This is a genomic window from Methylocystis parvus, from assembly GCF_049675845.1.
GTDB classification, from domain to species: Bacteria; Pseudomonadota; Alphaproteobacteria; order Rhizobiales; family Beijerinckiaceae; genus Methylocystis; species Methylocystis parvus_A.
This window is the reverse complement of sequence record NZ_CP187161.1, coordinates 3,916,346-4,029,045: the sequence shown is the minus strand read 5'-3', so window position 1 is coordinate 4,029,045 and position 112,700 is coordinate 3,916,346. Positions and strand designations below refer to the sequence as shown.

Here is a 112,700-nt window from a genome sequence, read left to right as displayed (position 1 = left end):
CGTCGCCGCCGGCGCCGTGGCGCGCAAGGTGGTTCCGGGCGTGACCATTCGCGGCGCACTGGTGCAGATCGGCCCGCACAAGATCGACCGCGCCCGCTTCGACTGGGAAGAAGTCGACAGGAACCCGCTCTTCTGCCCCGACGCCGTCATGGCCGCGCAATGGGCGGATTATCTCGACGGCGTGCGCAAGGCGGGCTCCTCCATCGGCGCCGTCGTGGAGGTCGTGGCAGAAGGCGCGCCGGCTGGTTGGGGCGCGCCGCTCTACGGCAAGCTCGACGCCGATCTGGCCGCCGCCATGATGTCGATCAACGCTGTGAAGGGCGTCGAGATCGGCGACGGCTTCGCGGCCGCCGAGCTATCGGGCGAGGAAAACGCCGACGAAATGCGCGCGGGCCCGACTTTCCTCTCGAACCATGCCGGCGGCGTTCTGGGCGGCCTCTCGACGGGCCAGCCCATCGTCATGCGCTTCGCCGTGAAGCCGACCTCTTCCATCCTCACGCCGCGCCGCACGATCGACCGCGACGGCAATGAGACGGAGATCGTCACCAAGGGCCGCCACGACCCCTGCGTCGGCATCCGCGCCGTCCCGGTGGGCGAAGCGATGATGGCCTGCGTGCTGGCCGATCACTTCCTGCGCCACCGGGGGCAGATCGGCTGAGGCGCTACTTCTCGAACGTCATCGTCTTGAACGACGTCGTATGCCCCACGACGTCGTAATTCCCGTCGAACTGCTTGCCGATCCCGGTCGTCACCGTCACGCGCTTGCCGATGAATTTCTTCGGCATCGCCTGGTTCTCAAACCAAGGGACACATTGCTTGGCTTCGCAGAGGCCGGTCTCTTCGCCGGTTGCGGTGCGGATCGTCAAATAGCAGTTGTCGCCGCACTCGAATTTCGTGATGACGCCGATCAGGGTCTTTGGCGCGTCCTTCGCCGAGGCTGCGTCGGCCGCGACGAAAGCCGCGACAAGAATGGATGTGGCTGCGACGATCTTCTTAAGCACGACTAGTTCCGATCTTCTTTCGGCGCTTCTGGCCCTGTTTGGCCCGCGCATCCTATAATGAGCTTAGCAGTCATGTCGCGTGGTCGGGAGCCTTGCAATGAGCGGCGCCGAGCAATTTATCCCGGGCGCCTGGCCCGAGCTCCGAGTCACCCGCCGAGCCGCGCTCGCGGGCGCTGCGAGCCTCGCCGCTTTCGGCGCACGCGCGGAGACTCCCGCGACTCTCTTCGTCTCGCATCCGGCGGCGCTCGAGCACGACCCCGGTCCCGGCTGGCCGGATAGCCCCGAACGGCTTCGCGCGATCTTCGCCGCGCTGGATCAGGCGCGCTTCGCGACCCTCGGCCGCGTCGAGGCGCCATCCGCTGCGCGCGAGGCCCTGCTGCGCGTTCATACCCCCGAGCATATCGCCCGCATCGAACAGGCGGCGCCGAAAGAAGGCCGCAGCCATCTCGGCGCCGACGTCATCATGAGCGCCGGCACGCTGGAGGCCGCCCGCCGCGCGGCGGGCGGCGCCGTCGCCGCGGTCGACGCCGTGATGCGCAAGGAAGCGCGCAACGCCTTCGTCGCGTCGCGGCCGCCGGGCCACCATGCGCGCGAAGACGGCGTCATGGGCTTCTGCTTCTTCAATAACGCCGCCATCGCCGCGCGACATGCGATCGCCGCACATGGCGCCCAGCGCGTCGCGATCGTCGATTTCGACGTGCATCATGGTAATGGCGTGCAGGAAATTTTCTGGAACGAAAAAAAGGTTCTCTATTGCTCCACGCACCAGTCGCCGCATTATCCCGGCACGGGCGCCGTCACCGAAACAGGCGCGCATGACAACATCGTCAACGCGCCCTTGCGCAAGGGAGATGGCGGCGAAATCTTTCGGGAGGCGCTCAAGACCCGCATCCTGCCCCGCCTCGACGGCTTCGCGCCAGATCTTGTCATAATATGCGCAGGCTTCGACGCGCATATTCACGATCCGCTCGGCGGGCTGCGGCTCGTCGAGGAGGACTATCGCGACGTCACGCTCCGCCTCATGGAGACAGCGGCGCGGCGCTGTGATGGTCGGATCGTCTCGCTGCTCGAGGGCGGCTATAATCCGCAGGATCTGGCGTCATCCGTCGCGACGCATATCGATGCGCTGAGAGGCGCTTGAGCGGAGGAAGATGAGACAGCTGCAAATCATCTCGCTCGCTGCTTTCGTCGGCTTCGTTCAGCCGGCCGTCGCCCACCATCTCGATGAATATGACGCCCGCATTCGCGCCGAGGCCAGCCTTCCCGCCGCATGGTTTGATTGCCGGAAGACGGATGACTGCGACCTGGTTTCCGTGCCCTGCCAGTCCGGCCTTGCCGTGAACGCCAGCCATAAGGAAGAAGCGCAGGACCTGCTGAACCATCATTATTACTTTTGTCTCGGCTCGTCGCTGGACGACACGGTCGCCGCCTGCGAAGCGCGCCATTGCGTCACCGAACCGAAGAAGAAATGACGCGCGATTGGGCCTAATTCAGCAATCCGCGTATAAAGCGTCATCCAAACTCCTGGCGCGTTCGAAACACCAGTAACCGCGCCACAGCAGGCGCAGCCATGCCTTATCCCGACCTTCCTCGCGCTTTCTTCATCGGCACAGCGGCCATTCTGCTGCAATTCGCGCTCGGCGCGGCCATGATGGCCTATTCCGGAGCGCCTTACTGGATCGCCGCCCTGTTCCTGCTCGGCGTCCCGCTCGGCATATTCGCGACGCGCTCGGCGCGGGGGCTTGCTTTCCCCGCCATTTGCCTGTTCGCGCTGTCCGGCGTCGCGCCGGTCTTCGTCGTGAATGTTCCTCTCTTCGGTGAGATCGTGAACCTGCGACAGGTCGACGACATCCCTTCGAGCTGGAACATCGCGGGCTATGCGGCGCCCGGCTGGCGCATCGACGAGGATCGCTCGATGCAAGAGCGGCTGACGGCCGGTCGGAAAAGCACGCCTTACGGGCTCCGGCGGATGGCGCCGCTCGTCGGCGACGGCTGGACGCCGGCGCATCCGGTGGAAGTCTGGGTCATGGGCGAGACGCGCGACTCGGGACGCACGCCGCTCTGGCATCCCAAGTTCTGGCGCGAGCCCGGCGGCGAATATGTGCGGCTCGTCGGCGAACACGTCTCCGGCGCGCAGCTTCAGGCGCAGCGCGCGGCCGCACAATTCGGTCTGAAGACGTCCGAAGAGCCGCTCGTCGTCATGCGCGTGGAGTCGATCGCCGCGGCGTCGCGGGCGCAATATATTTCGCTCGCAAGGTCAGTCGTCTTTCCCCTCGGCGCATGGGCGGGGGTCATTGGCCTCGCCATGATCTACTACCGGCGCGCCGGGCCTCACTTGTGATCCGCGCGCTCCACGACGCCGATCAACGGCCCCATCGGGTGAAAGCGATCGTGGCGCGAGATCGACGGCGCATAGAGCGCCGAAGCGGAGCCGCCGTCGAGGAAAAGCGCGTCGGGACATTTGAGACGCTCGCGGAAGAGATGCGCGAACTGGTGGAACGTCACCGGCTGGTTGGAGATGGCGAAGCGAACGACATGGCCGTCGGCGACGCCGACGCCGTTGCGGAACTTCTCCGAGGTTCCATTGTCGTGAATGCGCGGATTGATGCGCCCGCCGATGACGAGCATGGGGCCCGACTGCGTCGCATAGGCGGGACGGGCGCGCGACTTCAGGAAGCGGACTGTCTCGATCACCCCGGCCCGGGCGCCGTCGATCCAGAAGACGCCATTGGGCTTCATGTGGAAATTACCTTCTCCGGCGGCCGTATTGGCGGCGCGCAGCGTCGCCCCGCCCTCGACATAAAGGCCCACCGGGAAGAAGGCCGGGTCGTACATTCCGGCGTTCATCGCGAAGACGAGCGTCTGGCCCTTCGCCGCGAGCGCGTCCGCAAGCGGCGCGAAACCGCCGAAAATCGCGCCCTTCTCATCCTGAAGGAACAGTCGCATCGTCGATTTGCGGGCGTCGAATTCGCAGATCGTGTAGGCGGCCCCCGCCTCCTCGATGTCCACGCAGGACGCCGGCGCGGCGAAGAGAGGAGGTGGCCAGCTCATAAGGAGCGCTGCCGCAATTAGCCATCTGTTAGCCATACGCATCTAGAGTCGCTTCCGGCTCGAACGCCTGCATTTGACGCAAGGTTTCCGGTCAAACGCAATGCGTTCGAGCGGATCCGTTACAATTGATAGGAAATACCGCTTCGAATTGGCAACAAGTTCGCGATCTATTCATTTCGAAAATCGAACGCGACGCGCAGGAGGCTCGGTTTGCTCGGCTTCGAAATCTGGAAGAACGGCAAGAAACTCGCAACGGCGGGGCTGACCGACAGCGGCGCGATCTCGCTGATGCTGACCTGGGTCGGCAAGGGCCCCGGGGCTTCGTCGCGCATCGCCGAGGGGGTCGAGATCGAGGGGCTCGACCTGCGGGTCGGCGGCATCGACGCCGCTGATCCGATGAGCGAGCAGAGCGTCGAGTGGATCGAGGACAATGCGCTGCGGCTCGGCGACGACATCCAGATCAAGCTCGTCTCGACGCCGGAACTCGACGCGCCCGTCCGCCGCGAGCCGACCGACGGCCTCGCCTCCGCCGCGGCGGGGCTGCGCTTCGTCCCCTGCACGACCTGCGGCGCCCCGCGCCTTCAGACCGGCCTGGCGCATACGCCCGAATGAGCCCGATTTGAAACGGCGCGCCGGCGCGGCTAGATAGGCGGGATCGGCGCCGAGGAGGCGCGTCCCGGAGACCCGCTTGTCCCACTCCATCACAGAGGCCATCGAGGCCATCGCGCGCGGCGAGATCGTGGTCGTCACGGATGACGACGACCGCGAGAACGAAGGCGATCTCGTCATTGCGGCGTCGCTCTGCACGCCCGAGAAAATGGCCTTCATCATCCGCAATTGCTGCGGCATCGTCTGCGCGCCGATCACGCTGGAGGAGGCGCGGCGGCTGCATCTTGCGCCCATGGTCGCGGAGAACGACGCGCCGCTCGGCACGGCCTTCACCGTGTCCGTCGACGTGCGGCATGGCCTGACGACCGGCATTTCCGCCGAACAGCGCTGCAACACCGTGCGCGCGCTCGCCAACGGCAATATGGGCGCCGCCGATTTCGTTCGGCCGGGCCATGTCTTCCCGCTCATCGCCAAGGATGGCGGCGTGCTGATGCGCTCCGGCCATACGGAAGCGTCGGTGGATCTCTGCCGGCTCGCCGGCCTGCCGCCCGTCGGCGTCATTTGCGAGCTCGCCAATGACGACGGCACGGTGATGACCGGCGCGCAGATCACCGCCTTCGCCGAGAAGCACAATCTGAAACTCGTCTCGGTCGCCGACCTCATCGCCTATCGACAGGCGCGCGAGAAGCTCATCGAGCGCGTCGCGACCTTCCCGGTGCAGACGGAATTCGGCGAACTGCACGGCCACGCCTATGTGACGCCCTTCGACAGCGTGCAGCATTTCGCCTTCGTCATGGGCTCCGTCGGCGACGGCCGCGACGTGCCGACCCGCCTGCACCGCGCCGACATTCTCGCCGACGTGATGGGCGGCGCCCCGACCATCAAGAAGACGCTCGCCCGCTTCGCCCGCGAGGGCCACGGCGTGCTCGTCTATCTCCGCGACGGCGCCGCTGGCGTGCCGACCAATGTCGTCGGCCGCGCGCCGGAGAACGCCGAGGAAACCCGCAAGCGGCAATGGCTCGACGTCGGGCTGGGCGCGCAGATCCTGAAGGATCTGGGGGTGTCCTCGATCCGGCTCCGCTCGTCCACGGCCAAGCCGCGGGCCTTTGTCGGGCTGTCGGGCTTCGGGATCGAGATTACGGCTGTAGAGCCGGTGGAATAATCACCCTGCCCGCGGATGCGCGGACTTATAGGCGTCGAGCAGGCGCTTTTTGTCGACCGCGGTGTAGATCTGCGTCGTCGACAGCGAGGCGTGGCCGAGCAGCTCCTGAATCGTCCGCAAATCGCCGCCCCGTCCGAGAAGATGCGTCGCGAAGGAGTGCCGCAGCGCGTGGGGCGTGGCGCTGTCGGGCAGGCCCAATGCGCCGCGCAGACGCTGCACCGCAAGCTGTACGATTCGCGGCGAGAGCGGCCCACCCTTGGCGCCGACGAAAAGCGGCCCGCCCGTGAGATCGTAGGGGCATAGCGCGAGATAGGACTCGATTGCCTGTCGCACCGGCTCGATCACGGGCAGCGTGCGCGTCTTGCCGCCCTTGCCGGTGATGGTGACGCGGTCGACCCGCCCCACCGGCGCCTGGGCAAAGGGAATCGACAGCGCCTCCGAAATACGGAGCCCCACGCCGTAAAGCAGCGCCAGAACGGCGGCGTCGCGGGCGAGCACCCAGGGCTCCCGCGCCTCGCCCGCCCGCTGCTCGGGGTCGATCAGGTCGCGGGCGTCGGCGACGGTGAGCGCCTTGGGCAGGCTGTGCGGCTTTTTCGGGGGGCGAACGGCGCCGAAGAAATCGGTCTTGGCGAGCCCTCGTTTTTCGAGAAACCGCAGAAAATTGCGGATCGCGGCCAGCGCCCGCAGCAGGGAGCGGCTCTCCAGACCCTCATTGCGCCGCTTCGCCAGATAAGCGCGCAGATCGGCGGGCTGCAACGCGATCAGCGCCGCCGAGTCGGGCTTTTCGCCAAGATGGTCGGTGAGAAAGCGCAGAAAGCCGGCGACGTCCCGCCCATAGCCGTCGATCGTATGGGCGGAGGCGCGCTTCTCGCCGGCGAGGGCCCGGAGCCAAAGCAGGGCCTCTCCCGCAATCTGCGGCGCGGCGCTGAACAGCGCCGCGTCCGGCGGCTTTTTCGAAGCCGGCTGGCGTCGTGACGGGATCGATTCGCGCATGGGCCCAGCCTGACGCGGAAAGCTTAAAATTGCAGCCTTCCGCTCCGCTCGGCCGCAGGCTTTCTTACTCGCCCGCCTTGATCTCGGCCTTCGCCTTGGAAAGCATCTCGTCCATGGTGCGGCGGATCTGGTGCTCGGACTGATCGACGCCGGCGGCCTCGAAATCCTTCTTCACCGTGGCGACGACGCGCTCGTCGGCGTCGGCGGAAACTTCAGCGGCCACAAGGGCGTCGGCGTAGGCCTGGGCGTCCGCGCCCGACTTGCCGAGCTTCTCCGCGGCCCAGAGACCGACCAGCTTGTTGCGGCGCGCTTCGGCCTTGAAACGCAGTTCTTCGTCGTGGACGTAGCGTTTTTCGAAGGAATCTTCGCGCTGATCGAAAGTGCTCATGTCCATCCTCGGCCGGGTTTGACGTGTCGGAAATCCTGGCGGCGGAACCGCCGCGCGCCGCATATTTGATGCGCCGCACGCATATAGGCGAAAACCGGGCGCGGCGCCAATGCCAAGCAGCGTCGGTGCGACATTCCCGCACCGACGGCGGAAAAAGCTGAAACGCGGCTAAAAAGAGCGCGTTGTGTCTAAACCGGGATTCGGCTAAAATGAGGCGTCGCCTACAAAGGCGACCGCTGGCTTGTCACTGGCCCTCAAAGACGCTACGACCGCGCTCGTTGCGGTCGGTCATCCTGAACCCCGCTCCCTGGTCGAACGCCCGGCGCGGGACCATATCGGAGGAGCCGCGGCCGACCCCATGGATTTTCTCAAGCCCCGGTTGATCCCAATGAACCGCCGTCGCCGCATCTACGAAGGCAAGGCCAAGGTCCTTTACGAGGGCCCGGAGCCTGGCACGTTGATTCAGCATTTCAAGGACGACGCCACCGCCTTCAACGCCAAGAAGCATGAAGTGATCGATGGCAAGGGCGTCCTGAACAACCGCATCTCGGAATATATCTTCCAGCACCTCAACAATATCGGGGTGCCGACGCATTTCATCCGCCGGCTGAACATGCGCGAGCAGCTCATCCGCGAGGTGGAGATCGTTCCGCTGGAAGTCGTGGTGCGCAACGTCGCCGCCGGCTCGCTCGCCAAGCGCCTCGGTCTCGAGGAAGGCACGCAGCTGCCGCGCTCGATCATCGAGTTCTACTACAAGAACGACGCGCTCGACGATCCGATGGTCTCGGAAGAGCACATCACCGCCTTCGGCTGGGCCACGCCTCAGGAGATCGACGACATCATGGCGCTCGCCATCCGCGTCAACGACTTCCTGTCCGGCCTGTTCCTCGGCGTCGGCATCCGCCTCGTCGACTTCAAGATGGAGTGCGGCCGTCTGTGGGAAGGCGACATGATGCGCATCGTCGTCGCCGACGAGATTTCCCCGGATAGCTGCCGCCTGTGGGACATCAAGTCCAACGACAAGCTGGACAAGGACCGCTTCCGCCGCGATCTCGGCGGGCTGGTGGAGGCCTATACCGAGGTCGCCCGCCGGCTCGGCATCATGCAGGAAGGCGAAAACGTCCGCGTCGGCGCGCCGAAGCTGGTGCAGTAAAAAGTCCCGCCCCGTACTGGAACGCACAGACCCGCCCCTCCAGGGCGGGTTTTTTTATGCGCGTCTCAGGTGGGAGGATTTCATGTCCAGGATCGCGGCGATCTTCGCCATTTCGGCCATGCTTTTGGGCGCCGCGCGCGCAGACGACGCGTCCAAGGAGGCCAAGGCCGTCGAACTGATGCACGCGCTCGGTCTCGAAAAGAGCTTCGAAAGCGCAAGAAAAACTCTGGAGGAGCAGAATGGCTCCTTCAGGCAGAGCCTTATAGACGACATCGTCGGGAGGCCGGCGAATTTGAAGGACGAAGCGCTGCGTAACCGTCTCGACCAGGCCATCCGGCGCTATCAGGAAAAGACGCTGCCCCCGCAAAGCGCCGAAGACATGGCGGCGCGCTTCAGCAAGGGCTTCAGCGCGCATTTTACGGAGCAGGAGCTCGACCGCCTCCTCGAGCAGTACAAATCCGACCTGGGGAAGAAGGAGGTGGCGGTCACGGCGCAGGTGACGAACGAAATCCTGATTGGCGACGGCAAAGCCTGGAGCGACAACATGACCAAAGCCGGGGCCGAGTTGCAGGAGGAGCTGACGAGAATCGTCACCGAGAGCAAAAGCCATACGGGCAAACGCGATCGCCGGAAGTGACCGATGGTGGCGAAACGCGGCCGCCCTTTGTCCGAAGCCTCGCTTGTTCCGCTCCCTCCCCCGCAACAACTTGGCGCGCAGGAGGAGGCGATAATGAGCATCGAAACGACCGTCCCGCATGCCGCAAAATGGCTGGGCTTCGCCGGGGCGATTCCCTTCGTCGCGGGCGCGCTCGCCTCCCTCCCCGTCGCCGAGCCGCTTCGGCCGTACGGCTTGGCGCTGCTGCTCGATTACGGGGCGATCATCCTCTCCTTCATGGGCGGCGTTCATTGGGGCGCGGCGATGCTCCGAAACGACAATGGCCTGGGACCGCTCGGCCGCAGCGTCATTTCGTCACTTGTCGCGCTGCCGGCGCCCCTCATCGGCGGCCCCGCCGGGCTCGCCCTGCTTGCGGCGGGCTTTGGCGGTCTTCTCGTTTATGACGAGCAGGAGACGCGCGCGGGCCGCCTGCCCGCCTGGTATCCGCAGTTGCGCCGCCCATTGACCGTGATTGTCGTCGCCTGCCTGATCATCGGCGCGGCGGCGCGCTTCTATTGAGCCGTGCGGCGATAATTGTTACCGGTCCGGGAACCGCCCTTTGCGCGAGAGGAGCCTTACGCCCATATGCGAAGCATGGGTTACGCGCCGCTTGCCCTTTGCGCCCAAGGCCGCTAACCGTGGGGCCAATCCCAATCGGAACTTGAGCCCCATGAAAGCACGTGTCGTCGTCACCCTGAAAAACGGCGTCCTCGATCCGCAAGGCAAGGCGATCGAAGGCGCGCTGAAGTCGCTCGGCGTCGAAGGCGTCGCGAGCGTGCGTCAGGGCAAGGTGTTCGACGTGGAAATGGCGGGCGGCGACCCGGTCGCCGCCAAGGCGCAGCTCACCGCCGCCTGCGAGAAGCTGCTCGCCAACACCGTCATCGAGAACTACCAGATCGACCTCTGAAATCACGCCCAAGGGTTACGCAGATGAAAGCCGCCGTCATCGTCTTCCCCGGCTCCAATCGCGAAGGCGACATGGCGCGCGCGCTCGAGCAGGCGACGGGCCATAGGCCGGCCATGCTATGGCACGCCGACCATGAACTGCCGGCCGGCACGGATCTCGTCGTGCTGCCGGGCGGTTTCTCCTATGGCGATTATCTGCGCTGCGGCGCCATCGCCGGCCGCGCGACCATCATGGACGCGGTGCGCGCCCACGCCGCGCGCGGCGGACTCGTGCTCGGCGTCTGCAACGGCTTCCAGATCCTCTGCGAGAGCGGCCTGCTGCCGGGCGTCCTGATGCGAAACGCGAATCTGCGCTTTGTCTGCAAGATGCAGCATCTGCGCGTCGAGCGGAACGACACGGCCTTCACGCGCCAATACGCGAAGGGCCAGGCGATCGAAGTCTGCATCGCCCATGGCGAGGGCAATTACGAAGCCGACGACGCGACCATCGAGCGCATCGAGGGCGAAGGGCTCGTCGCGTTCCGCTATTGCGACGCCAATGGCGTCGTGGGCGGCGCGGCCAACCCGAACGGCTCGCGCAACGACATCGCCGGCGTCTTCTCCGAGAAGCGCAACGTCCTCGGCCTTATGCCGCACCCGGAAAATCTCATCGACCCGCTGGTCGGCGGCGTGGATGGCCGAGCGCTGTTCGAGAGTCTCGCCAGCGCGGCGTAAGGGCGCGACCGGCCTGATCAACCCTCCTCCGCCGGCGCGGGTTGCGTCTTGCGCTTGCGCCGACGCGGGGTCGGCTCAACGCGCGGCGGCTGGCGGCGGTCCAGGACCCACAGCAGAACCCAGGCCGACAGAGCCGAAACGCCGCAGACGGCGAGCGCGTAGACAAATCCGCGCCCAGGTTCGTCGGCGAAGGGGACCCCCTTCACGTTCATGCCGAAAATGCCCGAGATCAACGTCGGCGGCAGCAGCAGCGTGCTGAGGATGGTGAGGATATAGAGCTGACGGTTGGTGTCCGTCGTCAGCTTGGACACGATCTCGTCCTGCAGCAGGCGCGCCCGCTGCTCGGTCGATTGCACCTCCTGATTGCAGCCGTCCAGACGCAGCGACAGGCGCTGAACGACAGCCTGCGCCTCCGGCGAAATCTGGCCAACCGGTTCAAAGCGGGAGACCATGCGCATGGCGCCGTTGATCTCCCGATGGACGCGGATCAGCGCGCGACGGAGCACGCCGAGCCGCTGGCGCTCGTCGCGGGTCTCATCGTCCAGCACGCGATCCTCGACATCGTTGAGATCTTCGGCGAGCTGTTCGATCGCTTCGTCCATCGCTGCGAACGACCGATCGACGATCGCGTCGACGATATCGAAGGAGGTCGCGAAGCGCTTGCCCTCCATGACCGCGCGCCGCGCCGCCGCCGCCGAACGCGACGGCCGGCGCCGCGTCGTGACGAGGTAGCCGGGGCCGGCCGCGAAACGCAATTGCGTAAGGTCCTGCGCCGAGGGCGCGTCCTGATCGATGTCCTGCCCGAAATCCTGCGCATAATCGACAAGCGCGCCCCATAGCGCATCGCCGCTCGCATAGAGCCGCTGCGCGCTGGATGGGCTGGTCAGCAGGTCGCGCGCTTCCGCCGGGATCTGCCGCAACGACTCGATCCATGCGCGCCCGCGCGCATCGTCGGCGTCGATATGCGCCCAGACGACGCGGCCGCCGCCAAAACGCGGCTCCTCGCCGGCCTGCGCGGACGCCAGCCTGCTTCCATCGAACGTCAGCGTCCAGAGAAATGGGCCGGTAAGCGGAGAAGGTGTCATGAGCGTCCCTGTCGAGCCCGCTCATCTAACGCGACTGGCGGCGCCGCGCCAAGCAGCGCGCCCTATCGCCGCCGCGCCGCCTTCGCGACGCGCCACAACGCCCGCTCGGCCTCCATCTGCGCGCTCGCGGCGCTGGCGCGGGCGCGGGTCTGGGCCTCGCGCAGCGGCTCGATCAGCGCCTGCAAACGCGCCGACGTCCAGGCCTTGAGCTGCTCCTCCATCAAGGCGCGATGCATGAAGCCGAAGCCGGCGCGAAACAGCATGTTGATTCCCACATCCGTGCGCCCGCCTTCGCGCTCCATCGACGACCGCGCCCGGTGCAGCGCCACGGCGTAACGCAGCGCGCCGAAGAGCACCGAGCCGGCGTCGCCGCCTTGCGCGAAATAGGCGTCGAGCGTCTCGCCGGCGTCGCCCGCGAAGGCCGCCGCGACCACGCGGTCCGAGGCGATGCTGGAGGCGTGCGCGACGATGGCCTCGACGTCGGCCGCCTCCACATGCTCGCGGCCATGCATGTAGAGAATGAGCTTGGAGAGCTCCGCGCGGCTCATCAGCCGGTCCTCGCCGAGGGCGGCGAGCAGCAATGCGCGCGCTTCGGGGCTCGCGACGAGATTGGCTTCCTTCAGCGTGCGGTCGACGAGGGCGTGAACGTCCTGCTCGGTGTCGGGCTGGCACTCGATGCCGGCGCCCTGCTTGGCGCCCTCGACGAGCTTGCGCAGCGGCGCGTCCTTCTTCAGCGCGCTCGCCGTCAGCACCACCGTGCAATCGCCCGGCGGCGCCGAGATGAGGGAGGTGACCGCGGGGATGACCGACTTCGCGCCGGTCTCAACGAGAATCGCCCGCCGGCCGCCAAAGAGCGGCTGGGTGTTGGCCTCGTCGAGCAGCGTCAGCGGGTCGGCGGAAACAGCGTCGCCCGAAAGCTCCACGAACTGGAAGGGATCGTGACGGTCGTCCACGCGCTTGTTGACGATGGCGAGCGCGCGCTCGCGCACCATCCCGGCGTCGGCGCCGTAAACGAGGAAAAGAAAGACGCTCTCCGGCGGCGAGGCGACGAACTTTTCGGCGTCCTTGTGCGGGACAGCGACCATTTAGCCCCCTCCCTGTCCCTCCCCCGCTTTGCGGGAGAGGGGACGCTCACGATCAGCACGGTTGAGAAAGGCCCGGACCTCGCTCCTTCTCCCGCGTCAGCGGGGAAGGGCTGGGGCGGAAGCCGGCGCCCGCGTCGCCATCTCCGTCGCGACACGCGTGCGAATCGAGTCCGCAATCACCTTGGCGTCGCGGATCTCGGCGTCGCGCGCGGCGCGCACATTCGCGAAGCGGTTGGAGAAGCGGTCATAGCTGGCGATGTTGAAGGCCGTGCCCTTGGTCACTTCCACATTCTGCGGCAGGGTGACGAGCCTGTAGTCGGCGTCGGCGATGACCGTCGCGGAGGTCGCGCGGCCCGTCACCGTGTCGAGGATCGGCGTCTGCACGCGCTCGCGCAGTGCGACGGTCAGGCGATAGCGCGGCTGCACGGTGGAGCCTGTGCCGTTGAAGCCGTAAATCAGCTCGTTGTGGACGTAGTGCCCCATGCGGCCGGGGATTTCGTCCACCTCGATGGCCTGCAGCTCCGAGGCGAGCGGCGATGTGTCGAGACCGCCGCTCGCGCCGTAGAGCGGCTCGATGCAACCCGCGAGCGGGACGGCGGCGGAGAAGGCGAGCAGCGCCGGAAGGAGCCGCAAAACTCTCAACCCCTCATGCTGAGGAGCAGCCGCAGGCTGCGTCTCGAAGCATCTCGACGGATTACCTCGCCCTTCGAGACGCTCGCTGCGCGAGCTCCTCAGGGTGAGGAAATCCTTTGCCGCGCGGCTCGCCTTGCTAAACGACCACATTGACGATCCTCTTCGGCACGAGAATGAACTTCTTGAGCGGCTTGCCTTCCAGGGCGCGCATCACGCCATCTTGCGACAAAGCCTCTTTGCGAATCGTTTCCTCGTCGGCGTCGTGCGCCACGGTGATCTCCGCGCGCTTCTTGCCGTTCACCTGCACCGGCAGGACGATCATGTCCTGCGCGACGAGCGCGGGATCGGCCGCCGGCCACGGCGCTTCCGATACCAGCACTTTGTGGCCAAGATCGGCCCAGCATTCCTCCGCGACATGCGGCGTCATGGGCGCGACGAGACGGGCCAGCGCGTCGGCCGCCTCGCGGAAGGCGAAGGCGAGATCGGCGCCAACCGGCGTTTCCGTCACGGCGTCGAGCGCCGCCGTCACCTCGTTGACGTATTCGCGAATGCGGGCGATGGCGCTGTTGAAGCGCAGGCGCTCGATATTTTCGGAGACCTGCGCGACGGTCTTGTGCGTCGCCTTGCGGATTTTCAGCGCCTCAACGCCGATCTCGGCGGGCGCCTCAGCGCCCATGGGCGCGGCCACGCGGCCCAGCTCCCCGGTGATGCGCCACAGGCGCTGCACGAAGCGCCACGCTCCTTGAGCGCCTTCGTCCGACCAGATCACGTCGCGATCGGGCGGGCTGTCGGAAATCACGAAGAGGCGGGCCGTGTCGGCGCCGTAGCTCGATGATGTCGTCGGGGTCGACCGTGTTCTTCTTCGACTTCGACATCTTCTCGATCGGGCCGATCTCGACCTCGGCGCCGCTGTCGAGCAGGAAGGCGCGGCGGCCGCCCTCCCCGCTTTCAATGCGGATCGAGGCCGGAGAGACCCAGCCGTCCGGACCCTTGTAGGTCTCGTGAACGACCATGCCCTGCGTGAACAGGCCGGCGAAAGGCTCGGCCACCGCCGCATGCCCCGTGTCGCGCATCGCGCGGGCGAAGAAGCGCGAATAGAGCAGATGCAGGATCGCGTGCTCGATGCCGCCGATATATTGATCGACCGGCAGCCAGCGCTTCAGCGCTTCCGGACTCGCGGGAGCGTCGGCGTTCAGCGGGTCGGTGAAGCGCGCGTAATACCAGGACGAATCGACGAAAGTGTCCATCGTGTCGGTCTCGCGCGCGCGGGCTTGCCGCAGGAGGGCAGGGGACGTGCTTCCAGGTCGGATGGCGGTCGAGCGGATTGCCCGGCTGGTCGAAGCTCACATCCTCCGGGAGCCTCACCGGCAGGTCGGCGTCCGGCACCGGCACGGGGCCGCAGGTCTCGCAATGGATGATCGGGATCGGGCAGCCCCAATAGCGCTGGCGCGAGACGCCCCAGTCGCGGAGCTTGTAATTGACCTTGCGAACGCCCTGCGGCGCGTTGAACAGCGCCGTGGTTTCGAGGCGCTTGGCGACCTCGTCCTTCGCCTGCTCCACGGTGAAGCCGTCGAGGAAATCCGAGTTGACGAGCTTGCCGTCCGCGTCGAAGGCTTCGCCGCTTTTCGCAATTTTCGCTTCGAGTTCGGAGGCGTCGACGCCCTCGGGGCTGACGACGACCTTGAAGCCGAGCCCGTATTTCGTCGCGAAATCCAGATCGCGCTGGTCATGCGCGGGGCAGCCGAAGATCGCGCCCGTGCCGTAATCCATCAGCACGAAGTTCGCGACGTAGACGGGAGCGTCCATGACGGATCGAACGGATGGACGACGCGAAGCCCCGTATCGAAGCCCTGCTTTTCGGCCGTCTCGATCGCCTCGGCCGACGTGCCGCCGCGACGGCATTCATCGGCGAACGCGGCGAGCGCCGGGTTCTTCTCCGCGGCGGCCTTGGCCAGCGGATGGTCGGCGGCGAGCGCGACGAACTTCGCGCCGAAAAGCGTGTCGGCGCGTCGTGAAGACCTCGACCTCGCGCGCGTCGTCCAGCCGCTCCGCGAGGGCGAAGCGCACCAGCATGCCCTCGGAGCGGCCGATCCAGTTGCGCTGCATCAGGCGCACCTTGTCGGGCCAGCGCTCCAGCGTCTCGAGCGCTTCGAGCAGCTCGACGGAATAGTCGGTGATCTTGAAGAACCACTGCGTCAGCTCGCGCTGCTCGACGAGCGCGCCGGAGCGCCAGCCGCGCCCGTCGATCACCTGCTCATTGGCGAGCACGGTCATGTCGACCGGGTCCCAGTTCACCTTGGATTTCTTGCGGTCGACAATGCCGGCCTTCAGAAAGTCGAGAAACAGCTTCTGCTGGTGCTTGTAATATTCCGGGTCGCAAGTCGCGATCTCGCGCGACCAGTCGAGCGAGAGGCCCCAGCTGGGCGCGCGATATTGGCGTTCCAGCTGTCGCGCGCATGGCCCATGGGATGCGATGTTGCGCGTAGGTCCATAGTTGCGCACATGGCCCAGGATGGACGTAATATTTCCGCTTCGTCCCCGCCATCGCGGCGTTCTTCCGCCGGCATGCCGAAGGCGTCCCAGCCCATGCCGGGCGGGACGGGGGATGCAGAAAAACGTCTGCTAAGCTCCACAAGCCCTTGGATTTGCGCGCTTCGATTTTCAGCGCGCCACCCGCTTCGCTTTCTCGACGGTTTTCGCCCATCGCAGTAATTGCGCACTGCGGACGCGGCCCATGTGGATGCGCCCCGACGGCGCTATGGCAAACATCTCGAGAAATCGGACATACTGGAGAGCGGCGTTGGGCTTAGGCGACCCGCTCCGCGAGGAGGCCGATCTGCTCGCCCGCTCGACCCTCGCCGAAGATGGGAGGCGGGTCTATCGCCTCCCGGAATTTCCGGACGAGGAACTGGAGGAAGATCAGCTCGGCGAGAACTTCGTCTCAGAGATCTACAGGCGTTTCACCGGAATGGCGTTGCTGACGGACGAAGCCCTGGGCCGGGTCACCATGCTTGGCTTCGCGCCCCGCCCGTGGTGGAAATTCTGGGCGACATGACGCCCTACGCCGCCCGCCTCTCCGCCGGCTTGGCCGCAAGCCCCATCGCCACCCAGCTCACGCCCTCGAACAGCAGGTTCACGCCCAGAAACAGCCCGAGGACGTAAAGCCCCGACACCGGCCATTCCGCGAGGATCAACAGGCCGAGAATGAAGCTCAGGGCGCCGGCGACCGCGATCAGCTCCCAGCGGCTGAGATCGCGTAATTGCCATGCCAGCACGAGCTTCATCGCGCCCCCGGCGATCAGCAGCGCGCCGACCAGCGCCGTCAGCGACATGGCGGCGAGGAATGGAAAGCGCGCCGTCGCCACGCCCGCCGCGACGGTGATTGCTCCGACCACGGCCCAAACCGCCGCGCGGCCCCATGGCCGAATCTGAAAGGCGGTGAAGATTTCCCAGCCTCCCGCCACGACCATGGCGGCGGCGATATAGATGATCGTGACGAGCGTCGCCGCGAGCGTGTTGAAGAGCGCGACGACGCCGCCAATGATGAACAGGACGCCCATGGCGACGATCCAGCCCCATTTCCTGCGGCAGTGCGCCGTGTGGACGCCGAAGGGATAAGTGGGAAAAGCCTCGCTGCTGGTCATGGTCAACCTCCCGGCGCCGCCGCCCGACGACGGCGGAAGATGTCGGCAAGCTAACCGCCGCCGGTAGCGATGGTTCCCGCGCTGAGGCTCGATCCGCCTTCTTGCCCTCGCGCGCCTGCGGGCTTAACCAGCCCCCATGACCATCATCGACCGCTACAACGACGCCAAAGCCGCCATTGCCCGGGCCGCGACGGATTGCGACCGCGACCCCGCGACCATTACGCTCGTCTGCGTGACGAAGACCTTCCCGGCCGAGGACGTGGTTCCGCTGCTGGAGGCCGGCCATCGCGTCTTCGGCGAAAACCGGGTTCAGGAGGCCATGGGCAAATGGCCGGGGCTGCGCGAGAAGTTCGCCGGCATCGAACTGCATCTCATCGGCCCGCTCCAATCCAACAAGACAAAGGAAGCGGTCGAAACCTTCGACGCGATCCAGAGCGTCGACCGCGAGAAGATCGCCGCCGCGCTGGCGGAGGAAATGAGGAAGCAGGGCAAGCGCCCGCGCCTCTTCGTTCAGGTGAACACCGGCGCCGAGCCGCAAAAGGCAGGAATCCTGCCTGAAGACGCGGACGCCTTCATCGCCCTCTGCCGGGAGAAATACGGGCTGGAGATCGCCGGGCTTATGTGCGTGCCGCCGGTCGACGAACAGGCGTCGCCGCATTTCGCCCTGCTCGCGGACATCGCCGCGCGCAACGGGCTGAAGGAGCTCTCAATGGGCATGAGCTCGGATTTCGAGCTCGCGATCCAGCTCGGGGCGACCTATGTGCGCGTGGGGTCGGCGATCATGGGGGCGCGGGAGTATCCGGCGTAAAGCCCCCTCCCTGTCCCTCCCCCGCTGACGCGGGAGAGGGGACGCTCACGACCACCTCACCCGATGAAGGCCCGCGCGCTCCCTCTCCCGCGAAGCGCGGGAGGGTTGGGGAGGGGGCCCTTATCTCACCTCGATCATCGCCCCCCGCGACAGGCTCGGCGCCAGCCTCGCCATATCCCGCGCCCTGAGCGCCACGCAGCCCGCGGTCGGCCCCAGATCCTCCGTGGCGATATGAAAGAAAATCGCGCTTCCGCGCCCCCGGACGCGCGGGCGAATATTGTAGTCCATCACGCCCACGACGTCGTAGAGCCGGTCCTTCCGCCACATTTCCTCATGGCTGAGGCGCGACGGCGCGCGCAGCGGGCGATTGTAAAGAAGGCTTCGCGCGTCGTCGCACCAGATGTCGTCGCGGCGCGTGAGGCGCCAGGGGGCGCGCAGCGGCTTCGGCTCGCGAAGATAGAAGCGCAGCAGCCGCCAGCGCCCGGCGGGCGTTGCGCCGTCGCCTTCGCGCTTGTCATGGGTCACGCCCGCGCGCCCGATGGCGCAGGGGAAGACAAGGCCGCCCGCCATCATCCGCGCCTCATGCGGCTTGCCGCCGATCCGCTTTGCGACCCGAAGGAGGGAAACGCCCGTTGCGCGCAATTTCGCCATGGAAGAAGATACTCTCTCGACGCTCCCGCATCTGTAGCAGAGTTCGCCGCAAGCGATGACCCGCAGCCTGTTCGTCGCCGCAAGTCCGGGGCTCATGGCGAGTCTTTCCGAGCAGTTCGACGCGCTTGGGTATGCTGAGCTGCGCGCGATCGGCGACGCCGGGGATTTTTCCGCGCCCTGGCCGCAGGCGGCGATTCTCGACGCGGAGGTCTGCGACGCGCTCGCCCTCGCTCGGAGACTGCGCGCCAGCGGCTTTGCAGGCCCCATCATCTCGATCGGCGCAGACATCCCAGAGGCGGACGCCGCCCTGCCCCGTCCTTTTCGTTTTGCGGAACTCCTCACGCTGCTCGACGCCGCCCCGGCCGGCTCCGCCCCGGCCGGCGTCGACGCTCGGCTGACCGAAAAAGAGGCGGCGATCCTGCATCGCCTCGCGCTAGCCAGAGGCGCGATCATTCCCAAGGCGGACTTGCTCGCCGATGTGTGGGGCTATGGGCCCAATGTCTCGACGCGCACGCTGGAGACCCATATCCACCGCCTGCGGCGCAAGATAGAAGCCGACCCGCGGCGCCCGCTGAAGTTGTTGACGGAAGATGGCGGCTACCGCCTCGCGAATATGAGCGAAGAATTTTTGACAAAGCTCATTTCGCCATAAAAAAGCGGCACATCCGCAGTTTGTGAACTCCAAATGACCCTCGACGACGATATCGACAATCTCACGCGCATTCCGCTTTTCGCGATCTTCGAAGCCGGGGCTTTGCGTAACCTCGCCTTCGCCTCGGAGACGCGGCTGCTGCGGGCGGGCGACACTCTGTTTCGGCGGGGCGAGGAGTCCGATGGCGGTTATATTCTCACCATGGGGTCGGTCGCGCTGACGACCCATGACGACGGGCGACCGGCGAACCACATCCTTCATCCCTGGGCGCTGATCGGGGAAATGGCCCTCGTCGCGCCGTCAATGCGGCCCGTGACCGCTCTGGCGCTGGAGCCGACGACGGTCCTCAAGATCAGCCGCTCAATTTTTCATCAGATCCTGGAGCAGCACCCGGCGACGGCGGCGCGCGCCCGCGACTTCTTTCGCGAAAGGCTCGTCGATTTCGCGCGTCATGCGGTCGCCGGCCTCGCGCCGGGCGAGTAGATTCACGCTACGCGGCGAAATGCCGCCCGCCCTCTCGACTCCCACCGATAGAGGTTTAGATTACTTTTTATTCACGGGTCTTCGCGGGCCAATTGCGTTGCGTCCTGGATTTGCCCGCAAACGGGAGGTGATTATGCGTAAAAGCCTGAAACTGGCGCTGACCGGCGCGCTGCTCGGCGCCATGACGGCGACGGCGGTTCCGACCGAAGTTCTGGCCGGTCCGATGGGCGTGGCTCCGCCCTCAACTGTCGGCCTGTCGGCCCCGGTCGACAAGGTGTGGTATCGCCGTTGGGGTGGCGGATACGGCTATCGCGGCGGCTATTACCGGCGCGGTTACAATCCCGGCGCCGCCGTCGCGGCGGGCGTAGGTCTCGGTCTGCTGGGCGCCGGCCTCGCCGCTTCGAGCGGCGGCTATTACGGGGGCTATTACCCCTATTACGGCGGCGGTTACTATCCGTCGTACGGCTATGGATACGCCTATCCGGGCTACGGCTATTACGGCTGGTAAACCGCCCTCTCGGAAAAGCTTTCAGACGGCGGCGCGACCATGCGCCGCCGTTTTTTTTAACGCCTTCTCGCTTATAGATGCCGCCATATCCGGCGCCGAAAGGCGCCCCGCGCGCAGAGGCAGGAATGGCGAAAGAGATCGCGACGACCCCCTATTCGGACCAGCGCCCCGGCACCTCGGGGCTGCGCAAGAAGGTTCCGGTCTTCCGGCAGCGCCATTATGTCGAGAATTTCGTGCAGTCGATCTTCGATTGCCTCGAAGGCTTCGAGGGTCAGACGCTCGTCGTCGGCGGCGACGGCCGCTACTATAATCGCGAGGCCATTCAGACAATCCTGAAGATCGCCGCGGCGAACGGCTTCGGCCGCGCGGTTGTCGGACGCGGCGGCATTCTCTCGACGCCCGCTGTTTCCGCGCTCATCCGCTCCATAAAGGCCTTTGGCGGCATCGTGCTTTCCGCAAGCCACAATCCCGGCGGCCCGGATGGCGATTTCGGCATCAAATACAACGTCGCCAATGGCGGCCCGGCGCCCGAGAAGGTGACGGACGCGATCTACGCGCGCACGAAGGAGATCACGTCCTTCAGGATCGAAGAAGGGCCGGACGTCGACATCGACAAGCTGGGCGTGGGGCAGATCGGCGCCATGCGCGTGGAGATCGTCGACAGCGTCGAGAATTACGCTGCGCTGATGCAGACGCTATTCGACTTCGACCGCATCCGCGACGCTTTCCGTTCCGGCTTCACCATGAAGTTCGACGCCATGTCGGCGGTCACCGGCCCCTATGCGACAGCGATCCTCGAAGGCATGCTCGGCGCCGCGCCCGGCACCGTCATGAACGGCGCGCCCCTGCCCGATTTCGGCGGCCATCATCCCGACCCCAACCTCGTCCACGCCGCGCATCTCTACGATCTCGCAATGTCGGCGAACGCGCCCGACATTTGCGCGGCCTCGGACGGCGACGGCGACCGCAACCTCATCATTGGCCGCAACCGTTTCGTCACGCCTTCCGACAGCCTCGCCATTCTCGCCGCCAACGCGCATCTCGCGCCCGGTTACAGAGGAGGCATCACCGGCATCGCCCGCTCCATGCCGACGAGCGCCGCCGCCGATCGCGTCGCGGAGAAACTCGGCATCGGCATTTACGAGACGCCGACGGGCTGGAAGTTCTTCGGCAATCTGCTCGACGCCGGGCTCGTCACGATTTGCGGGGAGGAGAGCGCGGGCACGGGCTCGAACCATGTGCGCGAGAAGGACGGGCTCTGGGCCGTGCTGCTGTGGCTCGACGTGCTCGCCGCGCGCAGGCAGAGCGTCGATACGATCGTGCGCGAACACTGGGCGACCTATGGCCGCAATTATTATTCTCGCCATGATTATGAAGAAGTCGACGCCGACGGCGCCAATGCGCTCATCAAGGTGCTGCGCGACAATCTCCCGTCGCTAAGGGGCAAGGCATTCGGCGCGCTCAATGTGAAGGACGCCGACGACTTCGCCTATCACGACCCCGTCGACGGTTCGGACTCGAAGAACCAGGGCATACGCGTGATGTTCGCGGACGGTTCGCGCATCGTCTATCGCCTCTCCGGCACCGGCACGGCCGGCGCGACGCTGCGCGTCTACATCGAACGCTACGAGGCCGATCCGGCGAAGCAATTCGTCGAAACCCAAGCGGCGCTCGCCGATCTGATCGCGCTGTCACGCGACATCGCCGGGATCGAACGGTTTACGCAGCGTAAAGAGCCGAGCGTGATGACCTGAGTTCCTGAAAAGAGACGCTTAAGGACGCGCCACGGAAAGCGCGTCCTTTAGCCTGGCCTCAAGCATTGCCGTTCGAAGATCCGCTCAAGTTACGGCGACGGATCGGGCGATGCTCAAGGGATTGTCGAATTACAGCGCGGGCCGCCTGCTGGGGATGGGCATGACGCTCGCGGTTTCCGCCGGCTACGAGCAATATATCAATTTCACCGACTTCCGATCCGTCGAAGCGCGCGTCACCAGCGTGCGAGACCGCTGCTACATGCAAAAGCGCAGCGGCGGCGAGATGGTGAAGTCCAATGAATATGACTGCGCCAGCGTCGAAAGCGCCGTCGAGAACAACGCCATCTGGCGCGGCGCTTCCATCGTTTACGACATCCATATCGACCTTCAGTTCGTCTCGCCGGCGGACGGCGCGTTGCATGCCGCCTCGCGCGATTTGACCGCCTGGCCGAGCGGCAAGCGCGTGCGCAAAGGCGATGTCCTGTCGATCCGCGCGTCCAAATCTGAGCCGGATATCATCAAGGGAATTTAATTTCGGGGGAAAACGCCAATGATCAATTCGCTCATCAATTATGGCGCAAATCGACTGATGGGGCTCGGCATCGTCGCCATAGGCGTCGGCGGCTTCTATGTCTTCGACCAATACGACAAGAAGGCGAACTACATCCCGGTGCAGGCGCGCATCTCCAAGGTGGAAGAACTCTGCTACATGGAGAAGAAGGTTGGCCGCACCACGACCACGTCTGACGTGATCGCCTGCGACGTCGCGCAATATGCGGTGAAAAATCATCCCAAATGGCAGGGCTTTACGGTCAAGTCGAAAATCAGCCTCGAATATGAATATGTCTCGCCGGTCGACAATCGCACCCATTCCGGCAAGCGCATGATGAGCGCCTGGCCAGAGGGCAAGAAGCTCAACCGCGGCGAGCTCTTCCAGATCCGCGCCTCGAAAAAGGATCCGGAGAAGAGCCGCGAAATCTGAAGGTCACGCCGCAATTGACAAAGTCCCGCGCGGATTTACGCTAACTTGGCCTTTCTCCGGGAGCCTGCGTCATGCAAAAAACACTTCTTCTCATCGTCGCGTTTCAGGCCTTCGCCGTCGGTTCCGCCTTCGCGGTAGGGACGCCCGAACAAAATCGCGCCTGCAAGGACGATGCTTATAAATTCTGCCCTTATGACGTGCCGAACCCGCAAAAGGTGGAGGCTTGCCTGCGCAAATACATGCGTGCGCTGACCGCGGACTGCCGCGCCCAGTTCCATAAATAGCCGCCCCTCGCCTTCCCGCCCCCGGCGAGGCTATAAGAATCGCTGGGCTGGGAGGGGACGATGAACGAAGCGAGCGCGGGCGCGCATATGGTGGAGCACGAGTCGCGCGCGGCCATTCTGGCGGAATTGCACGCGCGCCCCTTCCTGCCCCTCCAGGTTCCCCGGCGTATCTATCATTTCGCCTTCGCGACGAACCATGAGGAGGCGGCGGCCGATCGCGCCGCCATCGAGACGCTGGCGACGATCGCCGGCCTCGAGGCGCCGGCGCTGGACGCCAAGTTTCATTATTTCGACTTCGGCGACTGGCGCCTGCGCTGGGAGCAGCATACCGAATTCACGACCTACACCTGGGCGACAGGCCTCAACGCGGAGACGCCTTTTGCCCACGCGGATCCGCTGGCCAGCGACGAGATCGAGTTTCGACCGCCCGGCAGGCTGATCGTCGCGACGCATCTATGCGTGGTCGACCGCGCAATCCCTCTCGACGACCTCGCCGGCTTGTTCAATTCACAGAGCCTGTGCGTCATCGGGCTTGGCAAGGACGCAGGCCATGCGCTCACCGACTTCGCGGTCGACGCCCATGGCTTCACACGCATGGCGATCCGCATATTGCATGCGCCGCCGCTGGAGGCGGGCCGCCTTGCGCAGCGCCTGCTGGAGGTCGAGACCTATCGCACCATGGCCCTGCTCGGCCTGCCGCTCGCCCGCGCCGTCTCGCCAGATCTCACGACAATGGAGGAAGAGCTCTCCGAAATCACGCATGCGCTCTGCGTCGGCGAGCTGAACAACAATCACGACCTGCTGAAACGCCTCTCCGACCTGCTCGCGGCCAATGAAGCGCTTTCCACGCGCACGGCGTTCCGCTTCGGCGCAAGCCGCGCCTATCACAAGCTCGTGCGAAGCCGGCTCGAACTCTTGCAGGAGACCAAGGAAGCGCAATATCCGACGATCTCCAACTTCCTGAACGCCCGCCTCGATCCAGCGATCGAGACCTGCAACGCCGTGCAGGCGCGGCAGACGCGCTTCTCGACCGACGTTGCGCGCACGACCAATCTGATGCGCACGGGCATCACGCTGGAGATGGAGCGCCAAAACGGCTCGCTGCTCGACGACATGGTCCGGCGAACGCGCCTGCAAATGCGACTAAATCGCATGGTGCAAGGCATCACCGCCGCCGGCCTCGCTTATTATCTCGTCGGGCTCTTCGCCTTCGTCGCGAAGGGGCTGAAGGAGGCAGGCGTGATCCCGTCGAATCTCTCGGCCGAAATGGTCGAAGCGATTGCGGTGCCCTTCGCGCTGCTTGCGTCCTGGGCTTTCATGGCGCGCGTGCGCGTCCTGTCCAATCGCGCGGCGAAGGAGGAGCAGGTCGACTGACCTGCTCCCTGAAACAGATCAGACGTTTTCCGGCTTGTATTTGGGATCGGCCGCCTGCTTTTCCTTGACCGCGGCCACATCGGCGCCGGGCGGGATGGGCCGGATATATTCGCCCTTCCAGGTCACGTTCTTCCGCAGCGGCCTGTCCTTCCACGGATAGACGAGCGAGAGGATCTTCACGGTGATGAGCGTGAGAACCTGATAATATAGCTTCTGACTGTTGTGGATCGGCTCGGCGATGTTCGTGCGGAAGGGCCGGTCCGGCGCGAACTCGATCGTTTCGAGCGGCAGCACCTTGAGCCCGTTTTCTCTGGCGCGTTCGGCCATCCACGCCAGCGCGCCATCCGACAAGCCATATTGGCTGTAGCCCCCGCCGACGTCCGAATGCACGCCCGGGAACCATTTCTGCAAATAAAGCGGGAAGCCCTTATCAGCGAGATTTTTCGCGTTCCTGTCGAGATGCGCCTCGGACAGTTCGATCGGCGTAAGACGGAAGGGCCAACGGCGCTCATCCGCCGCGACGGCGTGATAGGCGCTCTGAACGCTGTTGCTCAGCTTCACGTCATGGAAGCTGCATTTGAAAACCTTGTCGACGAAATAGCCGAGAAACTCCCCATACGGCGCGCCGAGCGCGCCGACCGTATCCCACACCCCGAGAAAGCGGATCTTCGCCGGATAGGGATGGCAGTTCGCCTCCCTGTATTGTGCGGCGCTCGGGCTGCCGGGCGTCCAGTCAGACGCCTTGTAGAGGTCGTACATCTCGTTGACGAGCGGCAGGCGGTAGGGCTTCAGAATGCCGAAATTGTGAATGAAGCCCGCAAGGCTGCGCGCCGTGTAGGCGCCGCGGCTGAAGCCGAAGAGATAAATCTCGTCGTCTTCTTCGTAGTTGCTGACGATAAAGGAATAGGCGTCGATGATGTTCTCGGAGACGCCGCGGCCAAAGACGCCGCCGATGAACTTCTCTCCTTTGCGCGTGCCGACGCCGGCAATGTAATGAAGGACCTGGGGGTTGCCCTCATTGTCCTCATTGGCGGTCGCCTGAAGCATCCGCAGGACATTGGTGCCGCGCTCCGTCGGCTCGTTCCATGTGCCGTCGCAGAAAATGACGAGCTTCTTCGGCATCTACTCCTCCCTCGAATAAAATCTCTGGAAAATCCGCCGCAAAATCTCATTCAGGTCTCGAGTGGCGCGACCCCCTTGGGCGCGCCGTTTTCTCCCACGGTGATCTTTTCAACGCGCGCTTCGGCCTCCGCAAGCAACCTCTCGCAGCGCTCCTGCAACGCCTTGCCGCGCGCGTAGAGACGAACCGAATCGTCGAGCGAGACGGAGCCCTTCTCCAGATCGCCGACGATGCGCTCGAGCTCCGCCATGGCCTTTTCGAAAGGCATGGTCGAGACGTCGCCAATGCTCTGTTCTGTCTGTGTCATCGTTTATTTGTATCCCAGCCTCCGGCTGTTGGCTATCGCCGCGCAATTCGAGCGCTTTTTAGTGATCCTCGGGCTCGGCGTGGCCGACGATTCGCAAGATTTCCGGATACTCTTCGCGCACGCGGCGCTCCAGAGCGTCCACCGCCTCATGGACCGTCTCGACGGGCACGCTCGGATCGACTGCACAGTGATAATTGACCACGAGCCCGCCCGACGTTTCGCGCACCCGCAGATCGTGGATGTTGGCGATGTAGCCGACCTGCCCGCTGTAACGGTCCAGCGCCGCCGCAATCTCATGAGTCAGCGCACTGTCGACGTCGCGGCCGATGAGCACATGCGGCGAGAGCGGCTCGATATGCGTTTCGATCTCGACGTCGGCGCCGAACTCGTCGCGGATCGCGCCCTCGAAATCCGTCGCGATGGCGTGGGCGCGGCCGATCGGCATCGCGCCGTCGAGTTCGATATCGAGTCCGATGGAAAGCCGCTCGCCGATCTGCTGCGCGATGATGTGGTGCGCGGTGACGTGGCGCCGCGCGCCGACGAGCATGATGCGCTCCACCACCGTCTCGTCGTCCAGCGCGCGCGCATCGGCCGTTATCGTGATGCGCGCATGGGGCGCGACGGATAGGATCGCTTCGGACACAGCCGCCTTGATGCGCGCCGCCTGCTCGACGCGCAGCGTGCGGGCGACTCCGATCGTCGCGTCGCCGATGACCTCGGCGCCGGCGCTGCGCAGCCGCAATTCGTCGAGCGTGATGACGCCCGGCACGTCGCGGATCGCGTGCTCGATCTGCGGCGTCAGATCGCCCGGCGCGGCGTCGAGCAGCGTGTCAATGGTTCGGCGCCCCAGCCTGTAGCCGGCGATGGCGATGAAGGCCGCGACGCCGAAGGAGGCGAGCGCGTCGCCCTGCGGAAAGCCGTAATGCGCCGCCGCGACGCCGATCAGCGCCAGCACGGAGGAGACGAGGTCGCTCGCGAAATGCATCGCGTCCGCGGCGAGCGCGTCGCTGCGTTCCTCTCGCGCGATTTCGCCCAGTTGCCGCGCGCGAACGAAATCGATCACAATCGAAACGCCGAGCACGCCATAGGCCAGCCAGCCGGCGTCGATCTCCACATGCGGTTCGCCCAGCCGCCGGAAGGCCTCGCCCACGACGACGATGGCGAGGCCGAAGAGCAGGCCGGTCTCGACAAGCGCGGCGAGCGCCTCATATTTTCCATGACCGTAATGATGCTCGGCGTCCGCCGGCTTCTCCGCCTCGCGCACCGCATAATAGGTCAGCGCCGTCGCGCCCGTGTCGACAAAGGCGTGGCCTGCCTCCGAGAGAAGCGCCAGCGACCCGGACCAGAGCCCCGCGACGAGCTTGGCGGCGGCCAGGAAGGCGCTGGCGGCAATGGAGGCCTTGGCGGCGGTGATTTTACGGCTGGCGCCCTCGGCGTCCAGCGCGCGCGTCTCGGTCATGTGGCCTGTGTCCGGAACGGATGACGGGCGTTGCTAGCAAGAGGCGGGTCGGGCGGCAATGCCGGGAGCGGGGCGGAGGGCCGCTAGCGGTCTCTGTGGACGCGTTGGTCCCTCCAACTCCGCCGCGAATACGCTACATTCGGGTTCCGGGCGAAAGCGCTCGAAGGGGAGCATTTGACGTGAAATATCTGCATACAATGATCCGCGTAGGGGACCTCGACCGTTCGCTGCATTTTTTCTGCGACATTCTCGGGCTCGCGGAAGTGCGCCGCACAGAGAATGAAAAGGGCCGCTACACCCTGGTTTATCTTGCGGCGCCCGCGGATGTGGATGCGGCGCAGCGCAATGGCGCGCCGACGATCGAGCTGACCTATAATTGGGACGAGCATGAATATGCGGGCGGCCGCAATTTCGGCCATCTCGCCTTCGGCGTGGACAATATCTACGAGGTCTGTGAACGCCTGCAAAAAGCGGGCGTGACGATCAACCGGCCGCCGCGCGACGGACACATGGCCTTCGTGCGCACGCCCGACGCCATCTCCATCGAGCTGCTGCAGAACGGCAAGCCGCTCGAGCCGGCGGAGCCCTGGGCCTCGGCCCAGAATGTGGGCGTCTGGTAGGCGCCCAAACTCCCCGTTCCGCTGCGCCGCAAAACTTGCATTGCTGCGTCTTGACTGTGCAGACGCAGCGAAGAAATTTTCCCTTGCCCCTGAAACTCTAGCCGCTTTGGCGCGTTGGGAGGATACGGGGGCGTTGCATGGGCGCGCGACGCATCGTTCACGTAAAAATTTGAGCCGTTCGTCGCAACCTCGTCATGGTCGCATTGTAGAACGGCAAGTGTGCGTCAGTTGCCGCGATGTGTCGGTCTTTCGACGGATCGCAGCGCGTTCGACGCGTCCGGGGTCGCAAGACCCGTCGTGCAACCCCGAGCGGCGGCGCTGTCGCCGTTTCGTGGTTACAAAGGCGCCCGCCCGAAGGATGGAGGCGGCGCAACAGACAAAGAGGAAAAACGGGCTGAGACAAAAACGAAAAGCGGAGGACACCATGCTGGTTACGGATCTGATCCATTCCTGCTCCAATGAGATGGTCGCCCAGGCTGCGCTTATGTGCATCGGGGGCCGCTTCGCCGAGCGCGTCCGTGTGGCCGCTCAAGAAAAGGGCATGAGTGTCGGCAGGTTCGTAGCGGTCGTTGTCCGCGACTTCGCACGGCGCGCGGACGACAATGTCCGCGATGCGTTGCGCGAGAGGATTACGGGCGACGACCAGCCCCTGCTGAAGGGCTTGCGCGCGGTGCTCGAGCCCGCGCTGGAAGACAACACGGTTTTCGTGGACGACGAGATCGTGCTTGGTCGCTTCCCGGCTGAACTGAGCTGCGCGGGCCTTCACTACCAATAAGCTCCCATTGCTTTACGCAGAGGAAGCGACATCGCGACGCGGTGTCGCTTTTTTCTTGTCCGCACTTATGTTCCGATAAAGCGAGGTCGGAACGGATGGTCCATTTCTTCGATCAGGCGCAGATCGCGTCCCTGCTTGCCGCCTATGGCTATTGGGCCATCTTTATCGTCGTGGCTCTGGAAAGTTCGGGACTACCGCTGCCAGGCGAGTCGATGCTGGTCGGCGCCTCGATCTATGCGAGGCTCTCTGGCGCCCTCTCCATCGAGACGATCATCTTCGCCGCGGCCGCAGGCGCGATCGTCGGCGACAATATCGGTTATTGGATCGGCCGCGAATTCGGCTACCGCGCCCTCGAGCGGCATGGCTGGCGCGTCGGTCTCGGGCCGGAGAAGCTGCGGCTCGGGCAATATCTTTTCTACAAATGGGGCGGCGCCATCGTCTTCTTCGGCCGCTTCATCGCGCTGCTGCGCATTCTCGCGGCGCTGCTCGCCGGCGCCAATCGCCTGCCGGCGGGACGCTTTTTCTTTTTCAACGCAGCAGGCGGGATCGTGTGGGCGCTTGTGTTCGGGCTGGGCGCCTATTGGCTCACCGCGACCTTTCAGAAGGTCGAAGGCCCAATCGGCACGATCGGCGCGCTGTGCGGCCTCGGCGTCGCGTTTCTGCTTTGGCGCTACTACAAGGCCAATGAATCGCGGCTGCTGCGCGAGGCGGACGACGTGCTTTCGCAAAGAAAGATGTAGTCAGGAAAAGCGCGGTCCCATGCGGGCAATGGCGAGCGCGCGCGCCAACTCTTTGACAAGCTCGGCCTTCTGATCCGGCCCGAGGAAGGAGCCGACCTCGATCGCCTCGCCGCGAAAGACGAGCGCGACGCTCATCACGCCGAATTCCTCATGCACCTTCTGCTCCAGCCGAACCCAGGATGGATTGAACCGCCATTCGCGCCGCCGCCCGCCGGCGCCGACCTTGGCGAAGACCAGTTCAATGGGCGTGACGTTCAGCGTCTCATAGGCGCGCGCGTCGCGGAAATTGACGAGAAAGGCGATATAGAGCGCCAGCGCATCGAGGCCCATGAAGCCCGCGATCGGCCAGGCGCCCATGATGAAGAAGGGAATCGCGAAGATGCCCTGCGCGACGCAGAAGCCGCCGATGAAGAGATAAAAGGCGCGCGGCGACATGGAGCGATGCGGCGAGAGGCGCGTCGTATAGATCGGTTCGTCAAACGGTTCCGGCGAAGTATCCGGCAAGTTTTCCGCCATGGGCTGAACAGCGCTTTCGTCCCTGCGATCCGAAAGATATAACGCCCAAATGGCCTCAGGGAACAGCACAAAGCTAGCCAAGCCCGTCTCGAGGAAGCGCCTGCCGGCCGCGGAGGCGGCGCGCATCGAGGCGATCTTCGCGCGTCTTTCCGAGGCCAATCCCGAGCCCAAGGGCGAGCTTTTCTACACGAACCCTTTTACGCTGCTGGTCGCCGTCGTGCTGTCCGCGCAGGCGACGGACGCTGGCGTCAACAAGGCGACGCCGGCTCTCTTCGCCATCGCCGACACGCCGGAAAAAATGGTCGCGCTGGGTGAGGACCGCGTGCGCGAGGCGATCAAGACCATCGGCCTCTTCCGCACCAAGGCGAAGAACGTCGTCGCGCTCTCGCAATTGATGATCGAGCGCCATGGCGGGACGGTGCCCCAGGACCGCGACGCGCTGACCGCCCTGCCCGGCGTCGGCCGCAAGACGGCGAATGTCGTCCTCAACATCGCCTTCCACCAGCCGACCATCGCGGTCGACACGCACATCTTCCGCGTCTCCAACCGCCTGCCCCTCGCCAAGGGCGCGACGCCGGACGCGGTGGAAAAGGGGCTCGAAGCCGTGGTGCCGGAGAAATACCTCCTGCACGCCCATCACTGGCTGATCCTGCACGGGCGCTATGTGTGCAAGGCGAGGAAGCCGGAATGCGGGCGGTGCATTTTGTATGAGCTGTGCAAGTTCAAGGAGAAGACGGCGTGACGCCTTAAATCCGCGCCCCATACCTCCCCTTTACGGGGAGGTCGGCGGCCATTGGCCGCCGGGTGGGGTTCTCTCCGTACCCCCTTTTCTGTGGACGGCTGCCCCACCCGACCCCGCCTCGCGGGGCCACCCTCCCGTTTACGGAGAGGGATAGGTCACGCCAAATCTCCGCTTTTACCCCGCCCCCTCCAACAGCCGCATCGCCGCCGCGCGCGCCTCATCCGTGATCGCGGCGCCCGACAGCATCCGCGCGATCTCCTCGCGGCGCTCTGCCTCCGCCAGCACGGCGACGCTCGTTGCGACGCGCTTGTCCTTGCCCCTGGCGGACGCGCCCTTGCTGATTCGCAGATGACGCGTCGCGCGGGCGGCGACCTGTGGGGCGTGGGTCACGGCGAGCACCTGAGCGCGCTTTGCCAAACGCGCGAGGCGCTGGCCGATGGCGTCCGCCACGGCGCCGCCGACGCCCGTGTCGATCTCGTCGAAGACCAGCGTCGGCGCCGAGCCGCGATCCGCGAGCACCACCTTCAGGGCCAGCATGAAACGCGCGAGTTCGCCGCCCGAAGCGACCTTGGTCAGCGGGCCGGGGCGCGAGCCGGGATTGGTCTGCACCCAGAATTCGACGCGGTCGATCCCGTCGGCGCCGCCATTTTCGGGATCGCTCGTCACCTGCGTCGAGAAATGCGCGCCTTCGAGCTTAAGGGGCTTCAACTCGCCGTCCACCAGCGCGTCGAGCTTCTTCGCCGCCTTCTTGCGCGCTTCCGACAGCGCGCGGGCGGCGGCGTCATAGGCGGCCTTGGCGGCGTCCAGTTCCTGCCCGAGCTTCACGAGCCGCGCCTCCGAGGCGTCGAGCGCGGCGATGTCGTCCGCGAATTTCTCCGCGAGCTTGGGCAGCTCAGGCACCGCCACCTGATATTTGCGGGCGGCGCCGCGCAGCGCGAAGAGCCGTTCCTCGACCCGCTCCAGTTCGGCTGGGTCGAAGCGCGTCTCGGCCAGCGCCTGCTCCAGCGCCTGCTCGGCGAGCGAGAGCGCATCCACCGCTTGCGCCAGCGCCTTGGCCGGCGGCTCCATGATTTGCGGCGCCTGCGTCAGGCGCCGCTCGAAACGTCGCGCCGCATGGCCGATTTCGACGCCGGGCGCGCGGTCGTCCGCAAAAATAGCCAGCGCGTCGCGTATGTCTGTCGCAACCTTTTCGGCGCGCTGCATGAAGAGGCGGCGCTCCGCGAGGGTCTCCTCCTCGCCCGCTTCCGGCGCGAGTTTGGTCAATTCCTCATGCGCGTGCCGCAGATAATCGGCATCCGCGCGCGCCTTGGCGATGCGCGCCTCCTCATCGGCCAAAGCGCGGCGCGCGGCCTGCCACGCAGCGTATTTTGTGCGCACCTCATTTGCCTGCGGGAGGAGCCCGCCATGAGCGTCCACCAGAGCGCGATGGGCGGAAGGATCGACCAGCGCGCGGTCGTCGTGCTGGCAATGGATTTCGACAAGCTCGCGGCCAATGGCGCGTAGCGCCTGCGCCGTGGCGGGCTGGTCGTTGACGAAGGCGCGCGTGCGCCCGTCGGACGCCTGCACGCGGCGAAGCACCATCTCGTCTTCGCTGGAGAGGCCGAATTCGCGCGCGGCGAGATGGGCCGGGTGATCGGGCGCGAGGTCGAAAACCGCCGTCACCTGCCCCTGCTCGCAGCCCGCGCGCACGAGCGAGGCGTCGCCGCGCCCGCCGAGCGCCAGCACGAATGAATCGAGCAGGATGGATTTGCCGGCGCCCGTCTCGCCGGTGAGCGTCGTGAGCCCCTGCCCGAAATCGAGATCGAGCGCGTCGATGAGCACGATGTCGCGAATGGACAGACGAACCAGCATACGCGTGACTTTACCGCTCCGGCGCGTCGGCCGCATGCAACGGCTGAGCGGCTGCGCCGTTATCCTGTGGACGAGCGGCGATTCGCCGCTCACGCGGAGGTTGGCATGGCGGATGACGAAATCAATGAGATTCGCGCGCTTCTGGGTTCAAAGCCGCGCCCGGTGGGCTGGGCCGAGCGGCGGGCGCGAATCGAGGAGGTCGGCGCCGTCTGGCCTGTTGCGGCGGACATCCTTCTGGCGCCCGCCGAGATCGACGGACTTGCCGCCGAATGGTCGCTCGCGCCGGGCGCAGATCCGTCCCGCGTCCTGCTCTTCTTCCACGGCGGCGGCTATTGCTCGGGCTCCATCGTCAGCCATCGGCGGATGGTCACGGAAGCCGGTCGCGCCGCGAGCGCCCGCACGCTCGCCGTCGCCTTTCGCCTGGCGCCGGAATTCCCCTTCCCCGCAGCCTATGACGACGCGCTCGCGGCCTGGCGCTTTCTGCGCGCGCAGGGAATCGCGGCCGAGCGAATCGCAGTTGGCGGGGACAGCGCCGGCGGCGGGCTTTCGATCGCGCTCGCCTTGCGGCTGCGCGACTTGGGCGAACCCCTGCCCGACTGCCTGTGGCTGTGCTCGCCCTGGACCGATCTCACAATGTCTGGCGAAACGCTGGCCTCGAAGGACGCGGTCGATCCGCTGATCCACAAGGCATATCTGGAGGAGCTGGCGAGCGCCTACGTCCCGACGGGGGTTGACCGCAAGGACCCGCGCGTCTCTCCGCTCTACGCGGACTTGAAGGGCCTGCCGCCCATGCTGATTCAGGTCGGCTCGGATGAGACGCTATTGGCGGATTCGACCCGCTTCGCCGCGGCGGCCGGCGCGGCGGACATCCCCGTCACGCTCGAAGTCTGGCCGCACATGATCCATGCCTGGATGATGTGGAACGCGCGCCTCGCCGACGGAAGGCGCGCGCTGGAACATGCGGGACGCTTCATTCAGGCGCAGACCGGCGCCTGACGTCGTCAGATCGCGTGGAGGGTCTTGCCGACCTTGGAAATCCACGAGTCGGTATATTCGTGGGGCTCCAGCCCGCCCGTCTGCAGCAGCGAGTGGGCGTCCTTGTACCACTGCGAGTCGGGGTAGTTGTGGCCGAGGATCGCCGCCGCCGTCTGCGCCTCGTTGGTGACGCCCATCGCCATATAGGCTTCGGTGAGACGGTAGAGCGCCTCTTCCGTGTGGCGGGTCGTCTGATATTTGCCGAGCACGTCGTGGAAGCGGTTGATCGCCGCAGGATAATTCTTGCGCGTCAGATAGAAGCGGCCGACCTGCATTTCCTTGGCGGCGAGCTGGTCGCGGGCGACGCCAATCTTGTATTTCGCGTCGGGGACGTATTCGGAGTTGGGATATTTCTGAACAAGCTCTCCGAAAATGCCCAGCGCCTTCTCGGCCGCGGACTGGTCGCGCATCACGTCCGGCACTTGATTGTAGTAGGACATGCCAGCCAGATAGTAGACGTAAGGCGTGTCGGGCGAGTTCGGATAAAGTCCGATGTAGCGCTGGGCCGAGGTGACGGCCTCCTCATAATTCGGCTTCTCGTAATTCGAGAAAACCGTCATGAGCAGCGCCTTCCGCGCCCATTCGGAACGCGGGTAATTCTTGTCCACCTCGCCGAAGCGTTTCGAAGCGCCTTCGTAATCCTTGGTGTGGAGCCGTGCGAGGCCCTGATTATAGAGCGTCTCCGGCGGAACGTCGGGGGTGATTTCGGTCTTGTATTTCTCGCCGCCGCCGAAGAGGCCGAAGCCGCTGGTAAGCGAATCCATGATGTCCGCGCGGGCCGGCGCGACCGAGAGGGCCAGAGCCGCGGCCGCGACAATCGCGGCGGACGAGCGGAAGGAAACAGCGAAAACCGACATATGAAGCGCCCCTTGCGGCAAAGAGCCCCGGTCAAGCCGTGCTCGCGAGCCTATTAGCCTAATCCGCCTATCCCCGCCACTCGCAAGGCAGACCGCATCACGGCCGACCTGCGTCATCGCGGCGCTGACGGCGCGCGGCGACGGACAACGACGATAAAGAAAGACTTCCTTCTGGCGAGATTATGGCGAGGTTCGCAGCGCCTGCGCCTCGGCCGGGGCTTGCGCGCCCGTAAGGACGAAAGCGCCTTCGCGCATGGCCGCCTGAATCAGCGCCAGATTGAGCGCATGCCCGCCGCGATAGGACCGGAAGGCGCCGATGATCGGCGCGCCCGCGAGCGCCAGATCCCCGACGACGTCCAGCATTTTGTGGCGGACGAATTCGTCGGCGAAGCGCAGGCCCTGCGGATTGAGGACGGATTCGCCGTCGAGCACAACCGTATTGTCGAGCGAAGCGCCGAGCGCGAGCCCGTCTCGCCAAAGGCGCTCGGCGTCGCGCAGAAAGCCGAAGGTGCGCGCCCGAGCAAGTTCGAAACGGAAGCTTTCCGGCGTGAGCTCCAGCGCGCGCCGCTGACGGCCGATTCGGCCATCGAAGGCGATTTCGACGTCGAGCCGCAGGCCGGACGCGGCCGGGATCAGCTCCGCCCAACAGGCGCCGTCGGAGACCCGCACCGGCGAGACCACACGCAGATAGGCGCGCGGCGCGGCGAGCGACACGATTCCCGCCTCGTCGATCGCCGATACGAAGGCTTCCGCCGAGCCGTCCATGGCGGGGATTTCGCCCCCCTCGACCTCGACGAGCGCATTGTCCACGCCAAGGCCGGCGAGCGCGGCCAGAAGATGCTCCACCGTAGAGACGCTGGCGCCCTCCGCGGAAAGCCGCGTGCGCAATTGCGTCGCGTCCACGCCGCGCCAATCCGCGACGATGTCGGCGCCCGCGACGTTGAAGACGACGCCGGAATCCGCTGTCGCCGGCGCCAGGGTCAGCCGCGCAGGCTTGCCGCTATGAACCCCGAGGCCGGAGAGCGTCGCGGCTCGGGCAAGCGTGGTTTGCGCGGCGGTTCCAAGTCGTGCAGACGCGGCTCGATGGGCCTCTCGGAGAAACTCCTGGGCGCGGGACTTCGGGCGAATAAGACGATCCTCCCGGCGAGGGCTTGAACAAGCCGAACTTTGAGCGACTTACGAGCCCTATCCTATCCCATCGGCCCGGTCAGGCTCCAGTAACGGTTTTTTACAGTTTGTTACAAGACCCCAAAGCCCCAAAAAAACAAAGGCCCACGCGAGGCGGGCCTTTGTCGTTCGGGTCATTCGAACCTTAGTGGTTCGACTGCCGGCGCAGGAAGGCCGGAATCTCCAGGTGATCCTCCTCCACCGGGCGCGGCTGCGGGGCGCGGCGGCCGTGCGGGTCGAGGGCCGCATGGGACGGCGCCGGCTGCGGGGCGGGAGCCGCGACGGGGCGCTTGCCATATTCCACATGCGCCGGCGACGGCTGGGGCGCGCGCGGGGGCATCGGGGCCGGAGCGGCGCCGCCCTGCATGGCGTCTTCCTGACGGCTGGCGCCGAAGGAAGCGAGACGCTCGAAGATCGACTTGCGGCGCGGATCGTGAGCCGCGTCGGCGCGCTGCTGACGGATCTGATCCTGCACCGGCTTCGGGAAATCCTCGATCGACGGCATGCGCGGGGCGCGCGGCATTTCCGGCGCCGGCGGCACGTAAGGCGCATGGGCGGGCTCGGCGACCATACGCGGCGCGGGCTCCGGCATCGGCTCGGCGTAAGTCGGGCGCGGCGCGGCGACCTGCTCCAGATAGACGCCGTTGGTCGTCATCTGGGCGGGCGCGACCGGAGCCGGCTCGGCGTAATAGGCCGGGGCCGGAGCGGCTTCGCGAATCTCCGGCTGATAGACCGGCGCCGGGGCGCGCTCGGGCATCGCGTAGATCTGCGCAGTCGGGACCTCGGCGGCCGGCGCGGGGGCCGGCTGCGGCTTGGCCTGGGCCTGCATCTGGGCGCGCATGCGCTCAGCGGCTTCGGCCATGCGGGCCTGGCTCGTCGGATCGTCGGCGGTGATCGAGGCGAGGTCGATGCCGGTCGCGACGACGGACACGCGGATCACGCCTTCGAGAGACGAATCGAAGGTGGCCCCGAGGATGATGTTGGCGTCCTCGTCGACTTCCTGACGGATGCGGCTCGCGCCTCGTCGACTTCGTAAAGCGTGAGATCGTGGCCGCCGGTGATCGAGATCAGCAGGCCGCGCGCGCCCTTCATCGACACTTCGTCGAGCAGCGGGTTGGCGATCGCGGCTTCCGCCGAGAGATTGGCGCGGCGCTCGCCGGTGGCTTCGCCCGTGCCCATCATCGCCTTGCCCATGCCGCGCATGATCGAGCGCACGTCGGCGAAGTCGAGATTGATGAGGCCTTCCTTGACCATCAGGTCGGTCACGGAAGCGACGCCCGAATAGAGCACCTGGTCCGCCATGGCGAAGGCGTCGGCGAAGGTCGTCTTCTCCGTCGCGATGCGGAAGAGGTTCTGGTTCGGGATGACGATCAGCGTGTCGACGCACTTCTGAAGCTCGCCGATGCCGGTGTCGGCGATGCGCAGCCGGCGCTGGCCCTCGAAGAAGAACGGCTTGGTGACGACGCCGACAGTGAGAATGCCCATCTCGCGCGCAATCTGCGCGATGACCGGCGCTGCGCCGGTGCCAGTGCCGCCGCCCATGCCGGCGGTGACGAAGCACATATGCGCGCCTTGCAGATGCTCGCGAATCTCCTCGCGCGCTTCTTCAGCCGCGGCGCGGCCGACTTCCGGCTGGGCGCCGGCGCCGAGACCCTCGGTCACCTGCAGGCCCATCTGAATGACGCGCTCGGCCGGAGACGAGGCCAGGGCCTGGGCGTCGGTATTGGCGACCAGGAAGTCGACGCCGGAGAGGCCCGACGCGATCATGTTGTTGACCGCGTTGCAGCCGCCGCCGCCGACGCCGCACACCATGATGCGCGGCTTCAATTCGCGCAGTTCGGGAGCTTTGAGATTGATCGTCATTTGCCAGGCCTCTCGAAATTTACACTGCTCATCGGCGTCGGTTGTCCCAATCCTTGGACGCCCCGTCGCCGAACGCGTCGTCCTCGGTATTTCCTGTTGAGGCCCGCCCTCGGCGGCCGGATCGCCTCAGTTGAGAGAATCACTTGCTCCCGATTCTAGAAGCTTTCCTTTAACCATCTACCCACTCGCGTCATGTAGCCGTCGGTTCCCGTCGCCAGACGCTCGCCGCGATGGGGTTCGAAATATTCGCGCCCCGCGACCTGCGGATAGACGAGCAATCCCGCCGCCGCCGCGAAAGCGGGGCTGCGCGCGGGATCGGGAAGGCCCTCCACGCCGATCGGGCGACCGACGCGCACCTGACCGCCGAGAATGCGGCGCGCGCATTCCGCGGCGCCGGTGAGCTGGCTGGCGCCGCCCGTGAGAACAATGCGGCGGCTCGGGCTCGCCGCGATAACCGGCGCGCGCCATGCGGTCGCGCAGGAATTCGAAAGTCTCCTCGATGCGCGGGCGGATGATGCGCACGAGGTGGGACTTCGGCGCGTGCGCCTTGTGATGGCCGCGCTCTCCCACATGGTCGAAGGAAACCGTCTCGCGCTCGTCGGAGGAGGACGAGATCGCCGAGCCGTGGAACGTCTTGAGGCGCTCGGCGTCGGCGAGGCGGGCGTCGAGGCCGCGGGCGATGTCCATGGTGACGTGGTTGCCGCCCAGCGTCACCGCGTCGAGATGCGCCATCTCGCCCCGCGCGAAAACCGCGAGCGAGGTCGAGCCGGCGCCCATGTCGATGACGATGACGCCCATCTCCGCTTCGTCGGGCTCGAGCACCGAGAGACCGGCGGCGTAAGGCGCGGCGGCCATGCCTTCCACGCCGAGATGGCCGCGCTCGGCGGCGAGAATGAGATTGCGCGCGGCCGCCTGATCGCAGGTCGCGACGTGAAGATCGACGCCGAGTTCGTCGCCGATCATGTCCTTGGGCTCGCGAATGCCGTGGACGCCGTCGAGCGAGAAACCCGTCGGCAGCGAATGTACGGCGACGCGACCGCGATGCAGATGATGCGCGGCCGAGGCTTCGAGCACGCGATGGATGTCGGCCTCGGCGACCTCGCGGCCGCCGATCGCGCGCTTCGCGGCGAAATGCTCGGAGGCGAAACGACCGCCCGAGGCTGTGACGATGACGTGATCGACCTGGACGCCCGCCATGCGCTCGGCGGCGTCGACCGTGTGGCGAATGGCGCGCTCGGCCTCGTCCATGTCGATGACGAGCCCGTGCTTCACGCCCAGCGAGCGCTGATGGCCGATCCCGAGCACGCGGATGCGATGCGTGCGCCAGTCGCCGGGGGCGGTCTCGCCCATGGGGGTGAGGCGCGCAATGAGGCAGGCGATCTTCGACGTGCCGATGTCGAGAACCGCGAGCGTCGCGGAGCGGCGCGGCGAGAGGGGCTTCAAACGCGGCGGAACAAGCTGTGACTTCATAACGCTAACCACCCGTTTTCTTGGTCTTGTGCGGAAGCGTCGCTTCGCGCGCAGCTGCGGCTTCCTCGGTCAGGCGAACGATGGCGCGATCGCCGGCGCGCAAATCGAGGGACATGACGTCCTTGTCGAGAATGCGCGCCTCGCGCTGGAGGCGCTTGAGCGTATCGACCGCGGGGCCGGGATCTTCTTCCGGCAGCTTCACGATGACGCCGTTCGTCATCTCGATGTCCCAGCGACGGCCGGCGACCAGCACGCCCGCCTTCACCCGCTGGGCGAGGTCTTCCAATGCCTTCAGGAGCTGAAGGAATTCCGGCAGACGCGTCTGCGCCCCCTCGCCCACGACGAAGGGCAGGCCGAGGTAGCGTTCGTCACGAAGTTCGTCGATCGCGACGCCGTCCTCGGCGATGACCGACACGCGGCCCTCACGCTGCCAGAGCGCATGGGGCTGACGCTCCTCGATCGCGACGACGAGGCGGTTGGGATAGAGCTTCATGACGCGCGCGGACTTGACGAGCGGGACGGTCATGAGGCGGTCCCGCACGGCGTTCACGTCGAGAAACGGCAGCGAATTTTTCGAGCTCACCCCGCAGGCGTCGAGCAGCTCCTTCTCGGAGAGGCGCGACTGCCCCGTGATCGTCACCGCGGCGATGTCGAAGCCGACCGCGCGGGCGACGATGTCCCAGGGCTGGCCTTCATGTGCGACAATCTGGTCGTAGCCGCCATTCTGGACGAGGCCGGCGAAGCCGACGCCGCCAAAGAGCAGGACGATCGCGACGAACCCGACCCCCGGCTTGCCGAGGAAGCCGAAGCGCGCGCGCGCAGCGGTCTCCTCCGAGCGGCGACGCGGCGCCGGTCGGGAAGGATTAGGGTTAACGGGAGCGGCGCCGGAAAAGGGCGCGCCGGCGACGGCGGTTCGGGGCTGAGCGACAGGATAATGAACAAGCGGAAGGGAAGTCGGAACCGACTCCCTCAGCGATCGCAAGAAGCGTCTTCCACCATCCATTTGACAAGCTCGCCGAACGAAAAACCTGCATAAGCCGCCATTTCTGGCACGAGCGAGGTCTCCGTCATTCCCGGCTGCGTGTTCACTTCCAGAACGACGAGCTCGCCCGTTCCGCCGGGCCGGTCGTCGAATCGGAAATCGGCGCGACTGACGCCGCGGCAGCCGAGAGCTTTGTGAGCCTCGATAGCTAAATGTTGAACCTCTTGGTAAATATTCTGTTTAAGATTCGCAGGAAGAACGTGCTTCGAGCCGCCTTTCGCGTATTTTGCGTGATAGTCGTACCAACCGCCGTCCGCGGCGAGGATTTCGATGACGTCGAGCGCCCGGTCGCCCATCACCGCACAGGTCAGCTCACGCCCGTCGACGAACTGCTCGGCCAGCATCAGATCTCCATGCGACCAGTCCTCGGCCGCGAGCTCGTTCGGCGGCGGAGCGCCGGCGTCCTTGACGATGAAGACGCCGAAGGAGGAGCCCTCGGAGACCGGTTTCAGCACATAGGGGATCGGCAGCACATGGGCCTTCGCGGCCTCGAGCCGGTGCACGACGCGGCCCTTGGGAACCGGCACGCCCGCCGCCGCCATCACGACCTTGGCGACGTCCTTCTTCATGGCGACCGACGAGGCCAGCACGCCGGAATGCGTATAGGGGATGCGTAGCATCTCCAGCACGCCCTGCACGCAGCCGTCCTCGCCGAATTTGCCGTGCAGCGCGTTGAAGGCGACGTCCGGCTTGAGCGACGCCAGCACGCTCGCGACGTCATGGCCCACATCGACCGGCGTGACGCGATAGCCCTGCTCTCCCAGCGCCTTGGCGCAGGCCGTTCCGGAGCGCAGCGAGATTTCGCGTTCGGCGGAAAGCCCGCCCATCAGCACGGCGACGTGTTTGGTCATTTCGGTCTCTTGATTGCGGTGGGGCCTGCGCCCCGCTGAGTGGGTTGAACGCGCTTGCGTCGCTGGGCGGTTCACGCGAATCTCTGGGCGCAGAGGCTACGTCCGCCCCGGCGACCGCGCAACGCGTCAGGGCGACCTGCGCGTCCAGATCTCGATTTCCCGAGCCGCGCCAGCCTTCTCGTAGCCGTCGAGCGCTCCCGCGCTTTCGGGCTGCTTCAAGACCCATTCGCGCGTGTCCTTGTCCTCGACGACAATGACGTCCGGCTTTCCGGCGCGAACGTCCTCGACGAAGCCTGCGAGGTCGCGGCGGCGATAGTCTTCGAGCCGCGCGCGCCAGGCCGGGTCCTTCGCGTCGCGCAGCAGATAGGCGGCGAGACTCGCCGTCCAGAGCGCATTGGGGCGGCCAACCCAGCTTCCCTCGAGTTGGCGCGTCACCGGATGCCCGTAGTCGAGCTGGCGCGCCATCACGATGAGGCGCGGATGCGCGGGCGCCACGCGCGCGATCTCGGCGCGCAGGCCCGGATGCTCCTCCACATCCGCCAGCACCTTGAAGGCGCCGAAGAGGAACGGCGCGGCGAGAAGGGCGGGCAGGAAGACATATTTGAAGAGATGGCCCTCGCGCGCCGCGCGGGCGCGCGGATGGCCGTCCAGCGCGAAGAAACACCAGGCGAGAAGCGCCAGAACGATGCCCGGATAAGCGTGATTGCTCCAGCCTTTTCCCTGAAGGAAGAAGCTGACGAGAAAGCCGATGGAGGCGAAGGCGCAGACCTGCGCCGAGGCCGGCGCCACGAAGCCGGGCGCCACCGGCGGATGCTCGAAACCCTTCGCCGCCGCGACCATGAGCGCCGCCAGCAGCGCGACGTTGAACGGCGCGAGCGTGAACAGTGCGAGATTGGCGAGCGTGTCGCGCGCCGGCTGATAGACATCGGCGATCACGGGCAGCGCATATTGCGCATAGGCCGGGAAGAACAGCAGCGTCGCGACGCCGTAGAACGCGCACAACAGGACCGCCGCCGCCATTTCCGCCGTCAGGAGCAGACGCGGCGAGCGTTCGCGAAAGCCGAGCGCCAGCGCCGGCAATGCGACGGCGAGGGCGAAGAAGGGCTTGAAGCAGACAGCGACTCCAGCGCCGAGACCGGCGAGGAAGCGCAGAGGCTTGGGAACCCGACCGCCTTCAGCCGACGCGGCAAGTGTCGCCAGCATCGGCGCGAGCGCCAGCAGCGCGATATGTTCGCGCTCGGCGAAGGACAGCGCCGGCGCGACGAGCAGCGTGAAGACCGACGCGTTGAGGACGAGCCCCCAATCCTCGCGAGAGCGCGGCGCGCCATAGCGGAAAATAACGACGCTCAGGGCGATGGACAGCACGCCGAAGAGGAAGACGAGCCCGGCGACGACCGGCTCTGCCGCGACATGCCAGGCGCGCGCGATGAGCGCGGCCGGCGCCATGGCGAGGAAAGACGCGGGCGGATTGGGGTCCGTCACGTCGACATAGGGAACGGCGCCGTCGAGAAACTTCTCGGCGAAGGTGATGAACCACGAGACGTCGCAATCGAGATGGCCGGCGAGTTGCTGGCCAATCGCGATGAGAATGAGCGCCAGCGTCGTGAACGGGCTGGCGAGGGACGCCGTCAGCCGCGCGGGCTGACGCAAGGCAAAACCGCGCGACGCGATGGAGCTCATCTCAGGGGACGCCGATCCGTTTGATTTCCCAATGCAGCTCGACGCCGCTCGTTTCCCGGACGCGGCGACGCACTTCCTCGCCCAGATTCTCGATGTCCGCCGCCGTCGCCTTGCCGCGATTGATGAGGAAGTTGCAGTGCATCTCGCTCACCTGAGCGTCGCCGACGACGAGGCCGCGACAGCCGGCGGCGTCGATCAACTGCCAGGCCTTGTGGCCCTCGGGATTCTTGAAGGTGGAGCCGCCGGTCTTTTCCTTGATCGGCTGCGACGCTTCTCGCGCGGCGGTGATGCGGTCCATCTCGGCGAGGATCGCCGCCGGGTCGCCGGGGCGGCCCTGATAGAGCGCTTGCGTGAAGATCACGTCATCTGGCGCCGAGCAATGCCTGTAGGTGTAACCCATGTCGGCGTTGGAGAAGACATGGATATCGCCGTCGCGGTCGACGCCGCGCGCTTCGATCAGCGTGTCCTTGGTCTCGCCGCCATGCGCCCCGGCGTTCATCCGCAGCGCGCCGCCAATGCCGCCGGGGATGCCGCGATAGAAGGCAAGTCCATCAATGCCCGCGTCGGCGGCGGCGCGCGCGGCCTTGACGTCCGGCACGGCGGCGCCGATGCGCAGGCGGTGGCCGTCTTCGACCGTCACATCGCCGAACCCTTTCGCTGAAAGGCGGATGACGACGCCCATCACGCCGCCGTCGCGCACGATGAGGTTCGAGCCGAGGCCGATGACGGTGACCGGGATTTCCTTGGGAAGGCGCGCGAGGAAATAAGCGAGGTCCGCTTCGTCGGCCGGCATGAAGAGAAGCTGCGCCGGTCCGCCGACGCGAAACCAGGTGTAAGGCGCAAGCGGCTCGTTCGCCGAGAGCTTGCCGCGCAGCTCGGGCATCAGCTCGTTGAGGCCGGGCGTGAGGTCGAGGAAGGTCATCGGCCCCCTCCCCAACCCTCCCCCGCTTCGCGGGAGAGGGAGCAGAAAGTCGCCGCTAACGGCGCGCGCTGATCACGAGCGTCCCCTCTCCCGCGAAAGCGGGGGAGGGACAGGGAGGGGGCTGAACTCATAATCACCCCTGCCCGCCAGCCGCGAGCTGCTCCGGCAGCGCATAGGCCCATTGCGTGATGTTGCCGGCGCCGAGGCACACGACATAATCGCCAGGCGCAACAATCTCGCGCACCATGGCCGGCAACACTTCTGGCGAGGGGAGACCCACGGCGCGGCGATGACCATGCGCGCGGATAGCGTTGACCAGCGCGTCGCGATCGACGCCTGGAATGGGCTGCTCACCCGCCGCGTAAACATCCGCGACGATCACGACGTCGGCGTCGTTGAAGCAGGTCGAGAAGCCGTCGAAGAGCGATTGCAGGCGCGTATAGCGATGCGGCTGCATCACGGCGACGACCTTGCCCTTGGTGGAGGCGCGCGCGCGCGCGCAGCACGGCCGAGATCTCGACCGGATGGTGGCCGTAATCGTCGAAGATCTGCGACGCCGTTCCACTCGCCCGTGCTTGCGTGAAGCGGCGCTTGACGCCGCCAAAGCCCGCCAGCGCCTTGCGGATCTGATCCGGCGACAGGCCGAGCTGATAGGCCACGGTGATCGCCGCCGTCGCGTTGAGCGCGTTGTGATGGCCCGGCATCGGCAATACGAGATTGTCGAGATAGGTCGCCTGCGCCGTCTTGCGGTCGCGCAGCAGCACATTGAAACGCGACACGCCGCCTTCGAGATTGACGTCGAGCAGCCGAACGTCGGCCTGCGGGTTCTCGCCATAGGTGATGACGCGGCGGTCCTCGATCTTGCCGACGAGCTCCTGCACGGTCGGATGATCGAGGCACATCACCGCGAAGCCGTAGAAGGGCAGATTTTCGATGAAGTGGCGGAACGCATCCTTGATGGCGTCGAAGGTGTGAAAGTGATCGAGATGCTCGGGATCGATATTGGTGACGATCGCGACGTCGGCCGGCAGCTTGAGGAACGTGCCGTCGCTCTCGTCGGCCTCGACCACCATCCATTCGCCGCCGCCGAGCCGGGCGTTGGTGCCATAGGCGTTGATGATGCCGCCATTGATGACGGTCGGATCGAGTCGCCGGCGTCGAGCAGCGTCGCGACGAGCGACGTCGTCGTCGTCTTGCCATGCGTGCCGGCGATGGCGACGCATTGCTTGAGGCGCATCAGCTCGGCGAGCATTTCGGCGCGGCGCACGACCGGCAGGCGCTTTTCGCGCGCGGCGACGAGCTCGGATTGTCGCGCTTGATCGCGGTCGAGACGACGACGACGGCGCCTCGCCCAGCGCGCGGGCGTCGTGGCCGATGAAGACAGTCGCGCCCTTCTCCGAGAGACGCTTGACGTTGGCGTTTTCGGCGGCGTCCGAGCCCTGCACCTTATAACCGAGATTGACCAGCACCTCGGCGATGCCCGACATGCCGATGCCGCCGATGCCGACGAAGTGAATGGGGCCGAGATCGCGCGCGGCAGTTTCATCTTGAGAAAGTCTACCTCGGAAGCGCGGCTTTGCGCTACGCTCAAAATCAGATCCGCAAGCATCGTTCGCGCAATCGCGTCGGCCACTTGCTGCGCCAGATCGGCGAGGCGTTCGGCCGCGTCGACGACGCCAACGCTTTTCGCTTTTTGCGCGGCGCGGCGCAACTCTCCGGGGCTTTCCACAAGCTGCGCAAGCCGCGCAGGCGAGAAAGGCCGGCGAGAAATCGCTCTGCTTCACCGTCTCCGCCGCGCCGGCCTGCTCGATGAAAGCGGCGTTCGCGGCCTGATCGCCGTCGAGCGATCCCGGCAGCGGCACGAAAAGCGCGGGCCGGCCGATGACGGCAAGCTCCGACACGGTGGAGGCGCCGGAGCGCGCGATGACGAAATGCGCCGCCGCGATCCGCGCCGGCAGATCGTCGAAGAAGGGCGCGATCTCGGCGTCGACGCCAGCGCCCTGATAGATCGCCTCGACGCGCGGAATATCTTCGGCGCGCGTCTGCTGCACGAGACGGATGCGCGCGCGCAGATGCTCTGGAAGAGCCGCGATCGCTTCCGGCACGATATCCGCCATCACGCGCGCGCCCTGCGAACCGCCGGTGACGAGAAGGCGAAAGGCGCCATCCTCAAATCCCGGATAGGCGAGCTTCGCCGCTTCGAGCACCGCCGGACGGACCGGATTGCCGGTGACGACGACCTTGGTCTGCAACGGCGCGGGCACGTTGAGATTGGGCAGGCCCGCTGCAATCTTGGCGCGCGGCAGAGAGAAAGCGGTTGGCCTTGCCCATCATCGCCATTGGCTTCATGGATGATCGTCGGGATCTTGAGGAGCGGCGGCGAGGAGCGGCGGCACGGTCGGATAGCCGCCGAAGCCGATCACGGCGCGCGGCTGCAAATGACGGAAGACCTTCGCCGCCTGCGCCGTTCCGTAAGCGAGGCTCGCGAGCGCCTGGGCCCTGGCGATGAAGGAACCGCCGCGCGGCGTCGCGGAGGCGACGCAATGCATGGCGCGCGCGGGAAAAGCGTCGCCATATCGCAGCGCGCGCTCCTCGGTGACGAGCTCCACCGGAACGCCGCGCGCGCCGAGCGCATGCGCGAGCGCTTCGGCGGGAAGAGATGACCGCCGGTGCCGCCGGCGGCGAGAAGCGCGGGGACCGCGCTCATAGCGCCGGACGATCGTTCATTACGCGGCCGCGCTGAGGATCGGCCTGCTGGCTCTTCGCGACCTGCGTCAGGACGCGGGTGCGCGGACGCTTGCGGGTGACGGCGAGCAGGAAGCCCATGCCGAGCGCGAGCGAGATGAGCGACGATCCGCCATAGGAGACGAAGGGCAGCGTCATGCCCTTCGCCGGCATCAGTTGCAGATTGACCATCATGTTGATCGCGCCTTGCAGGCCGAACAGCATGGCGAGACCCGCCGTCGCGAAGCGGCAGAACGGATCTTCGTTGCGCGCCGCCGACAACAGGCGCGCACGACGATGAAGGCGAAGAGAAGCGAGCAGGATGCAGACGATCACGCCGAACTCCTCGCCGATGACCGCGAAGATGAAGTCGGTGTGCGAGTCCGGCAAGATGCGCTTGATCGTGCCTTCGCCGGGGCCCTTGCCGAACCACGAGCCGGCGATGAAGCTCTCGAGCGCCGTCTCGGACTGGAAATTCGTCGGCACGCCCGCGACCGGCGGCGGCGGTTCGAGGAACGCCTCGATGCGCGCATGAACGTGCGGCACGAACTTATAGGCGAGCCGCGCCGCGACCACTGCGAGGCCGCCAAGGCCGACGACCCAGATCACATGCAGCCCCGCCATGAAGAACAGCGCGCCCAGACGATCGAGATCAGCATGGTCTGGCCGAAGTCCGGCTGCAGGACGAGCGGCCCGACGGTGAGCGGGAAAAGCAGCAAGAGCGATCAATTGCCCGGAACGTCCTTGCGCTGCGCGCCCTCCGCGAAGGCCCAGGCGACCACGACGACGTTGGGCTTCACGAATTCGGACGGCTGAATGCCGAAGATCCAGCGGCGAGCGCCCTTCACCTCCTGCCCGAAGAACAGCGTCGCGACGACGAGCGCGAGCGAGACGACGAAGATCACGAGCGCCACTCGACGCACATGGCGCGGCGAGAGGAACGACGTCCCGATCATCACCGCCAGCGCCGGCAGGAGATAGGCGACCTGGCGATTGACGAAATGGAAGGTCGGAAGATGCAGCCGCTCCGCGACGGGCGGACCGCCAGCCATCGAGAAAACGAGGCCCGACGACGATCAACACGCCGATCGCCGCGAGCAGCCAGCGATCGATCGTCCACGCCCATTCGCCGATCGGCGAACGATGCGCGCGCGACATCATGAGGCGTCTCCTTGCGGGATCGAGAGCGGCGATTCTTTGAACGATTTCGCGAAAGGCCTCGCCGCGCGCTTCGAAGTCAGCGAACTGGTCGTAGGACGCGCAAGCCGGCGAGAGCAGCACGATAGGATCGCGCGCGTCCCCGTCGGTCGCCGCCCGGTCCGTCGCGACGGTGAGCGCGCAGCAGCGCTCGAAGGGGACGTAGCCTTCAAGGGTTTCGGCGAATTCCTCGGTCGCCTCGCCGATGAGATAGGCTTTGGCGACGCGCGGGAAGAACGGACGCAGCGGCTCGATGCCGCCTTCCTTCGCCTTGCCGCCGATGATCCAGTAGATATCGGAAAAGCTCGCCAACGCCTTTTCCGCCGCATCGGCGTTGGTCGCTTTCGAGTCGTTGACGAAGAGCGCGCGCTCGATGCGGCCAACCTCTTCCATGCGATGCGGAAGGCCGGGAAGCTCGCTATCCCAGCAGCGATCTCCTCGTCCTCCAGTCCGCATTCCCAGGCGGCGGCGGCGGCGAAAGCGGCGTTCTGGGCGTTATGCGCCCCGCGCAGCGCACGCGCATTCTTGATCGCTGCGAGAAGCTCCGCCTCTTCCGGCAGATGCTCCTTTTCGCGAAAATAGATTTCGCCATTTTCGACATAGAAACCCCAGTCCAGCGGGCGCGCGGCCGAAACCGGCATGACTCGCTGGCCCTCCCGCGCGTCGGCGGAAAGGCGCGCCCCGATGGCGTGGGTATAGGCGTCGTCGACGCCCACGAGCGCGACTTCGGCGCCCGCGACGAGCCGCTCCTTGATCGCCGCGTAATTCTCCATCGTGCCGTGGCGGTCGATATGGTCGGGCGTGAGATTGAGGAGAACGCCGATCGTCGGCCTCAGAGTCGGCGTGAGGTCGATCTGGAAGGACGAGCATCTCGATGACGTGAAACCGGCTTCGGCTCCGGCGGCTCGAGATCGAGGATCGGCACGCCGATGTTGCCGCCGAGCTGCACGTCGAGACCGGCCTGACGCAGAATATGCGCGATGAGCGCCGTCGTCGTCGACTTGCCGTTTGTGCCGGTGATGGCGATGAAGGGCGCGCCCGGCGCGTCGAGTGCCCGCTCGCGCGCGAAAAGCTCGATGTCGCCGATGATCTCGACGCCGTTCGCCTGGCGCGTTTCACGGTCCAATGCGGCTCGGGATGCGTCAGCGGCACGCCCGGCGCCAGGACCAGCGCCGACAAGCGCGACCAGTCCGCCTGCTCAAGATCGCGAGCGGAATCATCCTTGGCGATCGCCTGGAGGCGCGCGCTCTCGGCGTCGTCCCAGGCCGATGACGATAGCGCGCCATCCCGCATCAGCGCGCTTGGCGGTGGCGAGACCCGACGCACCGAGCCCGAACACCGCCACCGATTTTCTTAAAGGAAGTCGTAATCGGAGGTCATCAGCAAGTCACGTTGTTTGGCTTCAGCGTCAAGGACGAAAGGCCGATGAGCGCCAAAACGAAGGCGATGATCCAGAACCGGATCACGATCTGCGGCTCCTTCCAGCCCTTTTGCTCGAAGTGGTGATGGAGCGGCGCCATCAGGAAGATGCGCTTTGCCGGTCCCTTGAACGATAGCCGACCTGGATGATGACCGAGAGCGCCTTCGAGCACGAAGAAACCGCCGACGACCGCAGCACGAATTCCTGCTTCATCGCCACCGCGATCGTGCCGAGCAGGCCGCCGAGCGCCAGCGAGCCCGTGTCGCCCATGAAGATCATGCGCCGGCGGCGCGTTGAACCACAGGAAGCCGAGGCCCGCGCCGATCAAGGCCGAGCAGATAATCGTCAGCTCGCCGACGCCGGCGACATGGTTGATGCCGAGATAGTTCGAGAAGATCGCGTTGCCGACGAGATAGGCGATGATCGCGAAGTCGCCGACCGCGATCATGGAGGGCACGATCGCGAGGCCGTCGAGGCCGTCCGTCAGATTGACGCAATTGCCCGCCGCGACGATGACGAAGCCGCCAAAGACGATGAAGAAAGTCCCGAGCGAGCCGATATATCCCTTGACCATGGGGATGGCGATTTTCGACATGTTGTCGCCGCCGACCTTCATCAGGAAATAGCAGGCGATGCCCGCGACGATGAACTCCAAAGCGAGGCGCGCCTTGCCGGAGAACCCGGCGTGCGACTGCTTCGTCACCTTCAGATAGTCGTCATAGAAGCCGATCGCGCCGAAGGACAGGTGACGAAGAGCACGATCCAGACGTAATAATTGCGCAAATTCGCCCAGAGCAGCGTCGCGGCGACGAGCCCGCGAGGATCATCAGCCCGCCCATCGTAGGCGTGCCCTTCTTGGTCAGCAGGTGCGATTGCGGTCCGTCCTCGCGGATCGGCTGGCCCTTGCCCTGCTTGACGCGCAGAGATGATGACTTGCGGGCCGAAGAAGAACACGAAGAACAGCGCCGTCGCCGCGCCATGGCCGCGCGGAAGGTGATATAGCGAAAGACGTTGAGCGCGCTGATCTGGTCGCTGAAATTGACAAGCTCGTAGAGCATATCCGCGCCTTCCCCCTGCGGCTCGTCTTTTCGGGCGCAGAATTGGCGTCTTTCGCGACTGTGATTTCATGCGCCACCACAGACCATGCGCGTCCCGTTCGAGCCTTTGACCATGACGACGTCTCCTGCCCTCAAGCGATCTGCAAGCAGGGCTTCTTCGAGCTCCGCGCCGTCGGATGAGTAACCGCGCATCGCTTCGCGGGTAGCGGCATCAGAAGGCGCTTGCATCTGCGGCCCGCGGTGAACAGCAAATCGACTTCGCGCGCTTGAGATCGTCCGCGAGTTCCGCGTGAAGCTCCGCGCCCTGCGGTCCGAGCTCCAGCATGTCCCCGAGCACGGCGATGCGTCGGCCGCCCACGCCCGGTGCCGTCGCGCCGAGAAGATCCAGCGCGGCGCGCATGGAGGCCGGATTGGCGTTGTAGCTCTCGTCGATCAGCGTGATCTCCGCCGCCAATCGGCGTTGAGCGATCTTCGCGCGCTGGCCGCGCCGCGGCCGGAGCTGGAAGCCATCGCTAGCGGCGGCCGCGTCGAGGTCGACGCCGAATGGCCACGGCGATCAGCAGCGTGGCGAGCGAATTGAGCGCGATATGCTTGCCCGGCGCGCCGATGCGATAGGACATATGCCGGCCGAGAATGTCGGCCTCGACCTCGCAGCCGTCGTCAGTCTGTTTGTAGGAGAGAAGCCGCGCCTGCGCGCCTTCGATCTCGCCGAAATCAAGAATATGCCCGGCATAGGCCGAAGCCGCATCGGCGAGGCGCTGGTAGTGTTCGTCGTCGCGATTGAGGATCGCCACGCCTCCTTCGAGGCCGGAGAAGATCTCCGCCTTGGCGTCGGCGATGCCTTCGACGGAGTCGAAATGCTCGAGATGCACGGCCGCGACTTTCGTCACGACGGCGACGTGCGGGCGCACTTGCGCGACGAGCCCGGCGATCTCGCCGGCATGGTTCATGCCGAGCTCGAAGACGCCGAACCGCGTGTCGGCCGGCATGCGCGCAAGCGTCAGCGGCACGCCCCAATGATTGTTGTAGGAGGCGGTCGATGCGTGCGTGGGGCCGAAATGCGAGAGCATCAGCCGCGTCATGTCCTTGGTCGAGGTCTTGCCGACCGAGCCGGTGATCGCGGCGATGAGCGCCGCCGTGCGGTCGCGCGCGCGCATGCCCATGAGTTCGAGCGAGCGCTGCACGTCCTTCACGACGAAGAGCGGGCCGGCGCCGGCGAGTTCCTGCGCATGCGCCTCGTCGATCACCGCGGCGGCGGCGCCTTGCTCGAAGGCCGCGCGAATGAATTCATGTCCGTCGCGCGCCTCGCCCTTGATCGCGACGAACAGGTCGCCGGGCTGCAGGGTCCGCGTATCGATCGACACCCCGTCGACGCCGCGCGCCAGCGCGCCGCTGACGCGCGCCTGCAATGCCGCCGAAAGCGAGCTCCAGAGCGACCAGAGGGTTCTGCTTCATCAACCGTTGCAGCGCCTTCGCGACCGCCTCGTGATCGGAAAATGGCAATATGCGATTGCCGACAATCTGGCCTGTCTCGTGCCCCTTGCCGGCGACGACGAGCGACATCTCCAAGTCCCAATCCGGCGACGGCGCGTGGGAAATCGCCTCGCCGCGATCGGCGATCTCGCCGATTTGGCGGGACCCGACCGCGCGCGCCCGATGAATGGCCTTGCGGATCAGCGCGGCGTCCTCGCTGCGCGGATTGTCGTCCGTGACGATGACGACATCGGCCCGCGCGCGGCGATCGCGCCCATCAGCGGGCGCTTGCCCTTGTCGCGGTCGCCGCCGCAGCCGAAGACGACGATGAGCCGCCCTGTCGCCAGCGGTCGAAGTCGCGAGGACCTTCTCCAGCGCGTCGGGCTTGTGCGCGTAATCGACGAAGATCGGCGCGCCGTTCTTCTCGCCGATGAGTTCGAGGCGTCCCGGCGCGCCTCGCAGCCGTTCAGCGCGCGAAGACACGCGCGGGATCGTCGCCGGAGGCGATGGCGAGCCCCGCGGCGACAAGCGCGTTGGAGGTCTGGAAGGCCCCCGCGAGCGGCAGCTCGATCTCGTATTCTTGGTTCTCGTGACGCAGGCGCAACGCGGTCGAGAGCGCGCGCGGTCGCATCTCGAGCAGGGCGATCGTCTCGCCCTTCGCGCCGACCGCCATAAGGTTGAGACCGCGCGCCTTGCAGACGCCCGCCACCCGTCCGGCCACGTCGCTGTCCGCGTCGAGCACAGTCGGCTGGCCCGGCTGCAAAAGCGTATCGAAGAGACGCATCTTCGCCGCGAAATATTCTTCCATGTCGCGGTGGTGATCGAGATGGTCGCGCGAGAAGTTCGTGAACCCCGCCGCAGTCAGCCGCACGCCGTCGAGGCGGCGCTGGTCGATGCCGAGCGACGAGGCTTCCATCGCGAGATGCGTGATCCCGCGCGCCGCGAGTTCGTCGAGCGTCCTGGCGAGTTCGACCGGCCCCGGCGTCGTCAGCGAGCCGTAATGCGCGCCCTTTGAATCGACGATCCCGATCGTGCCCGAGAGACGCCGCCTCATGACCGAGCGCCTGCCCAAATCTGGCGCAGAAAGGCGACGACGGAGGTCTTGCCGCTCGTGCCCGTGACGGCGACGATCGTTGTCGGTTGGCGGGGGTGAAAGCGGGCGGCTGCGAGCGCGAGAGCCCGGCGCGCGTCGGGGACGAGGATCAGCGGCGGAGCGCTCGCCGCGACGCGCTGCGCGACACGACGACCGCCCCCTTGACGCGCGCGTCGTTCACGAAGGAAAGGCCGTCGCCGGCATGTCCCGGAATCGCGAAGAAAGCGAAGCCCTCGCCGATTGCGCGGCTGTCGGCGCTCAGCCCGGAAATCTCCAGGTCGCGCAAGGAGGGCGCGAGGTCCGCGCCGGGCGAGGAGTCCCCGAGGAGTTAATGCATCAGAGGCCGTGGCCACGGTGGGCGCGGGACATTGGCCATGCCGTAGCCGAGCTTCGCGAGCAGCGGGAAGGGCGTGTGCGGCGGATCGAAGCGCGGCGCGATTCCCAGAACCGGCGCGACGCGCTCGATGATCTCGCCGGTCACAATGCCGGAATTGAACGCCGCCGTCGCGTCGCCGTGCGTTTCCGGCAAGCCCTGCGGCTCGTCCATCAGCGTGAGGAAGAGATATTTCGGCTTGTCCGCGGGCGCGACCGCCATGAAGGTCGTGAACAGCCTGTTCTTCAATAATGTCCGTGGATCACCTTCTCGGCCGTGCCCGTCTTGCCGCCGACGTAATAGCCGTTGATGTCGACTTTTTTCGCCGTGCCGATCTCCGCGTTGAGGCGCATCAAACAGCGCATCGCCTCGCTGGTTTCCGGCTTGATGACCTGAACGGCGTCCTTCATCGCCTCTTCCTCGCTGCGCTTGATGAAGGTGGGGCTCATCAGATAGCCGCCGTTCATCAGCGCGCCGACGCCCATCATCGCCTGCAGGGGCGCGACGGCGATGCCGTGGCCGAAGGCGATCGTCGCCGTGTTCAGCTCGCTCCAGTTCTTTCTCGGCCACATCGGCTCGGCGCTCTCGGGCAGTTCCGTGTGCATGCGCGTGAGCTGGCCCATCTTGCGCAGGAACGCCTTGTGCTTCTCGACGCCCTGCCCGATCGCCATGCGCGCCGTGCCGATATTCGACGAATGAACGAAGACCTCCGGCACGGTGAGCGCGCGGTTCTGCGCGTGATAATCGTGGATCTTGAAACGGCCGAGGCTAAGCGCGCCGCGGGCGTCCAGGCGCGAGTTCAGATTGACCTTGCCCGAATCGAGCGCCATCGCGATCGTCAGCGCCTTGAAGGTCGAGCCCATTTCATAGATGCCGACGTTGAGCCGGTTGATCAGCTCCTTGTCGCGGATATTCGGCGAGCCGTTGGGGTCGTAGTCGGGCAGCGACGCCATCGCGACGACCTCGCCGGTGTTGACATCCATGATCGCAGCCGCGCCGGCCTTGGCCTTGAAGCGCGCCACGCCCTTCTCGAGCTCGTCGCGCAGCGGCGTGCGTCGCGCGAATGTCGAGAGACAGCGTGATTGGCTGCAGCGTTTCGGCGTCGCGCCGAAGCCCGCGCCATGGAGATCGGCGAGGCCCTGCCCGTCGATGAACTTCTCGATGCCGGCGATGCCCTGATTGTCGACATTGGCGAAGCCCAGCACATGCGCGCCAATCGGCCCGTTGGGATAGACGCGCTTGTTCTCGGCGATGAGGCCGACGCCCGGCGAGCCCCAAATGGAAGACCTCGTCGCGCTGATGCGGCGTGACCTCGCGCTTGACCCAGACGAAGCCCTTCTTCGAACCGAGACGCTCGCGCAACTGCTTGGCGTCGACCGGGAAGGACGCGGTCAGGAGCTCGGTCGCTTCGTCCTTGTCGATGAGGCGGCGCGGCTCGGCGAACACCGACATGGTCTTCACGTCGGTCGCCAGGACCTCGCCATTGCGGTCGAGCATGTCGGGACGCGCCGCCGCCACCGCTTCGGCGGCGGCGCGACGCGGATCGTCGCCGGCTCCGGCTTCAGGCCGAGATAGACGAGCCGGCCGCAGATGACGCCGTAGATCGCGAGAAAAAAGCAGCGCGACGAGGCGCATGCGCGGCGCGCTCGAGTCAAGGCTCGTCGTGAAGGCGCGCGCCGGATCATGCCGCGCCATATTTCGACTGGGCCTTGGCGGTTGGTCGAGGAGAGGTTTCGATCATGTCCGGCATCTTGCGATCGCCGTCGTTTCTTCTGCTCGCGGCTCGGGCTCTGCTGGCTGGCGCTCGGCGCCTTGGTCGTCGCCACGACCTTCGGCGTCGCCGCCTTGGCCTTGGGCGTGTCGGATTTCGGCGTGGTCGGCGTCGCGGGCGCGGCGGCCGGCGTCGCGGGCAGGCTGAGGCCGATCTCGCCGAGCTTGTCGCCGATGGAGTCGTTACGGCTCTTCTGCGGCAGAGACGTGGCGGCGGCGATCTGAGCAAGCGACAGCGGCTTCAAATCGAGGTATTTGTCCGCCAGTTTCTGGATGCGTTCGGGCCGCGTCATATAGGCCCATTCGGCGCGCAGGACGGCGATGGCGTCGCGCTCCTGCTTGATCTCGATCTTGGTCTTGGCGATTTGCTCGGCGCGATAGGCCGTCTGATATTTGATCGAATAGGCGTAGACCGCCGAGCCGATCAGCGCGCAGATCGCGACGATGTTGAGAAGCCGGAGCATCAGACTTTTCCTTTGTCGCGGACAGGCAGACGCGCGAGCCGCATGAGCTTGTCGCCGAGCGGCATGGGCGGCGCGGCGGTGCGGGTCGCGTGACGCAGCTTGGCGGAGCGGGCGCGGGGATTGTCGGCGGTTTCCTCGCGCGTCGGCGCGATGGGCTGGCGGCCTTCGCAGACGAAGCTCGTCGGCGGCGGCGCGGCTTCGCCCGGCAGGCGGCGCGAGCGCGTCTCGCCGCGCCCCGAGCGCGCCGCCAGGAACTGCTTGACCATGCGATCTTCGAGCGAATGAAAGGTCACGACGACCAGGCGTCCGTCTTCCGGGAGCACGCGCTCGGCGGCCGCGAGGCCGTCGAGCAGTTCGCCCAGTTCGTCGTTCACCGCGATGCGCAGCGCCTGGAAGCTCTTCGTCGCCGGATGAATGTCGCTGTGGCGCTGCGGCGCGACGCGCGCGATCATCTCGGCAAGCGGCTTGGTCGAGGTGAAGGGCGCGATCTTGCGGTCATGCGCGATGGCGCGCGCAATGCGGCGGGAGGCGCGCTCCTCGCCGTAGAAATAGAGGATGTCGGCGAGCGTCTCCTCGTCCGCCTCATTGACGATGTCGGCGGCGGAAAGGCCCCTGCCCTCCATGCGCATGTCGAGCGGGCCGTCGCCGCGAAAGGAAAAGCCGCGTTCCATCTGGTCGAACTGCATCGACGAAACGCCAATGTCGAAGACCGCGCCGTCGCAACGGGCGAAATTCTGCGCGCGCGCCACGTCTTCGAGCTGCGAGAAGCGCGCTTCAACGAGCGTGAGCCGACCGCGCGCCGCTTCGACGAGCCCAGCGCCATCGCGAACAGCGGCCGGATCGCGGTCGAGCGCGAGAACGCTGGTGTCGGCTGCGGCGAGAAGGGCGCGCGTATAGCCGCCCGCGCCGAAGGTTCCGTCGAGATAGCGCCCGCCGTCGCGGGGGCGCAGCGCCTCGACCGCCTCGCGCAACAGCACGGGCACATGCCGGACCGGACCCCCATCCGCCGGGAGTTGATCCGCGCCGCGGTCCTTCCCCATCACGCTCGCCCTCGCATTCGCCCGCGCCGCCGCCGATGCTCGCCGGCCATGCGCCGCCGGGCCTTTGAAAGGCCGGCTCGCGGTCCCGGAGCGTCGCGGCGAAATCAGTTGGCGGGCCATCGGTTTTTCAAGGCGTCGGCGAAGCGGCGGCGAGCCGCAGCGCCTCCTCCGGCGCCAAACAGCATTAAGCTTTGTTAGTGTTAAGGGAGGGTTACTGCAAAGCCCGCCAGGGCCGCAAACTGCGCCATAAAGAAAGGCCCGCCGGTCTGCACGCGCCCGCCGGCGCCGGCGGCGCCCGCGCTCCAAGCCGCCTGCCCGACGCCGCCGCTTGCAGACGCTACCGGATGGACCAGACGCTCGCGCCTCCCCGTGCGCTAGGTGTTACACTCTGGTTCGTTCCTGCGGTCGCTCGTTGAGCTTATGCACGCCCCAGCCTGGAAGGAATGACCATGAGTGACGAACGCCACCATCATCATCCGGGGCATGGGAGCCTGCGCGAGCATCAAGGCCGCCAGCATGCGCCCATCGCGGAAGCGCCGACTCCAGCTCGCCCGACGGCGGAAGGCGTTATCTACACCTGTCCGATGCACCCACAGATCCGCCAGCTTGGCCCAGGCAATTGCCCGATCTGCGGGATGGCGCTGGAGCCTCTCGTCACGACGACGGAGGAGGCGCCGAGCGCCGAGCTCATCGACATGACTAGGCGCTTCTGGATCGGATTGGCGCTGGCGGTTCCGGTTTTCATCCTGGAAATGGGCGGCCATTTCCTCGGTCTCCACCACTACATCCAGCCGCAACTCTCCAATTGGGCGCAGTTTCTCCTCGCCACTCCGGTCGTGCTGTGGGCCGGCTGGCCGTTCTTCGTGCGCGGCGCGCAATCGCTCGTCACCCGTAATCTCAACATGTTCACGCTGATCGCCATGGGGACCGGCGTCGCCTGGGCCTACAGCGTCGTGGCCACCTTCGTCCCCTCGCTGTTTCCGCCGGCGTTCCGCGGCGCGGATGGTTCCGTTCCCATCTATTTCGAAGCCGCGGCGGTCATCACCGTCCTCGTCCTCCTCGGCCAGGTCCTCGAACTGCGCGCCCGCGAACAGACCGGCGGGGCGATCCGCGCGCTCCTTGATCTGGCTCCCGTGACGGCGAAGCGCGTCAGGGAAGATGGGTCCGACGAAGAGGTGGCGCTCGAAGAGGTCCATGTCGGAGACCGGCTCCGCGTGCGTCCGGGCGAGAAGGTTCCGGTCGACGGCGCGCTTCTCGAAGGCCGCAGCTCGGTCGACGAGTCCCTGGTCACCGGCGAATCCATGCCCGTGACGAAGAATGTCGGCGACAAGCTCATCGGCGGCACGCTCAACCAGACCGGCGGCTTCATCATGCGGGCGGAGCGCGTGGGCGCCGACACCATGCTCTCGCGCATCGTCGACATGGTCGCCTCGGCCCAGCGCAGTCGCGCGCCCATTCAGCGGCTCGCCGATCAGGTTTCCGGCTGGTTCGTTCCGCTCGTGATCCTCGTGGCCCTTCTCGCCTTCGCCGCCTGGGCGGTTTGGGGGCCCGAGCCCCGCATGAGCTACGGCCTCGTCGCCGCCGTTTCGGTGCTCATCATCGCCTGCCCCTGCGCGCTCGGCCTCGCCACGCCCATGTCCGTCATGGTCGGCGTCGGGCGCGGCGCGCAGCATGGCGTGCTCATCAAGAACGCCGAGGCGCTGGAGCGCTTTGAAAAGATCGACACGCTCGTCGTGGACAAGACCGGGACGCTGACGGAGGGAAAGCCGAAAGTCACCGCCATTCGCCCGGCTGCCGGCGTGAGCGAGGAAGATCTGTTGACGGTCGCGGCCGGTCTGGAGCGATCGAGCGAGCACCCGTTGGCGCACGCCATCGTCGAGGCGGCCCTTTCGAGGGGCCTTACGCTGAGCGAGGCGTCGGAATTCGACTCCCCCGTCGGCAAAGGCGTCAGCGGGCGCATTGGCGCCCAATCCGTCATTATCGGGAATCAGCGCTTTCTGGCGGAAACCGGCATCGAGACGAGCGCGCTCGACGCCGAGGCGGAGCGGCTGCGGGAAGACGGGGCCACGGCGATCTTCGTCGCGATCGACCGACGGGCGGCGGGGATCATCGCCATCGCGGACCCGATCAAGGAGACGACGCCGGACGCGCTGCAAGCGCTCTATGAGGAGGGCGTCTCTGTCGTCATGCTCACCGGCGACAATTGGACCTCGGCGCGCGCCGTCGCGAAACGGCTGGGCATCAGCGAAGTCGAAGCCGAGATCCTGCCCGAAGACAAGAGCAAGGTCGTCGCCCGTCTACGCGAGGCGGGCCGCATCGTCGCCATGGCGGGGGACGGCGTGAATGATGCGCCGGCCCTCGCCGCGGCGGATGTCGGCATCGCAATGGGAACAGGAACGGACGTCGCCATCGAGAGCGCCGGCGTGACGCTTCTCAAGGGCGACCTTCGCGGCATTGTGCGCGGGCGCCGCCTGTCGCGCGCCACCATGCGGAACATCCGCCAGAACCTGTTCTTCGCCTTCATCTACAATGCGGCGGGGGTGCCGCTGGCGGCGGGAGCCCTCTACCCCACTTTCGGCCTGCTGCTCTCGCCCACGATCGCTGCGGCGGCCATGGCGCTGTCTTCTGTCAGCGTCATCGCCAATTCGCTGCGCCTGCGCCGGACGGAAATCGAGCCCGCCAAGCTGCTTGAAATGCCGCCATTCCCCGGCGTCACTTGAAGCTGAGAGAGGCAGCGTCCGAGCCTCATTCAAAGTTGAAAAAGCCAGTCGGCCTGTAAGCCGGGTTCTGTATGGCCGCGCCGGTTGCCCGACGCGACGTGACGGCCATTCCTCTGGGACGGTCGTCGCCGACCGCCTCGAGCAACCAACCCGGGCGACATCCCGGAGACGGGTTGAAGGTTTTGACGCCTTCGGTCGCCCCTATTCGGTTTTGCTCCCGGCGGGGCTTGCCATGCCCTCGGCGTTACCGTCGAGGCGGTGCGCTCTTACCGCACCCTTTCACCCTTACCGGGCGCGAGGCCCGGCGGTTTGCTTTCTGTGGCGCTTTCCCTGGGGTCGCCCCCGCCGGACGTTATCCGGCGCCGTGTCTCCGTGGAGCCCGGACTTTCCTCTGCGTGACGCAGCGGCCGTCCGGCCGACTGGCTTCCTTTTGGATAGGGAGTGGCGGAAGCAAGGTCAAGGCGCGACGTTTTGCTGCATTCCGATCGAAAGCGCAGCCTCTGGGCCGACCATAGGGACAGCCTATCTTTTATAGCGCGCGGCGGCGACCTGGAAACGCCGACGCGCGAAACTGAAATCAATGGGGAGATTAGAATGATGAATCGACGAACCGCCCTGGCCGCGCTGGGACTGGGGCTCGCCCTATTCTCCGCGCCGGGCGCGGCGATGGCGGAAAATCGCCATATCGATGCGGCGGTCCGCGAGACGAGGGAAGCGATTCACGAGGGGAAGCAGCATATGTTCGCGTCCTTCGCGGAGCATACGCACAACGCGCTGGATCACGCGCGGGAGGCTGTCGCCGCGGGTTTCGATCCCCGCGGCCATGTGAGCATGGCCGTCAAGCACCTGCGTGACGCCATCAAGATCGCCAAGCGGACGCATCATGTCCATCGACTTGAGGCGGGCATCCGACACGCCGAGCGCGCGCTCATTCATCTCAAGGTCGCGGCCAATCACTGAGGCCGTCGCGCTATGCAGCCGCATTGATCGCGGCGTTCGCCGGGCCGAGCAGGCGATGAGCCGCCTCAAGGCGATGCCCTGATCAATCGAGCCGGGCGGAACCCGTTCCGCCCGCGCCACGCGCGGCCTGCTTCAATCGCCGGCGCGTCGAAACGGCGATCATCCATTTACGCCAGAGGGGCCAGGCGGCGATGGCCCGGAATCGCCACGCCAGACGGACAATGATAACTTTGAAGGCCACAGCGAGATCAGCACTGAGATACAGTCCTCGGAGATCCTGAATGAAAAAGTATTTTCGAATGGTTTTGATGACCGGCGCAGCCTTCGGCGCCCCCGCCGCTCTCGCCATGCCGCAGCCGTCCTTGCCAGAAACGGGGACCGGCGTCATTCAAGCGCGTGGCGGCCATGGCGGATTTCACGCAGGCGGCGGCTGGCACGGCGGGTCCGCCGGCGTCCGTCCCGGTTGGGGCGGCGGGCACTACCGCCCGCCGACGGGGGGCTGGCACGGCGGCTATTACCACGGGCGCCCGGTGGCGCGGCCTCCGGTCTATGGCGGTTGGCGCCGCCCTTATTATGGCTGGCGTCCCGGCGGCGCCATCGCGGCCGGCGCGGCGATCGGCTTCCTGAGCGCGGCCGCCGCGGCGGCCTACGCCACGAGCGCGGCGCCGGCGGCGGGTCTCTGCTGGTACTATACCGACTACACCTACCAGACGGGTTTCTGGGACAACTGCCCCTAAGCCCGGGTCAGGCGCGCGAGACGTTGCGGGATCGCGTCCCGCCACGTCCCGCGCGTCGATTCGCGCACTTGATCCGACACGAGCGCGCCCGCGGCGAGGCCGAAAGCGAGCCAAACGTAAGAGGCGAACATCGACTTCTTGGAGAGCACGAGTTCCCATCCGGGCGTGAAGCGCTTGGGCGTCGCGCCGTAATCGACCGCAAAGGCGATCCCCGACATGACGAAGGCGTCGCGCAGCAGGTTGATGAAGGTGCGCGGCGGATTGAGCGCGAGCCAGGCTTCGAAGGGCGCCGCCCAGAAGATGGTCGACAGGTGATGCGTGGCGAAACCGACAAGCGTATGGCTCGCGCTCGGCAGTTCGACCTTCGCCGCCGCATCTCCCTGCGCCCAGTGGCTCGTCGCATTGAGCGGCTGCAACGCGCCCTTCCCTTCCGCCCTGGCGAGCGCCGCCAGCGCCGCCGCCGACACCAAAGCGGCGACCGTCCCCGTCACCGCCGCCGACAGGCCGAGCTGCGACCATTTGTTTTCCGTCGTCATCTTCATGCGAGCCTCCTCCGTGCGTCTCGGCATGTGCAACCGCAGGAGGCGCGCTTCGTTCCAGCGCTTCTCGCGGCGGACGATATGCTTTAATCCCGCGGCATGAGCGCGGCGCAGGATAAGTCGAAAGGAGCGCAGGTCGTCGACGTGCTGGCGCCTGTCGCCGTCGATGGGACCTATTCCTATGTCGCGCCGCCTGCGCTCGACCTGCAGCCGGGCGACAGCGTCAAAATTCCGCTGGGGACGCGCGAAGCCTATGGCGTCGTCTGGGGCGTGGAGGAAGGCGCCGCGTCGCGCAGCAACCTCAAGGCGGTCGCAGCGCGTCTCGACCGGCCCCCGCTGTCTCACAAATTGCGCGATTTCATCGACTGGCTCGCCCGCTACACGCTGACGCCCCGCGGCATGGCGTTGCGTCTCGCGACCCGCGCGGCCGAGGAAGCCGCGCCGGAGGCGCAGCGCCTTCTCTATCGCGCGACAGGTTCGAAGCCCGAGCGCCTGACGCCCACGCGCGCGCGCGTGCTGGAAGCCGCGGAAGGCGGCATGGTCTTCGCCAAGAAAGCGCTCGCCGAAGCCGCCGCCTGCTCTTCCGGCGTGATCGACGCGCTGGTCGACGACGGCTCCCTCGAAGCAGTCACGGCGCCGCCGGAGCCTGTCGCCCGTGCGCTCGATGCGGATTTCGCCGCGCCCGTATTGGAGCCCGCGCAAAGCGCCGCCGCAGACGCATTGACCGAGGCGGTCCAGACGCGCGCGTTCAAGCCATTCCTCCTCGAAGGCGTCACCGGCTCCGGCAAGACCGAAGTCTATTTCGAAGCGATCGCCGCCGCGTTGAGGGACGGCGGACAGGCGCTGGTGATGATGCCGGAGATCGCGCTCACCGCGCAGTTTCTCGAACGTTTCGCCGCGCGCTTCGGCGAGAAACCCGCCGAATGGCATTCGGGCGTTTCGGAACGCAAGCGCGCGCGCATCTGGCGCGCGGCGGCGACGGGCGAACTCTCCGTCGTCGCGGGCGCGCGCTCCGCGCTGTTTCTTCCGTTTCGCGATCTGCGTCTCATCATCGTCGATGAAGAGCATGAAGGCGCCTACAAGCAGGATGACGGCGCCTCCTATCATGCGCGCGACATGGCCGTTGTGCGGGCGCGTTTCGAGAATGCGACGATCGTCCTCGCCTCTGCGACGCCCTCGATCGAAACGCGCGTCAACGCTGAACGCGGGCGCTACGGCCATCTGCGCTTGCATGCGCGCGCGGGTTCACGTCCCATGCCGGTGCTGGAACCCATCGACATGCGCGTGGAGGGCCCGCAACGCGGACGCTGGATTGCGCCGCGTCTTGCGCTCGCCGTCGGCGAGACCATTGCGCGTGGCGAACAGGCGCTTCTCTTTCTCAACCGCCGCGGCTATGCGCCGCTGACGCTCTGCCGCGATTGCGGCCATCGCTTCCGCTGCGCGCAATGCGACGCGTGGCTCGTCGAACATCGCTTCCGACGCGCGCTCGTCTGCCATCATTGCGGACATACGGAGCGCCGTCCCGATACGTGTCCCGAATGTGGCGCCGAGGATTCGCTCGCGGCCTGCGGCCCCGGCGTCGAACGCCTTGCGGAGGAAGCGGCGACGCTCTTTCCCGACGCGCGCATTCTTGTGCTCTCCTCCGATTTTCCCGGCGGCGCAGAGCGTCTGCGCCGCGAGCTCGACGAAATCGCCAAAGGCGCATTCGACATCGTGATCGGCACGCAGCTCGTGGCGAAGGGCCATAACTTTCCGCATCTCACGCTTGTCGGCGTCGTCGACGCAGATCTTGGCTTGGGCAGCGGCGACCCCCGCGCGGCTGAGCGCACCTTTCAATTGCTCAATCAGGTGACGGGCCGCGCCGGCCGCGGCGACAAGCCCGGCCGCGCGCTGATCCAGACCTTCCAGCCCGAGCATCCCGTCATCGCCGCGTTGCTGTCTGGCGACGCGGAGAAATTCTATACGCAGGAAATTGCGCTGCGCGAGCGCGCGGGACTGCCGCCCTTCGGGCGCCTCGCGGCGCTCATCGTCTCCGGCAAGGATGCGGCGGCAGCTGAAACGCATGCGCGCGCGCTGGTGCGCACAGCTCATGAATTGCCGCCATCGCCGCGCTATCGCGTCGCCGCGCTCGGCGGCTTGGCGGAAGCCGACGAGATCATGATGCTCGGCCCCGCCGAGGCGCCGATCGGCCTCATTCGCGGCCGATTCCGTTACCGCTTGCTCGTAAAGGCGCCGCGCAACGCCGATGTGCAAAGCTTTTTGCGTGACCTCATTGCGAATGGGCCAAAAGAACGCGGCGGCATACGCGTACAGATCGACGTCGATCCTCAGAACTTCATGTGACGTCTCGGTAGCGCCGGCGAAACGGTCGGCGGTTGAAGCAGTCTTCGTCCGCGATAGGTAAGGCTGATCTTGAAGCGCTTACGCGCTGTGTAATTCTCTGCACGGGAAGGGTCAGAAATGAAGATCAAGTCGATCCTCTTCGCCACGCTTGTGGCTGGCGGCCTCGCCGCGACCGCAACCGCCATGCCGGTCGCGCCTCGGCAGGCGGGCGTCGATGCGCAGCAGGCGCATTCAGTGCGCATCTGCGACCACGGGCGCTGCTGGTGGAGCGACGACCACCGCCATGGTTATCGCGGCGATAGATGGGGCTATAGCGGCGGCCGCTGGGGCCATGACGACAACTGGCGCCGTCGAGATCGCTGGCATCGCGAACGCGACTGGGATCAGGACTGGCGTCGCTGGTGACGCCGATCCGATCGTGCGTGAAAAGGCCCGCAGCTCCTGCGGGCCTTTTTCATTTCGATGCTTTTGTTCGCAACGCCCGATCGCGCGTTGAAAGCGCGCAAGCACGCGACAGATACGACGGACCATGCGAACGCCCGAAGGTCGAGCGGCGCAGCTTTCCCTGAAGAGGAAAGGATGAAAACGATGAAGAGGACGTGGCTCTTGTTCGCATCCGCAGCCGCCGGCGCGCTTGCGCTCGGCGCACCCTTGTCGAAAGCGACGCCGGTCGCGACGCCATCAATCGAAAGGGGCGTCGTTCAGGCGCATGCCGTTCGCATTTGCGACGACGACGGCGACTGCTGGTGGACGACGCGTCATCGCCATCGCGGCGATTGGGATGACGACCACGATCGCGGCTGGCGGCATGGCTATCGCGATTATGACGACGATCATTACGGCCGGGCGCCGCGTCATGGCCGCGACTGGAACGACCGGGACTATGACCGCGATCACGAACGTCACGGGAAAATGGACAAGGATCGCGAGCGCGGCGAATGGGGCCGCAGCTCCGAGCGCGAGCACCATGGCATGGACGACAAGGATCGAGACAAGGACTACCGCGCCGATCAGGGAATGAAAGAGCGCGGCGAGCAGGGTGAGAAAAAGAAGTAAAAAGACTCCAGCGAGCCGCTTCGCGCGGCTCGCCTCACACGCCGCGCACGACCCGCGCGACGACCTTCGCGGTGTAATCCACCATCGGAACGATGCGGGCGTAATTGAGCCGCGTGGGTCCGATGACGCCGAGCGCGCCGATGATGCGACGCTCGCTATCGCGCAGCGGCGCCGCGATCATCGAGGAGCCCGAGAGCGAGAAAAGCTTGTTCTCGGAACCGATGAAAATCCGAACGCCTTCCCCCTGCTCCGCACGCTCCAGAAGATCGATCACTTCCGTCTTGGTTTCGAGATCGGCGAAGAGCAGCCGCACGCGCTCAAGATCGGCCGTGGCGGTCAGATCCTCGAGGAGATGCGCCTGGCCCCGCACGATGAGCTGGCGGCTTTCGCTCGTCGCGCCCGCCCAGCTCGCATAGCCCGCCTCGACCAGCCGGGCCGTCAATTCGTCGAGCTCCGTCTGCGCGGCGCGGCGGGAAGCCTCGATGCCCTCGCGCGCTTCGGCCAGCGTGCGGCCCGTAATGCGCGCATTGAGATAATTCGCGGCCTCGATAAGCGCCGAGGCCGGGAGGTCCCGCGAGACGGGGATGACCCGATTCTCCACCGTGCCGTCGTCCGCGACGAGAATCGCGAGCGCGCGCTCCGGTTCGAGCCGCACGAAATCAATCTGCTTGAGCCGCACATTTTCCTTCGAGGCGACCACGACGCCCGCGACTCGCGTCAGGCCGGAAAGCAAGCTCGTCGCCTCAGACAGAACGCCCTCGAGGTCATTGTCCTTGGAGGCGGCCTCGACCTCCGCCGCGATGCGGGCGCGCTCGGTCTCCTCGATGTCGCCGATCTGCAGGAGCGAATCGACGAAAAATCGCAGGCCGAGTTCGGTCGGGAGACGCCCGGCGCTCGTATGGGGCGAATAGATGAGGCCCAGCTCCTCGAGGTCCTGCATGACATTGCGCACCGAGGCCGGCGACAAAGTCATCGGCAGGAGCCGCGACAATTGACGCGAGCCGACGGGCTCCCCGGTCGTGAGGTAGCTGTCGACCAGCAGCCGGAAGATTTCCCGGGAGCGGTCAGTGAGCGTCGACAGGTTGGCGGCTGGCGGAATGATCGGCGACGGTCGGATCATGGGCGGAAGAATAACGCATCGGGGCCGCGCGTCGAGACCGGATCGCGCAATGAAAAAGCCCGGCCGCAGGGGCCGGGCTTCGTGACTTGGGGCGATCGGGGAATCAGATGCCGAGGCCGGCGATCCCGAGAAGCGCGCCGAAGCTCTTGAAGTTGTAGTTCACGCCGACGCGGGCCATATGCGTGTCGAAGCCGTTGCCCACGAAGGTGCGATAGGCGACCGGGAAGGCGAGGCCTTGGCCGTTCGTGCCCGCGAGGCTCGTGTAGAGATATTCGGCCTTGACCGAGATCTTGTCATAGACAGCCCATTCGATGCCGGCGCCGACGTTCCAACCGGCCTGCCACTTCGACGTATTGGTCGGGAAGGAGATGCCGCCGACATTGTCGAAGCCGTTGGTGTGGAGCTGGCCATAGGTCAGGCCGCCCGTGATGTAGGGCAGGAAGCGGCCGAAGGCGTAGCCGAAGCGCAGGCGCTCGGTGCCGTACCAGCGCAGGCGGCTCTGCAGCGCGCCGCCGCCCCAACCCCAGGCGGAGCCCGGGCTGCCGCTGGTCACGTCGGCATAGTTGAAGTCCGACTCATAGCCGAAGACGATATTGTTCGGGAGCTGCCAGGTCGCGCCGCTCTGAACGCCGACCACGAATCCCGTGGTGCCGTGGGAAGACGGCGCATTGGTCCACACGGCGCCGGGAACGGCTCCCCCGAGGAAGGTCACGTTGGACAGGTAGCTGGCCGAGCCGCCGCCATATCCGCCGTTGATGCCGACATGATAGCCCGTCCAGTCGAAGCCGATGGGCGCGGGCGGCGGCGGCGGCGCCTTGTAGCTGGGCAGGTCGGCGGCCGAGGCCGCGCCGATCGCCAGGGTCGACGCCAAAGCGCCGAAAACCGTAGCCTTGAAAGTCATTACAGTGTTCTCCAATCACAAGGCCGCCCGGTCGTTCGGCGCAGCGGGATGATCAAGAAAGTAACATCCCGCTATGCACGAAGAAATTATCGCCCGCCCCGCCCCCGCGAATTTAGCCGCGGCGTTGCGCGCGCGTCACACTGAGGCGTAATTATCTGTTTTCCATACACAATGAATTAAGCATAAGCCGCGAGGAGCGGCTCCGCGCGCGCCGAAAGGTTTCGCCGATAGGCCGCCAGGGAAAAGCGTGATTCATAATAGGACAGCGCGGCGCTCTCGCGGCGGTCCGAATCGCTCGGCGCCGGTTCCCCCGCAGCGGCGCAAAGCGCTTTTGCGAAATCGTCGGCCATCTCGACCACAGTCACGCCCGGAATATGGAAGGCATCCGCATCCATGCCGCGCAGCGCCTGAGGCGTGGCGATAATCGGCAGGCCGCTCGACATAGCCTCCACGGTCTTGATGGAGAGCCCCGTGCCGCTGATCGTCGGCAGCAGGACCAGCCTGGCCTGGGCGTAGATCGCGCCGGGGTCCTCGACGCGGCCGAGAAACCAGTCCTTGCGGGCTTCATGGAGTTCGGGCGCGCGGGCGCGCACGCCGGCGTCGACATTGCCGGCGATCTTCACCTTCACGCCGGGCGCCTTGGGCGCGACCTCGCGCAGGAACCAGATGACGCTCTCGACATTCGCGGGGTTGTTGCTGGAGACGATGATGATGTCCGGCCCGCCGGGACCCGTCGGCGCGGCGGGGGTCGGCGGATAGAGCAACGCGTGTCGCTTCTCCGGGAGAAGCGCGCGAAAATCCTCGGCCTCCTGCGAATTGAGATGGAGCAGCAGGTCCGCGCCTCGCATCGCGTCCAGTTCCTGCGCCAACATGGCTTCATAGGTCGCGCGCGGCGAGAGCCAGGGCATGCCTTCGTTGAAGAGGACGAACTGACGCGCCTGCAGATCATGCGTGTCGAGCATGATGGGCGCGCGTCCGCGGGCGAGGCGGCGGGCGATGGGCATCAGGAAAAAGTGATTGCAATGGACGAGGTCGTATTCCCGCCCCTCGACCTGCGGCGAAAGCTTGGCGCGTTCGGCCATGCCGAGCCTGATCGCCGCCTGATCGCCGTGAATATAGGGCCAGAGCGTCTGCGTGAGAAAGCGCGGGCCGAGCACTGCGTGAAAGGGCGCGCCGCCGTAATAACGAGGGCCGGCGTCGAGCTCCGGCGTGGCCGCCGTGAAGGACTTCCATATCCAGTCGCGGCCCGGAACGAAGCCGGGATCGGAGCTGACGGCGATGGGCGAGACCTCGGCGCCGAGCGCGCGATAGGCCTCGATCTGTCCGACCACCACGCGATAAGTGCCGCAGGAGTGCCAGGCGGGATGAACGAGCGCGACGCGCCGGCCCGAAAGGCTCGCTTCGCTCATGATCCGCGCGCCTGCTAGGCCCGCGCCCGGAGCGTCTCCAGCGCTCCGGCCAGCGCGCGCGCATAGGCGTCGAGGCTGAATGCCCGGTCGTACAGCATGCGCGTGTCGCTCATCGCCCCGGCCGTATCGCCGCGATCCGCGCGCGCCTGCGCCCGGCGCCAGAACTGGGCGAACTCGGTCGCATCATGCGCCACGTTTACGTTGGTGAGAGTCGACGGGTCGATCTGCATGCCCCGGAAGGCGAGCGGCGTGGCGATGATCGGGGCGCCGCAGGCGAGCGCCTCCACCGCCTTGATGGACAGACCATGCCCCTCGACGGTCGGCAGCAGGATGCAGCCGGCCCGCTTGTAGACGAGCGCGATATTGTCGACCCGGCCCATGAAGAGATGGGCGTGCGCCTCGTAAAGCGCGGCGTCGCGCTTTTTCAGGCCCTCGTCGATATTGCCGTAGATCGAGACTTTCGCGCCGCCGGCCTTGGGGACGACCTCGTTGAGGAACCAGCGCAGGCTCTTGTAATTGGCGTAATTGTCGCTCGCCACGATGACGATCTGCGTGCCGACCGAGCGCGGCACCTCCGGAACGGCCGGATAGATCAGCGCATGGCGCGCCTCCGGCAGGAGGTTGCGGAAGTCGCGATGCTCTTCCTCGTTGAGATGGGTGCAGAGGTCGGCCCGGCGCATCCAGTCGAGCTCGACCATCAACATGTCGGAATAGTCGGCGTGCGGCGGGATAAAAAACCCGCCCTGGTTGCGCAGCGTGAATTGCCGCGCCTGAATATCCTGCGTCTCGAGGATGACCGGGACCCGCCGTCCCTTCTTCAGCTTCTCCACGAAGGGCATTGTGAAGAAGTGATTCGCGTGAATGAGGTCAACCGATTCGCGGTCGAAATCCTCCGGCAGCGGCGACCGCTTCGCAATTTCGATCAGCCAGGAGGCCTGATCGCCGTGAATGAGGCGCCAATAGCCCTTCGCGAGGAAAACGGGAGACAGGAAGGCCGAGGTCGACGCCCCCGAATAATAGCAGCGGTTCGCGCCGATATTGCGGGAGGCGTTCAGATAGGCGTCCCAGCGGGGCCCCTCGGTGGCGGCGGGGCCGAGCGCGTCCATCATGGCGACCGAGACGACGCGCGCCCCCAGCGCCCGATAGGCCGCGACCTGGCTGACATTGACCTGATAGCTGCCGCAGCTGTGCCAGGCGGCGTGGACGACGGCGACGGTTTTCCCGGCCAAGGGCTTTCCGAGCGGCGGCGCGGCGCTCGCTTGCGCCCGGGAAATGTCGTCCAAGCTGCCGCCCCCTTGCTTTTGCCCGAATTTTATCAGTACACCCCCGTATATGAGCCTTCGTCTCCCAAATCCACCCCTTCGCGCGCCGGACTCCGAGGCTGGCGCTTCCGCCCCGGCCAAGCGCTACGGCATCGCCATTGTCGGCAACGACAAGATCATCGACTGGCTGCTGCCCTTTCTCGAGAGCTATCGCGACACCAATTCGTCGCTGCCGATCTATCTCATCCCCTATGATGACAATGTGGAGATGACGAAGCGGGCGGCCGACATTTACGGCGCGACCTATGTGTCGGAGGAGCCGGTCGAGATCGACAAGCTCTCGCACGAGCTTTACCCGGGCCTCTTCAACAATAACCGCCGACGCCTGCGCAAGCTCCAGGCCCTCGCTCTGCCGCTCGACGAAGTCGCCTATGTCGACGTGGACGTCATCCTCTTCCGCGACTTCACGCCGATCTTCGGCAAGCTCGAAGCCGGCAAGACGGAGTTCATCGTCGCCTCGCCGAGCTTTGAATATGTCTACAACGACAAACGCAGCAAATATCCGTTCCTGAAGGACGTGCTGCTGTTCAACGACGGCTTCTGGGTCACGTCGAACAAGTTTCTCAAGCTCTCGGACTTCATCGAGACGATGAAGGTCGATTCGGAGATCTTCCATGACGTGCGCAAGCGCGGGCAGCTCTTCGCCCAGCCCCTCGTCAATTTCGTGACGCATCGCCGGGGCCTCAAGATCGAGCTCCTGCCCAATGTCGTGCCGGGCTCCTCGCATGAGAGCTTCTACAAGGCGCCGGGCGTGGCTTTCCGGGACGGCAAGCCGATCGACGTCGACGGCAAGGAAATCTACTTCGCCCACTGGGCCGGCGCGGTCGGCCTGCCCTCGCGCGGCGTCTTCGATCCGGCATGGACGGAATATTCCAAGGCCGCCTGGGCGCGGTTCAAGAAGTGACGGCCGTGACCCCGTCATTGCGAGGAGCGCCAGCGACGAAACAATCCAGGGCCACGATCCGGCGGCTGGATTGCTTCGCTGCGCTCGCAATGACGAGCGGGACCGACGGCGGGCGATAAGCGATGCCCCATCTCCTTTACTGGTATCTCTTCAAACGCGTGGGCTTCAACGTCCTCGTCGTGCAGTTCGCGCTGTCGGTGCCGGTCGTCCTTTCCTACCTGCTCTATCAATTGCCGCCGGCCGCCGTGCGCGGCGGGCTGGTCTTTCCGGCGCTGGTCGGCGTCTCGCCGACGGTCGCCTATGTGACGCTGCCCATGGCCGTCGGCGTCGCCACGGCGCTCGAATTTTCGCGCATGGCGAGCGAGGGCATGATCGCGGTGCTTTATGCCCTGCGGCTCTCGGCGTGGTCGATCTGCCGGCCGGCCCTGTCGCTCGCCGCCGGCATTGTCCTGCTCGGCTACGTTCTCGCGAATTTCATCGCGCCGCACTATACGAGCAACATGCAGGACGTGCTGAACGTCATCCGCAATTCGCTCAATCACCGCATGCTCGACGCGGCGCATTTCTACACCTTCTCCAATGGCGTCAAGACGCTCTACATCGAGCGCTGGATCACGCCGGACATCGCCGCCAATCTCTATGTGCGGCAGATTTCACCCGAGAAGATGCAGGAGGAGACGATCACCGCGGCGCGCGCAGAGTTCCGCCGCAACGAATCCGGCGTCATCGTCGCGCTCTCCAACGGCAGCATCCAGACGCGCTCGATCACGAGCAACGAGGTGCGGATCGCCAATTTCGATGAATACGCCATGGCGCTCCCCATGCAGGGCAGCGCCTCCCTGCCCGATCGCGGCTGGAAGGGCGTCTATGAGCTCCCCGCCGGAGCCTTCGTCTCCAGCTGGAATACGGCCAAGCTCGACCATCGGCAGGCCGGCGAATGGATGGCGGAGGCGGCGAAGCGTTTCGGCGTGCCGGCCCTCGCCATCGGCCACACGCTGCTCGCCATGGCGCTGACGCTCACCTTCGGCAACATCACCGGCCGTCGCGGCGCCGCGGGGAGCCTGACGATCATCGCCATTCCGGCGGCGCATATCGGCTTTCTGGTGGCGCTGGAATCGCTTCTGCGCATCAGCGGCTGGTTTGCGATCCTGCTGCTCGCGGCCTTTGCGGCCGAAGTGCTGGGCTCGCTCTGGCTCATCGCGAGGGTGAATTACAGCCCGAAGCCCAGGCCCTATGACGCCGCCCTGCCGGCGACGCCAGTGACTTACGCCGCGCCGGTCGCCTGATTTTCCTCCGCGTCCATCGCCGCGCGGTAGTCGGCGATGATGCGCGCGGGCTCGCCGATCTCCTTAACGACGCCGTTCTCCAGCCAGAGCACGCGATCGCAGAGGTTCTCGACGAAATCGAGATCGTGCGAGACCATCAGGATCGTCCCGTGATTGGCGAAATCCTGAATGTATTTCTCGCATTTGTGCTGAAAAATCTGGTCGCCGACAGACAGCGCCTCGTCCACGATCAGCACGTCCGCGTCGGCATGGGCGCAGATGGCGAAGGCGACGCGCGCGATCATGCCCATGGAATAGGTCCGCATGGGCTGCTCGAAGAAGGGGCCGACATCGGCGAAGGCGGCGATGCTTTCGATGCGTTCGTCGACCTCTTTCTTGGACAGGCCGAGAATCGCTGCGCCGATGCGGGCGTTCTCTCGGCCGGTCAGGAGACCGTCGAAGCCGGAGCCGAGCGCCAGGATCGGGGCGATGCGCCCCTGCACCTTGAAGTCGCCCTTCGTCGGCATGGTGATGCCGCAGAGAATTTGCAACAGCGTGGTCTTGCCGGCGCCGTTGCGACCGATAATGCCGACGCGCTCGCCCTTCTCGACGGTGAAGGTCATGTCGTGCAGGACCCACTTTTCCTTGTAGAATTTCTTCCACAGGCCAAAGAGGATCTGCTTGAGCTGATCGTTCTGATGCGCGTAGAGCTGGAAGGCTTTTCCGATGCCGCTACAGCGAATGGCGGGCTCAGATGACATCGACGATGACCGACTTGTAGCGCATGAAGAACTGGTAGCCGCCAAGGAACACGGCATAGGACACGGCGACCACGATGAGATAGCCGAAGACATTCGGCACATAGCCGTCGAGAGCGACGGCGCGCAGCATCTCGATATAATCGCCAACGATGTTGAGCCGCAGCCACATGGCCGTGGAGGACGACATCGCCGCGATCTGGTCGAGGCGGTAGAAAATGGGCGTCGCGAACATCAGCACGGGCACGATCGACGCCATGATATGCGCCACGTCGCGGGTGAAGGCGCCAAGCGCCATCAGGAACCAGACGACCCCGAGGATGAAGAGAAAGAAGGGGACGACGAGGAACGGCGTCAGCACGATGGTGAGCGGGATCGTCCCCGCCGTCAGCAGCCGGAAGACGATATAGACGCCGAAGGCGACGCCCGCATAGGTGAAGGCGCGGATGGTCGCGGTCCAGGCGATCGTTTCGCTCGGGAAAATCGAGCGCTTCACGAAATTCACATGCTCATGGAGCAGGACCGGCGCGCGATAGGCGAGTTCGCTGAACAGGTTGAAGACGATCAGACCGATGAAGATGCCGCTCGCATAGTCGGTCACGCTCATGCCGGCGGACAGCTGCGGCACGGTGATTGAGAAAAGCGTCGTATAGGTGAGCAGCATGACGAGCGGCGACAGCACCGCCCAGGCCGGGCCGAGGAAAGAGCCGCGAAAGCGCGAGATGAACTCGCGCCGCACGACGGCGCGGATGAGTTCCCGATTGCGCCAGGCCCGATCGAACGGGGCGACATAGGCGGGCGGGATCGAGGCGAGCAACAGTCGGTCGTCCTTTCCGAAACAGCGCGCTGGGGCGGCGCGGACCGCTCCGCATAGACCAGTTCAGGCCCTGCGCTGTCAATGGCGGGGGAAAGGCGCCCCCCGCCGCTATTCCACCGTGACGCTCTTTGCGAGATTGCGCGGCTGGTCCACGTCCTTACCCATGAAGGTCGCAACATGATAGGCCAGAAGCTGGGCCGGCACGGCGTAGACGAGCGGCGCGAAGGGACCGGCGACCGCCTCTGCCATCTCGATGTAGCCCGAAAGCTCCGCAGCCGCTTCGTGCTTGGCCCGGGGCGAGCCGATCAGGATGAGGTGGCCGCCGCGCGCCGCGACTTCCTGAAGGTTGGACACCGTCTTTTCCAGGGAGGCGTCCGGGGGCGCCAGGACGATCACCGGCATGGCGTAGTCGATCAGCGCGATGGGACCATGCTTCAGCTCGCCCGCCGCATAGCCCTCGGCGTGGATATAGGACAATTCCTTGAGCTTCAGCGCGCCCTCCATCGCCAGCGGGAAGGACGGGCCGCGGCCGAGATAAAGCGCGCTGGAGGCGCGCGCGACATCGCGCGCGACGGGCTCGATCTGCGCCTCCCGCGTCAGAGCCTGCGCCATCTGGCCGGGGGCTGCGATCAGCTCCGAGACGAGTTCGCGCTCGCGCTCCTTGCTCAAAACGCCGCGCGCACGGCCCAGAGCCAGAGCAAGGCAGGCGAAGACCGCGAGCTGGCAGGTGAAGGCCTTGGTCGAGGCGACGCCGATCTCGGGGCCGGCGAGGTCTTGGCGACCGTGTCGCTCTCGCGCGCGATGGTTGAGGTCTCGACGTTCACGATCGAGAGAATGTGCTGACCCTCGGCCTTGGCGTAGCGCAGCGCCGCGAGCGTATCCGCGGTCTCGCCGGACTGCGACACGACGATCATCAGCCCATTCTCGGGCAGCGGCGGATCGCGGTAGCGGAACTCGGAGGCGATGTCGATTTCGACGAGAGGCGCGCGAAGCGCTCGAACCAGTAGCGCGCGACGAGGCCGGCGTAATAGGCGGTGCCGCAGGCCGAAATCGTTACGCGCGTCAGCGCCTTGGCGTCGATGTTCAGCTCGAATGGCAGGCGCACGACGCCTTCGGCGAGGTCGAGATAATGCGCGAGCGCGCGGCCGACGACCTCGGGCTGCTCGTGGATTTCCTTCGCCATGTAATGGCGGTAATTGCCCTTGTCGACCATGAAGGAGCCGGCCTGAAGCGGCTGGCGGCGTCGTTCGACCTTGGTGTCCTTCGCGTCGTAAAATTGCGTGCCGTCGCGACGCAGAACGACCCAGTCGCCCTCGTCGAGATAGGCGATGGACGTGGCGAAAGGCGCAAGGGCCAGAGCGTCCGAACCGAGAAAGGCGCCCTCATCGCTCCAGCCGACGGCGAGCGGCGAGCCGCGCCGCGCGCCAATGAGGAGATCGGGCTGGCCGTCGAAGAGAAAGGCCAGGGCGAAGGCGCCCTTGAGGCGCTTGAGCGCCGCGGCGACGGCGGCCTCCGGCGCCGCGCCCGCCTTTATCTCCTGGGCGACGAGATGGGCGACGACCTCAGAGTCGGTTTCCGAATCGAAGGCGTGGCCTTTCGCCATAAGATCTTCGCGCAGTTCGCGGAAATTCTCGATGATCCCATTATGAACCACCGCCACGCCGCCATTGGCGTGCGGATGGGCGTTGGTTTCATTGGGCTTGCCATGGGTCGCCCAGCGCGTATGGCCGATGCCGACGGCGCCCGTCATCCCCGCGCCGGCGAGCTTTTCTTCCAGATTTTTCAATTTGCCCGACGCGCGCAGGCGGGTCAGCCGCCCCTTCTCGAGCGTCGCGATCCCGGCCGAGTCGTAGCCGCGATATTCAAGTCGCTTCAGAGCGTCGACAAGATGTCCCGCAACGGGACCATTTCCCAGTATTCCAACGATTCCGCACATAGCACCGCCTCCGAAAGCGATTGTAGCAAATGCGCCGCCAAACGGAGGCCGGGGCGCGTCGTCTGAGGATGAAGGTTAAAAAGGCGCGCGCGGCCGCTATTTTTTCTTCTTTGCCGACTGCGTGGACCTGAAGCTGGACGCCCAGCCGGCCTTTTCCACCTGCCGGCCGCGCGCGACGGCGAGCGCATCGGCGGTCACGTCCTTTGTGACGACGGAGCCGGAGCCGACATAGGCGCCGGGCCCAACCGTGACCGGGGCCACGAGCGCGGAGTTGGAGCCGATGAAGGCGTTCTCGCCGATCACGGTGCGATATTTGAAGAAGCCGTCGTAATTGCAGGTGATCGTGCCCGCGCCGATATTGGCGTTCGCGCCGATGTCGGCGTCGCCGATATAGGTCAGGTGGCTGACCTTCGCGCCAAGGCCGAGACTGGCGTTCTTGATCTCGACGAAATTGCCGACCTTCGCCTCTTCGGCGAGCGCCGCGCCGGGGCGCAGACGCGCAAATGGCCCGACATTCGCGCCGGCGCCCACGCTCGCGCCTTCGAGATGCGAAAAAGCGTGGATGACCGCGCGATCGCCGATCTCGACGCGGGGGCCGATCACGACGTTGGGCTCGATCGTCACGTCGCGCGCGATCTTGGCGTCGGCGGAAAGAAACACTGTTTCCGGCGCGATCATGGTGACGCCGGCGGCCATGGCGGCCCGGCGCAGGCGCTCTTGCGCGACGGCTTCAGCCTGCGCGAGCTGGATGCGGTCGTTGACGCCGAGAACCTCGGTTTCCTGAGCGAGCACGACTTGCGCCTTGCGCGCGGCCGCGGCGCGCGCCATCTCGACGACGTCGGTGAGATAGAACTCGCCCTTCGCGTTGCGATCGTCGTTGTCGACGCGCTCGAGCGCGCGTCCGCCCGTCGAGGCCATGAGGCCGGCGTTGCAGAGGTCGACCGCGCGCTCCGCGTCGCTCGCTTCCTTCTCCTCGCGGATGGCGACGAGCCGCCCCGCTTCGTCCTGCAACAGACGGCCGTAGCCGAAGGGATCGGCGGCGACGAATCCCAGCGCCGCGACGCCGGCGCCTTCGGCGAGCGCATCGCGCAACGCGCGGATCGTCGCGCCGGAGACGAGCGGCGTGTCTGCGAAGAGGATCAGAAGATCGTCGTATCCAGCCGCAATCGCCTCGCGCGCCGCCAGAACGGCGTGCGCCGTGCCGAGACGCTCCGTCTGCACACAAAAACCTGCGACTGAGGCCATGCGCGCAGCGCTTCGGCGCGCACGTCCTCTCGTCCCGGTCCGACAACGACCGCGACGGTCTCGACGCCCGCTTCCGCGACGGCGCAAAGAACATGGGCCAGCATGGAGCGCCCGGCGACCTGATGCAGAACCTTGGGCTTATCCGATTTCATGCGCGTGCCCTCGCCGGCGGCGAGGACGATCGCAAGCGCGGCGCTCTTCCAAGGATGACATGCGCGGCGGCGATCCTTTGCTTGAGCGTGACGAAAAACGGTCGCGCTCTTTTATCTGTTTGTTGCAGATTCGAACCACGAAGGGCAAGCGGAGGACAGGATGCGCGGAAAAGCCGCGTCGCAATAATTCCTTTTTGTTCCCCAAATTTCTTCTATAGAGGAACGACGCGCCACCCCGACGAACCCTTCCGACATCCTTCCGGTTGCTCAATGTTTGAACGCAGAGACGTTTTGAAAGCGGCGCTCGGCGCCATCGCCTCCGGGCTGGCGCCCGCAGCGCATGCGGAGGCTCCGCCGGCCGCAGCGCCGCAACCCCCTGCGCCATCGCCTTTTTCCCGCGATATGATCGTTGAACTGGCGCGCGCGCTCGCCGCCAAACCCTATGCGCCGCCGCCGGCTGAACTTCCCGCGCCTTTCGCCAACCTGACTTATGAGCAGTTCGTCGGCATCAAGACGAAACCTGGCTCGGCCATCTGGGCGGGAGAAAACAAGGGTTTCTCCGTCGAGCCGCTGCATCGGGGCAATATCTTCACAACGGCCGTCGACCTTTTTGTGATCGAAAACGGCGCTGCAACGCGGATCGCCTACGACCAAAATCGTTTCGACTATAACGGCTTGAAAGTGGCGGAGAAGCTCCCGGACATCGGCTATTCCGGCTTCCGGGTGATCCTCTCGCCGCCCAGCGGCGCGGAATCCGAGCTCGCCATTTTTCAGGGCGCGAGTTTCTATCGCGCGGTCGCGGCGGGCCAAAATCTCGGCGTCACGGCGCGCGGACTCTCTATCCGCACCGCCGACCCGCGCGGCGAGGAATTCCCCGCCTTCCGCAGCTTCTGGATCGAAAAGCCGAGCGCCGGCGCAAACGCGCTCGTCATCCACGCCCTTCTCGACTCGCCGAGCGTCGCGGGCGTCTATCACTTCACGCTGCGCCCGGGCGAGGCGACGATCATCGACACCGAGCTGACGCTCTTCCCGCGCACGACCGTCGATCATTACGGTCTCGCGGGCTTCGCCGCCGCCTCGCTCCTCACGCCGCTCGACCGGCGCCGGCCGGACGATCTGCGCGCCATGGTCAGCGCGGCGAACGGGTTGCAGATGCTGACGGGCGCGGGGGAATGGCTGTGGCGGCCGGTCTCCAACCGCGAGGAGCTGCAATTCTCCTCCTTCGTGGACGTCAATCCCAAGGGCTTCGGCGCCTTGATCCGAAACCGGGACGTCGCCGACTATCAGGACGACGACCAGCATTGGGAGCGCAGGCCCTCTCTTTGGTCCGAGCCCCTCGGCGAATGGGGCGAAGGGGCGATCCAGCTCGTCGAGATCCCCTCCGAGTCGGAAAACAACGAGAATATCGTCGCTTACTGGCGCCCCAAGGCGCCCCTGGTCGGCGGCGCCTCCGCAACTTTCGCTTATCGCCAGTTCTGGTGCTGGCAGCCGCCGAGCCGCCCGCCCATGGCCGTCGCCATGCATTCGCGTTCCGGGCGCATCCCCGGCTCGAAACTTCGCCGTTTTGTTGTCGTTTTTTCCGGCGACGTTCTGGCCGACAAAGATAAGACAGCGCGTCTTTCCGCCGCCTTGACCACGTCTCCCGGATCGGCCACCAACGTCCGCACGTTTACCAATGCGCAGGCGAAAACGTGCCGCGTCGTCTTCGACGTCGATCCCGCCGGCGAAAACTTCTGCGAATTGCGCCTCGTCCTGCGCGCGGACGAGGAGCCGATCAGCGAAACCTGGCTGTATAGATGGACTCCCTGACAATCGCGCCAGTCGACTCCGCCAACGCGGCGACGGCGTTCAAAGACCCAGCCGAAGCGCCGCCGACGCCAGTTGAAAACCGGCTCTCGATGCCGGCGCAGAACCTTTTCAAGTTCGACCGCAAGCAGTTGCGCAAGCCGCTCGCGCCCGATCTATGGCAGACGCCCTGGCTCGCTCGTCTCGTCACGTTCGGCGGCGGGCTCGCGCTCACCGTCTATGGCGGTTGGCAGATGTACAAGGTCATCGACGTCGGCGGCGTGACGGCCTTGAAATGGGCGCTGCTCGCCCTCTTCGTGCTCAACTTCTCCTGGATCGCGCTCAGCTTCGCGGCCTCCGTCGTCGGCTTCGTCGCGCTGCTCTCGAAGCGGCCCGCGCCGCGTCTTCCCGAGACGCTGCGCGAAAAGACCGCGGTCGTCATGCCGATCTACAATGAGTCGCCGAGCCGCGTCTTCGCGGCGCTGCAGACCATCTTCGAGGATGTGCAGGCGACCGGGCTGGGAAGCCATTTCGATTGGTTCTTCCTCTCCGACACGACGAATCCCGACGTGTGGATCGCGGAGGAGCGCGCCTTCATCGCCATAAGGCGCCGTCTCGGGCCGAACGCCCGCGTCTTCTATCGCCGGCGCGAGAAGAATGTCGGCCGCAAGGCGGGCAATATCGAGGACTTCGTCTCGCGCTGGGGCGGCTCCTATGCGCATATGGTGGTGCTCGACGCCGACAGCCTCATGACCGGCCCGACCATCGTAAAGCTTGCCGCCGCCATGGAAGCGGACCCGGATTCCGGCATCATCCAGACGCTGCCCCTCATCATCAACCGCAACACGCTCTTCGCCCGCGTTCAGCAATTCGCGGCGCGCATATACGGCCCGGTCATCGCCACTGGCCTCGCCTGCTGGATGGGCCGCGACGGCAATTATTGGGGTCACAACGCAATCATCCGCACAGAGGCGTTCGCGCGCCATTGCGGCCTGCCCGACCTGCGCGGACGTCCGCCGTGGGGCGGCCACATCCTGTCGCACGATTTCGTCGAGGCGGCGCTGATCCGCCGCGCGGGATACTCCGTCTATATGCTGCCGACGCTCGGCGGCTCATATGAAGAAAGCCCGCCCTCGCTCATCGACCTTTCCATCCGCGACCGGCGCTGGTGCCAGGGCAATTTGCAGCATTCGCGCGTGCTCGTCGCGAGCGGCTTGAGCTGGGCCTCGCGCCAGCACTTCCTGACCGGGATTTTCGGCTATCTCACCTCGCCGCTCTGGCTGATGCAGCTCTTGATCGGTATCGTGATCGTCTTCCAGGCGAGCTACTTCAAGCCGGAATATTTCACGGGCGAATTCGCGCTCTTCCCCACCTTCCCGCGCTTCGATGCGCAGCGCTCGCTGGAGCTCTTCGCGCTGACCATGGGCATTCTGCTCGCGCCGAAATTCTTCGGCCTGCTCGTCGCGATCTACGAGCCGGAGACGCGCAAGGGCTCGGGCGGGGTCATCATGCTGCTCATTTCGACGCTGTTCGAGATCATCCTGTCGGCGCTCCTCGCCCCGATCATGATGTTGATCCAGACCGGCCATGTCGTGCACATCGTCTTCGGCTTCGACACGGGCTGGGACCCGCAGCGGCGCGACGATGGCTCCGTCCCGCTCATGGACATTGTGCGACGCCACCGTTCGCATGTGGCGCTGGGCGCGCTCAGCCTATTCGCCGGCCTCATGATCTCGCCCTCGCTCGTCGCCTGGATGTCGCCGACGATCGCCGGCCTCATCCTCGCCATTCCAATATCCTGGCTCACGAGCCAGCGCTGGCTCGGTCTCGTCTTCCGCCGCGCCGGGGTGCTGGTGACGCCGGAAGAGACGACGACGCCGCCCATCGCCAAACGCGGCAAGGCGCTCTCAAAGGCGCTCGGGCGCTCGGACGAGGATGAGATGAACGGCGTGGCGGCGATTCACGCCGACCCCGAGTTGCGCGTTTTGCATGAAGCCTGGCTGCCGAACCGCAAGCCGCGCCAGCGCGGCGTCATCACGGCCGACCGCGCCGTCGCGGAAGCCAAGATCGCCGACGCAGAGACGATCGAAGACGTGTTGCAGTGGCTCAATCGCGGCGAGCGTCTCGTGGCCCTTTCCGATCGCGCGCTGATCGGCATGATAGCGCGGCTGCCAAACAAGGCCGAGAAGCAGGAAGCGCGGGCGGCGGAGTAAGCAGCTCCCTGTCCCCTCCCCGTTGATGGGGGAAGGGGACGCTCGCGATCAGCGATGTCGACGAAGGCTGGCGTCCGCTCCCTCGCCCGCAAGGCGGGGAGCGCGGGAGGGGGCAAGCAAGAGTGACCACGGTTTACAAGATCGTCTCCGTTCCCGAATGGCGCAGAGCCGAGGCGGAGGGCGTTTTCCGCGGCGCGGCCATCGACCTTACTGACGGCTACATCCATTTCTCCTCGGCCGAGCAGGTGGAGGAAACGGCGGCCAAGCACTTCGCCGGCGCGCCCGACCTGCTGCTCGTCTCGATCGACGCCGCCAAGCTCGGCGACGCGCTGAAATGGGAAGTCTCGCGCGGGGGCGCGCTCTTTCCTCATCTCTACGCGCCGCTTTCCATGGACGCAGTGACGCGCGTCGCGCCCCTGCCCTTGCGCGCCGATGGGCGCCATGATTTCACGGGCCTCTTATGATCGACCCTTTCAAGCTCGCTTTGCCCTTACTGCGCCTGCTCGACGCCGAGAATGCGCACCGCGCGACGATTGCGGGGCTGAAACGCCTGCCTGCTCAGACGCCTCAAAAGGATGACCGCCGCCTCGCCGTCTCCGCCTTCGGGCTTGACTTCCCGAACCCCATCGGCCTCGCGGCCGGCTTCGACAAGAACGCCGAGGTTCCGGGCGCGATGCTCGGTTTCGGCTTCGGTTTCGTGGAGGTCGGCACGCTGACGCCGCGCGCCCAGCCCGGCAACGACCGCCCCCGCGCATTCCGGCTGCTCGAGGATCGCGGCGTCGTCAATCGCTACGGCTTCAACAATGACGGCCACGCGCCAGCTCTGGAGCGTCTGACGCGTCGCCTCGCCCATCTCGCCGAAACAAAGGAGCGTCGCCATTACGGCGCCGGCCCCTACCGCGGCGCGCATGACGGCGCGGGGGTGGTGGGAGTCAATGTCGGCGCCAACAAGGACGCGGAAGACCGCATCGCCGATTATGTCGAGGGCGTCGGCGCTTTCGCCGAGGTCGCGGATTACTTCACCATCAATGTCAGTTCGCCCAATACGCCGGGCCTGCGCGATCTTCAGGCGCCCGAAGCGCTCTCCGAACTCCTCGCCCGCGTGATCGACGCGCGTGACGCCGCGCCCGTGCAAAGGCCCGTCCTGTTGAAGATCGCGCCCGACCTTGCCCTCGATCAACTCGACGGCATCGTCCGCGTCGCGCTCGATCGGCGCATCGACGGCATGATCGTTTCCAACACGACGATTTCGCGGCCCGAGACGTTGCGCTCGCCGCTGGGCAAGGAAAGCGGCGGCCTTTCCGGCAAGCCGCTCTTCCCGCTTTCCACCTATATGCTCGCGCAGACCTATCTGCGCGTCGAAGGGCAGTTTCCGCTGATCGGCGTGGGCGGCGTCGACAGCGCCGAGACGGCGCTCGCCAAGATCGAAGCCGGCGCAACGCTGGTGCAGCTCTATTCCGCGCTCATCTATGAAGGCCCCGGCCTCGTCTCGCGCATCAAAGGCGGCCTGTTCGATGCGCTTCAAAGCGAGAACGTCACGCTCGCTGCGCTCGTCGGCCGAAAGGCGGCGCAATGGGCGCAGGGAGACGCGACGTGAGCGACGACGAGAAAGCCATTCGCGCCTTCGTCCAGAACTGGTTCGAGGCGAGCAAGAGCGGCGACATCGACGCCATCGTCGCCCTCATGGAAGACGACGCCGTCTTCATGTCGCCGGGCGCGGAGCCCTTCGGCCGCGACGCCTTCAAGGCGATGGCCGCGCAGATGAAGCATATGCGCCTCGACATGCAGAGCGACATTCTCGAGATCAAAGTCCTGGGCGACTGGGCCTTTTTCCGCAGCCGCCTGCAGGTCGGCGTCACGCCGCCCGGCGGCAAGACGCTGCGCCGCGCCGGCCAGACGCTGACGCTCCTGCGCAAGGGCGCCGACGGCGCCTGGCGCCTCGCCCGCGACGCCAACATGCTCGTCTGACGCAGCCGGCGCGCGGCTTTCCTGCGGCCGCGCGCGATGCTATGCGAGCGCCCATCCAACTTAAGAGGAAATCCCATGAGCGAACATATCTGGCTGGCCACCGGCGAGGCGACGGTTCTCGCGGCCGACGGGCAATATACGGATGCGATGCCGGAAGTTCTGATCGGCAACGTCAAGGGTCCGGTCGGTCACGCCTTCGCGTCCATGACCGGCCAGGTCGCCGGCCATCCGCGCATGTTCGTCATCCGCGATCTGAATCAGCAGGTTCGCCCGGCGACGATGATGACCACCAAGATGACGGTGAAGTCGGAAGCCTATGTGGAACTGCTCGGCGGCGTTGTGCAGGCGGCGACCGCCGACGCCATTGTCGACTGCGTGGCCGAGGGGATCATTCCGAAGGATCAGGCCAACGAGCTGTGCATGGTCATCATGATCTGGCTCGATCCGCGCTGCGCCACGGACGAGAATCTCGACCGCAAGGATCTCTACCGCACCAATTACGAAGCCACCAAGCTCGCCATCTCGCGCGCCATCAAGGGCGAGCCGACGGTTGACCAGCTCATCGCCAACCGCAAGACGATTTCGCATTACGCGCTGGAAGGCGTGTTCGACGATTGATTGATTGTCGGACGGCGGCGCTTCCGCGCGCCGCCGCTCTCATATTTCCAACGTCAACTGCTCTTGCGTTTTCGCCGTCTCTTCGCTGAGCGACGACAGGCTCACGCCCAGAAGCCTGATTCCCTTCTCCACCGGAAACACCGGGCCAAGCAGCGAGAAGGCCGCCTCCTCGAATTGCTGCAGCGATGAGATGGGCGCCTCGCATGTGCGGGCGCGGGTGATCTGGCGGAAATCCGAATATTTCACCTTGAGAGTCACGGTGCGACCGCGCACCGGCCCGTTCTCGATCGCGCGCCAAACCTTCGCGAGGATCGGCTCCAGAGCGGCGCGCGCCGCGTCGTAGGTGAACAAATCCTCGAAAAAAGTGTTCTCCGCGCCAATGGATTTGCGGATGCGGTTGGCGCGCACGGGTCGCTCGTCGACGCCACGCGCAATCGAGAAATAGTAAGCGCCAGCCTTCCCGAAATGCTCTTGCAGAAAAGCAAGCGTCTGCGCCTTGAGATCGCGTCCCGTCTCGATGCCAAGCCGATTCATCTTCTCGCGCGTCGCCGGACCGACGCCGTGGAAGCGCCCAACCTCCAGCGTCTCGACAAAGACCGGCCCCATCTTCGGCGTGATGACGAAGAGGCCGTCGGGCTTTTTGTAATCAGAGGCGATCTTGGCGAGAAACTTGTTGTAGGAAACGCCCGCCGAGGCGGTCAGGCTCGTCGCCGCCTTGATCTTCGCACGGATTTCCTCGGCGATTTGCGTCGCGGAGGAAATGCCCTTCAGATTGTCAGTCACATCCAGATAGGCTTCGTCCAGCGCCAGCGGTTCGATGACCGGCGTATATTCGGCGAAGATCGCGCGTATCTGCATCGACACTTGCCGATAGACATCGAAGCGCGGCTTCACGAAGACGAGTTCCGGACATTTGCGCCGCGCCGTCACGGACGGCATGGCGGATCTCACGCCAAATTTGCGCGCCTCATAGCTCGCCGCCGCCACGACGCCGCGCTCTCTCGCGCCGCCCACCGCCACGGGCTTGCCACGCAGCTCGGGATTGTCACGCTGCTCGACCGAGGCGTAGAAGGCGTCCATGTCGATATGAATGATCTTGCGCGAACGCGCGCCCTCGCCCGCCTTCTCGCTGCCCCCGCTCGCCGGATCGCGCTCGCTCATGACGCGCCATTATAAGGCGCCGGCGTCATTTGCCGGAAACCGTCTTCCAGTCCAGTTCGAAGCGCGCAAGATATTTGCGCAGCCGGTCCGCGTCGTTGACGCTCGCGCGTTGCGCGCGCGACGCTGAGAAGAGCGCTCGCCCCGCCGCGCTGAGCGAGGAATGGGCGCGACAAAGGCGGATGACCGCCGCGAGTTGGACACGGTCGAAAAGGTCGATGTCGGCCAATGCGTCATCGCCGAGCAGTTCACGCAAGGCCGCGTCGGGCTCGTCCACTCCGCCACGGCGCCACGACGCTTCAAGCCGCGCGATTTCCTCCACGACGATCTCTTCTGTAATGCGCCGCGCCGGAGCCAATGTCGCCATGCGCGTCACCGAGGCGCCCAGATCGCGGAAATTTGCGCGCCACGTCGCGCGGTCGGAGCGGGCGAAGGCGAGATAGCGCTCGCGCGCCTCGCGGTTGAAGGTCGCGCGCGCGCCTTCGCGTTCCGAGAAGCGCGCGAGCTCGAAATCGAGATTGGGCTCGATATCCTCGCGCCGGTCCTTCAGCGCAGGCAGCTCGAAAGTCCAGAGATTGAGGCGCGCGAGCAAATCCTCGCGAAACTTGCCCTTCGCCACGTCGATCGAAAGATCGCGATTGGTGCCGGCGATAAGCTGAAAATCGCTCATCGCCTCCTTGTCGGAGCCGAGCGGCAGGAAGCGCTTCTCCTCTATGGCGCGCAGGATCATCGCCTGCTCGTCGAGGCCCAGCTCTCCAATTTCGTCGAGAAACAAAATGCCGCCGTCCGCCTTGCGCAAAAGACCCGGCCGATCTGCAAGCGCGCCGGTGAAGGCGCCCTTGGCGTGACCGAAAAGCGCAGACATCGCGCCGTCGCCGCGCAGCGTCGCGCAGTTCACCTCAACAAACGGCCCCTTCAGGCGATGCCGCGTCTTCTTCAACTCATAGATGCGGCTCGCGAGCTGCGACTTGCCCGCGCCCGTCGGCCCGGTGAGCAGCAGCGGCGCCTTGGAGAGCGCGGCCACCTGCTCGATGCGCTCGATCATCCGGTTGAAGGCGCCGTTGCGCGTCGCGATGCCGGATTTGAGGAAGGATGTCGCCTCGGCTTTTTCGGCTGCAAAACGCGTTGCGATCCTGTCGTAGCGCGCCAGATCGAGATCGATGATGTCGTATTTGCCCGGCCCGCCCTGTCGCCAGCGCTTTGGCGGCGTGAGTTGCAGGATCTTGGCGGGCGCGTAATGCGCCTCGACCAGCAGGAACCAGCAAATCTGCGCGACATGCGTGCCGGTGGTGATGTTGACGAGGTAGTCCTCCGCTTCCGCGTCGAAGGGAAAGGCGTCGGCGAAATCGCGCATCGCGCCATAGACCTCCTGGAGGTCCCAGGGGTCTTTGAAATTCATCACATGCGGCCGCACCCGCGTCTCGGGGGAGACCTGCGCAATATCCGCCGTCACGCGCTCGGCGAGCGCGGTCGCGTGGTTGTCGTGAATGAGCTCCAGCCGGTCGACCAGAAAATCCTCATGCTGGCAGAGCGCGACGGTCGGCCGCCAACGCTCCCAGCGATTTTCCTTGCCGGCGTCCATGGTGGTGCCGAGGAAGCCGATGACGACCCGGGGCCGCGCCATCTGTTTTATCCATTTTTATAAGTTCAGATATTTTTATCTCGCTTTATCGGAGCCGACAAGCCCATGGCGGGAAGCCGCGAAATTTTTTTATCTTTTTATTTCATATGGTTACATATTCTTTCCTGCACGACATCCGCTCTGGCACGCCTGTCGCAATACAGGTTCCGTCAAAACGAGAAGGAACGGAACCATGGCGAACAAATCCCTGTTCGCATCCATCGCCGGAATGCTGCTTCCCCAGACGGATGCGCGAAACGAAGCGGGCGGCCCCGCCTATGCGCTGACGCCGCGCCACAAGCTGGCGCAGCTCGCCGCGACGGGAACGCTGAACCGCACTTTCTACGCGGAAGCGCGGACCCAGCTCGACGACGTGCTGCTGACGGCGCTCGACGTGGATCCGGCCTTCATCGCCAAGACGGCGGTCTATGCGCGCCGTCGCGGGCACATGAAGGACATGCCGGCGCTGCTCGTCGCGCTCTTGTCGACCATGCAGACGGACGACTTCTCGAAGGCGTTCCCGCGCGTGATCGACAACGGCAAGATGCTGCGCAGCTTCGTGCAGATCATGCGTTCGGGCGCCGTGGGACGTAAGTCTCTCGGCTCGCGACCCAAGCGTTTCGTCGCCAACTGGCTCGAAACGGCGTTGGATATCGAGATCATGCGCGCGGCGGTGGGCCAGGACCCCTCGCTCGTCGATGTGATCAAGATGGTCCATCCCAAGCCGAAGTCGAAGGAACGCGAGGCGCTCTATGGCTATCTGATCGGGAAGCCCCACGACGTTTCGATCCTGCCGCGGATCGTGCAGGAATTCGAGGCGTTCAAGCGCGATCCGGGAAAGGCGCCGCCGAACGTGCCGTTCCAGATGCTGACCGCGCTCCCTCTCACGAAGGAGCATTGGGCGGCGATCGGGTCGAAGGCGGGCTGGCAGATGCTGCGCATGAACCTCAACACCTTCGCGCGTCACGACGCGTTCGAGGTCAAGTGGTTCCCGCGCAAGGCGGCGGCGCGATTGCGCGACCCTGCGGAGATCAAGCGTGCGCGCGTGTTCCCCTATCAGCTGATGGCGGCTTACGCCGCCGCGGATGAGAAGGTTCCGCGCATGGTGCAGGAGGCGTTGCAGGATGCGATGGAAACCGCGGTCTCGAACGTTCCCCGCGTGAAGGGGAAGGTTGTCGTGTGCCCGGACGTGTCCGGTTCGATGTCGTCGTCCGTGACGGGCTACCGCAAGGGCGCGACCTCGAAGGTGCGCTGCATCGACGTGGCCGGCCTCGTAGCGGCGGCGTTTCTGCGGTCGAACACCGATACGCGCGTGCTGCCCTTCGACTTCGACGTGGTCGACGTGCGTCTCAACGCACGCGACAGCGTGATGACGAACGCGCAGAAGCTCGCCTCGATTGGGGGCGGCGGAACCAATTGTTCGGCGCCGCTGACGAAGCTCGTCGAGGAGAGCGCGAAGGTCGATCTCGTGATCTATGTCTCGGACAACGAGTCCTGGGTCGACGCATGCGAGGGCGGCTGCGGAACGGCGACGATGGAGATGTGGCAAAAGCTGAAGCGCCGGAACCCCGACGCCAAGCTCGTCTGCATCGACATCCAGCCTTACGGCACGACGCAGGCGGCGGAGCGAGCGGACATTTTGAACATTGGCGGCTTCTCTGACGCCGTGTTCGACATGATCGCAGCCTTCGCGAAAGGCGAGCTCGATCCAGAGCATTGGGTGGGCGAGATCGAGAAGATCGATCTCGGATGAAAAGGAGCCATGGCGAATGCGGTCGGGAGTACATTGCCTGGAACGCAAATCCCCTCTCGACAATCGGGCGCAAGCCTCTTGTCGTCATGGCTCGTCAGCTTGAAAGGAATTGGCCGCGACGAATGCCGAATGAAACTACATCGCTGTTAACGACCAGGTCGCGGGTTCGACTCCCGTCAGGCGAAAGCCTGTAGCTCAGTGGTAGAGCGGGGCTCGGAGAAAAGCGGCGCAAGCCGCTTATCGAAGAGCAATGTTTCGTTCAAAACTTGTCGTCGCGGCCTTGCCGCCCCGATATCGAAGGAGAATGCAATCGCGGCGAATGCCGACGGAACTACATCTTGTCGCGGGTTCAAGTCCCGCCGGGCGCAAGCCCGTAGCTCAGCGGTTAGAGCAGATCCATGAAGGGCGGCGTGAGCCGACCGAAAAGGAAGTTTCGTCAAGACTTGTCGTCACGAGCCCTAACAACGGAACAAACAACGCGGCGAATGCCTGCGGGACTACATTGGTTAGAGCGCCCTTAACCGGGAGGTAGGCGGTTCGACCCCGCCCGCGCGTCAAAAGATGCGGTGAAGCTCATGTCTCGCTCCTCCTTGTCGCCGCACCGTTGAAACATGCGCGCTCGCGCACAAAAGCGAAATCGAAAGCGTGGCAAACTGAAGGCGCTTTCAGAAAGGAATAGACCGATGGAGACGATTGCGGATCGCGCCTATGATTTTCTCGCCGAGACGTTCGACGCGGCCAAGGCGCACAAGGCCGCGCCGGTGAAGATGTGGACGCGCGGCGTGCCGGTGGACGACTCGTCCAAGGAGCAGCTCCTGAACACGGCGCGTATGCCCTTCATCTACAAATGGCTCGCTGTTATGCCTGACGTGCATTACGGCAAGGGCTCGACCATCGGCTCGGTGATCCCGACGAAGGGCGCGATCATACCTGCGGCGGTCGGCGTGGATCTCGGCTGCGGGATGATGGCGGTGCGCACGTCGCTGACGGCGTCGGACCTGCCCGATACGCTCGCGCCTTTGCGCGCTGCCTTGGAAAAGGCCGTGCCGCATGGCCGCACGGTCGGCCGCGACAAGCGCGACAAGGGCGCCTGGGGCGAATTGCCCGAGGCGACGGTCGAGGCGTGGTCGGCGCTCGACGAAGGGTTCAAGCGCATCGTGGACAAGCACCCGAAGCTCGCGAAGGCGAACACGGCGAACCATCTCGGCACGCTCGGCACGGGCAACCACTTCATCGAGGTCTGCCTCGATGAGGAGGACCGCGTGTGGTTCATGCTGCATTCGGGTTCGCGCGGCGTCGGCAACGCGATCGGCTCCTATTTCATCGAGCGCGCCAAGGAGGAGATGCGCCGCTACTTCATCAACCTGCCGGACCAGGATCTGGCTTATTTGCCGGAGGGGACGGAGAGCTTCGACGATTATGTCGAGGCGGTGGAGTGGGCGCAGCATTTCGCAATGGCCAACCGCGAGGTGATGATGCGCCACGCGATCGACGCGGCGCGCAAGGTGATCGCAAAGCCGTTCGAGGCGCATCTCGAGGCGGTGAACTGCCATCACAACTATGTCGCGCGCGAGCGTCACTTCGGCGAGAAAGTGCTCGTGACCCGCAAGGGCGCGGTGCGCGCGGCGGAGGGCGTGATGGGGATCATTCCCGGCTCGATGGGCGCGAAGTCCTTCATCGTGCGCGGAAGGGGCAACGTTGAAAGCTTCTGCTCCTGTTCGCATGGCGCGGGTCGCGTGATGTCGCGCGCCGAGGCGAAGCGTCGCTTCACTGTGGAAGATCATGCGGCAGCGACGCTCGGCGTCGAATGCCGCAAGGACGCCGAGGTGATCGACGAGACGCCCAAGGCCTATAAGGACATCGACGCCGTGATGGCGGCGCAGGCCGATCTCGTCGAGATCGTGCATACGCTGCGTCAGATCGTTTGCGTGAAGGGGTGAGCGTGTCGACATGATCAAGATCGACGGCGCCCTCGGCGAGGGCGGCGGCCAAATCCTGCGCTCGGCCTTGAGCCTGTCGATGGCGACAGGGAAACCTTTCGCCATCGATAAAATTCGCGCAGGCCGCAAGAAGCCGGGCCTGATGCGCCAGCATCTCGCGGCGGTGCGCGCGGCGACGGAAATCTGCGGCGCGCGGACGCAAGGCGCGGAGGTCGGCTCGACGGCTTTGTCTTTCGAGCCCGGCCCCGTGCGCGCGGGCGAGTATGGCTTCAATATCGGCTCGGCTGGTTCGACGAGCCTCGTCCTGCAGACCGTGCTCGTTCCGCTGGCGCTCGCAGGCGCGCCGTCACGCGTGACGATCCAGGGCGGCACGAACAATCTCGCGGCGCCGCCCTTCGAATTCATCGATCGCGCCTTTCTGCCGTTGCTGCGGCGCATGGGCTTCGCCGTCGAGGCGACGCTATTGCGCCCCGGATATTATCCAGCGGGCGGCGGCGAGATCGTGGTTGTGATAGACGCGGCGCAAGAAAGGCGCGCTCTGCATTTGACGGAGCGCGGCGCTCTCGTCTCGCGGAAAGGCGAAGCCATCGTGTCCAACCTTTCCTATCTGATCGCCCAACGCGAAGTCGCACGCCTGCGCGCAGCGCTCGATTGGCCGGCGGATTGCCTTCAGGCCATGACTGAGACGCGCGCGACAGGCCCGGGCAACGTCGTCGTCGTGACGATTGCGCATGAGCATGTGACGGAGGTGTGCGTCGCCTTTGGTCGCATCGGCGCGAGCGCGGAAACCGTCGCGTCCGAATGCGCGGACGAGGCGAATGCCTATCTAAGCGCCACGCATCCGGTCGGAGCGCACCTTGCCGATCAGTTGCTTCTGCCCATGGCGCTCGGCGCGGGCGGGGCCTTTGTCACGGGAGCGCCCACACAACATTTTCTTACGAATGTCGTCGTGCTTGAAGCGTTTCTCGGCGACAAAGTCCGGCTGACGAAAAGCGATGAAGGTTGCCGCGTGGACATTGGCTGACGCGCCCTGCGTCGAGCCTTAGAAAATAACGCCGTCGAGACGCACGCGCACGATCTCTGCCGTCTCGGGCGCATCGCCGACGGCGACGCCGACCCGAGGGCGTTCAGGCGCGGCGGCGGTGATTTTCCGCGCCGCCGCGTCCCAATGCGCGGGATCGCCGAGCGAGAGCTTTGAGCGGTCCTTGGGGAGGTCGAAACATCCCTGCGAAAGGACTTCGACCTCCTCTCCCTCCTCCGCCGCCGTGACGGCGACGCCGCATAGCTTGCCGATCACAATAAGGTCGCCCCGCCGGACGCCGCCGCGCGGCGCTGGCACCATGATGACGTCGGCGGAGCCGCCGTAGCTTTCATCCATCTCCCAAGAACCTCGTCCGCAGCCGCTCACCAAAAGGCTGGAATTCCATAGTCCCGCGCGCCCCAATAGGCCGGCCCGTAATCGCGCTGCGCGGCTGCTTCGGTCGGCGGCGCGCCATAGAAACGCGGACCGAGGAAGGGCCGCGAGGCGACATAATTTGGGCCCAGAAGCCAGTAATTCCCGGCTCCGAATTCGCCGCCGGGAATACAGCCGCCCCAAGGGCCGCGATGACCATAGGGGCCGCAGTCCACACGCTTCCAGACCGTTTCGCGCGCGGCGATGCGGCCGCCCGCCTTGTCGGCGGCGAGGGCCGCCGGCGCGGTCGCCAGCACGACCAGCGCGACCGCCAGGAAGAGCTTATGCATTGCATTCATTCGCGCCGCCTTTATTAAACGACGAGCAATTCGGACAGCGAGGATAGCGCATGAATCGGATTCGACCCAGCCGGATCGTCGATCTCTCCAAGGAGATCGCCTATAACCGCGAAGATCCGTTTTTCATGCGGGTGAAGATCAAACATCATGCGCATGGAACAGCGAGGTGGCTAGTGCGCGCGCTGGGCCTGCCCTTCCGCCTCTTCCCGAAAGATTTCGCGGGATGGGGCGACGACACGATCACGAAAATGGGCGTTCACTCGACCACCCATATCGACGCCCCATGGCATTACGGCCCGACCCTTGCGGATGGGAGCCGCCCCGCGACCGTCGACGAAATGCCGCTCGATTTGTGCTTCGGCCCCGGCGTCGTATTCGACATGCGCCACAAGGAAGAAGGCGAAGAAATCACGGCCGCCGATATGGAGGCGAACGTCGCCGCGAGCGGAGCAGTTCTGGAGAAAGGCGCAATCGCGCTCATCCGGACCGGACGCGACAGGCTGCAGGGCACGCGAGAATATTGGAAGAGCGGAACAGGCATGAGCGCCGCCGCAACCGAGTGGCTGATCGATCGCGGCGTTCTTGTCATGGGCGTGGATCAATGGGGTTGGGATCTTCCCTTTCATCGCCAGATCAAGACGGCCAAGGAGACGAACGACGCAACGCTTTTCTGGCAAGGTCATCTCGTCGGGCGCCGCAAGCCCTATTGGCAGATGGAGCAATTGCGCGGGCTCGATCAATTGCCCAGTCATGGCTTCGACGTGGCAATTTTCCCACTACGGCTGAAAGGCGCGTCCGCCGCGCCGGCGCGCGTCGTCGCGTTTCTATATGAGTGAAACCGAAAGCGAAGCTGGCTCTCACAAGCGCGACCGAGCGCCGCGCTGGTCCCGGGGCGCGACGGGGCCTAAGTTTACATCAGGCGGCATCCGACCACAGCGAGGGAGCGGCCGACATGGAAACAGCGCCACAAGTCGATTTCCAGGGCATGGAGCCCTCCGACAACGTTCGAGATGAGATCCAGCGGCACATCGGGCGCCTCGAAGAGCGCTACGGGCGGTTGACCGCGTGCCGCGTTGCGATCAAGGCGCCGAGCGGGCGCCATCAGACGGGCGGGCTTTACGAGGTGCATATTTATCTCAGCCTGCCCGACAGTCGCGACGTCTCGGTCGAGCACACGCCGCACATGGACGAGCGCTTTCAGCGTTTCGAATTCGCGCTCAACGACGCCTTCAACCGCGCCGAGCGGCAATTGCAGGACGAGGTCGGCCGCATGCGCGGCAAGATCAAGCAACATGCGTCGCCGCCGACGGGCGTCGTGACGCAAATGATGCGCGAGGACGGTTACGGGTTTCTCGAAAGCGAGGACGGTCGCGAAATCTATTTTCATCGCAACAGCGTCTCGGCGCCGGGCTTCGACGATTTGCAACCCGGGCGCCGCGTGAACTTTGTCGAGGAAGAAGGAGACAAGGGACCGCAGGCGAGCCGTGTGACGCCGCTCGCCGAAAGCGCGCCGGAATAAATGGCGCACGGCGAGATGGACACGAGCCCCAACGCGCAGGCATCGTCGGGCGGCCCATCGAAGGAAGCCGTTCTCCTCGCATTGATCGAAGGGCTCTTGCGGGAGCTTCGCCCAAAGCAGGGAGGCGCGTTCCTGATTTCGCTCGAAAGCCGGCTCGAACAGGATCTTGGCATCGACAGTCTGGCGCGCACGGAACTGAGCGCGCGCATCGAGCGTAATTTCTCGACGCGGCTCCCCTTCGACGCCGTGAGCCAGGCCGAAACAGTGAAGGATTTGCTGACGGCGCTTGCACGGACGCCCGCCGGCGTCATCCGAGACATGGGCGGCGCCGCGCCGACCGCGCCGCAATTGCCAAAAGCCGACGCTCCCGCGCAAGCGCGCACGCTTGTCGATGTGCTCGAATGGCATGTCGACCATCACCCTGAGCGGCTTCATCTCACCGTTCTGGAAGACGATCGCACCGTCATCGGCGCCTTCACCTATGACGAACTTGCCGCCAAGGCGCGGCGCGTCGCGGCTGGTCTGATTGCACGCGACATCGAGCCTGGCGATCGCGTTGCAATCATGCTGCCGACGAGCCTCGATTTCTTCGCGAGCTTCTTCGGCATTCTATACGCCGGCGCCGCGCCCGTCCCGATCTATCCGCCGATGCGGCTCTCGCAGATCGAGGATCATCTGCGCCGGCAGGCGGGCATTCTGCAAAACGCCGGCGCGCGCATCCTGATCACCATGCCGGAAGGTTTGAGCCTCGCCGCGCTTTTGCGGACACAGGTCGATTCGCTTGAATCGGTCGAAAGCTACGCCAGGCTGGCCGCGAGCGCCGAGAGCTCACTGCCCGCGCTCCAGGACGAAAAGCGCACGGCGCTCATTCAATACACCTCCGGCAGCACGGGCGATCCGAAAGGCGTCGTGCTCAGCCACGCCAACCTCCTCGCCAATATCCGCGCCATGGGCGCCTCGATCGGCGCGAACTCGTCCGATGTTTTCGTGAGCTGGCTGCCGCTCTATCACGACATGGGTCTGATCGGCGCCTGGCTTGGGAGCCTTTATTACGCCGCTCCGCTTTATGTCATGTCGCCGCTGAGCTTCCTCGCCCGTCCCGCCAACTGGCTGCGCACATTGAGCCGCTTTCGCGCGACGCTGAGCGCATCGCCAAATTTCGGTTTCGAGCTCTGCGTGACGAAGACCGACGAAGCGAGCCTGGAAGGCGTCGATCTTGGCGCGCTGCGTCTCGTGGCGAATGGCGCGGAGCCGATCAGCGTCTTCACGCTGCAACGTTTCTGCGACAAGTTCGCGCGCTACGGCTTCAGGCGCGAGGCGATGGCGCCGGTTTACGGACTGGCCGAAAGCGCTGTCGGCCTCGCTTTTCCGCCGGCAGGCCGCGCGCCCGTCATCGACCACGTCGACCGGGACGCGCTGATGAAGCGCGGCGCGGCGCAGCCTGCTGCCGAAGGCGATCCTCACGCGATGGCGTTCGTCGCAAGCGGGCAACCCTTGCCTGGCCATGAGATCCGAATCGTCGATGACGCCGGCCGCGAGGTCGGCGAAAGGCGCGAAGGGCGACTGGAGTTTCGCGGCCCTTCCGCCACCGCCGGCTATTTCCGCAACGAGCTGAAAACCCGCCAGCTTCTGCATGGTGGCTGGCTGGACAGCGGCGACCGCGCCTATATGGCCAATGGCGACATTTTCATCACCGGGCGCATCAAGGACATCATCATTCGCGCCGGCCAGCATCTCTATCCGCAGGAGATAGAAGAAGCCATCGCGCGCATTCCTGGCATTCGCAAAGGCTGCGTCGCCGTCTTCGGCGCGGCGGACCCGCGCTCGGCGACGGAACGGGTGATCGTCGTCGCGGAGACGAGCGAGACAGACGCCAACGCCCGCGCCGCTTTGGAGGCGAAGGCGCAGGAGGCGGTGCGCGACATCAGCGGCGCGGTGGCGGACGAGATCGTGCTCGCGCCGCCTCGCGCCGTGCCGAAAACCTCCAGCGGCAAAATCCGCAGAAGCGCGGCGAAGGCGCTCTACGAGCAAGGCGCGCTCGGCGCGCGCCGGCAAGCCGTATGGTTGCAATTGTCGCGATTGGCGCTGTCGGGATTTGTTCCCCTGCTCCGCCGTCTGCTGACGCAAGCGGGTAGCGCGTTTTATGCCGTGTGGTGGTGGCTCGTGGCGGCGCTCGCTTACGCCGCGGCGTGGATCGGCGTCATGACGTTGCCGGGACTCGCGCGCCGCTGGGCGTTCGTCAGAAGCGTCGCCCGCGCGACGCTCGCCGCTATGCGCATCCCTGTCTCGACGGCGGGACTGGATTCGCTGCCCAAGGACGGCGCCGTGCTCGTCTTCAACCATTCGAGCTATGCGGACGCTATTCTGCTCACGGCGACCCTCCCCGGCGAGCCGGTCTTCATCGCCAAGAAGGAGCTCGCCAAGCAGATATTCGCGGGGCCGTTCCTGCGCCGGCTCGGCGTCCAGTTCGTCGAGCGCTTCGACGTTGCAGGAAGCATCTCGGATGTCGAGGCGCTCGTGGCGGCGGCGCGGAGCGGGCGCAATCTTGTCCTCTTCCCGGAAGGCACCTTCACCAGGCGCGCGGGCCTCTCCGGCTTCTATCTCGGCGCCTTCAAGATCGCCGCCGAAGCCGACCTCGTCGTCGTCCCCGGCGCGCTGCGGGGGACGCGCTCCATACTGCGCGGCGAACAATGGTATCCGCGCTGGGCTCCGCTCGCCGTTGAAATGGGCGCCCCGATACGGCCGGAAGGAACGGGTTTCGCCGACATTTTGAAGCTGCGCGACACGGCGCGCGACGCCGTCCTCGCACTGTGCGGCGAGCCTGACATGGACATATTGGTGAAGCCTGGCGCCAACCGCCGCGTCTGACGGATCCGCGCCTTGCCGCGTCGCTTGCCGCCGCTTTAAATTGCGCTCCAAGCGACGCAGGCGAGGGTCTTTTGCGAATGAACATTCGAATGGTTTTGAGCGCGCTTGTTCTAGCGGCGTCCACGAGCGCTGCCAACGCCGCCGCTTGCGGACATACAGCCGAGGGCTTCGGCGCCTGGCTCGACGATTTCAAGCGGGAAGCTGTCGCCCAGGGGATCTCCGAACGCACGCTCGATGCGTCGCTCTCGGGCGTCGCCTACGACCGCGCGATCATCTCCCGGGACAGGAGCCAGAGGGTCTTCAAACTGAGCTTCGAGAAATTTGCGGCGCGCCTCGTCACGCCGACGCGCCTCGCCCGCGGGCGCGCGCTGTTGCAGCGCCACGCCGGACTCTTCCGACAGCTCGAAGCGCGCTATGGCGTCCCGGGGCCGGTGCTCGTGGCCATATGGGGGCTGGAGACCGGCTACGGGGCGGACAACGGCAATTTTCGCACGATGCAGGCCCTCGCGACGCTCGCTTATGATTGTCGTCGCTCGGCGCAATTCACGGACGAACTCGCGCAAGCGCTCCGCATCGTTCAGCAGGGCGACATGGCCCCGTCGCAAATGCGCGGCGACTGGGCCGGCGAGATCGGACAGACGCAATTCATGCCGTCCTCCTATCTCAAATACGCCGTTGATTTCGACGGCGACGGTCGACGCGACCTGATCAGGTCCGGGCCTGACGCGCTGGCGTCGACCGCTAATTTCCTGCGCGGCAATGGCTGGCGCACGGGCGTCGGGTGGGAGGAAGGCGAACCCAATTTCGCTGTCTTCCTCGAATGGAACAAGGCGCAGGTTTACGCCAGAACGATCGTCTATTTCGCTACGAAGCTGAGCGCTGGAGACGAGCGATAAATAAAAAAGGCCGGAAGCTCTCGCTCCCGGCCCTGCTTGGGGTCACGCGTTTAATCAGTCCGACGCCAGCATGTCGAAGTGGCGATTGATGCCGCCCTGCACGAGATTGCCGCTGAAGTTGGTTCTCGTGCTGGCGCCGTAGGCGTAGAAGCCGTTGGTGTTGAAAACGTAGGACTTCGCGTTGGCGGAGCCTAGGTCGTAGTGCAGATATTCCGCCTTGACCGACCAGTTCGGCATGAACGCCCATTCCACGCCGCCGCCCGCCGACCAGCCGATCAGCGAGTCGCCATAGGTCGCCGTCAGGTTGGTGAAGCTCGTGCCGGCGGCGCGCTGCGTGAGATAGGCGGTATTCGTCGTCACGCCGCCATAGGCCATGCCGCCCGTGCCGTAGATTTGCAGCTTGGGCGTCGCGAGATAGCCGAGGCGCCCGCGCAGCGTGCCAAGATAATTTAGCGTGGTGTTGGTCTGGCCGTAGGTCACATAGGTATTGGCGCCGGATGGAACCCATGACGCCAGGATAGCGCCATCCGTATTGCCCGAGACGCCGTGCAAGTCGGCTTCGAGGCCGGCGACGAAGTTGTTGTAGAACTTGTAGTTCGTGCCGACCTGCAGACCTCCGATGAAGCCGGCCAGATTGGCGTGGACCACGCCGCCGGGCGGCGTCGCGCCGCGCACGATGGGCAGGCTCGGCGCCGCCGTTCCAATTGGATAGGCCGCCACCTGCGTGGTCGGGCTCGACCAGGAGCCGCCCCCGTTCAGGCCGACATAGACGTCCCGCCAGCTCGGCGCCTTCCATTCCTTCGCTTCCGGACCGGCCGCAGCCCAAAGCTCGGAGGCCGGGTTCTTCGTGATCGGCTGGCCGTCGCCAAAGGCGTTCGCCGTCACTTCGAGGTAGAAGAAGTCGGTGGGCTTGGACGAGAGCCAGTTTGTCGTCGTGGTCTGTCCCGGGAAGGATTGCGGGAAATAGGGCTGGAGCGCCACCGGCGGCGCGAAGCTCGACGTGAAGCTGCCGGGCCAGAATCGCGCGTAGCTTGCGGTAAGATTGATGAATTGCGAGAGCTTGTAGCGGGCCCGGATGTCGAACTCCGTGCCCATGAACGTGCCTCTGTTGCCGAGCGGAGCGAACAGATTGGCGCGCTCCCAGGCGTTCGCCGCGCTCGCCAGCCAATAGGCGCTGAAGGCCGTGTCGATCCGCAGGTTTTTCTCCGGCGTGAATTCGAGACGCACCTTCGGCGCCTTCATATTGTTCCACGCCATATAGTCGTTGCGTGAGAAGGGTTGGTTGAAGCCGTAGAAGATATCGAAGTTCTGGCTGACGCTGTCGAACGGGCTCTTATTGCCGGACCCGTAAGTATAGACGCCGCTGATGCGCGGCTTCCAGGGATGATCCGAGAAGGTGTAGCCCGCCTCGATGCCGTATGCGATGGCGTCGAGAGCGACCGTCCGCTGGACGGCTGCGGTATTCGTGCCGATCGTCGCGAATTCGCCCGTGTAGCCGAACTGCTTGTTGATGTCGAAGTCGTAGTCGAAATTGCCGAGCACGCCGTAGACGCGCAGGCCCGGCGCATTCGTCTCGCGCCCCACCTTCAGCGCGTTGGATGGGTTGGTCCAATCCGGGAATTGGTGGCGACCAATGAAATAAGGCTGGATCGTCGCATATTCCGACCAGCGGCGGACGCTGAACACGCTGCCATAGATCCAGGTCTGCCAGTCGGGCCTGTCGAACTGATAGGGGTAGCGGATGACCGGGCGCATGACGAAGGAGTCGATGTCCCAGTCATTGTCCTTCTTGCCGACCTTGACGCGGAAGCCCTCGAAATTGTTCGTCGTGTTGCGGAATTCGTTCTCCGCGATCAGGCGACGATCCAGCAGTTCGAAGTGGAAGCGGCCAGCGCGCACCATCAGCGGACGGTCATTGCCGCGCGGGTCCTTGCCGAAAGCGTCCTTGAAATAGAGTTCGCCATAGGCGGAGATCAGCTCGGTCTCGTTAATTTCCTGACCCTGATACTGATAGATGCTGTTGAGGGCGCGCGAGTCCTGGAACTCGACCACGGCGCGGAAAGGGTCGAGAATGTTCTGAATGCCGAGATAGACGCGTGTGCGCGACAGCCAGAGCGAGTTGGGGAAGTATTTCCGCTGCGAGATCGAATTGCCCGGCCGAGAGGCCGTATCGGTCCAGGGACGCAGGTCATTGTTGCGATATTCGAAGCGGACGCGCGAGTCGAGGCCGACATTGAGCCAGTCGATCCCCTCGAACTCCTTGTAGGTCTTGCCGAGGTTGCGAACGTAAGGTGGAATCTCCGGCTGCGGCTCGAGACGATAGCCGCGCGTCGGCACGTAGTAGCTCTTTTTCTCTTCGGGCTTCGCGTCCGCCGCCTTGTCGTCGGCGCCCTTGCCGGCCGCGGGCTTCGCCGCCGGAGCGCCCTTGGCGTCCTTTCCGGCCTTTGCCGGGTCGGGCTTCGCCGCCACTGACGGGGCGCTTTTCGCCGCGCCCTGCGCAATGGCGGGCGCCGCGGCGGAGGCCACGAAAAGCGCCCCAAGCGCCACCGAACTCATCCAGCGTGTGTTCGTTCGAGAAATCATCCCCAGTCCTCGATATGTAAGCTCGTTACATTACGCTAAGGGAGACAAGCGACGCCGCTCAAGACGAATTTATGAGCAGTTCTTGCTTTTGCTCAATTTGTTGCAGAAAAAACACATATGCTCTCCTGCAAATTCCGCCTTCGCCTGGTCCCGTTCCCCGTCGCGTCTCCGTGTCCCTCGCGACGCGGATGCGGCGCGGATTGCTCTCAAATTCGACCGGAACGTCGATTTGATCCGAGACAAATCAACCGCAATCCAGGCTTTTTGTCTAGCGACTTAATAGACTAACTTTATTTTGTCGCCGGATCGTTGCAGTCATGTCACACATGCGCCTCTGGCGAAGCGCGGCGCGCGGCGCGCCAGGATTTTATTTCTGTAGAACGAAGAAGAGGCGCGGGTAGCGCAGCAAGACCTTCCCGTCGGGCTGGCGCGGATAGGCTTGCTGGAGCCGCTCGCGATAGCGCGAGAGGAAATCGGCCGTTTCCTCGGGATTCAACAAATCAAGAAACGGTCGCAGACCCGAACCCTCGAACCACGCCACGACGTCGTCTGGCCCGTCGAGCGGATGGATATAAACCGTCTTCCAGATATCAATCCCGCAACAGCGCGGCGCGAAGAGATCGTAATATTCCTCGGGCTGGCCGATGACCGTGAGCGATTTCGCGACGGGGACGAGTCGATCCGCCCAGGGACCGTCCGCCGCCACCATGCGCATGGCCGCATGCGAAGGCTCATATGTGTTGTCGGGCATCTGCACCGCCAATCTCCCGCCGGGGCGCAGAGACGCGAGGAGGCGCTCGATCAGTTTGCGGTGATCGGGAAGGAAATGCAGCGTGGCGTTCGCGAAGATGACGTCGGCCGCCTCTGGCTCCCAATCTTCGACATCCGCCTTCACGAACTCGGCCGCCGGCACGCGGGCGCGCGCCACCGCCAGCATGTTGTCGGACTTGTCGATCCCGACAACCTTGGCGCCCGTAAAGCTGCGCGTGAGAAGCTCCGTGCTGTTTCCAGGGCCGCAGCCGAGATCATAGACGCGGCGCGTCTCGCAATAAGGAATCCGTGCGAGAAGGTCGCGCGCGGCGCGCGTGCGCTCCTCTTCGAACTTCAGATAAAGATCCGAATTCCAGTCGCGCGCCGCGCGGGGCGCGAGATCGGCGGCGATGGTCAAATCCCCTCCCCCGCGTCGACATAGTCGCCCTGCTTTTCATCCGTCGGAAAGATGCGCGCCTTGGCGAGCGACAGCGGCACGCGGTCGCCGAGCGCGGCGGCGCGATCGAGCGGGGAGTCGATTTCGAGCGTCTGGTCATAACCGTCGATGGCGATGGTCGCGCGCACGCCGCCGGGCGTGCGGCGCAGGCTTTCGACACGCCCCTCGATTTCGCCCGCGCCCTCCGACGCGACGGCGATGTCGGCGGGACGGAAGAACACTTTGGCGGGGCCGTTGCGCAGCCCGTGCGTGTCGATATGAAGCTCCCGCCCGCCGAACCGCACATGGCCTTCGCCGATCGTGACGGGCAGCGCGACCGCTTCGCCGACGAAGGAGATGACGAATGGCGAGGCCGGCTGATCGTAAAGCTGGGCAGGCGTGCCGACCTGCTCGATGCGCCCTTCGTTGAGGACCACGACGCGGTCCGCCAGCTCCATCGCCTCGTCCTGATCATGCGTGACGAAAACGGTGGTGAGCCCCGTCTCCTTGTGCACTTCGCGCAGCCAGCGACGCAGATCCTTCCGCACGCGCGCGTCGAGCGCGCCGAAAGGCTCGTCGAGAAGCAGGACGCGCGGTTCGATCGCAAGCGCGCGCGCAAGCGCCACGCGCTGGCGCTGGCCGCCGGACAGTTGCGCCGGATAGCGCTTGCCAAGTCCTTCGAGCTGCACAAATCGTAGCAGCTCCCCGACGCGCGCCGCGATGTCGTCGCGCGACGGCCGCGAGCGGCGCGGCCGCACATTGAGGCCGTAGGCGATATTGTCCGCGACGGTCATGTGCTTGAAGAGCGCGTAGTTCTGGAAGACGAAGCCGACGCGGCGATCCTGCACCGGCAGATCCGTCGCGTCCTGCCCGTCGAAATAGACATGGCCGCGATCCGGGTTGTTCAGACCGGCGATCACGCGCAGCAGTGTCGTCTTGCCGGAGCCCGATGGCCCGAGCAGCGCGACGAGTTCGCCCGGCTGAATGTCGAGCGACACGTCGCGCAGCGCGGCGAAGGCGCCGAAATCCTGCGCGACATTCTCGACGCGAATGGCGAAGCCGTGCTTCCTCACGGAACCATGCATCTCAGTGTCTCCGACCGCGTGCGGCGAGCGCGTCCGCGTGGCGCCATTCGAGGAAAGTCTTGATTCCGAGGGTGACGAGCGCAAGCCCCGCCAGAAGAACCGAGAGAGTGAAAGCGGCGACGTTGTTGTACTCATTGTAGAGAATCTCCACCTGGAGTGGGATCGTGTTGGTGAGGCCGCGAATGTGGCCCGAGACGACGGAAACGGCGCCGAACTCGCCCATTGCGCGCGCGTTGCAAAGGAGCACGCCGTAAAGCAGGCCCCATTTGATGTTGGGCAGCGTCACGGTGACGAAGGTCGTGAAGCCCGAGGCGCCGAGCGTCAGCGCGGCCTCCTCCTCCACCGTCCCCTGCTCCTGCATCAACGGGATGAGTTCGCGCGCGATGAAAGGGAAAGTGACGAAAATCGTCGCCAGCACGATGCCCGGCACGGCGAAGATCACCTGGACGCCATGCGCGGTAAGCCAATTGCCGAAGACGCCCTGCGCGCCGAAGACGAGCACATAGACAAGGCCCGCGACCACTGGCGACACGGAGAAGGGCAGATCGATCAGCGTGATCAGAAGGCTCTTTCCGGGGAAAGAGAACTTCGCAATCGACCAGGCGGCGGCGAGTCCGAAGACAAGATTGGCCGGCACCACGACAGCGGCGACGAACAGCGTCAGCTTTATCGCAGCCACGGCGTCAGGTTCGGTGAAGACTTCCGCAAAAGCGCTCCATCCCTTGCTGATCGCCTCGGTGAAGACGATCGCAAGCGGCGCGAACAAGAAGAGCAACAGGAAGATCACCGACACTGCAATGAGCGCAAAACGCGCCAGAGGCGTATCCTGCGTTACGGGGCGTACTTTCTTGCGCGCAGGCGCGCGCGGCAAACCGATAGCGGCCTCAGACATGACCGAACCTCTTCCGGCTCCACGCCTGAATTAGGTTGATGACGAGCAGCGCAACGAAGGAAATCGCGAGCATGATGGTCGCAATGCCGGTCGCGCCCGCGACGTCGTATTGTTCGAGCTTCACGACGATGAGCAGCGGCGCGATTTCCGACACATAGGCGATGTTGCCGGAGATGAAGATGACGGAGCCGTACTCGCCGATCGCGCGCGCGAAGGCGAGCGCGAAGCCGGTGAGCAGTGCGGGCGCGAGCGGCGGCAGAAGCACACGGATGACCGTTTGAAGGCGGGCCGCGCCGAGAGTCGCCGACGCCTCCTCGAGTTCGACTTCGAGTTCCGAGATGATCGGCTGCACGGTTCTCACGACAAAGGGCAGTCCGATGAAGACGAGCGCGACGAGAATGCCCCAGCGCGTGAAGGCGATCTTCACGTCGATGTCGGCAAGAGGCTCGCCGAACCAGCCATTGGGCGCATAAAGCGCGGCGAGCGAGATGCCGGCGACGGCCGTGGGCAACGCGAAAGGCAGATCGACGAAGGCGTCGAGCAGACGGCGGCCTGGGAATTCATAACGCGTCAGCGTCCAGGCGACCGCGAGTCCGAAGACGAGATCGACGATCGCCGCGGCGAAGGAGAGCAGAAACGTCGTGCGCAAAGCGGCGGCGACGCGCGGCTCCATCGCAATGTCATAAAGGCCGGAAAGACCGAGCCCCGACGAACGCCAGATGAGCGTCGCCAGGGGAAAGAGCACGACGAGCCCGAGATAAAGCAGCGTGTAGCCGAATGTCAGGCCGAAACCCGGGATAACGCTCGGCGCTTTGAAGCGCCGAGCGTTCCGGCTCGCGAATGTCGGGGAGATCACTTCGCGGGCTCTTGTTTCTGAATGTCGTCGAAGACGCCGCCATCGGCGAAGAACTTCTTCTGCGCCGCGGCCCAGCCGCCGAAGGACTTGTCCACGGTGACGAACTCGATCTTCGGGAGTTTCTTCAAATCTTCCTTGGCGGCGTATTCAGGGTGCGCCGGGCGGTAGAAGTTCCTGGCGATGATGCCCTGCGCTTCGGGCGAATAAAGGAAGTTCAGATAGGCTTCGGCGAGCTTTTTCGAGGCTTTGGCGTCTGCATTCCCATCGACCAGCGCAACAGGCGGTTCGGCCAGAATCGAAAGTTTGGGGGCGACGATCTCGAACTTGTCGGCGCCGAACTCCTTGAGCGCAAGAAACGCCTCGTTCTCCCAGGCGATCAGCACGTCGCCGAGGCCGCGCTGCGCGAAGGTGATGGTGGCGCCGCGCGCGCCCGTGTCGAGAACCGGCGCGTTCTTGTAAATCGCCTTGACGAAGTCCTTCGTCTTCGCCTCGTCCCCGCCGAATTTCTTCAGGCCGTAACCCCAAGCGGCGAGAAAGTTCCAGCGCGCGCCGCCCGAGGTCTTGGGATTCGGCGTGACGACGGCGACGCCAGGCTTGGCGAGATCGTCCCAGTCCTTGATACCCTTGGGATTGCCCTTTCGGACGAGGAAGACGATCGTCGAGGTGTAGGGCGACGAATTGTTCGGCAGGCGCTTCTGCCAGTCGGCCGGGATCTTGCCCGTCTTGCTCGAAATCGCGTCGATGTCCGCCGCGAGCGCCAGCGTCACCACGTCCGCGGAGAGGCCGTCGATGACCGCGCGCGCCTGCGCGCCGGAACCGCCATGGGACGCCTGAACCTCGATGGTTTCGCCCGTCTTGGCCTTCCAGTCGGCCACCGGTCTTGGCGTCGGATTCCAGAACAAGCCCAAAAGCGACGCCCGAGACGATCAGCGCGCTGATTATAGACCTAGAAAGTCTTGCTAGAATAGCTCGCGCGTCGGATCGTCGATGAAGACAACGTTGAGGAGCGAGACGTCGTCCGCTTCGGGCGTCAGGCCGATCCAGCGGCTAACCGACGCCCGGTCGAACCCGGCTTCGCAATGATCGCCGATGCGCATCAGCGGCCGGCGGATCAATCCGGGGTCCATGATCATCATCATGATCGCTTCCTGCGGATTGACCACGTCGGGCTTCACCTCGCCCGATTTCACGCGCGGCGACGCTGCGTTGAACCATTCGCGCACCGGCTTCGCGCCGAAATAGGGCCGCAAGCTGGGAGCGGACCAGGGTTCGTTGAGAAGGTCTCGAGCCTCGACCTGATGCCCGGAGGCGATCAGAAGGGCCTTTTGCTTCGCATTGCTGGCGCAGCCAGGCTTTTCATAAAAAATGACGTTCGCCATGGGAGCCTCTCTTACGCGACAATATGGCGCTTGCCTATCGCCTTACGCATTTTACGACGTAATTGTGCAGCGCGGCGCCCGAATGACATGCAAGGCGCTAGGCGCCTCGCTGTAAATTCACGCAGTTTGCCCGAAGCGCGCCTGAAAACCGTGCGCCTCAGCGCGACAGGGCCCATGTGACCGAGACGCGCTCCGAGACGCGCTGCGTCCCCGGCCGCAGCGGAACGGCGTTGGCCGCCGGCGCGGCTGCAACACGCGCCTCCATCATCGGAACGGGCGCCGCCTCGTCCAGAGGCCTGATCTCGATGACCCGGGCGAGGCGCAGCCCGGCCGCCTCGGCGTAGATGCGCGCCCGGCGCTCCGCGTCCTTGACGGCCTTGGCGCGCAGCTCGTCCCTTTTCTTCGTCAGGTCGGAATGATCGTAGTCGACCCCGTCCAGGCTGTTGGCGCCCTTGTCGATAACGCGCCCGATAATGTCCCCGGCCTTTTCCGGCGGGCTCACGACGACCGCCAGACTGTTGCTGGCGCGAAAGGTCTGAACCGTCTTCGGCTTGCCCTTGGCGTCGCGCTCCTCGGTCGAGACGGGCGCCAGCGAAACGCCCTGAGTCTGCATGTCGGCGTCGGCAACGCCCATCGCCTTCAGCTCGGCGAGAATGGCCTCCATCGTCCGGGCGTTGTCGGCGGAAGCGGCGGCGGCCGTGGGGCGCTCGGTCACAACGCCGAAGCGAAGTGTCGCCCGGTCGGGGGCGACCTCTTCGACAGCCTCTCCGGTTACGGCGACGTTCGAGATGGAGTCCTTGAGCGACTCGGCGCGGGCGGCGCCGCAAAACAAGAGAGACAGTGCGAGCATGAGACGAATCATGGCATATCCTTAAACCTGTGCGGCTGAGCCGCAAAAGCGCCCGCTTGCGGCTTTAGCCGAGTTCAACCATACAAGCACCACGCGCGGTCGTCGCGCGCGCCGCGAACAGGCCACATGCCCCTTCTTTACCACTACCCGCTTTGCCCCCACTCCCGCTTCGTTCGGCTGATCCTCTCCGAATACGGAATCGCGGCCGAGCTGGTCGAAGAGCGCGCTGCGGACCGCCGGCCTGATTTCCTCGCGCTCGATCCGGCGGGACGCACCCCCGTCTTCATCGACGACGACGGCACGGTCGTGCAGAGTTCCGTCATCGCGGAATATCTCGACGAAACCTATGGCCCGACCCGCGGCGTGCAGCGCCTGTTGCCGCTGGAGAAGCGCCCCCGCGTCGAGACGCGCCGCCTCGTCGACTGGTTCAACGTGAAGTTTTTCGAGGAAGTCACGAGCTGGCTGGTGACGGAGAAGGTCTATAAGCGCTTTTCCCCGCAAGGGGGCGCGCCGGACATGGACCTCGTGCGCGTCGGGCGCGCCAATATCCGCCATCACATGCGCTATATCGGCTATCTGACCAGCACCCGGAACTGGCTGGCGGGCGACAAGCTCTCTTACGCCGATTTCGCGGCGGCGGCCCATCTCTCCTGCGCGGATTATCTCGGCGACGTGCCTTGGGACGAGGACGAGGCGGCGAAGCACTGGTATCAGCGCATCAAGTCGCGCCCGGCCTTCCGTCCGCTTCTCGCCGACCGCGCCCCGGGCATGACGCCGGGGCCCTATTACGCGGAACTGGACTTCTAAAATCCTTTGCGCACGCTTCCTTACGAGGCGTTAACCGTCGAGCGCTAATTTCAATAATAAAGCATTAGCTCGACGAGGGGCGGCATGAAGCGGTTCCCTGATTTTCTCTCCGGCGCGCGCCGGGTCATTAGACACTCCGTGGTTTTTGCAGCGTCCACGTCCTTTTCGGGGCGCGCGGCGCTGACGGGCCTTTGCTTCTTCGCCATCGCCACCGCCGGCATGCGCCAGATGGACGCCTCTTACCGGCAATCGATCGTCAAGGCAGGGCATTACAGCCTCGTGGAAACGAGCGCGCGCCATTGGCACGCGCGGGACCTGCGCGTCGGCTGGACGAAGAACGGCGCCTATGTCGGCGTCGTCGACTACGCCATGCTCGAAGCCTTCGCCTTCGGGGGCTACGTCCTTGCGTTCTTTACATTCATGACGCCCGCCGCCTGGAGCGCCCTCGCGCTGCTGCGCGCGAAAAGCCCCAGTGGCGTCGAAGAAAATTCCCCGCACGAGATCAGCGGCGGCGGCGCGCAGGCCGATGGAGCGATTCTCGCTGCGGAGGGACTGCCTCGCTCTTGAAAGGATCACAAGGATGGGCCCGCGCTACTATCGTTTCTTCTGCGCGGCGCTGATCGGCGCGACGGCGAATGTCAGCTTTGCCGCCGGCGCGGGCGCGGTGGATTGCGGCGCGCCGGTCCCGGCGTTTCAAGCCTCCTACTTCTCGAAGGTCGGAGTCGGAGCCGACTACGGCCCGCATTATCCCTGCTACGACAGCAGCGGCGCGATCGCGCAGTGCTACAATAATGACGGCTCGCCTACCGCTAATCTCCCGGACGCGAAAAACAACGAGATGCAGGCGAGCGTTCCGCTGGATGTGTCGCAATTGCAGCTCGCCGGATTCAAGTCGGTGCGCGCCTATGGCGATCCGTCCAAAGTGTGGATCGCGATGATCAACGCGGCCAACGCCGCGAATATGCAGGTCGTCTACCAGGTTTCCACCTGCAAGAGCGACGCCGCCTTACCCAACCATCCTTGCGTCAACGTCCCTGGCTCGACATTCGACAGCACGCTCACCTTTTCGATCCAGCAACTTCACCAGGTTGTGACCGAGGTGACGCCGAGGATCTTCGAGAACGTCGTAAAGCTGATCATCGTCGGCAATGAGGATCTGATCATTTCGCCGACCGATCACACGAGCTACAACACCCAGGATCTCATCACCGCGATCAATAGAACGCGCGACAAACTGATCAAGGACAAGGTCGCCGTTCATAGCTCCTTGGCGGCAGGCGTCGATTTGAGCTCCGCGACTGTGATCGGCCAGATGACGTCGACGCCCGGCATCCTGCTCGCCTCTGCTTTCACGCCCGGCGCGCCGGTGATCGAGAACATCTACGGCGCGCAGTTCTCAAAAGTGAAGACTCCGGCGGACGCCCTCGACTTCCTGCGGAAACGCATCAACGCATTGCAGAGCCAGTACATGACCGCGCAGCGGCCCGCCATGATCGGCGAAACGGGCTGGTGGACGAATGGCCAGGACGCGAATTACGACGCCGCCACCCGCGTCGGAACGCTCGCCGACGCGAAGGCCTATTTCCAGCTTCTGTATCCCTATCTGCAGGCCTGCTCGGTGCCGGCGCTGATCTTTGAAGCCTACGATCAGGCGACGAAAGGGCCGGCGGGGCCGAAGCCCAATCCGCCCGGCGCTCGGGAAGCGGAGCAGAAATACGGGGTGATGAACGCCTTCAATACGGCGAAGGACATGGCGCTATTGCCCGCGCCGGCGGCCTCTTTCCAGAACCACCCGGAAACCCGGAACGCGGCTCTGTTCACGTTCATTCAGAGCCAGGATATACAAACAGCTCCTCCGATGACCTTCGGAATCGGCCATCTGTCACAACCCTCCGCCACCAAGATCACGGTGAAGCCGTTCAACATGGTCACGCCGGGCGGCGGCGTGACGCCGGTGTGGCCGACCTTCAATCTCTACCAGTATTCAATCATGTATCTGTTCCGCGCCGCCACCGACCCCAAAGCGCAGTGCCGCAACACGGTGACGTCGGTCTATTCGACGCCTCAGCCATTTGGGACAAAAACCATCCCGCCCTACAGCGGCGGCCAGTGGTACCGGTCGGGACTTGGCGCCCCGGGCTGCCTGGCGGCTGACGCGACCAACGTGAATTGGGGAATCGGCGCCTCGCCAAATACGCAGGCGCAGAACGTCTTTTTGGCGGCGGGCTTCTCGTTGAACCCCCTCACGACACCCCCGCCGCCCTCGTCGTTCGACGTTCGCTGACGCTCCGGGGTCGCTATAATGCGGCCCCATGGACATCAAAGGCGCGATCCGCGCCCACGCCCTTTCGCTCGGCTTCGACGCCTGCCGCTTCGCGTCAGCCGAGACGAACCCTGCTCTGGCCGATCGGTTGCGCGAATGGCTGGCCGAGGGCGCCCATGGCGATATGGACTGGATGGCGGAGACCGCCGAGCGCCGAGCGTCCCCGACGGCGCTTTGGCCGGCGGCGCGCAGCGTCGTCATGCTCGGCCTCAATTACGGCCCCGCTTCGAACCCGCTCGCGACGCTCCGAAACCGCGACCTCGGGACGATTTCGGTCTATGCCCGTCATCGTGATTATCACGACGTCATCAAGGGCCGGCTGAAACAACTCGCCGCCTTCATCATCAAGCGCGTGGGCGGCGGCGAGGTGAAGGTCTTCGTCGACACCGCCCCTGTGATGGAGAAGCCGCTCGCGCAGTCGTCGGGGCTCGGCTGGCAGGGCAAGCACACAAATCTCGTCTCGCGCGAGTTTGGTTCCTGGCTGTTCCTCGGAGCGATCTTCACCGACATCGACCTCGACCCCGACCCGCCGGAGCCGGACCATTGCGGCTCCTGCCGTAACTGCCTCGACGCCTGTCCGACGGACGCCTTCATCGGTCCGTATCGGCTCGACGCGCGCCGCTGCATTTCCTACCTCACCATCGAGAACAAGGGGCCGATCCCGCGCGACTTCCGCGCCGCCATCGGCAACCGCATCTACGGCTGCGACGACTGTCTCGCCGTCTGCCCCTGGAACAAGTTCGCGCAAACGACCCGTGAGGCGAAGCTCGCAGCGCGGCCGGACCTCGAAAACCCTCCACTGGCGGAACTCGTGCGGCTCGACGACGCCGGTTTCCGTGCGCTCTTCTCGGGCTCCCCCATCAAGCGAATCGGCCGCGCGCGCTTTATCCGCAATGTCCTCGTCGCCATCGGCAATAGCGGCGACCCGGCGCTCGCCGCCGAAGCGGAGCGGCTGCTTCGGGACGACGACCCGCTGGTGCGCGGAGCCGCCGTCTGGGCGCTGGCGCGGCTCGCGCCACAACGGCTCGTTGCATTGCAACCACTTTTCGCTTCGGACCCCGACGAAACCGTGCGGGAGGAGTGGGCAAAAGAGACACACCAAGGGAAAATTTAGCGAGTCGCGGCAATTCGTGCGCCGCAACACGCTTGCCCTGCGCGGTTTCGATCTAATCTGAACGTGGAAGACCCGACTCAGCCCCGCCGCCGATCCACTGGAATGATCAACTTTTCGAGACGACCCGCCGACGACCCCGCCGAAGAGGCCGCCCGCCTCCTGCTGCGGCTCGGCGTGTTCATGCTCTTCGTGATCTCCCTCCTGGCGCCGATACTCGCGCGGCAGACGGTCTATATCCTTCTGCCTGTCGGCGCGGCGCTTCTTCTCGCCTCGGCCGGCCTCTCCGAGAATGGGCGCGCGAGCGGCTCGCTGCGGGCGCTCGTCGTGTCGCCGCTCGTCTGGGCCGCGCTCCTGCTCGGTCTCTGGGCCGGCGTGTCGCTCATCTGGACGCCCTTCGAGGGACCGGCCGAGCGCTTCGCAAAGGCGGCGGCCACCATGGCGCTCGTCGCTGCGGCCGCGGGCGTGATGCCGCTACGGACGAAGACGTCCAACCTCAATCTGCTCCCCATCGGCGTGGGCGTGGCCGCCGTGGCGCTCGCGGCGATCACGCTGCTGATGGCGCCGAAATACACGGTCGAGGACATTCTCGACGTCGGCCCGCTCGGCCGCGCCGGCCTCGGCCTCGCGCTTCTCGTTTGGCCGGCTATGGGCGCGCTCGCCGTGCGCGGGCGCTGGATCATGGCGGCCGCGCTCGGGCTCACGACCTACTTCGCCTGCATCCTCGCCAACGCGCCGAACGCCCTTCCGGCGCTGCTCGGCGGCGCTTTTGTCTTCGCCGTCTCCTTCGGCGGGGTTCGCACGGCGTCGAAAGCGCTGGCAGGCTTGATGGCGGCGGTCATTTTGCTGGCGCCGGCCGTGGCGCTGGCTGCGCACGTCATCTGGCCCGAACGCGCGCCGGACTTCTTCCGACACCTCGCCTTCTGGGGCCACATGATCGCGGCCGACGGACTGCGGACGCTGCTTGGCCATGGTTTTGGCTCCGCCACCTGGAGCGTGCTGCAAGGCTATCTGCCGACCGCGACGCCCCGCAGCCTCGTCTTCCAGATCTGGTTCGATCTCGGCGCGCTGGGCGCGGCGGCGCTCGCCCTGGTCCTCGCCCGCGCGAGCCTCGCGGTCGGCGAATCGCGCCCTGCCCTCGCGCCCTTCCTTCTGGGCGGCATTGCGGCGGGCTTCGTCATCTGCCTGCTCGGCCCCGCCGCAGAACAGCTTTGGTGGCTGACGCTGGCGGGGCTCGACGCCATCGCCTTCGCTCTGGTAATGCGCGGTCAGTTCCGCAAGCGCCGCCCGGTTCTGCCGATCGGCTTCGGCGCCGCCCCGGCGGACGACCCCGCCTGACGAAAGAGGCTTCCTTGGCCGAATATCCGACGCTCACCAATGCGGTCGAGCCGCTCTCCCTTGGCGACGCCGTCGTCGCCGGCGCCTGGCTCGGCGATACGCCGGCCTTCGCCCTCGCGGACGGTTCGATATCGCTTGGCGACAGCGAGCAGCGCCGCATCGCCGCACATCCCGACGCCGCCATTCTCGTGGCGGCGAGCGACGGCGGGCGCCTCGTCACCGGCGGCGACGACGGCCGCGTCGTCGCGACGGACGCAACGGGCGAGATGGAGACTGTCGCCGACGAAAAGGGCAAATGGATCGACGCGGTCGCGCTCCATGAGGGCGCCATCGCCTGGTCGGCCGGCCGCAACGCGCGCGCCCGCTCAGCCAAGGGCGAGGTCAAGTCGGTCGACCTGCCATCGACCTGCCGCGGCCTCGCCTTCTTCCCCAAAGGCTACCGCCTCGCCGCCGCCCATTACAACGGCGCGACGCTCTGGTTTCCCAACGCCGGCAAGCCGGAAATTCTGAGCTGGACGGGCTCGCATCTCGACGCGACGATCTCGCCGGACGGGCGCTTCCTCATCACCTCCATGCAGGAGAACACCCTGCATGGCTGGCGCATCGCCGACGGCAAGCACATGCGCATGGCCGGCTATCCCGGCAAGACGCGCAGCTTCTCCTGGTCCTTCGACGGCAAATGGCTCGCGACCTCCGGCGCCGACGCCTGCATCATCTGGCCCTTCTCCGGCAAGGATGGGCCGATGGGCCAACAGCCGCGCGAATGCGGCGTTCGGGTCAACGTGCCCCTGACGCGCGTGGCTTTTCACCCCGGCGCCATGGTGGTTGCGATGGGATTCGACGACGGCCTCGTCATGCTCGCCCGCGTCACCGACGGTTCCGAAATTTTGGTGCGCCGCCCGGCGGAAGACCCGAAGAACGCCCGCATCAGCGCGCTGGCCTGGGACGCCAAGGGAGCGCGGCTGCTCTTTGGCGCCGAGAATGGCGATGCTGGAACGCTGACGCTGCCGAAGGCTTAAGGGCGCCAGACGATCTCGCCCGTCGCCTTGGGCGGCCAAATGCTCACCGCCGCCTTCAGCCGCAACGCCCTTGCGCTCGCCGTCCGCCCGTCGGCGAAATAGCGGTGCATGGCTTCGCCCCCATCGTCCTCGGCAGGAATGCAGCGCCACAACACGTCGACCCGCCGCCCTTCATATCGAGAGGGATCGACCGGGCTCCTGCCGAATTTCGAGGGGCCGAAATCCGCCGTGAAGGGCTTGCGATTCCATAGCCGCGCCTCGGGGCGGCGCGCAAAGAAAGCCCAGACGTCGAAGTCGTGGACGCCTCGGCTTTGGGACGGGTCGAGAAAATGGTCCGCCGCGCCCTGACAGAGGCAGAGGCCGAGCAGGCGCTCCTCATAGAGCGCGCGCTTCTGCGGATGCTTGTCGAAGGCAACGTCGATGCGCGCGAGGGCTAATTCCGCGAGCCTATGAAGGTCGGCGCGTTCGATCGTCTCGAAAGAGCAGGCGCTGCGCGGCGCGTGGCTCATATCGTATCCGTTTGCCCTCGTCATACCCGCGCTCGTCGCGGGCATCCACGCCGGGCCGCTTCGACGACGATAACCGCGGATAGCGGAGAGAAGAAGCGAAAACGCCCGCGCCGCTGGAACGGCGGCAGAGGGCTGACGTTTGAAGCTTATCCCCTCCACCCGGACAGGCGCGAGCCAAGCCATGACCAACAAAGCCGAAAGCGACCCCCACCAGCATATCCAGAAGATGGCGGCCTATCTTCAGGAGACGATCAATCGCCTGCGCGAGGACATCGAGCAGGTC

At 65.5% G+C, this 112,700-nt stretch carries 102 protein-coding genes, 1 other RNA gene and 12 pseudogenes (2 of these 115 running past the window's edge); 54 read left to right on the top strand and 61 right to left on the bottom strand.

The genetic code is table 11. The features are described 5' to 3' along the window. Positions 1–658, top strand: the 3' portion of a protein-coding gene (gene aroC, locus ACPFMJ_RS20770) for a chorismate synthase (protein WP_424361771.1). It extends 416 nt beyond the left edge of the window; only the last 658 of its 1,074 coding nucleotides appear in the window; its start codon lies off the left edge, out of view; its stop codon occupies positions 656–658. Positions 659–662: 4 nt separating this feature from the next. Here the strand turns inward: aroC and ACPFMJ_RS20765 are convergent, their stop codons facing one another. Next, positions 663–1,001, bottom strand: a complete 339-nt coding sequence (locus tag ACPFMJ_RS20765) for a hypothetical protein (protein WP_424361770.1) — start codon at positions 999–1,001, stop codon at positions 663–665. A gap of 97 nt (positions 1,002–1,098) precedes the next feature. Between ACPFMJ_RS20765 and ACPFMJ_RS20760 the strand changes: the two genes are divergently transcribed. From ACPFMJ_RS20760 to ACPFMJ_RS20750, 3 genes are all read left to right on the top strand, one after another. Further along, positions 1,099–2,142, top strand: a complete 1,044-nt coding sequence (locus ACPFMJ_RS20760) for a histone deacetylase family protein (protein ID WP_424361769.1) — start codon at positions 1,099–1,101, stop codon at positions 2,140–2,142. A 10-nt stretch (positions 2,143–2,152) separates the two neighbouring features. Continuing rightward, positions 2,153–2,473 (top strand): hypothetical protein, encoded by a 321-nt coding sequence (locus ACPFMJ_RS20755; RefSeq protein WP_424361768.1) that lies wholly within the window; start codon positions 2,153–2,155, stop codon positions 2,471–2,473. Positions 2,474–2,571: 98 nt separating this feature from the next. Further along, positions 2,572–3,342, top strand: coding sequence for a hypothetical protein (locus ACPFMJ_RS20750; RefSeq protein WP_424361767.1), 771 nt, complete (start codon positions 2,572–2,574; stop codon positions 3,340–3,342). Here the strand turns inward: ACPFMJ_RS20750 and ACPFMJ_RS20745 are convergent. Further along, complete coding sequence (locus ACPFMJ_RS20745; protein ID WP_424361766.1) at positions 3,333–4,052, bottom strand: phosphodiester glycosidase family protein; 720 nt, start codon at positions 4,050–4,052, stop codon at positions 3,333–3,335. The two genes, ACPFMJ_RS20750 and ACPFMJ_RS20745, sit on opposite strands and share 10 nt — an antisense overlap. 210 nt (positions 4,053–4,262) lie before the next feature. Between ACPFMJ_RS20745 and ACPFMJ_RS20740 the strand changes: the two genes are divergently transcribed. Beyond that, positions 4,263–4,664: a hypothetical protein gene (locus tag ACPFMJ_RS20740; protein ID WP_424361765.1), complete on the top strand. Its 402-nt coding sequence runs from the start codon at positions 4,263–4,265 to the stop codon at positions 4,662–4,664. Positions 4,665–4,740: 76 nt separating this feature from the next. Continuing rightward, the gene (gene ribB / locus ACPFMJ_RS20735; protein ID WP_424361764.1) at positions 4,741–5,823 is read left to right on the top strand and encodes a 3,4-dihydroxy-2-butanone-4-phosphate synthase; all 1,083 of its coding nucleotides are present in this window, start codon (positions 4,741–4,743) and stop codon (positions 5,821–5,823) included. Here the strand turns inward: ribB and ACPFMJ_RS20730 are convergent, their stop codons facing one another. Both ACPFMJ_RS20730 and ACPFMJ_RS20725 read right to left on the bottom strand, forming a co-directional pair. Then, positions 5,824–6,816: a tyrosine recombinase XerC gene (locus tag ACPFMJ_RS20730; RefSeq protein WP_424361763.1), complete on the bottom strand. Its 993-nt coding sequence runs from the start codon at positions 6,814–6,816 to the stop codon at positions 5,824–5,826. Between the two features lie 64 nt (positions 6,817–6,880). Beyond that, positions 6,881–7,204 carry a DUF1476 domain-containing protein gene (locus ACPFMJ_RS20725; RefSeq protein WP_424361762.1) on the bottom strand — a complete coding sequence of 108 codons (324 nt, stop codon included), beginning with the start codon at positions 7,202–7,204 and terminating at the stop codon, positions 6,881–6,883. A gap of 358 nt (positions 7,205–7,562) precedes the next feature. Here ACPFMJ_RS20725 and purC point away from each other — a divergent pair, with 358 nt between their 5' ends. The 5 genes from purC to purQ all read left to right on the top strand — a co-directional run bounded on the left by purC (position 7,563) and on the right by purQ (position 10,632). After that, positions 7,563–8,357 (top strand): phosphoribosylaminoimidazolesuccinocarboxamide synthase, encoded by a 795-nt coding sequence (purC, locus tag ACPFMJ_RS20720; protein ID WP_424361761.1) that lies wholly within the window; start codon positions 7,563–7,565, stop codon positions 8,355–8,357. A gap of 82 nt (positions 8,358–8,439) precedes the next feature. Next, entirely contained in the window at positions 8,440–8,994 is a 555-nt protein-coding gene (locus tag ACPFMJ_RS20715; RefSeq protein WP_424361760.1) for a DUF2059 domain-containing protein, read from the top strand. A gap of 93 nt (positions 8,995–9,087) precedes the next feature. Continuing rightward, complete coding sequence (locus tag ACPFMJ_RS20710; protein ID WP_424361759.1) at positions 9,088–9,531, top strand: DUF3429 domain-containing protein; 444 nt, start codon at positions 9,088–9,090, stop codon at positions 9,529–9,531. A gap of 151 nt (positions 9,532–9,682) precedes the next feature. Then, positions 9,683–9,919, top strand: a complete 237-nt coding sequence (gene purS / locus ACPFMJ_RS20705) for a phosphoribosylformylglycinamidine synthase subunit PurS (protein WP_424361758.1) — start codon at positions 9,683–9,685, stop codon at positions 9,917–9,919. Between the two features lie 23 nt (positions 9,920–9,942). Next, complete coding sequence (purQ, locus tag ACPFMJ_RS20700; RefSeq protein ID WP_424361757.1) at positions 9,943–10,632, top strand: phosphoribosylformylglycinamidine synthase subunit PurQ; 690 nt, start codon at positions 9,943–9,945, stop codon at positions 10,630–10,632. A gap of 17 nt (positions 10,633–10,649) precedes the next feature. On the opposite strand, the gene ACPFMJ_RS20695 is transcribed toward purQ, so the two are convergent. The 4 genes and pseudogenes from ACPFMJ_RS20695 to leuS form a co-directional block, all read right to left on the bottom strand. Beyond that, entirely contained in the window at positions 10,650–11,717 is a 1,068-nt protein-coding gene (locus ACPFMJ_RS20695; RefSeq protein WP_424361756.1) for a CorA family divalent cation transporter, read from the bottom strand. Positions 11,718–11,779: 62 nt separating this feature from the next. Further along, positions 11,780–12,802, bottom strand: a complete 1,023-nt coding sequence (gene holA, locus ACPFMJ_RS20690; protein ID WP_424361755.1) for a DNA polymerase III subunit delta — start codon at positions 12,800–12,802, stop codon at positions 11,780–11,782. Positions 12,803–12,898: 96 nt separating this feature from the next. Further along, on the bottom strand, positions 12,899–13,585 hold the full coding sequence (locus ACPFMJ_RS20685; protein WP_424361754.1) for a hypothetical protein: 687 nt from the start codon (positions 13,583–13,585) through the stop codon (positions 12,899–12,901). Next, a pseudogene (gene leuS, locus ACPFMJ_RS20680) lies at positions 13,572–16,204 on the bottom strand (leucine--tRNA ligase). Before leuS ends, ACPFMJ_RS20685 begins: the two are co-directional and overlap by 14 nt. A gap of 31 nt (positions 16,205–16,235) precedes the next feature. Here leuS and ACPFMJ_RS20675 point away from each other — a divergent pair. Further along, a complete protein-coding gene (locus ACPFMJ_RS20675) occupies positions 16,236–16,490 on the top strand; it encodes a hypothetical protein (protein ID WP_424361753.1) in 255 nt (84 codons plus the stop codon). Positions 16,491–16,494: 4 nt separating this feature from the next. Here the strand turns inward: ACPFMJ_RS20675 and ACPFMJ_RS20670 are convergent, their stop codons facing one another. Beyond that, a complete protein-coding gene (locus ACPFMJ_RS20670; RefSeq protein WP_424361752.1) occupies positions 16,495–17,079 on the bottom strand; it encodes an HdeD family acid-resistance protein in 585 nt (194 codons plus the stop codon). A gap of 136 nt (positions 17,080–17,215) precedes the next feature. Here ACPFMJ_RS20670 and ACPFMJ_RS20665 point away from each other — a divergent pair, with 136 nt between their 5' ends. Beyond that, positions 17,216–17,887 carry a YggS family pyridoxal phosphate-dependent enzyme gene (locus ACPFMJ_RS20665; protein ID WP_424361751.1) on the top strand — a complete coding sequence of 224 codons (672 nt, stop codon included), beginning with the start codon at positions 17,216–17,218 and terminating at the stop codon, positions 17,885–17,887. Between the two features lie 120 nt (positions 17,888–18,007). Here ACPFMJ_RS20665 and ACPFMJ_RS20660 read toward each other — a convergent pair whose 3' ends face one another. After that, a complete protein-coding gene (locus ACPFMJ_RS20660; protein WP_424361750.1) occupies positions 18,008–18,538 on the bottom strand; it encodes a L,D-transpeptidase family protein in 531 nt (176 codons plus the stop codon). A 55-nt stretch (positions 18,539–18,593) separates the two neighbouring features. Here ACPFMJ_RS20660 and ACPFMJ_RS20655 point away from each other — a divergent pair, with 55 nt between their 5' ends. The 8 genes from ACPFMJ_RS20655 (at position 18,594) to ACPFMJ_RS20620 (ending at position 24,575) form a co-directional block, all read left to right on the top strand. Beyond that, a complete protein-coding gene (locus ACPFMJ_RS20655; protein WP_424361749.1) occupies positions 18,594–19,190 on the top strand; it encodes a winged helix-turn-helix domain-containing protein in 597 nt (198 codons plus the stop codon). Between the two features lie 33 nt (positions 19,191–19,223). Beyond that, entirely contained in the window at positions 19,224–19,673 is a 450-nt protein-coding gene (locus ACPFMJ_RS20650) for a cyclic nucleotide-binding domain-containing protein (RefSeq protein WP_424361748.1), read from the top strand. 133 nt (positions 19,674–19,806) lie between these two features. Next, entirely contained in the window at positions 19,807–20,181 is a 375-nt protein-coding gene (locus tag ACPFMJ_RS20645; RefSeq protein ID WP_424361747.1) for a hypothetical protein, read from the top strand. A gap of 125 nt (positions 20,182–20,306) precedes the next feature. Next, a complete protein-coding gene (locus ACPFMJ_RS20640) occupies positions 20,307–21,935 on the top strand; it encodes an alpha-D-glucose phosphate-specific phosphoglucomutase (protein WP_424361746.1) in 1,629 nt (542 codons plus the stop codon). A gap of 109 nt (positions 21,936–22,044) precedes the next feature. Beyond that, positions 22,045–22,467 carry a hypothetical protein gene (locus ACPFMJ_RS20635; RefSeq protein ID WP_424361745.1) on the top strand — a complete coding sequence of 141 codons (423 nt, stop codon included), beginning with the start codon at positions 22,045–22,047 and terminating at the stop codon, positions 22,465–22,467. Between the two features lie 18 nt (positions 22,468–22,485). Further along, positions 22,486–22,917, top strand: a complete 432-nt coding sequence (locus tag ACPFMJ_RS20630; protein ID WP_424361744.1) for a hypothetical protein — start codon at positions 22,486–22,488, stop codon at positions 22,915–22,917. A 71-nt stretch (positions 22,918–22,988) separates the two neighbouring features. Continuing rightward, a complete protein-coding gene (locus tag ACPFMJ_RS20625; RefSeq protein ID WP_424361743.1) occupies positions 22,989–23,201 on the top strand; it encodes a hypothetical protein in 213 nt (70 codons plus the stop codon). Positions 23,202–23,261: 60 nt separating this feature from the next. Next, positions 23,262–24,575, top strand: coding sequence for a DUF3422 family protein (locus tag ACPFMJ_RS20620; RefSeq protein ID WP_424361742.1), 1,314 nt, complete (start codon positions 23,262–23,264; stop codon positions 24,573–24,575). An 18-nt stretch (positions 24,576–24,593) separates the two neighbouring features. On the opposite strand, the gene ACPFMJ_RS20615 is transcribed toward ACPFMJ_RS20620, so the two are convergent. Genes ACPFMJ_RS20615 through ACPFMJ_RS20605 form a run of 3 tightly spaced genes read right to left on the bottom strand, consistent with a single transcriptional unit; the run spans position 24,594 to position 27,461 of the window. Next, positions 24,594–25,697 (bottom strand): DUF2235 domain-containing protein, encoded by a 1,104-nt coding sequence (locus tag ACPFMJ_RS20615; RefSeq protein WP_424361741.1) that lies wholly within the window; start codon positions 25,695–25,697, stop codon positions 24,594–24,596. A gap of 50 nt (positions 25,698–25,747) precedes the next feature. Then, positions 25,748–26,002 (bottom strand): exodeoxyribonuclease VII small subunit, encoded by a 255-nt coding sequence (locus ACPFMJ_RS20610; RefSeq protein WP_424361740.1) that lies wholly within the window; start codon positions 26,000–26,002, stop codon positions 25,748–25,750. Between the two features lie 58 nt (positions 26,003–26,060). Next, complete coding sequence (locus ACPFMJ_RS20605) at positions 26,061–27,461, bottom strand: cation diffusion facilitator family transporter (protein ID WP_424361739.1); 1,401 nt, start codon at positions 27,459–27,461, stop codon at positions 26,061–26,063. A gap of 179 nt (positions 27,462–27,640) precedes the next feature. Here ACPFMJ_RS20605 and ACPFMJ_RS20600 point away from each other — a divergent pair, with 179 nt between their 5' ends. From ACPFMJ_RS20600 to ACPFMJ_RS20590, 3 genes are all read left to right on the top strand, one after another. Next, positions 27,641–28,081 (top strand): VOC family protein, encoded by a 441-nt coding sequence (locus ACPFMJ_RS20600; protein WP_424361738.1) that lies wholly within the window; start codon positions 27,641–27,643, stop codon positions 28,079–28,081. Between the two features lie 424 nt (positions 28,082–28,505). Continuing rightward, complete coding sequence (locus ACPFMJ_RS20595) at positions 28,506–28,856, top strand: hypothetical protein (RefSeq protein ID WP_424361737.1); 351 nt, start codon at positions 28,506–28,508, stop codon at positions 28,854–28,856. 95 nt (positions 28,857–28,951) lie between these two features. Next, a complete protein-coding gene (locus ACPFMJ_RS20590; RefSeq protein WP_424361736.1) occupies positions 28,952–29,596 on the top strand; it encodes a DedA family protein in 645 nt (214 codons plus the stop codon). Here the strand turns inward: ACPFMJ_RS20590 and ACPFMJ_RS20585 are convergent, their stop codons facing one another. Then, a complete protein-coding gene (locus tag ACPFMJ_RS20585; RefSeq protein WP_424361735.1) occupies positions 29,597–30,100 on the bottom strand; it encodes a DUF2244 domain-containing protein in 504 nt (167 codons plus the stop codon). Positions 30,101–30,161: 61 nt separating this feature from the next. On the opposite strand from ACPFMJ_RS20585, the gene nth reads away from it, so the two are divergent. Further along, positions 30,162–30,854, top strand: a complete 693-nt coding sequence (gene nth, locus ACPFMJ_RS20580) for an endonuclease III (RefSeq protein WP_424361734.1) — start codon at positions 30,162–30,164, stop codon at positions 30,852–30,854. Positions 30,855–31,028: 174 nt separating this feature from the next. Here nth and recN read toward each other — a convergent pair whose 3' ends face one another. Further along, positions 31,029–32,705, bottom strand: coding sequence for a DNA repair protein RecN (recN, locus tag ACPFMJ_RS20575; RefSeq protein ID WP_424361733.1), 1,677 nt, complete (start codon positions 32,703–32,705; stop codon positions 31,029–31,031). A gap of 105 nt (positions 32,706–32,810) precedes the next feature. On the opposite strand from recN, the gene ACPFMJ_RS20570 reads away from it, so the two are divergent. Next, a complete protein-coding gene (locus ACPFMJ_RS20570; RefSeq protein WP_424361732.1) occupies positions 32,811–33,701 on the top strand; it encodes an alpha/beta hydrolase in 891 nt (296 codons plus the stop codon). A 5-nt stretch (positions 33,702–33,706) separates the two neighbouring features. On the opposite strand, the gene ACPFMJ_RS20565 is transcribed toward ACPFMJ_RS20570, so the two are convergent. From ACPFMJ_RS20565 to rsmH, 23 genes and pseudogenes are all read right to left on the bottom strand, one after another. Next, positions 33,707–34,597 carry an outer membrane protein assembly factor BamD gene (locus ACPFMJ_RS20565; RefSeq protein ID WP_424361731.1) on the bottom strand — a complete coding sequence of 297 codons (891 nt, stop codon included), beginning with the start codon at positions 34,595–34,597 and terminating at the stop codon, positions 33,707–33,709. A 180-nt stretch (positions 34,598–34,777) separates the two neighbouring features. After that, entirely contained in the window at positions 34,778–35,725 is a 948-nt protein-coding gene (gene lpxC, locus ACPFMJ_RS20560) for a UDP-3-O-acyl-N-acetylglucosamine deacetylase (RefSeq protein WP_424363926.1), read from the bottom strand. Positions 35,726–35,909: 184 nt separating this feature from the next. Then, positions 35,910–37,627: pseudogene (gene ftsZ / locus ACPFMJ_RS20555) on the bottom strand (cell division protein FtsZ). A gap of 155 nt (positions 37,628–37,782) precedes the next feature. After that, a pseudogene (ftsA, locus tag ACPFMJ_RS20550) lies at positions 37,783–39,097 on the bottom strand (cell division protein FtsA). Positions 39,098–39,101: 4 nt separating this feature from the next. Continuing rightward, positions 39,102–40,079, bottom strand: coding sequence for a cell division protein FtsQ/DivIB (locus ACPFMJ_RS20545; RefSeq protein WP_424361730.1), 978 nt, complete (start codon positions 40,077–40,079; stop codon positions 39,102–39,104). Further along, positions 40,067–40,990, bottom strand: coding sequence for a D-alanine--D-alanine ligase (locus tag ACPFMJ_RS20540; protein WP_424361729.1), 924 nt, complete (start codon positions 40,988–40,990; stop codon positions 40,067–40,069). Before ACPFMJ_RS20540 ends, ACPFMJ_RS20545 begins: the two co-directional genes overlap by 13 nt. Positions 40,991–41,116: 126 nt before the next feature. Further along, positions 41,117–42,670 carry a hypothetical protein gene (locus ACPFMJ_RS20535; RefSeq protein ID WP_424361728.1) on the bottom strand — a complete coding sequence of 518 codons (1,554 nt, stop codon included), beginning with the start codon at positions 42,668–42,670 and terminating at the stop codon, positions 41,117–41,119. Between the two features lies 1 nt (position 42,671). After that, the gene (gene murB / locus ACPFMJ_RS20530) at positions 42,672–43,592 is read right to left on the bottom strand and encodes a UDP-N-acetylmuramate dehydrogenase (protein ID WP_424361727.1); all 921 of its coding nucleotides are present in this window, start codon (positions 43,590–43,592) and stop codon (positions 42,672–42,674) included. 133 nt (positions 43,593–43,725) lie between these two features. Further along, positions 43,726–45,138: pseudogene (gene murC / locus ACPFMJ_RS20525) on the bottom strand (UDP-N-acetylmuramate--L-alanine ligase). A gap of 262 nt (positions 45,139–45,400) precedes the next feature. Beyond that, positions 45,401–45,709, bottom strand: a pseudogene (locus tag ACPFMJ_RS20520) (glycosyltransferase); the annotation flags it as partial. A 228-nt stretch (positions 45,710–45,937) separates the two neighbouring features. After that, complete coding sequence (locus tag ACPFMJ_RS20515; protein WP_424361726.1) at positions 45,938–46,201, bottom strand: hypothetical protein; 264 nt, start codon at positions 46,199–46,201, stop codon at positions 45,938–45,940. A gap of 94 nt (positions 46,202–46,295) precedes the next feature. Beyond that, on the bottom strand, positions 46,296–46,940 hold the full coding sequence (locus tag ACPFMJ_RS20510) for an FtsW/RodA/SpoVE family cell cycle protein (RefSeq protein ID WP_424363925.1): 645 nt from the start codon (positions 46,938–46,940) through the stop codon (positions 46,296–46,298). A 101-nt stretch (positions 46,941–47,041) separates the two neighbouring features. Beyond that, complete coding sequence (locus tag ACPFMJ_RS20505) at positions 47,042–47,368, bottom strand: FtsW/RodA/SpoVE family cell cycle protein (protein WP_424363924.1); 327 nt, start codon at positions 47,366–47,368, stop codon at positions 47,042–47,044. 118 nt (positions 47,369–47,486) lie between these two features. Continuing rightward, a pseudogene (murD, locus tag ACPFMJ_RS20500) lies at positions 47,487–48,858 on the bottom strand (UDP-N-acetylmuramoyl-L-alanine--D-glutamate ligase); the annotation flags it as partial. Positions 48,859–48,892: 34 nt separating this feature from the next. Continuing rightward, a pseudogene (mraY, locus tag ACPFMJ_RS20495) lies at positions 48,893–49,991 on the bottom strand (phospho-N-acetylmuramoyl-pentapeptide-transferase). 211 nt (positions 49,992–50,202) lie between these two features. Next, positions 50,203–50,445 (bottom strand): glutamate ligase domain-containing protein, encoded by a 243-nt coding sequence (locus ACPFMJ_RS20490; protein WP_424361725.1) that lies wholly within the window; start codon positions 50,443–50,445, stop codon positions 50,203–50,205. Positions 50,446–50,503: 58 nt separating this feature from the next. Beyond that, the gene (locus tag ACPFMJ_RS20485; protein ID WP_424361724.1) at positions 50,504–51,355 is read right to left on the bottom strand and encodes a Mur ligase family protein; all 852 of its coding nucleotides are present in this window, start codon (positions 51,353–51,355) and stop codon (positions 50,504–50,506) included. Continuing rightward, positions 51,279–51,947, bottom strand: coding sequence for a glutamate ligase domain-containing protein (locus ACPFMJ_RS20480; RefSeq protein WP_424361723.1), 669 nt, complete (start codon positions 51,945–51,947; stop codon positions 51,279–51,281). Before ACPFMJ_RS20480 ends, ACPFMJ_RS20485 begins: the two co-directional genes overlap by 77 nt. Continuing rightward, a complete protein-coding gene (locus ACPFMJ_RS20475; RefSeq protein ID WP_424361722.1) occupies positions 51,931–52,518 on the bottom strand; it encodes a Mur ligase family protein in 588 nt (195 codons plus the stop codon). Before ACPFMJ_RS20475 ends, ACPFMJ_RS20480 begins: the two co-directional genes overlap by 17 nt. Before the next feature lie 148 nt (positions 52,519–52,666). Next, positions 52,667–52,843, bottom strand: coding sequence for a Mur ligase domain-containing protein (locus ACPFMJ_RS20470; RefSeq protein ID WP_424361721.1), 177 nt, complete (start codon positions 52,841–52,843; stop codon positions 52,667–52,669). Positions 52,844–52,885: 42 nt separating this feature from the next. Then, a pseudogene (locus ACPFMJ_RS20465) lies at positions 52,886–54,625 on the bottom strand (peptidoglycan D,D-transpeptidase FtsI family protein). 356 nt (positions 54,626–54,981) lie between these two features. Continuing rightward, positions 54,982–55,164, bottom strand: a pseudogene (gene ftsL / locus ACPFMJ_RS20460) (cell division protein FtsL); the annotation flags it as partial. Further along, a complete protein-coding gene (rsmH, locus tag ACPFMJ_RS20455; protein ID WP_424361720.1) occupies positions 55,164–56,204 on the bottom strand; it encodes a 16S rRNA (cytosine(1402)-N(4))-methyltransferase RsmH in 1,041 nt (346 codons plus the stop codon). The gene rsmH and the pseudogene ftsL, both read right to left, overlap by 1 nt. A 449-nt stretch (positions 56,205–56,653) precedes the next feature. Here rsmH and ACPFMJ_RS20450 point away from each other — a divergent pair, with 449 nt between their 5' ends. Continuing rightward, positions 56,654–58,924 carry a copper-transporting P-type ATPase gene (locus tag ACPFMJ_RS20450; RefSeq protein ID WP_424361719.1) on the top strand — a complete coding sequence of 757 codons (2,271 nt, stop codon included), beginning with the start codon at positions 56,654–56,656 and terminating at the stop codon, positions 58,922–58,924. Between the two features lie 40 nt (positions 58,925–58,964). Here ACPFMJ_RS20450 and rnpB read toward each other — a convergent pair. Further along, an RNA gene (gene rnpB, locus ACPFMJ_RS20445) (RNase P RNA component class A) lies at positions 58,965–59,347 on the bottom strand. A gap of 171 nt (positions 59,348–59,518) precedes the next feature. On the opposite strand from rnpB, the gene smbP reads away from it, so the two are divergent. Then, the gene (gene smbP, locus ACPFMJ_RS20440; protein WP_424361718.1) at positions 59,519–59,884 is read left to right on the top strand and encodes a small metal-binding protein SmbP; all 366 of its coding nucleotides are present in this window, start codon (positions 59,519–59,521) and stop codon (positions 59,882–59,884) included. A 281-nt stretch (positions 59,885–60,165) separates the two neighbouring features. Then, positions 60,166–60,621 (top strand): hypothetical protein, encoded by a 456-nt coding sequence (locus ACPFMJ_RS20435; protein WP_424361717.1) that lies wholly within the window; start codon positions 60,166–60,168, stop codon positions 60,619–60,621. Here ACPFMJ_RS20435 and ACPFMJ_RS20430 read toward each other — a convergent pair. After that, on the bottom strand, positions 60,618–61,163 hold the full coding sequence (locus ACPFMJ_RS20430; protein WP_424361716.1) for a hypothetical protein: 546 nt from the start codon (positions 61,161–61,163) through the stop codon (positions 60,618–60,620). The two genes, ACPFMJ_RS20435 and ACPFMJ_RS20430, sit on opposite strands and share 4 nt — an antisense overlap. Positions 61,164–61,259: 96 nt before the next feature. On the opposite strand from ACPFMJ_RS20430, the gene ACPFMJ_RS20425 reads away from it, so the two are divergent. The 3 genes from ACPFMJ_RS20425 (at position 61,260) to ACPFMJ_RS20415 (ending at position 64,559) form a co-directional block, all read left to right on the top strand. After that, positions 61,260–63,503 (top strand): primosomal protein N', encoded by a 2,244-nt coding sequence (locus ACPFMJ_RS20425; protein ID WP_424361715.1) that lies wholly within the window; start codon positions 61,260–61,262, stop codon positions 63,501–63,503. 117 nt (positions 63,504–63,620) lie between these two features. After that, positions 63,621–63,908 (top strand): hypothetical protein, encoded by a 288-nt coding sequence (locus ACPFMJ_RS20420; protein WP_424361714.1) that lies wholly within the window; start codon positions 63,621–63,623, stop codon positions 63,906–63,908. Between the two features lie 174 nt (positions 63,909–64,082). After that, entirely contained in the window at positions 64,083–64,559 is a 477-nt protein-coding gene (locus ACPFMJ_RS20415) for a hypothetical protein (protein ID WP_424361713.1), read from the top strand. 34 nt (positions 64,560–64,593) lie between these two features. On the opposite strand, the gene hrcA is transcribed toward ACPFMJ_RS20415, so the two are convergent. From hrcA to ACPFMJ_RS20395, 4 genes are all read right to left on the bottom strand, one after another. Further along, positions 64,594–65,679, bottom strand: a complete 1,086-nt coding sequence (hrcA, locus tag ACPFMJ_RS20410; protein ID WP_424361712.1) for a heat-inducible transcriptional repressor HrcA — start codon at positions 65,677–65,679, stop codon at positions 64,594–64,596. Between the two features lie 103 nt (positions 65,680–65,782). After that, entirely contained in the window at positions 65,783–66,580 is a 798-nt protein-coding gene (locus ACPFMJ_RS20405; protein WP_424361711.1) for an outer membrane protein, read from the bottom strand. Positions 66,581–66,756: 176 nt separating this feature from the next. Continuing rightward, positions 66,757–67,989, bottom strand: coding sequence for a glycosyltransferase (locus ACPFMJ_RS20400; RefSeq protein WP_424361710.1), 1,233 nt, complete (start codon positions 67,987–67,989; stop codon positions 66,757–66,759). A gap of 14 nt (positions 67,990–68,003) precedes the next feature. Beyond that, positions 68,004–69,272, bottom strand: a complete 1,269-nt coding sequence (locus ACPFMJ_RS20395) for a glycosyltransferase (protein WP_424361709.1) — start codon at positions 69,270–69,272, stop codon at positions 68,004–68,006. A gap of 49 nt (positions 69,273–69,321) precedes the next feature. Here ACPFMJ_RS20395 and ACPFMJ_RS20390 point away from each other — a divergent pair, with 49 nt between their 5' ends. Both ACPFMJ_RS20390 and ACPFMJ_RS20385 read left to right on the top strand, forming a co-directional pair. Further along, entirely contained in the window at positions 69,322–70,215 is an 894-nt protein-coding gene (locus ACPFMJ_RS20390) for a hypothetical protein (protein ID WP_424361708.1), read from the top strand. Between the two features lie 122 nt (positions 70,216–70,337). Further along, positions 70,338–71,501, top strand: coding sequence for an LptF/LptG family permease (locus tag ACPFMJ_RS20385; RefSeq protein WP_424361707.1), 1,164 nt, complete (start codon positions 70,338–70,340; stop codon positions 71,499–71,501). On the opposite strand, the gene ACPFMJ_RS20380 is transcribed toward ACPFMJ_RS20385, so the two are convergent. The 4 genes and pseudogenes from ACPFMJ_RS20380 to glmU all read right to left on the bottom strand — a co-directional run bounded on the left by ACPFMJ_RS20380 (position 71,480) and on the right by glmU (position 76,388). Next, positions 71,480–72,241 carry an ABC transporter ATP-binding protein gene (locus tag ACPFMJ_RS20380; RefSeq protein WP_424361706.1) on the bottom strand — a complete coding sequence of 254 codons (762 nt, stop codon included), beginning with the start codon at positions 72,239–72,241 and terminating at the stop codon, positions 71,480–71,482. The two genes, ACPFMJ_RS20385 and ACPFMJ_RS20380, sit on opposite strands and share 22 nt — an antisense overlap. Further along, positions 72,231–73,055, bottom strand: coding sequence for an ABC transporter permease (locus ACPFMJ_RS20375; protein ID WP_424361705.1), 825 nt, complete (start codon positions 73,053–73,055; stop codon positions 72,231–72,233). Before ACPFMJ_RS20375 ends, ACPFMJ_RS20380 begins: the two co-directional genes overlap by 11 nt. A gap of 108 nt (positions 73,056–73,163) precedes the next feature. Continuing rightward, positions 73,164–74,991: pseudogene (gene glmS, locus ACPFMJ_RS20370) on the bottom strand (glutamine--fructose-6-phosphate transaminase (isomerizing)). Between the two features lie 96 nt (positions 74,992–75,087). Beyond that, a pseudogene (gene glmU, locus ACPFMJ_RS20365) lies at positions 75,088–76,388 on the bottom strand (bifunctional UDP-N-acetylglucosamine diphosphorylase/glucosamine-1-phosphate N-acetyltransferase GlmU). Between the two features lie 270 nt (positions 76,389–76,658). Here glmU and ACPFMJ_RS20360 point away from each other — a divergent pair. The 6 genes from ACPFMJ_RS20360 (at position 76,659) to fae (ending at position 82,972) form a co-directional block, all read left to right on the top strand. Continuing rightward, positions 76,659–78,197 (top strand): glucan biosynthesis protein, encoded by a 1,539-nt coding sequence (locus tag ACPFMJ_RS20360; protein ID WP_424361704.1) that lies wholly within the window; start codon positions 76,659–76,661, stop codon positions 78,195–78,197. Continuing rightward, positions 78,185–80,386 (top strand): glucans biosynthesis glucosyltransferase MdoH, encoded by a 2,202-nt coding sequence (gene mdoH, locus ACPFMJ_RS20355; protein WP_424361703.1) that lies wholly within the window; start codon positions 78,185–78,187, stop codon positions 80,384–80,386. Before ACPFMJ_RS20360 ends, mdoH begins: the two co-directional genes overlap by 13 nt. A 122-nt stretch (positions 80,387–80,508) precedes the next feature. After that, positions 80,509–80,850: a DUF952 domain-containing protein gene (locus tag ACPFMJ_RS20350; protein WP_424361702.1), complete on the top strand. Its 342-nt coding sequence runs from the start codon at positions 80,509–80,511 to the stop codon at positions 80,848–80,850. After that, positions 80,847–81,983 carry a quinone-dependent dihydroorotate dehydrogenase gene (locus ACPFMJ_RS20345; protein WP_424361701.1) on the top strand — a complete coding sequence of 379 codons (1,137 nt, stop codon included), beginning with the start codon at positions 80,847–80,849 and terminating at the stop codon, positions 81,981–81,983. The genes ACPFMJ_RS20350 and ACPFMJ_RS20345 overlap by 4 nt, the downstream gene beginning before the upstream one ends. After that, positions 81,980–82,354 (top strand): YybH family protein, encoded by a 375-nt coding sequence (locus ACPFMJ_RS20340; protein ID WP_424361700.1) that lies wholly within the window; start codon positions 81,980–81,982, stop codon positions 82,352–82,354. The genes ACPFMJ_RS20345 and ACPFMJ_RS20340 overlap by 4 nt, the downstream gene beginning before the upstream one ends. Positions 82,355–82,429: 75 nt before the next feature. Next, on the top strand, positions 82,430–82,972 hold the full coding sequence (fae, locus tag ACPFMJ_RS20335; RefSeq protein ID WP_424361699.1) for a formaldehyde-activating enzyme: 543 nt from the start codon (positions 82,430–82,432) through the stop codon (positions 82,970–82,972). Between the two features lie 39 nt (positions 82,973–83,011). Here the strand turns inward: fae and dinB are convergent, their stop codons facing one another. Then, positions 83,012–84,133 (bottom strand): DNA polymerase IV, encoded by a 1,122-nt coding sequence (gene dinB, locus ACPFMJ_RS20330; protein ID WP_424361698.1) that lies wholly within the window; start codon positions 84,131–84,133, stop codon positions 83,012–83,014. Between the two features lie 25 nt (positions 84,134–84,158). Then, positions 84,159–85,754, bottom strand: coding sequence for an RNA repair transcriptional activator RtcR (gene rtcR / locus ACPFMJ_RS20325; RefSeq protein ID WP_424361697.1), 1,596 nt, complete (start codon positions 85,752–85,754; stop codon positions 84,159–84,161). A gap of 190 nt (positions 85,755–85,944) precedes the next feature. Here rtcR and ACPFMJ_RS20320 point away from each other — a divergent pair, with 190 nt between their 5' ends. The 3 genes from ACPFMJ_RS20320 (at position 85,945) to rtcA (ending at position 90,468) form a co-directional block, all read left to right on the top strand. After that, complete coding sequence (locus tag ACPFMJ_RS20320; RefSeq protein ID WP_424361696.1) at positions 85,945–87,504, top strand: RNA-binding protein; 1,560 nt, start codon at positions 85,945–85,947, stop codon at positions 87,502–87,504. A 683-nt stretch (positions 87,505–88,187) separates the two neighbouring features. Beyond that, the gene (locus ACPFMJ_RS20315; RefSeq protein ID WP_424361695.1) at positions 88,188–89,444 is read left to right on the top strand and encodes an RtcB family protein; all 1,257 of its coding nucleotides are present in this window, start codon (positions 88,188–88,190) and stop codon (positions 89,442–89,444) included. 10 nt (positions 89,445–89,454) lie between these two features. After that, entirely contained in the window at positions 89,455–90,468 is a 1,014-nt protein-coding gene (gene rtcA, locus ACPFMJ_RS20310) for an RNA 3'-terminal phosphate cyclase (protein ID WP_424361694.1), read from the top strand. A gap of 18 nt (positions 90,469–90,486) precedes the next feature. On the opposite strand, the gene ACPFMJ_RS20305 is transcribed toward rtcA, so the two are convergent. Together ACPFMJ_RS20305 and ACPFMJ_RS20300 are read right to left on the bottom strand one after the other, a co-directional pair. After that, complete coding sequence (locus ACPFMJ_RS20305) at positions 90,487–90,822, bottom strand: capsid cement protein (protein ID WP_424361693.1); 336 nt, start codon at positions 90,820–90,822, stop codon at positions 90,487–90,489. Positions 90,823–90,848: 26 nt separating this feature from the next. After that, positions 90,849–91,196: a hypothetical protein gene (locus ACPFMJ_RS20300; protein ID WP_424361692.1), complete on the bottom strand. Its 348-nt coding sequence runs from the start codon at positions 91,194–91,196 to the stop codon at positions 90,849–90,851. A 50-nt stretch (positions 91,197–91,246) separates the two neighbouring features. On the opposite strand from ACPFMJ_RS20300, the gene ACPFMJ_RS20295 reads away from it, so the two are divergent. The 4 genes from ACPFMJ_RS20295 (at position 91,247) to ACPFMJ_RS20280 (ending at position 96,479) form a co-directional block, all read left to right on the top strand. Then, positions 91,247–92,032 carry a cyclase family protein gene (locus tag ACPFMJ_RS20295; RefSeq protein WP_424361691.1) on the top strand — a complete coding sequence of 262 codons (786 nt, stop codon included), beginning with the start codon at positions 91,247–91,249 and terminating at the stop codon, positions 92,030–92,032. 116 nt (positions 92,033–92,148) lie between these two features. Then, entirely contained in the window at positions 92,149–92,715 is a 567-nt protein-coding gene (locus ACPFMJ_RS20290) for a cold shock domain-containing protein (RefSeq protein ID WP_424361690.1), read from the top strand. Then, positions 92,716–95,583, top strand: a complete 2,868-nt coding sequence (locus ACPFMJ_RS20285; RefSeq protein ID WP_424361689.1) for an AMP-binding protein — start codon at positions 92,716–92,718, stop codon at positions 95,581–95,583. It abuts the gene before it with no gap. Between the two features lie 89 nt (positions 95,584–95,672). Next, complete coding sequence (locus tag ACPFMJ_RS20280) at positions 95,673–96,479, top strand: lytic murein transglycosylase (protein ID WP_424361688.1); 807 nt, start codon at positions 95,673–95,675, stop codon at positions 96,477–96,479. 54 nt (positions 96,480–96,533) lie between these two features. On the opposite strand, the gene ACPFMJ_RS20275 is transcribed toward ACPFMJ_RS20280, so the two are convergent. From ACPFMJ_RS20275 to ACPFMJ_RS20240, 8 genes and pseudogenes are all read right to left on the bottom strand, one after another. Continuing rightward, complete coding sequence (locus tag ACPFMJ_RS20275; protein ID WP_424361687.1) at positions 96,534–99,062, bottom strand: alginate export family protein; 2,529 nt, start codon at positions 99,060–99,062, stop codon at positions 96,534–96,536. A gap of 367 nt (positions 99,063–99,429) precedes the next feature. Then, positions 99,430–100,224: a trans-aconitate 2-methyltransferase gene (tam, locus tag ACPFMJ_RS20270; protein ID WP_424363923.1), complete on the bottom strand. Its 795-nt coding sequence runs from the start codon at positions 100,222–100,224 to the stop codon at positions 99,430–99,432. Positions 100,225–100,226: 2 nt separating this feature from the next. After that, on the bottom strand, positions 100,227–101,333 hold the full coding sequence (locus tag ACPFMJ_RS20265; RefSeq protein ID WP_424361686.1) for a sulfate/molybdate ABC transporter ATP-binding protein: 1,107 nt from the start codon (positions 101,331–101,333) through the stop codon (positions 100,227–100,229). Position 101,334: 1 nt separating this feature from the next. Continuing rightward, the gene (gene cysW / locus ACPFMJ_RS20260) at positions 101,335–102,225 is read right to left on the bottom strand and encodes a sulfate ABC transporter permease subunit CysW (RefSeq protein ID WP_424361685.1); all 891 of its coding nucleotides are present in this window, start codon (positions 102,223–102,225) and stop codon (positions 101,335–101,337) included. After that, positions 102,218–103,081, bottom strand: coding sequence for a sulfate ABC transporter permease subunit CysT (gene cysT, locus ACPFMJ_RS20255; RefSeq protein ID WP_424361684.1), 864 nt, complete (start codon positions 103,079–103,081; stop codon positions 102,218–102,220). The genes cysW and cysT overlap by 8 nt, the downstream gene beginning before the upstream one ends. Further along, positions 103,078–103,959: pseudogene (locus ACPFMJ_RS20250) on the bottom strand (sulfate ABC transporter substrate-binding protein); the annotation flags it as partial. The pseudogene ACPFMJ_RS20250 and the gene cysT, both read right to left, overlap by 4 nt. Positions 103,960–104,040: 81 nt before the next feature. Further along, on the bottom strand, positions 104,041–104,460 hold the full coding sequence (locus ACPFMJ_RS20245; protein WP_424361683.1) for an ArsC/Spx/MgsR family protein: 420 nt from the start codon (positions 104,458–104,460) through the stop codon (positions 104,041–104,043). A gap of 157 nt (positions 104,461–104,617) precedes the next feature. After that, a complete protein-coding gene (locus tag ACPFMJ_RS20240) occupies positions 104,618–105,322 on the bottom strand; it encodes an SIMPL domain-containing protein (RefSeq protein ID WP_424361682.1) in 705 nt (234 codons plus the stop codon). A gap of 114 nt (positions 105,323–105,436) precedes the next feature. Here ACPFMJ_RS20240 and ACPFMJ_RS20235 point away from each other — a divergent pair, with 114 nt between their 5' ends. The 6 genes from ACPFMJ_RS20235 (at position 105,437) to ACPFMJ_RS20210 (ending at position 111,908) form a co-directional block, all read left to right on the top strand. After that, complete coding sequence (locus ACPFMJ_RS20235; RefSeq protein WP_424361681.1) at positions 105,437–106,117, top strand: glutathione S-transferase family protein; 681 nt, start codon at positions 105,437–105,439, stop codon at positions 106,115–106,117. An 84-nt stretch (positions 106,118–106,201) separates the two neighbouring features. Beyond that, positions 106,202–106,684 (top strand): hypothetical protein, encoded by a 483-nt coding sequence (locus ACPFMJ_RS20230; protein ID WP_424361680.1) that lies wholly within the window; start codon positions 106,202–106,204, stop codon positions 106,682–106,684. Between the two features lie 13 nt (positions 106,685–106,697). Then, positions 106,698–108,401, top strand: a complete 1,704-nt coding sequence (locus tag ACPFMJ_RS20225; RefSeq protein WP_424361679.1) for a hypothetical protein — start codon at positions 106,698–106,700, stop codon at positions 108,399–108,401. 28 nt (positions 108,402–108,429) lie between these two features. Beyond that, positions 108,430–109,554 (top strand): tRNA epoxyqueuosine(34) reductase QueG, encoded by a 1,125-nt coding sequence (queG, locus tag ACPFMJ_RS20220; RefSeq protein ID WP_424361678.1) that lies wholly within the window; start codon positions 108,430–108,432, stop codon positions 109,552–109,554. A gap of 102 nt (positions 109,555–109,656) precedes the next feature. After that, positions 109,657–110,889: a hypothetical protein gene (locus tag ACPFMJ_RS20215; RefSeq protein ID WP_424361677.1), complete on the top strand. Its 1,233-nt coding sequence runs from the start codon at positions 109,657–109,659 to the stop codon at positions 110,887–110,889. Between the two features lie 14 nt (positions 110,890–110,903). Further along, positions 110,904–111,908, top strand: coding sequence for a WD40 repeat domain-containing protein (locus ACPFMJ_RS20210; protein WP_424361676.1), 1,005 nt, complete (start codon positions 110,904–110,906; stop codon positions 111,906–111,908). Here the strand turns inward: ACPFMJ_RS20210 and ACPFMJ_RS20205 are convergent. Continuing rightward, positions 111,905–112,417, bottom strand: coding sequence for a hypothetical protein (locus ACPFMJ_RS20205; protein ID WP_424361675.1), 513 nt, complete (start codon positions 112,415–112,417; stop codon positions 111,905–111,907). The two genes, ACPFMJ_RS20210 and ACPFMJ_RS20205, sit on opposite strands and share 4 nt — an antisense overlap. Positions 112,418–112,598: 181 nt before the next feature. Between ACPFMJ_RS20205 and ACPFMJ_RS20200 the strand changes: the two genes are divergently transcribed. Next, positions 112,599–112,700, top strand: partial view of a hypothetical protein gene (locus ACPFMJ_RS20200; protein WP_424361674.1) — the beginning only. Its footprint extends 129 nt past the window's final position; the window shows 102 of its 231 coding nt (coding positions 1–102); it begins with the start codon at positions 112,599–112,601; the stop codon falls past the right edge of the window.

Coding starts and splice junctions, on each gene's coding strand:
- ACPFMJ_RS20760 (WP_424361769.1), top strand. CDS start 1,099: ATGAGCGGCGCCGAGCAATTTATCCCGGGCGCCTGGCCCGAGCTCCGA.
- ACPFMJ_RS20755 (WP_424361768.1), top strand. CDS start 2,153: ATGAGACAGCTGCAAATCATCTCGCTCGCTGCTTTCGTCGGCTTCGTT.
- ACPFMJ_RS20750 (WP_424361767.1), top strand. CDS start 2,572: ATGCCTTATCCCGACCTTCCTCGCGCTTTCTTCATCGGCACAGCGGCC.
- ACPFMJ_RS20745 (WP_424361766.1), bottom strand. CDS start 4,052: ATGAGCTGGCCACCTCCTCTCTTCGCCGCGCCGGCGTCCTGCGTGGAC.
- ACPFMJ_RS20730 (WP_424361763.1), bottom strand. CDS start 6,816: ATGCGCGAATCGATCCCGTCACGACGCCAGCCGGCTTCGAAAAAGCCG.
- ACPFMJ_RS20725 (WP_424361762.1), bottom strand. CDS start 7,204: ATGAGCACTTTCGATCAGCGCGAAGATTCCTTCGAAAAACGCTACGTC.
- purC (WP_424361761.1), top strand. CDS start 7,563: ATGGATTTTCTCAAGCCCCGGTTGATCCCAATGAACCGCCGTCGCCGC.
- ACPFMJ_RS20715 (WP_424361760.1), top strand. CDS start 8,440: ATGTCCAGGATCGCGGCGATCTTCGCCATTTCGGCCATGCTTTTGGGC.
- ACPFMJ_RS20710 (WP_424361759.1), top strand. CDS start 9,088: ATGAGCATCGAAACGACCGTCCCGCATGCCGCAAAATGGCTGGGCTTC.
- purS (WP_424361758.1), top strand. CDS start 9,683: ATGAAAGCACGTGTCGTCGTCACCCTGAAAAACGGCGTCCTCGATCCG.
- purQ (WP_424361757.1), top strand. CDS start 9,943: ATGAAAGCCGCCGTCATCGTCTTCCCCGGCTCCAATCGCGAAGGCGAC.
- ACPFMJ_RS20695 (WP_424361756.1), bottom strand. CDS start 11,717: ATGACACCTTCTCCGCTTACCGGCCCATTTCTCTGGACGCTGACGTTC.
- holA (WP_424361755.1), bottom strand. CDS start 12,802: ATGGTCGCTGTCCCGCACAAGGACGCCGAAAAGTTCGTCGCCTCGCCG.
- ACPFMJ_RS20685 (WP_424361754.1), bottom strand. CDS start 13,585: ATGTGGTCGTTTAGCAAGGCGAGCCGCGCGGCAAAGGATTTCCTCACC.
- ACPFMJ_RS20670 (WP_424361752.1), bottom strand. CDS start 17,079: ATGACCAGCAGCGAGGCTTTTCCCACTTATCCCTTCGGCGTCCACACG.
- ACPFMJ_RS20665 (WP_424361751.1), top strand. CDS start 17,216: ATGACCATCATCGACCGCTACAACGACGCCAAAGCCGCCATTGCCCGG.
- ACPFMJ_RS20660 (WP_424361750.1), bottom strand. CDS start 18,538: ATGGCGAAATTGCGCGCAACGGGCGTTTCCCTCCTTCGGGTCGCAAAG.
- ACPFMJ_RS20655 (WP_424361749.1), top strand. CDS start 18,594: ATGACCCGCAGCCTGTTCGTCGCCGCAAGTCCGGGGCTCATGGCGAGT.
- ACPFMJ_RS20650 (WP_424361748.1), top strand. CDS start 19,224: ATGACCCTCGACGACGATATCGACAATCTCACGCGCATTCCGCTTTTC.
- ACPFMJ_RS20645 (WP_424361747.1), top strand. CDS start 19,807: ATGCGTAAAAGCCTGAAACTGGCGCTGACCGGCGCGCTGCTCGGCGCC.
- ACPFMJ_RS20640 (WP_424361746.1), top strand. CDS start 20,307: ATGGCGAAAGAGATCGCGACGACCCCCTATTCGGACCAGCGCCCCGGC.
- ACPFMJ_RS20635 (WP_424361745.1), top strand. CDS start 22,045: ATGCTCAAGGGATTGTCGAATTACAGCGCGGGCCGCCTGCTGGGGATG.
- ACPFMJ_RS20630 (WP_424361744.1), top strand. CDS start 22,486: ATGATCAATTCGCTCATCAATTATGGCGCAAATCGACTGATGGGGCTC.
- ACPFMJ_RS20625 (WP_424361743.1), top strand. CDS start 22,989: ATGCAAAAAACACTTCTTCTCATCGTCGCGTTTCAGGCCTTCGCCGTC.
- ACPFMJ_RS20620 (WP_424361742.1), top strand. CDS start 23,262: ATGAACGAAGCGAGCGCGGGCGCGCATATGGTGGAGCACGAGTCGCGC.
- ACPFMJ_RS20615 (WP_424361741.1), bottom strand. CDS start 25,697: ATGCCGAAGAAGCTCGTCATTTTCTGCGACGGCACATGGAACGAGCCG.
- ACPFMJ_RS20610 (WP_424361740.1), bottom strand. CDS start 26,002: ATGACACAGACAGAACAGAGCATTGGCGACGTCTCGACCATGCCTTTC.
- ACPFMJ_RS20605 (WP_424361739.1), bottom strand. CDS start 27,461: ATGACCGAGACGCGCGCGCTGGACGCCGAGGGCGCCAGCCGTAAAATC.
- ACPFMJ_RS20595 (WP_424361737.1), top strand. CDS start 28,506: ATGCTGGTTACGGATCTGATCCATTCCTGCTCCAATGAGATGGTCGCC.
- ACPFMJ_RS20590 (WP_424361736.1), top strand. CDS start 28,952: ATGGTCCATTTCTTCGATCAGGCGCAGATCGCGTCCCTGCTTGCCGCC.
- nth (WP_424361734.1), top strand. CDS start 30,162: ATGGCCTCAGGGAACAGCACAAAGCTAGCCAAGCCCGTCTCGAGGAAG.
- recN (WP_424361733.1), bottom strand. CDS start 32,705: ATGCTGGTTCGTCTGTCCATTCGCGACATCGTGCTCATCGACGCGCTC.
- ACPFMJ_RS20570 (WP_424361732.1), top strand. CDS start 32,811: ATGGCGGATGACGAAATCAATGAGATTCGCGCGCTTCTGGGTTCAAAG.
- ACPFMJ_RS20565 (WP_424361731.1), bottom strand. CDS start 34,597: ATGTCGGTTTTCGCTGTTTCCTTCCGCTCGTCCGCCGCGATTGTCGCG.
- ACPFMJ_RS20540 (WP_424361729.1), bottom strand. CDS start 40,990: ATGACCAAACACGTCGCCGTGCTGATGGGCGGGCTTTCCGCCGAACGC.
- ACPFMJ_RS20535 (WP_424361728.1), bottom strand. CDS start 42,670: ATGAGCTCCATCGCGTCGCGCGGTTTTGCCTTGCGTCAGCCCGCGCGG.
- murB (WP_424361727.1), bottom strand. CDS start 43,592: ATGACCTTCCTCGACCTCACGCCCGGCCTCAACGAGCTGATGCCCGAG.
- ACPFMJ_RS20510 (WP_424363925.1), bottom strand. CDS start 46,940: ATGGCGGGGCTGCATGTGATCTGGGTCGTCGGCCTTGGCGGCCTCGCA.
- ACPFMJ_RS20505 (WP_424363924.1), bottom strand. CDS start 47,368: ATGGCTGGCGGTCCGCCCGTCGCGGAGCGGCTGCATCTTCCGACCTTC.
- ACPFMJ_RS20475 (WP_424361722.1), bottom strand. CDS start 52,518: ATGAGGCGGCGTCTCTCGGGCACGATCGGGATCGTCGATTCAAAGGGC.
- rsmH (WP_424361720.1), bottom strand. CDS start 56,204: ATGGGGAAGGACCGCGGCGCGGATCAACTCCCGGCGGATGGGGGTCCG.
- ACPFMJ_RS20450 (WP_424361719.1), top strand. CDS start 56,654: ATGAGTGACGAACGCCACCATCATCATCCGGGGCATGGGAGCCTGCGC.
- smbP (WP_424361718.1), top strand. CDS start 59,519: ATGATGAATCGACGAACCGCCCTGGCCGCGCTGGGACTGGGGCTCGCC.
- ACPFMJ_RS20435 (WP_424361717.1), top strand. CDS start 60,166: ATGAAAAAGTATTTTCGAATGGTTTTGATGACCGGCGCAGCCTTCGGC.
- ACPFMJ_RS20430 (WP_424361716.1), bottom strand. CDS start 61,163: ATGAAGATGACGACGGAAAACAAATGGTCGCAGCTCGGCCTGTCGGCG.
- ACPFMJ_RS20425 (WP_424361715.1), top strand. CDS start 61,260: ATGAGCGCGGCGCAGGATAAGTCGAAAGGAGCGCAGGTCGTCGACGTG.
- ACPFMJ_RS20420 (WP_424361714.1), top strand. CDS start 63,621: ATGAAGATCAAGTCGATCCTCTTCGCCACGCTTGTGGCTGGCGGCCTC.
- ACPFMJ_RS20415 (WP_424361713.1), top strand. CDS start 64,083: ATGAAAACGATGAAGAGGACGTGGCTCTTGTTCGCATCCGCAGCCGCC.
- hrcA (WP_424361712.1), bottom strand. CDS start 65,679: ATGATCCGACCGTCGCCGATCATTCCGCCAGCCGCCAACCTGTCGACG.
- ACPFMJ_RS20405 (WP_424361711.1), bottom strand. CDS start 66,580: ATGACTTTCAAGGCTACGGTTTTCGGCGCTTTGGCGTCGACCCTGGCG.
- ACPFMJ_RS20400 (WP_424361710.1), bottom strand. CDS start 67,989: ATGAGCGAAGCGAGCCTTTCGGGCCGGCGCGTCGCGCTCGTTCATCCC.
- ACPFMJ_RS20390 (WP_424361708.1), top strand. CDS start 69,322: ATGAGCCTTCGTCTCCCAAATCCACCCCTTCGCGCGCCGGACTCCGAG.
- ACPFMJ_RS20385 (WP_424361707.1), top strand. CDS start 70,338: ATGCCCCATCTCCTTTACTGGTATCTCTTCAAACGCGTGGGCTTCAAC.
- ACPFMJ_RS20380 (WP_424361706.1), bottom strand. CDS start 72,241: ATGTCATCTGAGCCCGCCATTCGCTGTAGCGGCATCGGAAAAGCCTTC.
- ACPFMJ_RS20360 (WP_424361704.1), top strand. CDS start 76,659: ATGTTTGAACGCAGAGACGTTTTGAAAGCGGCGCTCGGCGCCATCGCC.
- mdoH (WP_424361703.1), top strand. CDS start 78,185: ATGGACTCCCTGACAATCGCGCCAGTCGACTCCGCCAACGCGGCGACG.
- ACPFMJ_RS20345 (WP_424361701.1), top strand. CDS start 80,847: ATGATCGACCCTTTCAAGCTCGCTTTGCCCTTACTGCGCCTGCTCGAC.
- fae (WP_424361699.1), top strand. CDS start 82,430: ATGAGCGAACATATCTGGCTGGCCACCGGCGAGGCGACGGTTCTCGCG.
- dinB (WP_424361698.1), bottom strand. CDS start 84,133: ATGAGCGAGCGCGATCCGGCGAGCGGGGGCAGCGAGAAGGCGGGCGAG.
- rtcR (WP_424361697.1), bottom strand. CDS start 85,754: ATGGCGCGGCCCCGGGTCGTCATCGGCTTCCTCGGCACCACCATGGAC.
- ACPFMJ_RS20320 (WP_424361696.1), top strand. CDS start 85,945: ATGGCGAACAAATCCCTGTTCGCATCCATCGCCGGAATGCTGCTTCCC.
- ACPFMJ_RS20315 (WP_424361695.1), top strand. CDS start 88,188: ATGGAGACGATTGCGGATCGCGCCTATGATTTTCTCGCCGAGACGTTC.
- rtcA (WP_424361694.1), top strand. CDS start 89,455: ATGATCAAGATCGACGGCGCCCTCGGCGAGGGCGGCGGCCAAATCCTG.
- ACPFMJ_RS20305 (WP_424361693.1), bottom strand. CDS start 90,822: ATGGATGAAAGCTACGGCGGCTCCGCCGACGTCATCATGGTGCCAGCG.
- ACPFMJ_RS20300 (WP_424361692.1), bottom strand. CDS start 91,196: ATGAATGCAATGCATAAGCTCTTCCTGGCGGTCGCGCTGGTCGTGCTG.
- ACPFMJ_RS20295 (WP_424361691.1), top strand. CDS start 91,247: ATGAATCGGATTCGACCCAGCCGGATCGTCGATCTCTCCAAGGAGATC.
- ACPFMJ_RS20290 (WP_424361690.1), top strand. CDS start 92,149: ATGGAAACAGCGCCACAAGTCGATTTCCAGGGCATGGAGCCCTCCGAC.
- ACPFMJ_RS20285 (WP_424361689.1), top strand. CDS start 92,716: ATGGCGCACGGCGAGATGGACACGAGCCCCAACGCGCAGGCATCGTCG.
- ACPFMJ_RS20280 (WP_424361688.1), top strand. CDS start 95,673: ATGGTTTTGAGCGCGCTTGTTCTAGCGGCGTCCACGAGCGCTGCCAAC.
- ACPFMJ_RS20275 (WP_424361687.1), bottom strand. CDS start 99,062: ATGATTTCTCGAACGAACACACGCTGGATGAGTTCGGTGGCGCTTGGG.
- ACPFMJ_RS20265 (WP_424361686.1), bottom strand. CDS start 101,333: ATGCATGGTTCCGTGAGGAAGCACGGCTTCGCCATTCGCGTCGAGAAT.
- cysW (WP_424361685.1), bottom strand. CDS start 102,225: ATGTCTGAGGCCGCTATCGGTTTGCCGCGCGCGCCTGCGCGCAAGAAA.
- ACPFMJ_RS20245 (WP_424361683.1), bottom strand. CDS start 104,460: ATGGCGAACGTCATTTTTTATGAAAAGCCTGGCTGCGCCAGCAATGCG.
- ACPFMJ_RS20240 (WP_424361682.1), bottom strand. CDS start 105,322: ATGATTCGTCTCATGCTCGCACTGTCTCTCTTGTTTTGCGGCGCCGCC.
- ACPFMJ_RS20235 (WP_424361681.1), top strand. CDS start 105,437: ATGCCCCTTCTTTACCACTACCCGCTTTGCCCCCACTCCCGCTTCGTT.
- ACPFMJ_RS20230 (WP_424361680.1), top strand. CDS start 106,202: ATGAAGCGGTTCCCTGATTTTCTCTCCGGCGCGCGCCGGGTCATTAGA.
- ACPFMJ_RS20225 (WP_424361679.1), top strand. CDS start 106,698: ATGGGCCCGCGCTACTATCGTTTCTTCTGCGCGGCGCTGATCGGCGCG.
- queG (WP_424361678.1), top strand. CDS start 108,430: ATGGACATCAAAGGCGCGATCCGCGCCCACGCCCTTTCGCTCGGCTTC.
- ACPFMJ_RS20215 (WP_424361677.1), top strand. CDS start 109,657: ATGATCAACTTTTCGAGACGACCCGCCGACGACCCCGCCGAAGAGGCC.
- ACPFMJ_RS20205 (WP_424361675.1), bottom strand. CDS start 112,417: ATGAGCCACGCGCCGCGCAGCGCCTGCTCTTTCGAGACGATCGAACGC.